We start from the raw sequence: 111,301 nt of genomic DNA on the forward strand, positions 1-111,301 counted from the left end.
GGTCGGGTACGCGGATGCGCGGCCCGACCTCCCGGTGGCTCGCGACGTCCCAGAACGCGATGGCCTGCTCGCGCTGGACGGCGACGAACCTGCCGTCGGGGCTGAGCTGGGCCAGGCCGTCGAACTCGGCGTCGTGGACGATCAGGCGGCGGCTCGCGAGGTCCCAGAGCCGCAGGCCGTCCAGGCCGGACGTCAGGAGCGTGCGCCCGTCGGGCGTGAACACGATCTTCGTCACGGAGCCGCGGGCGCCCGGGGAGCGCAGCGGCGGACCGATGGGGCGCTGGGCGGCCACGTCCCACAACTGGACGTCGGGGCTCTTCTCACCGGCGCCGCCGGTGGCCAGGGTCCGCCCGTCGGGGCTCAGCGCGACGGCTCCCCGCGCGGGCATCGGCCGCCCGGTCTGCAGGTGGACCTGCGGGTCGGCGAGCCGTACGACGCCGTCGCCGCCGGCGGCGGCCAGCAGCTTCCCGTCGGGGCTGAACGCCACCCGCTCGACGCCCGCGTTGTTGTCCTGGAGCGCGACCACCTGCTGCCGGGTGGCCGTGTCCCACAGGACGGTGCGACCGGTGCGCCCGCCGGTGGCGATCCGGGTGCCGTCGGGGCTGAAGGCGATCGAGTCGAAGCCGATGTTGCGATCCCTGATCACGGCCGTCCGCTCGCCCGAGGCCACGCTCCACAGCCGGGCGACGTTGTCGAGGCTCAGGGTCGCGATCGTGGCCCCGTCCGGGCTGAACGCGACGTCGAGGACGGTCTCGCTCTGCCTGGCGATCGGAGCGCCCAGCGGGCGGGACGTGACGGGGGCCCAGAGCCGCACGGCCTTGCCGCTCGCGACGGCCAGACTTCTGCCGTCGCGGGCGAACGCCACCCTGCGCACGATGTTCGCCCGCTCGATCCCGCGGTCGGGGCGGCCCATGGCCGGGCCGCGCGGGCGGTGCGTGGCCGTGTCCCACTGCCGGACGACTCCGGTGACGTCGCCGGTCACGATGGTCCTCCCGTCCGGGCTGTACGCGAGCGCCGACACGATCTCGTCGTGGTCCAGCTCGGGGCCCAGCTCGCGACGGGTGGCCACGTCGTAGAACCGGACGGTGCCGAGACACGCGGTGGCCAGCGTCCGGCCGTCGGGGCTCAGGGCCAGCTCCACGCCGGGGCAGTCGAACTTCGCGCGGGTGATCGGCGCGCCGAGCTGCCTGCGCGCCTTCGTGTCCCACAGGCGCGCGGTGCCGTCGTCGCCGCCCGTGGCCACGATCGAGCCGTCGGCGCTGAACGCCAGGGACGTGACGCCTCTCGTGTGCCCGGACAGCTCGCCCCGGCCGGTGCCGGTGGCCGCGGACAGCAGCCGGCTGCGGGCCTCGTCGGTGTGGGCGATGCCCCAGGCCGCCACGGCCAGCAACGAGGACAGGGCGACGTCGCCGGTGACCTCGCTCTGCGTCGCGAGCTGGCGGGAGAGCGCCACCCTGCGCTGCCGGTCGGCCTCGCCCGCCGCGTTGACGGCGGTGGCGGCGGCGATCAGGGCGAGCACCGACAGCATCGCGAGGCCGGCCGCGGCGAGCCTGCGGCGGCGGCTCGCCCGCCGCACCTCCCGCGTGGACGCCGCGACGAAGCTCTCCACGACGGGGCCCGGCGGCGGGTAGCCGTCGGGATCGCGGTCCCAGCGGGGCCGGCTGTCCTGTACGGCCAGCAGCCGGGCGCCCCGGTAGAGGAACGCGGGATCGCGGTGGTTGTCGGCCCACTGCGCGGCGGCCTCCAGCAGCAGGTCGTACACGGTCTGTGCGGCGAGGTCGGGTTCGAGCCACTGCCGCAGCGCGGGCCAGGCGGTCAGGAGGGCGTCGTGGGCGATCTCGACGGTGTCCTCGTTCAGGGTGAGCAGGCGCCGGTCGGCGAACGCGGACAGCAGCGCCCCGACCTCCTCCCGCCGCCGCTCCGAGTGCGCGGAGGCGGCGGCGTGAATGTCGGCCAGCCGCGCGCCGCGCCGCGCCACCTGTCCGCCCGCGGTGATCAGGGTCAGTCGGCGGAAGATCCGCAGCGCGGCCTTGCGGTCCTCCGCGGTCAGCCGCTCCAGGACCTCGTCGGCCGTGCGGCGCACGGAGTCGCGGACCCGGCCCGACTCCTCGTACCCCCGGAGGGTCAGGGTGCCGTCGGTGCGCCGTTCCCAGGTGTTGCGCAGCGCCTGCGAGAGCAGCGGCAGCGCACCGGCCTGGTAACGATCGCCGGCCCGCAGCTCGGCCAGGATGGTCTCCACCAGGCCGGGCTCGATCCTCAGGCCGGTCGTGGCGGCGGGGCCGGTGATGGCCAGCCGCAGGTCCGCCTCCGTCATCGGCTCGACGATGACCTGACCGTCCTGGATGGCCTCGGCGAACTGCGGGTAGGCGGCACAGCGGTCCCAGTGGTCCGCGCGTACGCCGATGATCACTGCGGCGCCGTCCCGGCCGTCGGCCAGCGTGTGCAGGACCGTCACGAACGCCTGACGCTCGCGCTCGTCGGTCACCAGGGTGTACAGCTCCTCGAACTGATCGACCACCAGCAGGAGGCGGGCGCCCGGCGGCTCCCCGGACAGGGCGTCCGAGAGGGCCCGCCGGGGATCGTTCCGCAGCCGTTCGGCCACCGTCTCCGCGTGCCCGCCGAACGCCTGTGCCCAGACCCGCGCGAGCGCGCGTAACGGCGTCGCGGTGGGCGTGGCGAGCAGGCACCGCCATTCCCGCGCCCCGGCGACCGGCAGCTCGCCCTTCGTCACCGCCGGGATCAGGCCCGCGCGTAACAACGAGGACTTGCCGACGCCCGAGGCGCCCGAGACGAGCAGGACGGACCCGTGGCCGGTCAGCCGTCGTCCGAGGCGTTCGAGGAGATTGCGCGTGGCCCGCGTACGGCCGAAGAACAGCTCGGCCTTGCCCGCCTCGAACGGGGCGAGACCCTGGTAGGGGCACACCTCGTTGGGATGGTCCCCCCGCTCGCCCATGACGGTCATTCTGACAAACCACGACCACCGGCATCAAACGACTGTCGTCCGATTTCGTCCGATGTCGTCCCACCAGTGGCTTGAACGGCCCGAACGCGGTTCTGATGGACGCGCTGCCAGTTGATCGAGAGGCCCGGCTCCGGCCGAGGCCCTCCATGGGGACGGCGGGAGACACCTTGTACTCGGCACGATGGCCTCTGCTCGACGCCGCACGGGAGACCGGCGCCGGGCATTCCGCGGGACGGTTGCTGCGGGGATGGCGGGAGCGGGCGTTGATGACCCAGGAGCAACTCGCCGACAAGGCGGGGCTCAATGTCAGGACCGTGCGGCGGCTGGAGAACGGCGGGCTCTGGCAGCCCCGCAGCCGGTCCGTCGTGCTGCTGGCGCAGGCGCTGGGGCTGGACGGCGCGGAGCGGGCGCTGCTGACCGCCGTCACCCGCGGGCCGTCGCCCGCCGGCGGCGACGACCCCGCCGGGACCCGCCCACCGCCCGCGGCGGTGATCGTCCCCCGCCAGCTCCCCGCCGGCCTCACGTCGCTGGCCGGCCGGGACCGCGAGCTCACGGTCCTGCAGGACCACGGCGGTGACGCGCCGCCGGTCGTCTCGCTGGACGGCATGGCGGGGTCGGGCAAGACCGCGCTGGCTGTGCACGCCGCCCACCGGCTCGCGCCCGGCTTCCCGGACGGGCAGCTCTTCGTGGACCTGCACGGCCACGCCCGCGCCACCGCCCCGGTCGAGCCGGGGCATGCCCTGGCCCGCATGTTGCGCGCGCTCGGCGTCCCCGGCGGGGACGTCCCCGAGCATCTCGACGACCGGGCGGCGCTGTACCGCAGCGTGCTGGCCGAACGCCGGGTCCTGATCGTCCTGGACGACGCCGCCGACGAGCACCAGATCCATCCGCTGCTGCCCGGAGGCCCCGGCTGCCGCGTGATCGTCACCGGCCGCCGGCGCCTGAGCGGCCCCGGAGACACCCGGAACCTGTCGCTGGACCTCCTGTCCCCGGCGGCGGCGGTCACCCTGTTCGCCGGCGTGGCGGGGCGGGAGCGCGTCGCGGGCGTGCCCGGCGTCGTCCTGGACGAGGTCGTGGCCCGCTGCGGGCTGCTCCCGCTGGCCGTCCGCGTCGCCGCCGACCGGTTGCGGGCGCACCCCACCTGGACCGTGCGGCACCTGCTCGACCGGCTCGCCGGTGACCGCCTGGGCGAGCTGAAGGCCGGCCGGTACGACGTCGCCGCCGAACTGGACCTCTCCTACGACCGACTCCCCGCCGACCTGCGGCGCGCGTACCGGCTGCTGGGGTCGTACGACGGCGCCCACTTCGGCACCGACACGGCCGCCGCCCTGCTGGAGACGACCGCGTCCCGGGCGGAGCGGCTGCTGGAGCGGCTACTGGACGTGCACCTCCTGCTGGAGGCCGCCCCCGGCCGTTACCGGCTGCACGCCCTGGTCCGCGAGCACGCCGCCAGGATGCGGCCGTGCCCCGGTGACTGACCCGTCACCGGGGCACGGCCTTCTCACCGTCCCGGGGCCGGCAGCCACCCGCCGCCACCGCGATCACCCCGCCGGTGGTCGTGACGTTCCGCCCGCCCCCTGCCGGCTCCGCCGGTACGCCGTCGGCTCAGGATCCGGCCCGCGTCGTCAGCATGGCCTGAAGTACCAGGCGGGCGCCCAGTCGACGTCCCGCCACTGGTCGGCGACCGGGTGGGAGGGAGTCAGCATGGTGAAGGTCGAGTTCATGCGGATCGCCACCGCGTTGCCTGACTGGTTGTTCCTGATCCAGCCGCGGCTGTACCAGTTGTACAGTGAATAGTCCCCACACTGGTACAGGTCCCAGATCTTCCAGGTGTTGATGCGATCGTCCTGGTAGTCGAGTACCGCGACGCAGACGCGCTGGTACGGGCAGCTCGGCAGATAGGAGGGCGCGCTCACACCGCGCGCTCCCGTGGCGTAGTGCGGTGCGGGAACGCCGGGGCCGCCGATCGTCGGGTTCGGGTCGAAGGCGGCGGTGGTCCCGATCTCGGCATGTGAGGCCGGTGCGGTGAGCGGTATCAGCAGGGCCGCGAGCACCAGGCCGATCACGGTTCGTAAACGCACGAGGATTCCTTCCGTCGGTTTTCCTGCCGTGCCGATCGTGTCCCGGCGTTCCGGCCGGCTCCAGGGCTTCGATCGGGCATCGGCCGGACATTTCCCCTCGGCCGCCGTCGTAGGGGTTCCGGAGCGCCCGGGCGGCAGGCCGCCGGAGGAGGCGGGGCCGTCAGGGAACCAGGACGAGACGGCCGCGGAGGCCGCCCGCGGCGAGGCGCTCGTGGGCCTCCGCGGCCCGGTCGAGCGGGAGGACGCCGGCCACCCGGTAGGTCAGCCGCCCGCCGTCCGCCAGCTCGACGAGCTCGGCGAGCCGGGAGCCGTCGGCGCGGATCCAGACGTTGGTCACCCGGGTGCCGCGCAGCGGGACGGGCGCCGCGCCGCCGAGCACGGCCACGAGGGAACCGCCGCCGCGCACCGCGGTGAGGGCGGCCGTGCCGACCGCCGCGGCGTCGACCGCGCCGTCCACCCCTCCCGGCACCAGGTCCCGTACGGCGGAGCCCAGCTCGGCGTCCCGGGGCACGAAGAACTCCGCGCCGAAGCCGCGGACGAGCTGCTCGTCCCCGGCCCCGGCGACGGCGACCACCCGCAACCCCCGTGCCACGCCCAGCTCGACGGCGTAGCCGCCCACCCCGCCCGCGGCGCCGGTCACCAGCAGGGTCCGCCCCTCGGTCAGGCCGGCGAGGTCCAGCGCCTGGTCGGCGGTGAGGACGTTCAGGGGCAGCGTGGCGGCCTGCGTCGCGGTGGCGTGAACCGGGGCGTGGGCCACCGCCCCGGCGTCCAGCACGATCTGCTCGGCGTAGGCCCCGAGGGGGAGGTCGAGCCGGTCGGCCAGACCGATCACCCGGTCACCCGGCGCGAATCCCCCGGCCCCGGGACCGGTCTCCTCGACCACTCCGGCCACGTCCCAGCCGATTCCGTGGACCTCGCGGCGTTCCGCCAGCCCCCCGGCCACGAGCGTTCCGGCGCGGACCGCCGCGTCGACGGGGTTGACGCCCGCCGCCTCCACCCTGATCCGCACCTGGCCGGCGCCGACCGGCGGCACGGGCACCTCCTCGATCTCCAGGACCTCGGGACCGCCGAACGACCGGACCACCACCGCGCGCATCACTGCCTCCTTCGTCCGCACCGGTTCCGGCCGGTGCGCCTGACCAATGCGACGAACCTAAGGAGTGTTACTCTCCACCGGGAAGTACGCACGTCGAGGTGCGTAACGCACGGGAGGGAGCGCCATGGCGACGCGGACGGCCGCCCAGCGGCGCGAGGAGGCACGGGCCGCGTACGACGCCTACCTGGCGGCCTGCCCGGCCAGGGAACTGCTCGACACGATCAGCGACAGGTGGGTCAGCCTGATCCTGAACGCGCTGGCCGACGGCCCGCTGCGTTACAGCGATCTGGGCCGGATCATCGCGGGTGTCAGCCAGAAGATGCTCACCCAGACCCTCCGTGGCCTGGAACGCGACGGCCTCGTCTCCCGTACGGTGACCCCGTCGGTCCCGGTCCGCGTCGACTACGCCCTCACCGACCTCGGCCGGGACCTCCAGCCGGTCATGCGGGCCATCAAGCTGTGGGCCGAGAGCCACATAGAGCAGGTGCACGACGCCCGCGAGTCCTATGACCGCCGGTCCCGGGAGAGCCAGAGCTAGAAGGCCCCTGAAGACCTCGCGTTCCGGCCTCGCTCCTTCCGGGATGAGGCCGGATCGATCGATGCGCGGGGTGAGCGGGCTGGAGAGCCGGCCGGGCCGGCTCAGCACCTCCATTCACGTGGCCTGGTGGAAGACAAGCTCGCCCGGTCGAGGTCGAGACCCGTCTGGTCGCTGGTCACTGGGAGGGCGATCCGGTGATGGGCAGCCGTCCCCCGGCGATCGCCACCCTGGTCGAGCGCACCAGCCGCTACGTGGTGCTGGTGGCGCTGCCCGATGGAATCAAGGCCGCGCAGGTCCGGCCGCATCTGACCCGCGTCTTCACCGGCCTGTCGCCGCAGATGCGCCGTTCGCCGACCTGGGATCACGGCCGGGAGATGGCCGAGCATCGCCTCTTCGGCAACGACACCGGTGTCCCGGTCTGCTTCTGCAAACGGCGCAGCCCTGGCAGCGAGGGACCAGCGAGAACACCAACGGGCTGCTACGGCAGCATCTGGCGTAGATATGATGGTTGGGCATTTGACGATGATTGGCAGATCTGATCGACCAGTTCCCGCTCTGGGTTACCCGCATTGTGATAGCACCGTCGATGGCTCCGACAGAGCAGAATGGATTGGCGGCGTGGTCGACCAGCCGGAGATCGACATAGTTTGAGCCGGGTCCCAGCCCATATGCCTTCAGGTTATCGTCGGAGGCCGTCTTCGTTGCCACGAGTGCGCCCGTCCTTGCGTTGTAGACGGTAGTGGCTCCAACGGCCCCATGGCCGCCGACGTCCTTGGTTTCCCGGTCCATTACGGCGCTCAGCGCTGTCCGGAAGCGCGAGGATGTCCAGTCGTACGACCGGTTGTCTCCCCCGAACTGGTAGCCCCTACCGTACTCGCACCCTATGGGAGGCGCGTCAACCTTTGCTTGTGGAATGAACGTTTCCCAGGGCACCGTGGTCTCGCCTTCGGCGGCCGCAGCAGAGGACCGGATGTCCGCATAGCGCCCCAGGGTGTCAACTTTCTCTTCTCCCGCCTTGGTCTGGGGGGCAGTGATCTTCATGCCCCGGACGGGATGAGTTCCCTTTGTGAGCGACGCCGGTGTGACGATGTATTGATGCGTTGCTCCGGGAGTGATCTTTGAGTCCTGATAATAGTCCACCCCAGGACCGAGGTCCGCGATCTTTACATTGTCGCGGACAATCGTTTGTCCCTGGGCGTCGCCCTGCGCTGCCCAAGAAATCTCTACGGCCTCTGGTGGGCGCACGTCGTCCACACCGCCTGGCGGCTGATCACCCGGCAGGGCAAAACCGTTCTGGCCGACATCGAGGCCGTTCCCCGCGACCGGGCCGGGCGCCGACGAGACGCGCGCACCGGCATCACCGGCCCGTCGGAGGTACGCATCGTGCACGTCCATGCCGCCAGCCACCCACCGGCCTCGGAAGGCGGCTCGTGGGACGAGCGCACGCGAAACCCCTGGTATTACTGGGGCATGCCGGAAGAGACCGCACGCTCCGCGATCGACACGTTCATCTCCGCGTTCAACGCCTCGGACGACAGCCATGTGACCGCCCTGCTCTCCCAGGCCCTGACCTCAGACGTGGTCTTCTGGGGGCCGTTGGGTCGCAGCGAAGGAATCGGGGCGGTCGAGCGGTTCGTGCTGGACATCCGACGCCACCCGGCGGGGACCGGCACGATGGTGCGCTGCTCAGCGGTGGACATGCCTGACGAATGGGCCCGGTACCAGTGGGTCTTCACCACGCCTGATGGAGGCCCCCGCCTGGCGGGAACGGATGTCGTCCATCTGCGACGGAGCCTCATCGACCAGGTCATCGTCTTCGCGGGGGAGATCGAGCCGTTCGCCTCCTGAGTCATCCTTCTGTCGCTGTCCTTCTCCTGAACCTGCCCCGTCGGCATTCGGAGGCTGCCGTTCGCGGTTGGTCAGGCCGCAGTGTCGAGGGGGCGTCCGCCCCAGCGAATGCCCTTTTCGCTGCGGGTGCGGGCGCGTTCCTTGCGTTGGGCGGCGAGTACGTCGAGGTGGCGGGCGTTGGTGTTGCGCCAGCGCAGGTAGCGGTGCAGTGCCTGGGTTCGCGCAGGGTGGCTGCGGCGGTGGGAGTCGGCCAGGGTGAACTGCCGCGGGTGCGGCGGTAGGTCGCCGGCAGCCGGTTTGGCTTGCCCTGCTTCGCCCAGCAGGAGCCTGCGGTGGGCCGGATCCCCAGGGGCCTGAACTCGTCGAAGGCGAAGACCGGGTCCGGGAAGCGTTCCAGCACCTGCTCGATCCGGTCGAGCTTGGCATCGCTGCGGGCCGCGATCCGCACGGTGGTCAACAAGACGCTGGAGGTGCGCGACGTCTCGTTGTGGGGGCCGGGCACGGCGTGCGCGTCGGACTCGCGCAAGTTCGGTTCCTGGTCGGCGAACTTCATGACCGAATGGCACCAGCGCTACGGCGGTGCCGGGATCATGGTGTATTGGCATGTAGAACGTAAGAACGTGTGCATCTACAGCCAGGTACGCTCCACCACGGACTCCGAGGTGGCCTCGATGATCGAGGACTTGCTCCGTCACCTGACCAGCGCGGAGATCGATCGCCAGTACACCGATGCCCACGGAGCTTCGATCGTTGGTTTCGCGTTCTCGCACTTGCTGGACTTCAAGCTGCCGCCCCGGCTGAAGAACATCGGCTCGGCCCGCCCGTACCGGCCGGGCCTGACCGAGGGCGAGGCCTGAGCGCCCAGGTTCAACAGTCAGACGATCCACTCTGAGCCTTGGATCCACGGAGCCGAATATGGGCGAGAATGCCCTGAAAGAGGGAGTGGGTCTGTCGGGACGCTCACATGATGTCTCGCCGCAACGGGGCCGCGACGGCGATGGCAATCGCGATCAGGGCATAGCCGACCAAGACGCCACCGCCTGCCGGCGCGGACAGGAGTCGGGCTGCAGAGGTACCGGTCTGACTGGCCACGGCATCCGCTAGATAGGTGAAGCCGGTCAGCGCGGCAGTGGCGCCGCCCGGGAGATACGGATAGAGCACTTTGATTCCCGGGACGAACATCAACACGGTCTCGATCATGTAGAAATAGGCGCCGACGGCGACGAGAGCGGTCACCTGGTTGCGGAGGAGAGCGCCCACGGCGACGCCCAGCAGGGTGTAGACCGCCATGGTCAGGGCGATGCGGGCCAGCAAGGCCGCGACCATGACGGTCGGCAGGCCAAGCGTGATGCCCTTGAGCATGGCCACGCCGAACAGAGCGCCGCCGGCCACAGCCGCGGCTATCGCGCCGTAGGCGAGCCCAGCCCCGGTGTAGATCGCCAGCTTGGCTGCCAGCCAGGTCCAGCGTCTGGGAGCGAACAACGTCGTGGTGGTGATGGTCCCGTGCCGGTACTCCGAGGACACGGCGATGGTGCCGAGCAGAGCGGGGGCGAAGACGGTGAAGCCCAGCAGGCCCAGCAGCACGTGGGTGCCTTGGGCGGTGACCAGCCCGGGCAGCGGAGGAGTGAAGTTTTCCGGCCCGACAAGTGCGAGCAGGCCGATGAGTGCTCCGCTGCCCAGCGTGGCCAGCAGACCCCACAGCCAGAGCCTGGTGCTGGTCAGGCGTGTCCATTCCGCGGCGAGGAGTGCGGTCATCGGGAACCTCCGGTGAGGTGCAGGAATGCCTGTTCGAGGGTGGGACGTTCGGGGGTGATCTCGTGCAGCGTGACGCCGTGCGAGGCGGCCGCGTCGGCGACCTGCGCGGTGCTGAGGCCGTGGATGCGAAGGAGGTCCGGTTGCGGATGTTCCACCCGGACTCCGCTCGCCATCAGCCTGGCCGCGAACAGGTCCGCTTGCGGGGCGCGGACCAGCACGGTGGCTGTGCCGTACAGGCCGGTGATGGGTCCGGTGGTGACCAGCCGTCCGTCGCGGATCACCACCACGTGGTCGGCCATGTGCTCGATCTCGCCGAGCACATGGCTGGAGATGAGGATGGTGCGGCCGTCGGTGGCCAGCTCGCGGACGAACTGCCGCAGCCAGGCGATGCCTTCGGGGTCCAGGCCGTTGCTCGGTTCGTCCAGCAGCAGCACTTGGGGGTCGCCGAGCAGCGCGGTGGCCAGGCTGAGGCGTTGCCGCATGCCGGTGGACAGGGTGCGCGTGGGGCGGCCGGCGAAGGCCGACACCCCGGTCAGGTCAGCGACCTGGTTGACCCGGGCCGTGCCGTGCCGGCCCATGCGGGCGTAGACCCGCAGGTGGTCGTGGGCGGTGTGGGCGGGGTGGAAGCCCGCGCTGTCCAGCACGGCTCCGACGGTGGCCGACGGGTGGGGCAGGTCGGCGTAGCGGTGACCGCCGAACGTGGCGGTGCCGGAGGTCGGCGTGACCAGGCCCAACATCATCCGCATGGTGGTGGTCTTGCCGGCGCCGTTCGGCCCCAGGAATCCCGTCACGATGCCCGCTTCGGCCTCGAAACTGAGGTCGGTGACGGCACTGATCGGCCCGAACGCCTTGGTCAGGCCCTGCGCCTCGATGTTCATGCCATCACCGCGATCAGCTGGCGCTGAAGCTGTTCGGCGCCCGGAACACTGAGGATCAGCTCGTCGTGGCCCGGCACCCGGCTCTTCAGGACGATCCGCAGGCCGCTGACCTCCCGCCGGGCGGCGACCAGGCGCTTGACGCCGGTCAGGGACGTCCAGATGCCGACCTTGATGACGCCGGAGACGAGCAGGCCGTAGTGCGTGCCCGTGGCAGCTCCAAGCGGCCGGTCGAGCAGGTGCACCTCAGCGATCGCCGTCAGCGGCACGCTCACAGCGCCGGTCCTGGTGAACAACCGTGCCCATGGGGCGAAGCGGATGGTCAGCGTTTCCTGGTGGATCTCTACCTGCAGCATGATGTGCCCTTCAAATGCCATCTGTTCTATTAGTTGTATATCAGATAGAGTTGCCGTGTGCAGCTGACCCTTGACCTCGACAGCGAGGTCCCGATCTACCAGCAGATCCGGGACCGGATCGTGGAGGCGATCGCTAGACGGCAGGCGCGCGAAGGCGACCCGTTACCCTCCACGCGGCAACTCGCCGCGGATTTCGGCATCAACTTTCATACCGTGAGCAAGGCCTACGACCTGCTGCGACAGCAGGGCGTGATCCGGATCAACCGCAAGAGCGGCGCGGTCGTACGGCGTGATGCCGCCACTGGCCCGCCCGAGGCCCCCTTTATCGATGACTGGGAGGAACGCATGCGTGTGCTGCTGGCAGAAGCCACCGTTCATGGCATGGACCGGCAGGATGTGCTGCGCCGGTGTGAGGCGCTACTGATCGGTTTCGAGGAGGGCGCGTGATCCTGGTCCTTTGCGCCAGCGTGATCCTCATCGCGCTGGTCACGTCCCTGATGCTGGCGCTTCCGGCGCTGGCCAGGCCCACCCTGCCGTTCGGAGTGCGCGTGGGCATCCAGCGGGTGGGCGATCCCGTCATCGTCGCGGCGCGTCGGTTCTACGCTCGCCTGACCGTCCTGGTGGCTGTGATCGCTGCGGTGGTCTCGATCCTGGTGCTGCCGCTCTCGGGATCCGCCGGCGCGATCGGCCTCACCACGACGGTGGTGATGGCCGTGGACCTGCTGTTGTTCTACCGCGCTCATCGCATGGTCCGCGCCGCCAAGCTCGCCGGCGGGTGGGCGGCCGAGCGTCGTCAGGGCGTCACCGTGGACACCACCTTCCGCACCGACCCGGTTCGCGTGCCGTGGTTGTGGAGCCTTCCCGCCCTGGCCGTGCTGCTGCTCACCGCGGGCATCGGCTGGGCGCGCTACGGCGGACTGCCCGCCACGCTGCCGCTGTCTTTTGGGTACGGCACAGCCTCCTCACAGCGTGAGCCGACAACGGTGCTGAGCGCCTTCCAGCCGGTGATCTACCAGATCGCCGTCATCCTGATCGTTCTCGTCACGGTCCTGGCCGTGCTGCGCGCCCGCCCCGACCTCGATGCCGCCAGACCCCAGGGCTCAGCCCGCCGCTACCGCACCTACCTGCGCGGCGTCGCGACGATGTCGCTGCTGTCGGCGGCCTGCCTGAACCTCAGCCTGTTCTTCGCAGGTCTGCGGCTGTGGGAGATCGTCACCCCTGCGATCGTCTGGGAGGTGGTCGTCTTCGCCCCGCTCATCGTGCTGCTGGGCGGCTGGCTGATCTGGGAGATCAAGGTGGGCCAGGCCGGGCACCGGCTCCCCGCCCGGCCAGGCGAGGAACTGGAGGACTCCGGGGTCGGCCCGCGCGAGGACGACCGCCACTGGTTCCTCGCCGGCGCCGTCTACGTCAACCGCCGCGACCCGGCCCTGCTCGTGCACGCCCGTCTCGGCTCCTCCTCGTGGACCCTCAACCTCGGCCATCCGATCGCCTGGCTCCTGCTCGGTGTCCTCGCTGTTGCCTTGATCGTGTTCGCGGGGCTGGCGCTGGCAGGCGTCGTTGATCTGCCGGAGAAGCACAGCCTCTTCTGATGATTTGCCGGTGCCATGTCCCGGCTCAGCTCGGAGGTATACGCGTTATGTTCAGAGGCTCCGGGCCCCCTACTGGCGGGTGTCGGCGCTGAGCGGCGAGCGCCTGGAGCATCTGATCGGATGACGGCTACGCGTTCGTCGTGGGCTTCGCCTTCGGCTGCCTATGCACAGTGGTGTCTTTGTCTAGGCGGCCGTAGACGGTGGAGCGGGGCACACCGAACAGGTCAGCGATCTGCTGGACGGTCTTGACTCGCGCGTCGCACAGCTCCTGAGCCAGCGTCGCCTGTTCGGGGGTGAGGCGGGGGCGACGGCCCCCGACCCGGCCCCGCGCACGGGCGGAGGCCAGGCCGTCCATCGTGTCAGCGACGATCAGCTCGCGCTGCAACTCGGCCAGGACCGACAGCATGCCGAATCACCGGGCCCATCACGGCTGCCGGCGGGCACCGGCCGTGGGGACCGGCGCCCGCCGTCCGATCTAGGATCGGGTCATGCCCCTGACCGTGAACGACGTCGACCGGTTCGAGGCGTCCAGGCCGCGCCTGGAGGCCATCGCCTACCGCCTCCTCGGCTCCGCCGGTGAGGCCGAGGACGCCGTGCAGGAGACGTTCCTGCGCTGGCAGGCCGCCGACGTCGAGCGCGTCGAGGTGCCGGAGGCATGGCTGACGAAGGTCCTCACCAACCTGTGCCTCAACCAGCTCACCTCCGCGCGGGCACGCCGCGAGACGTACGTGGGCCAGTGGCTTCCCGAGCCGCTGCTCGCCGGGGACCCGATGCTCGGCCCGGCCGAGACCGCGGAGCAGCGCGAATCGGTCTCCTACGCGGTCCTCACCCTGATGGAGCGCCTCTCCCCCGGCGAGCGGGCGGTGTACGTGCTGCGGGAGGCCTTCGACTACCCGCACCGGGAGATCGCCGAGATCCTCGGCATCACCGAGTCCGCCAGCCAGCAGACCTTCCACCGCGCCAAGAAGCACGTCGCGGACGGCAGGGCCCGCGCCGAGATCGACGAGGCCGCCGCCCGGCGGATCGTCGAGGAGTTCCTCGCGGCCGCCGCCAGCGGTCAGACCGAGCCGCTCGTGCACCTGCTCACCGGGGACGCCGTCGCGATCGGCGACGGCGGCGGCAAGATCCCGGCCCGTGCCAAGGCGTTCGAGGGCGCCGTCGCGGTCGCGAAGTTCCTGCGGGGCCTGCTCAAACCCGGCGGGGCCAAGCGCGCCCTGGTCGGCGGCTCACCCGGGATCTACGCCTGGACCGCCAATGGCGAGCCCGCCATCGTGGCCGTCGTGGACGGCCGGGTCGTCGGCGTCACGTGCCTGGAGGTCACCGCCGAGGGCATCGTCGCGGTCCGCAACCAGATCAACCCCGACAAGCTCGAACGCGCGACCGCGCGCTGGGCGGCGGCCGACCACGGGAAGCCCCTGTTCACCATCTTCTGAGCGCGATGTGATGTGCTTCACACCGATTTCCTGTCAGGAAACGGGGCCGCCCGGCTCAGGAGGCGAAGCCGCACACGACAGGAGCAGGGAAATGCAGCACCGCATCCTCGTTCTCGGAACCGGATACACAGGAGCCGTCGCCGCCGACGGCGGGACCGTCCCGGCCGCGGTCACCGTGTGGACCACCGGCTTCGCGGTACACCCGATCCGCGAAGGCGACCACCCTGGAGGTCACCGGCACCGGTCAGATCGTGGTCGACGCGACCATGCGCTCGGCCTCGCACCCGGACGTGTACGCCGTCGGTGACGCGGCCCTGGCGATGGGCCCCGGGGACAAGCCGCTGCGGATGTCGTGCGCCTCGGGAACGCCCGCCGCATGGCAGGCCGCCGCCGCGATCGCGGCGCGCCTGACCGGCGGGAAGCTCCCGAACGTGTCGATCCGCTACTTCAACCAGTGCATTTCGCTGGGCCGCCGGGACGGCCTGATCCGGTACGTCACCGCCGACGACCGCGCCGTGCGGGCGGTCCTGACCGGGCGGCTCGCCGCCGTCTACAAGGAGCTGATCTGCGGGAGCGCCGCCTGGGGCGTCGCCAACCCGACGCTCGGGATGCCGACCCGGCGCCGCCGCGTCACGCGGGAGCGGGCCGCGGCGGGCGAAGCCGTCAAGGCGACGGCGTAGACCGGTGGCGGGACGGGCACCCCGTCTTCTTCGCCGATCCGGCCCGACGCCGCGGGCGGACCGGCGAAGGAGGCGGGACGCCCGATGAGATGATCCGACCATGGAAACAGGAACGCCGACCGCGATGGTCACCGTCCCCGCCGGGCAGGTGACGCTGTCGGACCGGCGGACGCGGCGCAGCTGGCCGGTCGAGCTCGCGCCGTACCGGCTCGCGGCCGTCCCGGTCACCCGGGCGCTGTACGAGGAGGTCACCGGCGAACGTCCGGGCACCGCGCGGGGCGACCGGCTGCCCGTCGATGGCGTCTCGTGGCAGGACGCGGTCCGGTTCTGCAACACCCTGTCCCTGCGTGCGGGGCTCACTCCTCCGTACCGCCTCCGTCCCGGCGGGGAGGACGTCGAGTGGGACGCCTCCGCCGACGGGTACCGGCTCCCGACCGAGGCCGAGTGGGAGCACGCGTGCCGGGCCGGTACGACCGGCGCGCGCTACGGGCCGCTCGACGAGATCGCCTGGCACCGCGGCAACTCGGGTGAGCGGATCCACGACGCGGGCGGCAGGCGGCCCAACGCCTGGGGCCTGTACGACATGCTGGGCAACGTCTGGGAGTGGTGCTGGGACGTCTACGACCCCGAGGTCTACGGCTCCTACCGGGTGCTGCGCGGCGGCGGGTGGTTCGACGAGCACTGGAGCTGCCGGGCCTCGGTACGGCGCCGCAGCCACCCGTCCCTCAGGATCGACGACGTCGGCTTCCGCCTCGCGCGTACGGCGTGACCGCCGCTCTCCCGAAGGCCGGTTCCCGGACGGCGGGGCCTGGCGCGGTCACCGGTCGCCGGTGAGCCTGCCGTCGGTCATGGTCAGGACGGTGTCGACCAGCGGCAGGGCCGAGGCGTCGTGGGTGACCATCACGGTCGCCAGGCCGTTGTCCCTGGTGAGCTCGGCCAGCAGGGTGACGATCCGCTCGCCGCGCTGGTGGTCGAGGGCGCTGGTGGGCTCGTCCACCAGCAGGACACCGGGGGCGTTCATCAGGGCGCGGGCGATGTTGACCCGCTGGCGCTCGCCACCGGACAGCTGGTGGGGCCGCCTGCCCTCCTTGCCGGCCAGGCCGACGGCGTGCAGGAGTTCGCGGGCCCGCGGGGCCGCGGCGGCGGGCCTGGCGCCCGTGAGGTGGGCCATGACCAGGAGCTGGTCGAGCGCGGTCAGCGCGGGCAGCAGGTTGGGCTGCTGGAAGACGATCCCGATGTGGTCACGGCGGATCCGGGTCCTGGCGGCCTGGCCGGCGTCGGTGACGTCCGTCCCGGCCACCGACACGGTGCCGGAGGCGGGGCGGATGAGCGTGGCGGCGACGGCCAGCAGGCTGGACTTCCCCGAACCGGACGGGCCGACGACCGCGGTGAACTCGCCGGGCGCGACCGCCAGGTCGACGTGGTCCAGGGCGGTGAGGACGCGGTCGCCGTCGGGGTAGGTCAGGACGACGTCGGTCAGCTTGAGGGTCATCGGGAGGCTCCCAGGGCGGTCAGCGGGTCGACGGAAGTGATCTTTCGGATGGCCAGGGCCGCGCCGGCCGCGCCGAGGACGACCATCACGGCCACGGGGACGACCGTGGTGGCGGCGGACAGCACGAAGGGCACGGCGTCCCCGGCCAGCGCGCCGAGGGCGGCGCCGAGCAGGCCGCCGAGACCGGCGCCGAGCAGCAGCACGATGACGGCCTGGGCGAGCGCGTCGCGCAGCAGGTAGCCGGTGCCGGCACCCAGCGCCTTGAGGACGGCGACGTCGCCGCGCCGCTGGATGGTCCACACGGTGAAGAAGGCGCCGATGACCAGTGCGGAGATGGCGAACAGCAGGCCGCGCATCAGCTGCAGCGAGCCGTTCTCCGAGGTGTACGAGCCGATCGCGGCCGGCGCGTCGGCCAGCGGGACGGTGACGGTGCCGAGCCGGGCGTCGGCCGCGGCGAGATCGGCCCGGCCGCCGGCGCGCAGGGCCAGGACGGTCGCCGCGGTGCCCGGGCCGGTCTGGCCCCGCACGCCGGCGGCCCAGTCCTCGATGGCGATCCAGGCGACCGGGGCGTGGCTGTAGGAGGCCGGACCGGTGCTGCCGGCGACGGTGAGGTCCCGGCCGAGCAGCCGCACCGTTCCCCCTGCGCCCCCCGCATCCCCCGCGGACAGGTCGCCGTCCTCGGCCAGGGCCTTCGACAGCACCACGGTGCCGGGGCGCAGCGACCGCGGGGCGAGGCTCCCTCCGGGCTGGACGGCGAAGACGGCCGCGGCGGCGCCGCGGTCGCCGCGGGTCAGGCGGGCCATGGACACGCCCAGGCGTTCGGCCCGGACGCCGTCGAGGTCCCGCCAGGCGTGCCAGGTGCTCTCGCTGATCCGGCTGTCGGCGAAGGAGGGGTCGCCACCGCCGGCGAAGACGATGTGGTCGGCCGGCAGGTCCTCGACCGCGGAGACGTTCTCGCGGGCCAGGCCGGCGGTCAGTCCGGACAGCATGGTCACCAGCAGCGTGATGAGCACGACGACGGTCCCCATGAGGGCGAACCGCCCCTTGGCGAAACGCAGGTCTCTGAGCGCCACGAACACGGCGCATCCCCCCGGTCGGTTGTCGGATGGTCCGGGTCTCTCCCGGCGCCCGGAGTCCGGCTCCGGGCTCTTCCCGACGTCCGGAGGCCGGATGCCGGGGCTTCTCCCAGCGTCCGGGATCCGGCCCGCGCGGCGCGTCGTGCCCGCGGCCCGCACGGGGTCACCCGTACGGTGACCCGGAATACACCTTTTGGACGACGCGACGGGCAGAATTTTTCGCCTACTCTGAGCGAGAAATGATGAACTATCCGTTTCCGCCGGCGTTGCGGCTGCTGCGGTGGACCGTCCACGGCACCTTCGCGGCCCTGCTGGCCGTCGCGCTGATCGGCCTGCTCCGCCACGGCCACGGACCCCTGGCCGCGGCCGGCGTGCCGCTGGGCATGCTGTACGCGGCGGGGATCGTCATCGAGGGGCGGCTGCCCCGCTTCGGCGGCCGCGCGCACCTGCTGCTGGGCCGGATCTGGCTCGTGGCGATCACCCTCGGCTGGGCCGGGCTGGCGCTGACGGCCCCGCAGTACGTCTGGCTGGCCTTCCCGCTGTTCTTCGCCTACCTGCACCTGCTGCCGCCGCCGGTCGCCCTGCCCGGAGTGGCCGTGCTCACCGCCGCCGCCATCGCCGCGACCGGCTGGCACACCGGCGGCCTGACCGGGGCCCAGGTGGTCGGCCCGGTCGTCGGCGCGGTCGTCGCCACGCTGATGGGCCTGGTCTACAAGGCCCTGCACGCCGAGAGCGAGCAGCGACGCAGGCTGATCGACGACCTGGTGCGCACCCGGGACAGGCTGGTCGAGGCCGAACGCGAAGGCGCCCGCCTGGCCGAGCGGGAACGCCTGGCCCGGGAGATCCACGACACCCTGGCCCAGGGGATGTCCAGCATCATCCTGCTGCTGCGCGCCGCCCGCGGCGACCTGGTCCGCGACCCGGAGCTGGCCGGGGCGCGCATCGACGAGGCCGGGCGCGCCGCCCAGGACAACCTGGAGGAGGCGCGCAACTTCGTGCGCGCCCTGGCGCCACCCGCCCTGCAGCACTCCTCGCTCACCGCGGCGCTGCGCCGTATCAGCGACGCGGCGGTGGCCGGCACCGGCACCGAGGTGCGCTTCGAGGTGTCGGGCACCCCGCTGCCGCTGCCCGCCGACTACGACCAGGTGCTGCTGCGCGTCGCCCAGGGCGCCCTCGGCAACGTCAGCCGGCACGCCGCCGCCCGGCACGCCGCGGTCACCCTCACCTACCTCGACGACACGGTCGTGCTCGACGTCGTCGACGACGGCCGCGGCTTCGCCCCCGGCCGGCCCGCCCACCCCCGCGAGGACGACACCGGCCGCGGAACCGGCTTCGGCCTGCGCGCGATGCGCGACCGCGTCACCACGCTGGGCGGCGCTCTGACCGTGGAGTCCGTCCCCGGCGAGGGAACCGCGATCGTGGCGGCCCTGCCGCTGCCGGCCGGGGGCGCGTCATGACGGCGGTGATCCGCATCCTGCTGGTGGACGACCACCCGGTGGTCCGCTCCGGGTTGCGCGCCATGCTGGCCGGAGAGGACGACTTCGAGCTGGCCGGCCAGGCCGCCACCGGGGAGGAGGCCGTCGAGATGGCCCGCCGTCTGTCCCCGGACGTGGTGCTGATGGACCTGCGGCTCGGGCCCGGCATGCACGGCGGCGAGGCCACCCGCCGCATCGTCGCCGCCGGTGGCCCGCGCGTGCTGGTGCTGACCACCTTCGACACCGACGCCGACATCCTGGCCGCCGTCGACGCCGGCGCGACCGGCTACCTCCTCAAGGACGCGCCCCAGCACGAACTGCACGCGGCGATCCGCTCGGCCGCCGCCGGCGGCAGCGCCCTGGCCCCCAGCGTCGCCTCCCGGTTGCTGGGCCGGATGCGCGCCCCCGACACCACCCTGAGCCCCCGCGAGCTGGAGGTGCTCACCCAGGTCGCCGACGGCCTGTCCAACCGGGAGATCAGCAGGCGGCTGTTCCTCAGCGAGACCACGGTCAAGACCCACCTGGTGCGCATCTACGCCAAGCTCGGCGTCGACTCGCGCACCGCCGCGGTGGCCGCCGCCACCAGGCGCGGCCTCATCCGCCCCGCGTGATCCCGGCCCGCGCATCCCGGCCCACCTGAGCCCGGGCCGCGCGATCCTGGGCCGGAGCCCGCGCCGCTCCGGCTCTCCCGTACCCGGCCGAGGTCCGGAGGGGTCAGGGCGCGGTCAGTGCCGCTTCGAGGGCCGAGCCGTTGCGTTCCAGCCAGGCCTCGCGGCGTTTGATCTGGTCGCCGACGCCTTCGTCCCACATCCTCGCCCAGCCGCCGCCCCGCTCCTCCGCGAGCTGCCTCATCGAGAACCACGACCGCCGCGCGCGCAGCACGGCCACCTCGACGAGGCGGGAGCGGTCGGTTCCCGACATCCCGTAGGCGTCGGCGAGGATCCGGCAGCGGCGCGGCACGTCCAGCCCGCGCAGCGGCGGGTCGGCGTCGGCGGGGTCGCCCAGCGGCGCCCAGTGCAGCATCGCGTTCAGCGGCTCCTCCACCCGGGCGACCGGTTTGGCCAGGTCGAAGTCGATCAACGCGACCGCCCGGCCGTCCCGGAAGACGATGTTGTCCGGCGTGTAGTCCATGTGCCCGACCAGCTCGGCCGGGTAGCGCGGCGCGGGCGGCGTTCCCGGTCTCTCCGAGACACCGGTGCTCGGGCTTACCCCCTCGGGGACGGTGAAGCCCGCGACGGCCTCGTCGTAGTCGCGTACCAGGCGCCCGACGGAGGCCAGCCGCTCCTCGTCGGCGACCCACTCCGGCCGGGGCCGCCCGGCGACCTCGCCAGGGACGAAGGTCAGCACCTCGCGCCCGGCCGCGTCGATGCCGAGGAACCGCGGAGCGCCCGCGAACCCGACCTCCTCCAGGTGGCGCAGCAGCGCGTGGACGAGCGGGGCGTTGGGGCCGACCGGGCGGCGCACCGTGTCGCCGACGCGCACGACCCCCTCGGTGACGTCCCCGCCGACGAGCGGGATCTCGGGCTGGGGCTCGGCCGGTTCGGCGTACGTGACGGGACGCATGGAGATCATTGTCCCCCGAGACCTCCGGGGGAAGGCCCGCTTCGGCGGTCCTCCGGGGGAACGCCTGTCTCCGGAGACTCCCGGGGAAAGGCCCGCTCCCGGGCCCCGCGGGAAGGTCCGCTTCCGGAGCCGGGGGACCGCTTCCGGAGCCGGGGAGGTCCGCTTCGCCGTCGTTCAGCCGCGCAGGGCGGCGGTGAGCTCGTCGGTGCGGGCCCGGCTGCCCCAGAACCACTCCACGTGGGCGTGCCGCCGCCGCTCGGCCAGCCAGTCGTCGAAGATCCGCCCCGCCACGAGTCCCCGGGTCACCTCGTCGAGCACCGCCGGCTCCACGGCCAGCACGTACGCCACGCACAGCCCGCCGTCCGGCAGCGGCGCGGGCCCCAGCACCCGGCCGGATCGCGCGTCCGCCGCCGGGGCTCCGAAGAGCGCGGTCAGGTCGCCCCGTCCGTTGGCCTCCATCCGGCAGGTGGCCGCGCCCGCCAGCACCTCGGCGGTCGCCAGCGCCACGGGATCGGTCCCCTCCCCCGCGCCGCCGGGCCCCGCCGCCCAGGACCGCGCCGCCCCCGCCCCCGTGCCCGCCCCGGGTCCGGCTCCGGCGTCCGATCCGTCGCAGGCGCCGGACCCGGCCGGCCGTACGGCGCGCAGCCGGGCGGCGGCAGCGGCGGCGCGATCGGGGTCGGCGTAGCGCAGCCGCAGCACCCGCAGCCGGTCGAACTCCGCGCGGTGGGCGGCGAAGAAGTCCTCCACCCGCCCCTCGGCCACCTCGCGGCGCAGAGCGGCCACCGCCGCCTCGGCCGCCACGATCTCCTCCAGGCGGGCGTGGCTCAGGCCGCGCTCGGCCATCCACCGCCGCGTCGCCTCGGCGGTCAGCAGCCCCCGCGCCCGGCGGAAGGCGTCCATGGCCTCCTGCAGCCGGTCGGCGGCCGGGTCCGCGCGCCGGACGGTCAGGGCCTCCTCCACCAGCGCGGCGTCCACCAGCCGCCTGGCCAGGCGGGCGTCCTCCCACAGCACGTCGAGCACGGAGACGGCCCGCTCCATCGTCGTCTCCACGCCGTTGACGCGCAGCAGGAGCTGCTCGCCGGAGCGCTGGCTGCCCCGCAGCGGCCACGGGATCGCCCGGTCGGGCGCGAACGACAGCGAGACGCATCCCCCGGTCTCCGGGAACAGCAGGTCGTAGTGGTACTCGCCGGTGGCGGCCTCGCGCTGCCACAGCAGCCGCGCCCGCGTCCGCGGGTGGCGGTCGCGCAGCCGCGTCAGCCGTTCCTCGGCGGCTTCCGGCTCCAGGCCGTCCAGCCCGCGCAGCCACTCCAGGGCGTCGTCGAGCAGGCCGGGGGACGTGATCGGGGACACGGGTCAGGCTCCTTCCAGCAGCAGATCGCAGACGGCCTCGCTGATCGGCAGGCCGGTCAGCTCCTCGGCCCACAACCACTGGCCGTTGGGGTTGACCTCCAGGAACACGTACCGGTCGTCCGGGGTCAGGATCAGGTCGAACGCCCCGAAGACGAGCCCGAGGCGCTCGGTCATCGCCACGCACCGCCCGGCGACCTCGTCGGGGAGGCGGTGCACGCCGTACGGAGTCGCCTCGAAGTCGTAGCGGCGCCAGTCCACCGCCGAGCGGTTGCTCTCCTGGGAGTGGATCTCGGCCGCGAACACCCGGCGGCCGACGACGGTGACCCGCAGCTCCAGCCGTTTGGGCACGTACTGCTGGGCGATGACCGGGCAGAACCGCAGCGCCCCGGCGTAGGCCAGGTCGCGGGCCGGGACGATCTCGCAGTGGCGGGTGACCGTGTGGCCCGCGGCGAGGTTCTCCACCCACGGCTTGCCCATGGGCTTGGTGACGATGCGGCCGTCATGGCGGTTGGCGAAGTCCCACAGGGCGTCGGCCCGGGTCGCGATCAGCGTCTCGGGGATCTCGAACCCCAGCTCGGCCGCCAGGGCGAGCTGGGACGGCTTGCCGGACGCGCGGCGGAGCACCGACTCGCGGGCGGGCACCTGCCTGCACGGCAGGTGCTCCCACAGGTCGGTGACCAGGTGTTCGCTCTCCCCCGCGGTGTAGGCGGCCACCGCCGGGTCGGTGAGGTCGGGATGCGCCGCGTGGGGGGACGGGCGCCGCCACCACAGCGCGGTCAGGCCGTCCAGGTCCAGCGTGCCGGAGGCGGTGTGCAGCAGCCGCCGGGTCAGGCCGCGGGCGGTGTAGGCGAGTTCGAAGTGCGCCGAGGTGAGGTGGTCGCGGTTGTCGAAGACGGTGGTGCGGGCGCCGCGCCCGGCCAGCAGGCCGCGGACGCGGTCGGCGTGCGGGTCGTGGGCGCCGGTGAGGACGAGGACATGCGGGGCTGACACGGGTCTCCTTGCGCGGCGGGAATGCCTCCGCGCGGGCGGGGTGACGGGGAGACGGGGCCCGTACGGGCTCGGGACCCTCCGGGTGGCGGGGACGACCGGCCGTGGCCGCCGCCCAGGTGGGCGGGACGGCGGCCACGGCCGTCCCTCAGTCGGTGCCGCAGTAGCCGGGCGGGTCGGCGTACCAACCGGTGGTGATCTCGACCTTCTGGCCGCCGCTGATGCCGCTCAGCGCGCTCTCGTCCAGTTCGGCGCCGGCCGGGGCGATGTCCCCCAGCTCGGTACGCGGTGCTCCGTTCATGGAACGTTCCTCCTTTTCGCAGTGGAAGGCGATGTGCTGATCAGATGCTGCGCACGGCGCCTTGCAGACGGGTTGGGAACGACTGCAGGGGCTCCGGCAGCACCTCTGACCTGCGGATGCTCGGCCGGTCCTGATCCGGCCCCGGGCAGGGTGAGGTACGGGGTGCCGTGCCCTCACCCTGGGCGTTCGGGCGTTACGGCCTCCACTGCTCCGCCGGCGACACCCCCGGCAGCGGCTTGCCGATGAGGGCCAGGGGGAGGAAGAAGCAGACCTGGCCGATGGCCATGATGAGCGTGGCGAGCGCCTTGTCGTCGTACTGCTCGGACGCCCTCGCGTACAGCTCGTCGGGGACGCGCTCGCCGGACGGGTTCGGGGTGAGGACGGATTCGACCAGTTCCAGCGCGACGCGTTCGGCGGCGGTGAAGTAGGGCGCGTCCCGCCAGGAGGCCACGGCCTGGCCGGACTCGACCTCACCTCCGTGGAGCCGTGACACCCGGCTCTCACCGGCGCCCGCCGATCACCGCCGCCGGTACGCGTCGGCACGGTGACTTGCATAGTCATGCAGTCCTATGTATATACTTCTACTCGTGTCCAAGGTGCTCACTTCTCTGCCTGTCGGTGAACGGGTCGGTATCGCCTTCTCCGGCGGCCTCGATACTTCTGTTGCGGTCGCGTGGATGCGCGAGAAGGGTGCAGTGCCATGCACCTATACCGCTGAGATCGGCCAGTACGACGAGCCCGACATCGCCTCGGTGCCCGGGCGTGCCACCGCGTACGGCGCGGAGATCGCCCGGCTGGTCGACTGCCGGGCCGCCCTCGTGGAGGAAGGGCTCGCGGCCCTGGCCTGCGGGGCGTTCCACATCCGCTCCGGCGGCCGCGTCTACTTCAACACCACCCCGCTCGGGCGGGCCGTCACCGGCACCCTGCTGGTGCGCGCGATGCTCGAGGACGGCGTGCAGATCTGGGGCGACGGCTCCACCTTCAAGGGCAACGACATCGAGCGGTTCTACCGCTACGGCCTGCTGGCCAACCCGGCCCTGCGCATCTACAAGCCGTGGCTGGACGCCGACTTCGTCACCGAGCTCGGCGGCCGCAAGGAGATGTCGGAGTGGCTGCTCGCCCACGACCTCCCCTACCGGGACAGCACCGAGAAGGCGTACTCCACCGACGCCAACATCTGGGGCGCGACCCACGAGGCCAAGGCGCTGGAGCACCTCGACGCGGGCATCGAGATCGTCGAGCCGATCATGGGCGTCCGGTTCTGGGACCTGTCCGTCGAGATCCCCACCGAGGACGTCACGATCGGCTTCGAGCAGGGCCGCCCGGTCACGATCAACGGCAAGGAGTTCGCCTCCCCCGTCGACCTGGTCCTGGAGGCCAACGCCATCGGCGGCCGGCACGGCATGGGCATGTCCGACCAGATAGAGAACCGGGTCATCGAGGCCAAGAGCCGGGGCGTCTACGAGGCGCCGGGGATGGCGCTGCTGTTCGCCGCCTACGAGCGGCTGGTCAACGCGATCCACAACGAGGACACCCTCGCCAGCTACCACAACGAGGGCCGGCGGCTGGGCAGGCTGCTGTACGAGGGCCGCTGGCTGGACCCGCAGGCGCTGATGCTGCGCGAGTCGCTGCAGCGCTGGGTCGGCACGGCGATCACCGGCGAGGTGACCCTGCGGCTGCGCCGCGGCGACGACTACTCCATCCTGGACACCTCCGGGCCGGCGTTCAGCTACCACCCGGACAAGCTGTCGATGGAGCGGACCGAGGACTCCGCCTTCGGCCCGGTCGACCGCATCGGCCAGCTGACCATGCGCAACCTCGACATCGCCGACTCCCGCGCCAAGCTGGAGCAGTACGCCCGGCTCGGCATGGTCGGCAGCGGTCACCCGCAGCTGATCGGCGCCGCGCAGGCGGCCTCGACCGGGCTGATCGGCGCGATGTCCGAGGGCGGCGCGGAGGCGATCGCCTCCCGCGGCGAGGCCCCCGCCGACGAGGTGCTGCTCGACCAGGCCGCGATGGAGTCCGGCACCGACTGACCGGCCACGGCGGGGGCGGCCTCCCCGGTCACCGGGAAGGCCGCCCCCGCCGAACCGCCGCGCCCGGGGGCGTGGATCGTGGCCGGCCCGGGCCCCCGCTTCCGGGCCGGCCGGTATGACGCCGAGGTCCGGACGCGGCCACGGACCACCGGCGGGTATGGATCACCGGCGGGTACGGGCTACCAGCGGTTGCGGGCCTCCTCGGCCCAGCCGGTGAGACCGTCGAGGTCCACCCAGGTGCCGTCGTCGGCCCGCGCCCACCCCGAGAAGTGGCCGAAGCACTGGTGGGTCTCGCTGCCCACCAGGCCCAGCTCGGTGCGGGCCACCTTCTCGTGGAACGGGTGGAACTCCACCTCCACCTGCGGGCCGGTGATCCGCCAGGGCCGCAGCCAGTCGGTCCGGTCGTACGACCATTCCAGCTCGTCGCCGATCTTGTGCAGGCGGCCGTCGACGAACAGGGCGTTCTCCGTCGAGCCGGTGCCGTCGGTCCACTTGCCGCCGAGCTGGATCGCCCGGCCGGGCCCGCTGCCGGCCGCCCAGTTCCACGTGATCGAGTACGGCCACTTGCCCCGGCCGTGGTCGAGCACGGCGAACGAGTCCGTCTCCTCGAAGGCGAACTCGGCCGGCCCCAGCCGCAGCCGGCCGCGCGCCGGGCGGCCGACGTCCTTGACCGTGTACTGGAACCGGCCGGGCCCCCACGGCACCACCACGCCGAGCGACTCGTGGCCCTCCGGCAGCGGCACCTCCAGGTCGAGCTCGATGCCGGACGCGACGGCCCGGATCACGGTGCCGGAGGCGTCCTGCTCGATGTCGATCGCCAGACCGCCGCCCCGTACGGATGCCGTCCCGGCGCCGCTGCGGTCGGGGAAGACGGCGCCGCGGGCCAGCGGCACCACGACGTCCTTGGCGGTCTCGACACGGGTCTCCCGGTCGAGCACGTACACCCCGTTCACCGCCGCGTAGTCCAGCGACGACGCGACCAGGCCGATGATGTGGCGCGGGGTGACGACGCCCCAGTACTCCCAGCGCTTGCCCCGCCCCCAGCCTCGCAGGTTGCCCCGGTGCAGCGGCCGCCGGGTCCAGCCGACCGCTTCGGCGTTGAGCCGCCCGTCGGCCAGGCACAGGTCGACGGGCGCGGTGATCTCTCGCTCATGGGTGGTCATGGGAGCCTGAGCCTTTTCGTGATCGAACGTACGAGGTCATCGGGGAGCTTGAGCACCGCCCGGTCGTAGGTGAGCAGGCCGTTGATCTCGTCCTCCACATCGGACAGCTGCGTGTAGACGGTCGCGCTCAGCCCGCGCGCGATGGCCGGGATGACCTGCTCCTCGTGCAGCCGGGTGAACGCCTCGCCGAGCGCGTCCACCGTACGGTACCGGCGGTAGCCGAACTCCTTCTCGCCCCAGGTGTGTCCCACGGCCGGCAGGCTGTATCCGCCGTACTCGGACAGCACGAGCACCCGTCCGTCGGGCCGGGGCGGGCGGAACCGGCGGAAGTAGACGTGCAGGCTTCGCAGGTCGCCCGCGCCCTGGTCGTGCCAGCCGCTGGCGTGGTCGACCGTACGGGTCGGGTCGAGCCGGGTGAGTTCGGCGGCGATCCGCGCGGCGTCGAACTGGCCCCAGCCCTCGTTGAACGGCACCCACACCGCCAGGCTCACCACGTTGCGCAGGTGCTCGACCGTGGCGCGCATGTCGGTCTCGAAGGCCGTACGGCCCGCCGCGTCGGCCCGGCCGAACCGGTGGTGCCGGCGGTCGTCCAGCCGTACGAACGGGAGGACCGCGGGCGCGGTGATGACCCATGGGCGGTACGGCTCGCCGCCGTTGACCATGTCCTGCCAGACGAGCATGCCGAGCCGGTCGCAGTGGTGGTACCAGCGCAGCGGCTCGATCTTGATGTGTTTGCGCAGCATGGTGAAGCCGAGCCGCTTCATCGTGGCGATGTCGCGGATCATCGCCTCGTCGCTGGGCGGGGTGTAGAGACCGTCCGGCCAGTAGCCCTGGTCGAGCACGCCCGCGTGGAAGTACGGCCGGCCGTTCAGCAGCAGCCGGGGGACGCCGTCGGCGTCGGGCCCGACCGAGAAGGAGCGCATGCCGAAGTAGCCGCGCACCCGGTCCGCGCCGAGCGACACGGCGACGTCGTACAGGAAGGGGTCCTCGGGGCTCCAGGGGCGCACCTCGGGCAGGGGGACGCGGACCGGCCGCCCGGCCGGCACCGTGGCATGCGCGACCGTCTCGCCTCCGGCCGAGATCTCGACGCGCGCCTCCCCGCCGGCCGCGTGGACCGTCACCTCCACGCAGGAGTCGCCGAGCAGCGGGGTCAGCGTGAGCCGTTCGACGTGGACCTCGGGCACGCACTCGGCCCAGACCGTCTGCCAGATGCCCGACTGCGCCGTGTACCAGATGCCGCCGCGCCGCAGACGCTGTTTGCCCCGCGGCCCGTTCCCGGTGTCGTCCTGGACGGCCACGACGAGGGTGTTCCCGGACGGGCGCAGCGCGTCGGTGACGTCGAACGAGAACGGCAGGTAGCCGCCGGTGTGACCGCCGATCTCGACGTCGTTGACCCACACCCGGCAGGTCTGGTCGACCGCGCCGAAGTGCAGGATCACCCGGCCGTCGGCGAAGTCGGCCGGCAGGTCGAACGAGCGCCGGTACCAGAGGGTCTGCCCGGGGAGCAGCTGCCGGTTCACCCCGGACAGCGGCGCCTCCGGCGAGTACGGCACGACGATCTCGCCGTCGTACGCCTCGGGGGGATCGTCGCTGATCGCGTACCGCCAGCGGCCGTTGAGGTTGAGGTGGCTGTCGCGGACCAGCTGGGGCCGCGGGTACTCCGGAAGCGGATCATCCGACACGCGTGAACCTCTTCAGTTCGCTGACCCCCTCGAACGGCCACGGCCGGGGCAGCCCGTGGCTCATCAGCAGGGCGCCGTGACAGATCTCCCCGGTGTCCTCGTCGCGGTAGCGGCCGTCCGGGTCCAGACCCTTGAGCCGCAGGGGGGCCGTCGCGCGGACCAGCATCGTCGGCCGCCAGGAGAGCACCACCACGTCCGCGTCGAGGGTGTACTGCACGGCCCAGTCGGCGAGGCGGTCCATCCGGCCGCCGTGAACGACCGGGCGGATCTCCTTGTACTGTGCGACCAGGTGTCTCGCCTGCTCCAGGTCTTCCGGGCCCCACCGCCGCAGGTCGCCGCCGATGCCGAGCGCGCCCGCCATCGCGACGTGGAAGCGGAAGGCGAGCGGCGTCCGCCCGCCGGTGATCGCGTTCGGGCTGTCGGTCACCCAGGCGCCCATCGTGCAGGCCGGATAGATCTGGCCGTAGCCGTGCTGGATCGCGATCCGCTGGGCGGCGTCGGTGTCGTCGGAGGTCCAGATCTGGTCGGTGCGGGCGATCATGCCGAGGTCCGCGCGGCCCCCGCCGCTCGCGCAGCCCTCGATCATCAGGTGCGGGTGGGCCGCGCGCAGCCGGTCGATCACGGCGTACACGTTCCGGATGTAGGGCACCCACACCTCGTCACCGGCCTCGGTGAACGGCCGGTTCATGTCCCACTTCAGGAACGCGATGTCGTCGCCGGTCACCAGCTCGTCGAGCCGGTCGTACGCCCAGTCGGCGACGTCGTCCCGGGAGAAGTCGAGCAGGAGCTGGTTGCGCACCTCGGTCGGGTGCCGGTTCGGCTGGCGCAGCACCCACTCGGGGCGCATCCGGTAGAGCTCGCTGTCCGGGTTGACCGACTCCGGCTCCACCCACAGGCCGAACGCCATGCCGAGCCGCTTCACGTGCTCGACCAGCGGGGTGAGACCGTCGGGGAAGCGTTCGGGGTTCGGCCACCAGTCGCCCAGGCCCGCCGTCTCACCCGTGCGGCCGCCGAACCAGCCGTCGTCCATCACGAACAGCTCGACCCCGATGCCGGCGGCCAGTTCGGCCAGTTCCATCTGCTGTGCCTGGGAGATGTCGAACTCCGTCGCCTCCCACGAGTTGAAGACCACCGGCCGCACCCGGCGGGGTTCGGGCAGCACGTGGCGGCGGACGTGGTCGTGCCAGCGGTGACTGATCCCGCCGAACCCCTCGGCCGAATAGACGCCGGTGAACGCGGGCGTCTCCAGGGCTTCGCCCGGTCCGAGCCGCCAGGTCACGCCCTCGTGCCCGAACCCGCCGCTCCAGCCCGCGCGGCCGTCGTGGTCGCGTTCGACCGTGATGCGCCAGCTTCCGCTCCAGGCCAGCGCCGCGCTCCACACCTCGCCGTGGTCCTCGGTCGCGTCGCCCGCGTCGAGCATCACCCACGGGTTGGCGTGGTGGCCGCTGTGCCCGCGCCTGCTGGTCAGCACGGTCTCGGCCGTCGCCAGCGCCGTACGCCGGACCTGGAACTCCGCGCCCCACCCGCCGGTGACGTGGGTGAGCCGGTAGTCCTCGCGCTGCGGGACCGTCCAGGCCGCCGAGTCGCAGCGCAGGATCGTGATCGGCTCGTTCCCGGTGTTGCGCAGGGTCGTCCAGCGGTCGATCGCGTCGCTGCCCGGCCTGACCCGGTAGTGCAGGTCGATCTCCAGCGGGTAGTGCCGGTCGGCCATCCTGATCACCAGGTGACCGGCCGCGCCGTCCCCGTCGCCGCCGGGGTCGATCTCGTGGCCGAGGTGCCGCCACTCGACGCCGCGTACGGCGTCGCCGTACCTGACCTGGAGGCCCGCCACGCCGAACCGCTCGCCGCCCTCGCCCGGCAGTTCCTCGCGTCCGGAGGGCAGCGCGCGGGCCTGGTCGGGCGTGAGCCGCGGTCCCCAGTGCGCGCAGCGCGGCGCGCCGTCCGGCCCGAGTCGCACGACGTACGCGCTGGACGGGGTGGCGAGCAGCCACAACCCGGGTTCCTCATAGTTGATCAAGACAGCCACACTCCGGTGTCGGGCGGCAGCAGGTCGCCGTCGAGCGGCCCGCTGGCGAGCAGCACGTCGTGGTGCCGGGTGAGCGGCACCGGCGCGGGGCCGAAGTTCACCATCAGTGTGAACCCCGGGTCGCGGGAGAAGGCCAGCACGCCCGGAGGCGTGTCCAGCCAGGTCAGGTCGCCGTCGCCGAGCGCGGGGTGGTCACGCCGGATGGCGAGCGCGGCCCGGTAGAGGTTCAGCGTCGAACCGGGATCGGCCCGCTGCGCGGCCACGGTCAGCCCCGCCCAGTCCTCCGGCTGCGGCAGCCACGTTCCCTGGGCGCCCTGGGCACCCGGGACACCCTGGGAACCTTCGGGGGCCGGGACGTCCACGGCGCCGAAGCCGTACGGCGCCGCCGTGCCGGACCAGGGCAGCGGCACGCGGCAGCCGTCCCTGCCCATGAACGTGCGCAGCGTGCGCTCGAACATCGGGTCCCGCCGGGCCTCGTCCGGGATGGTGAGATGTTCCGGCAGGCCCAGCTCGTCCCCCTGGTAGATGTACGCCCCGCCGGGCAGCGCGAGCAGCAGCAGCGCGGCCGCGCGGGCCCGCCTGGTGCCCAGCTCGACGTCCACGTCCATCCGGCCCAGCAGCACCTCGGGGGTCGGTGCGCGGACCAGGTCCTGGTCGACGCCGAACCTGGTCACCATGCGCGGCACGTCGTGGTTGCCCAGCACCCACGGGATCGACCCGCCCGTCTCGCGGGCCAGCCGGTACGACCCGTCGATGACCGCGCGGAACTCCTCGGCCGACCACGGGGTCGGCATCAACCCGAAGTTGAACAGCTGGGCCAGCCCGTCTCCCGCCAGGTACGGCCTGGCCTGGTCGGTGTCGAACCACATCTCCGCCACGGTGCCCCGGTCGCCGGGATAGGAGTCGAGGATCTTCCGCCAGGAGCGGTAGAGCTCCAGCAGCTCCGGCTGGTGCTCGTAGGGCACGGCCGTCTGGCCCGGCATGAGCGGGCCGCTCTGGCTGCCGGGGACGACGTCGGGCAGGCCGTCCTGCTTGAACAGCATGTTGGCCACGTCGATCCGGAACCCGGCCACGCCCCGGTCCAGCCAGAACCGCAGCACCCGCTCGAACATGGCGACCACGTCGGGGTGCCGCCAGTTCCAGTCGGGCTGGGCGGAGTCGAACAGGTGCAGGTACCACTGCCCGTCGGCCACCTGGGTCCAGGCCGGGCCGCCGAACACCGACTGCCAGTTGTTGGGCTCGTCACGGAAGACGAACCGCTCACGCTCCGGGCTGCCGGGACCGGCGGCCAGCGCCGCGCGGAACCACGGATGCTCGGCCGAGCAGTGGTTGGGGACGATGTCGACGATCACCTTGATGTTCTTCGCCGCGGCCCCCGCCACGAGCGCGTCGAAATCGGCCAGCGTGCCGTACCGGGGATCGACGTCGCAGTAGTCGGCCACGTCGTAGCCGCCGTCGGCCAGCGGCGAGGGATAGAACGGGCTCAGCCAGATCGCGTTCACCCCCAGGTCGGCCAGGTGGTCGAGCCGGGACAGCACCCCGGGCAGGTCCCCTTCGCCGTCGCCGTTCGCGTCGGCGAAGCTGCGCGGATACACCTGGTAGACGACCGCGTCCCGCCACCACGCCCCCCGGTCGTACGGGCGGGCGTCTCCGGCGGCCGGATCCTCCTGGAACCGGTCCTCCGGGGACGGGCGTCCGGGGGACGGCGTTCCGGCAGCCGGGCTTTCGGCGGTCAGGCTTTCGGCGGACGGTCCCGCGGCGGACCGGTTCTCGGCCGGCGGTCTCTCAGCGGACCGGTTCTCAGCGGACACCGCGAATCCTCCAGATCAGACAGGCACCGAGCGTGGCGAAACCGGCCGCCACGCCGTACATGAGCGGATAGCCACCGGCCGAGGTGACCAGCGGCGCGGCGATCACCGGGCCGAGCGTGTTGGACGCCGAGTTGGCCAGGCTCACGATGCCGAGGTCCTTGGCCCGGTCGGCGTCGGCGGGCAGCAGCTGGGTGACCATCGCCTGGTCGACGGCGGTGAACATGCCGTAGCCCGCGCCGAGGAGCGCGGACGCCGCGATGGCGGCGGGCCAGCTGGTCAGGAACGTCAGCACCAGCGCGGAGGCCGCCATCGTGAGGCCGCCGGCGCAGACGGCGGGCCTGCGGCTGCCGTACCGGTCGGACAGCCAGCCCGCCAGCAGGGTCGGCACGACGCTGCTCAACGTGAACACCGCCACGAGCACCACGACGCCCTGCTCGACGGCCGAACCGGGGAAGAGCCCCTCGTAGTGGACCGCGTCCCGCAGGTAGTACTGCAGGTAACCGATCGCCATCGCGAGCGTGAGAGTGATCATGAGCCGGCTCACCCAGGCCCAGGCGAAGTCGGGATGCCTGCGCGGGCTGACCCACAGGCCGCGCAGGAAGGCCGACAGGTCGAACGGCACGGCCGTACCGACGGCGGGCCCGGTGGTCACGGCGGCGGTTCCGGCGGTCGCGACGGCGGTTTCGGCGATGGCTCCGGCTGCGGCGGCGGAGACTTCCGCGGGTCCTTCCGCGGGTCCTTCCGCAGGCCCTTCCGCAGGTTCTTCCGCGGGTTCGCGGGTGAACAGGCCGAAGGGCAGCACGAGCAGCAGGACCAGGACCGCCATCGCGAGGAACGCGGCCTTCACCCCGGTCAGCAGGACGGTCGCCACCACCCCGCCCAGCAGCGGGCCGGCCAGCTGGCCCACGCCCGCCAGCGCCGACACCTTGCCGCGCTGACGGATCGGCACCTGGTCGGGCACGGTGGCGATGGCGGCGGCCAGGGCGGCGGTGAACGCCAGCTGGGCGACCGCCCAGCCGACGACCAGCCCGGCCAGTGACTCCTGCCAGGCGAGGAACGCCAGGGACGCGGCGCAGACCAGCGCGCCTCCCACGATCCACGGACGGCGCCGGCCGAACCGGGACCGGGTCCGATCGGACATGGCGCCGAAGAGCGGGTTCGCGATGATCGTGCAGACGGCGCCGACCGCGAACACGACCGCCAGCGACGCCTCCTTGTGCGCCGGGTCGATGCGCGCCACATGGGAGGGCAGCAGGATCTGGCTGCCGACGGTCGTCGCCATGATGATGCCCATCTGGGCGAGTGCCAGCAGTGTCATCCAGCCGGCGGAGACCCGTTTCACGGGCCTGGTGTGCACCTCGTGCATGTGTTTCCTTCGAGGCGAAACATGAGTGGGTGACACGTTAGAACATGACAGGGCGTTATGTTAAGACTGGATCGTGGAAAACCCCGGAATCCGGCGCCGGCCGGTTCAGAAACGGAGCATCGACCGGGTCGAGCGCATCCTCGACGCCTGCGCCCACCTCCTGGACGAGGTGGGTCTCGACGCGCTGACCACCGTCGACGTCGCCAGGCGGGCCGGGGTGCCGAGCGGCACCATCTACCAGTTCTTCGACGGCAAACCCGGCATGCTGCGCGAGCTGGCGCTGCGAAACCTGGATCTGCTGCTGGTGCGGCTACGCCACCGGGTGGCCGAGGAGGGGCCGCTCACCTGGCCTCGGGCGGCCGAGCTCGTGCTGGCCGTGACCGTCGAGATGCGCCGGACCGTTCCCGGTTACACGGTGGTCGACTTCGCCGACACCCGGCCCGGCGGGCAGACGTTCCTGCCGCCGGGCGAGACACAAGGGGGCGGGGACGTGCTGGCCGAACGGCTCTACCACTTCGCCCTCGACGAGGCCGGGCTGCCACCGCTGCCCGACCCCTATCACGTCATGCGGCTGGCCATCCAGGCCACGGCCGCCGCTCTCCACCTCGCCTTCGCGGCCTCCCCCGACGGTGACCCCGTCATGATCGAGCAGGGCCGTACGCTGCTGCGCGCCTACTTCTCCGCCGTGTCCTCCGCCGGCTGAGAACCGGGGCGGGAACCCGTGCGACGCCGGCGCGGTCGGGCGACGCGGCCCGCCACGTCCCGTCGCCGGCGGCGGGGGCTCACCCGGAGGCCGCCGGGAGCTGCGCCCGGGTCAGGCGCGCGTACAGGCCGCCGGCGTCGACCAGCGTCTCGTGGGTGCCGCTCTCGGCGATCCGGCCCCCGGCCAGCACCAGGATCAGGTCGGCGTCCCTGATCGTGCTCAGCCGGTGGGCGATCACGATGCGCGTCTGGGGCAGGGAGTCGAGGCCGGTGCTCAGCGCCGCCTCGGTGTCGGTGTCGAGGTGGCTGGTCGCCTCGTCCAGCAGCAGGATCTCCGGGCGGGCCAGGATCGCCCGCGCCAGCGCGATGCGCTGGCGCTGACCGCCGGACACTCCCCCGCCCTCGGTCAGCTGCGTGTGGTACCCCAGGGGCATGGCGGCGATGTCGTCGTGGACGCAGGCCAGCCGGGCCGCCTCCGCCACCTCGTGGAGGGAGGCGCCGGGGCTGCCCAGCGCGATGTTGTCCGCGATCGAGCCGGTGAACAGGGCGGGCTCCTGGGTGACCACCCCGAAGCGGCGCCGCAGCCGTCCGGGGTCCAGGCGGGAGACCGGCGCGCCGTCGTGCAGGATCTCCCCCTCCGTCGGCGGGAACAGCCCCAGCAGGAGGCGGGCGAGGGTGGTCTTGCCGGACCCGGACCGGCCGACCAGCGCGACCTTCTGCCCGGGGGCGATCCGCAGGTCGATGCCGCGGACGATCCACGGGCTCTCCGGCGCGTAGCGGAAGCCGACGCCCCTCATCTCGATCACGCCCGGCCCTCCCCCGCCGCCGGTACGGCCGGCCGCTCCGGCCGAGGCGGTCACGTCGGCCGGGGCGGTCATGCGGGTCGGGGCGGTCATATCGACCGGAGCGGCCAGGTGGGCCGGGGCGGCCCGCCGCGCGACGGCCGCCGCCGCGCCGGGTTCGGGGTCGGTCTCCCAGATGTCGGCGAGCCGTTCGGCCTGGGCGCGTGCGGTCTGCAGGCCCCGCAGGCTCGCGGTCAGCGACGCCAGCGGGGCCAGGGCCGCCGCGGCGAGGGCCAGCACCCCCAGCATGGCGCCCGCGGTGAGCCGGTGGCCGGCCACCTGCTGCGCGCCGGCCCACAGCAGGACCAGCGGGGCGGCGAAGCGCAGCGTGGCCAGCGCGGTCTCCTGCGCGCCCTGGGCGAGCGCGCTGCGCCGTACCCGACGGGTCTGTACGGCCAGCAGGCGCGTCCAGCGCTCCAGGACCTGGGCCTCCGCCCCCGACGACTTGATCGTCTCGATGCCCTTGACCGCCTCGATGAGCTGCCCCTGGGCGTCGTTGCGGGCCTCGTGCTCGCGGTGGACCAGGTCACGGATCCGCTGCCGCCCGGTCAGGAGCACCAGGAACTGGGCCACGGCCAGTACGGCGAGCAGCCCGCCGAGCAACGGCGAGCGCACGGTGACCGCGACCAGATAACCGGCGGCCAGAGGGGCGTCCAGCAGGGCGGACAGCACCTGGCCGGTGAGGATGTCGCGCAGCAGGCCCGCCCCGGTGATCCGCGCGACCAGGTCGGCAGAGCCCCGATGGGCGAAGAAGCCGAACGGCAGGGTGAGCAGCCGCCTGGCCAGCTCGTCCAGCAGGGCGGTGTCGGCCCGGGCGCGCAGCACGACCAGCGCCCATGCCCGCAGCCCCCCGGCCACCAGGCAGGCGACCGCCGCCGCGGCCGCGCCCAGGCCCAGCAGCGGCAGCAGGCCGGTCTCGCCACGGCCCAGCACCCGGTCCACGACGGCCTCGGTGGCGACGGGCAGGACGAGCCCGAGCCCCTGCAGCAGGAGACTGAGCACCACCAGGACGGCCAGCAGGCCCCGATGGCGCAGCACGCTGAGGCGCGCGTACCGCGACCACCAGGATCGCCGCTCACCGAAGCGGCCCCGCCGGAAGTCCGGGCCGGGGGCGAAGGTGAGAAGCACTCCGCTGTAGTCGCGAGCGAACTCCTCCGGGGTGAGCCGAAGCCGTCCGGTGCCCGGGTCGATCACCGTGATCCGGCCACCGCCGGCCCGCTCCACCACCACGAAGTGCCTGGAGCGCCAGTGGGCGACGGCCGGCAGGGGCGACTCGGGCACGTGCGCGGCCGGCAGCGCCAGGGCGCGGGTGGTCAGGCCGCGCGCCCGCGCGGCGCGCACCAGGGTGAGCGCGCTGACGCCGTCGCGGCCCACGCCCATCTCGCCGGACAGGACGCGCACGGAGGTGTGGTGCCCGTGCGCGCCGAGGACCATCGCGAGGCAGGCGGCCCCGCACTCGACCAGGCTGTGCTGGCGTACGACTGGAACCCGCATGGGACCGCAGTCTCCGCCCCGCGGCTGGCAACCGGCTTGCAACCGACATGGGAACCTCTGGCCCGCGGGACCTTCCGGTGGATCGGCTGGGACCGGACTGCAACCTTTCACCCGGCGGGCCGCGTTGGGAACGGGCGAGAGGAGATCACATTGGATCGTCACGACGGCTTCCGCGAGTTCGTGCTCGCCCGCCAGCAGGCGCTGATGCGGACCGCGTACCTACTCGTGGGAGACGCTCATCTCGCCGAGGACCTGCTGCAGAGCGTGCTGGTCAAGATCGCGGGCAAGTGGCCCGGGCTGGCCCGGGACGGCAACCCCGAGGCGTACACGCGCCGGGCCCTGGTGAACCAGTACATCTCATGGCGACGCCGGCCGCGGCCGGAGGCGCCGAGCGCCGACCCGCCCGAGCACGGCGTCTCCCACGACGAGGAGACGCTCGACCGGATCATGCTGCGCCAGGCGCTGGCCAAGCTGACACGCAAGCAGCGGGCCGTGATCGTGCTGCGTTTCTGGGAGGACCTCACCGAGGCGCAGACGGCCGAGGCGCTCGGCTGTTCGGTCGGCAACGTCAAGAGCCAGACCCACCACGCGCTGGCCCGCCTGCGTGCGCTCGCACCCGAGCTGGCCGGCCCCGACTCCCTTTACGACCTTCAGGAGGTGGCGCGGTGACGAGACTGCGCAGGGCGCTGAACGGCATCGCCGAGGAGGCGCCCACGGTGGACCTGGCCGACCTGGCCCTGGCGGGCCATCGACGCCGGCGGCGCGTCACGGCGCTGCTGGCCGCCGCCACGGTGGTCACGGTGGCGGGCGCGACGACGGCCACCGTGACGTCGATCCGGTCCCACGGCGTGGCCGCGGCGTGGCGGACGGAGGCCGCCGCGGCACCGCTCCGGTCCCACGACGCGGCCGCGACGCCGCAGACGGAGGCCGCCGTGCCCGATCTGCCCGGGGGCCGGGTGGGACCGCTCGCCTACGCCTACCGGACGTCCTGCGAGGTCGACCGGGAGCGGAAAACGGTCGACTGCGCGGCCGTCGAGTGGCGGGTGGTCACCCGCTCCGGCACGACCTACCGGTTGCCGCAGGCCCTCGCCTTCAACGATCAGGAACGCCGCGTCCCCGTCGCGATCAGCCGGGACGGGCGCATGCTCGCCTACTACAGCCGGCAGGCCCAGGCACATGTGGTGCGCGACCTGGTGGACGGCTCGCAGGTGACGTCTCCCGTGACGGTGAGGGAGGAGCGCATCGGCATCGGCTCCATGCTCGTGGTCTCCGACGACGGCCGCCACGTGGTGTTCGATCCGCGCGAGGGCAGCAAGGAACCCGGGCTGCTGATCGACATGCGCACCGGGAAGACCGTCCGGATACCCGGCGAGTACGAACCGGTCAGCATCAAGGACGGCGTCGCCGAGCTGGTCCGGTACGTCAAGACCGATCTGTGGCTGATGCCCGTCACCGGCGGGGGCAGGCCGGTGCGCTTCGCCGGCACGTACATCATGTTCAGCGAGCTCGCCCCGGACGGCCGTACGGTCGCCGCCGCCGAGATGAAGGACCTCCAGAAGCAAAAGCTCTCCCTGCTCGACACCGCCGGCGGGCGCGCGCCGCGGAAGGTGGCCGTCCGCGGTCTGCCGGAGAAAGCGGGCGTCATCGCCACCGGCCCCTGGCGGAGCGGATCGGAGCTCACGCTTTTCGCGCTGCACGGGAAGGGCACGCACGTCTACAGCGTCGACATCGGCACCGGGCGGGCCCGCCGGCTGGCCGATCACCCTCCGGGCAAGCCCGGGGGACTCCTGGTCCTGCCCGGGGTCGCGAGCGGCTGAGCGGCGGCTCCCGGTCTCTCCGGATGCGGTGCCGCCTTCCCGGCGGAACGGCGTGTCCCGCGGAGCGGCGTGGTTCGGGCGGTGATGCCGTCCACCGCTCCCGGCGGACGGTTCCCGGCCGCGTCCGCGGCGGGTACGGCACGCTTTCGTCAGGCTGGCTTGACGTCAAGCCAGCCTGACGAAATACTCGGAACCATGACGACTCCCGAGGAACTCGAACGCCGGTTCACGCTGCTGAACGCGGTCGCGCGGTACGACGCGCTGCGCACCCGCGAAGCCCTCGCGTCGCCTCCGGAGGAGGACGACGACCCCGAGACCGCACCGCTCGACCCGGCCGCGGCCCCCCTGGCGCGGGAGGAGGCGCTGGAGCTGCTCGCGCTCGGCGAGGTGATCGCCCGCAAGGCGGGCCAGGGGCGCCAGCTCACGGTACGGTCGGCCCGCCGGGCCGGCGCCTCGTGGTCGCAGATCGGCGCCGCGCTGGGGGCCACGAAGCAGGCCGCCTGGGAGGCGCACAACCGGTGGATCGACGAGCAGGCCCGCCAGGGGGACGACGGCCACTGGGGCTGGAGCGACGACGAGGCGGCGGCGGCCCGCGCGCTCGCCGGCGACCCCGCGGCCGAGGAGACTCCGGGTGGGCGCGCGCGGCGGAGCGGTGCCATCGCTTGTCAGGATGCCCCTGACGTTCTAGAGTCGCGAGTATCCGTCAGGAAAACCCTGACAACCGTCACCCCGGAGGACCGCATGACCGCTTCATCCCTGGCCGACGAGCGGATCTGCTGCTCGTTCTGCGCGAAGCCGAAGACCGACGTGGACAAGGTGATCGCCGGCCCCGGCGTCTACATCTGCAACGAGTGCGTGGGGCTGTGCAACGCCATCCTCGACACGCCGGCCGAGCCGTCGGCGGACGCCGAGATCCCCTGGCCGGACCGCATGACCGACGAGCAGATCCTCGAGTTCCTGCCGCGCGTCGCCACCGTGAGCGCCCAGGTCGACGCGAGCCTGCGGGTCTGGGTGGACCGGCTGCGCGACCGGGGCGTCACCTGGTCCAGGATTGGCGCCGCCCTGGACATGACCCGGCAGTCGGCCTGGGAGAGATTCTCCGGAGAGGACTGACCGAGGGCGTCACACGCGTGGAGGCTCCCGCCGTCCGCGCCGCACCGGGCCACGCCCCCGCCGTCCCGGCGGGGGCGTGGCCGCTTCCGGCTGCGGGGCGAGCGCTCCGCCCCGTCGGCGGACTACGGCTGCGACGTCTCGGAGGACAGCCGTCGGGCCTGCTCGCGGCCCACTTCGGCGGTCCGGTGGAGATAGTCGGCGATGATCTCCAGCTGCTCGTCGGTGTAGCGCTCCAGCACCGCTCCGAATGCCCGGCCCGGGGTGTCCCACGCCTCCTCAAGCCGCCCGGCCGCGTCGGGGGCCAGGGCGACGAGGGCACGCCTGCGGTCGTTCGGGTCGGGCAGGCGCCGTACGAAGCCCGCCTTCTCCAGGCGGTCGACCAGCCGGGACGCCGATCCTGACGCCAGACCGGTGAGCCGGGCGATCTCCCCGGTCGTCACCGGCCCGGGTTCCAGGTCGAGCAGCGCGATGCACTGCACGTCGGTGGGGTGCAGCCCGATCCGGTCGGCCATCGCCTGGTTGAACAGCGTGTAGGCGGCGTAGTGCCGCTGGCTCTCCCCCACGACGCGTGCGAGCAACTCCGATCGGTTTGACACTCGGCACCTCCATGCCCCACATTTATCTGCGTCACGCAGATTATTCGTGACACAGATTCTTTCCAACGAAGAGTCTGCGTCGCGTCGCATTCTATGCGCTTCCCGAAAAGGACACGCATGTCCTCACCTCCGGCTCCGGGCCCGCCGCCCGGATCGCCGAGGTGCGGCGACGCGCCGCCCTCGTCCGCTGCGGTCTCGTGCGGCTCACGCCGCGCACGACCCCGGCACACCGTCACCGAAGGGAACCATCGAGATGACCGTTCTCGTCACGGGGAGCCGCGGCGCCGTCGCCCGGACCCTCGCCGGCCTGCTGCGCGAGCGCGGCCTCGCCGTCCGCGCGGCGTCCAGCCGGCCCGACGGCCCGGACACCGTCCGGTGCGACCTCACCGACCCGTCCACCTTCGCCGCCGCGCTCAAGGGCGTGACCTCGGTCTTCCTGTACGCCGAGCCGTCGCACGCCGGTGCGTTCACCGAGGAGGCCGCCCGCGCCGGCGTCGAGCACATCGTGCTGCTGTCGTCCTCCTCGGTCCTCACTCCGGACCCCGAGGACAACCTGCTGGCGAAGTCCCACCTGGACGCGGAGAGGGCGCTCGACGCCTCCCCCATCCGCTCGACGTCGCTGCGGCCGGGCTCGTTCGCGGGCAACGCGCTCGCGTGGAGCTGGAGCCTGCGGTCGGGCCGGCCGATCAGCCTGCCCTTCCCCGGTTCCCACAGCGACCCGATCCACGAGGCCGACGTCGCCGAGGCCGCCCTGGCCGTACTCACCGATCCCGGCCTGGGCGGGCGCCCGTACACCCTGACCGGCCCGGAGTCGCTCACCTTCGCCGAGCAGATCGACATCCTGAGCCGGGTGACCGGCCGGCCCATCCCCTTCCGGCAGGTCACCCGCGAGGAATGGAAGCGGGAGACGGCCGGGCACATCCCCGCCTCCTACGCCGACTCGCTGCTGGACTGGTGGCAGTCCGGCGACGGACGCCCCGTCGAGCTCACCCGGGCCGTGCCGGAGCTGACCGGCCACCCCGCGCGCACCTTCGCCACCTGGGTCCGGGACCATGTCGGCGACTTCCGGGCGGGCCACCCGTCGCCCGGGAGGTAGGACGCCCGGCGTCACGACTCCGCTCCGCCGCGCGGTTCGCGGGCCGGACGGCCGGGGGGCGAAACCGCGGCACAGCCGCCCGGACACCGGAGCTGACCGGCCCGGCGAGGCCGTGGGACGATACATCTGATCCATTCGACGAACGGCTGCCGGGGAGGTGGCGGTGGCGTCCCGACCACGGCCCCGTGGCGTACCCGACCCGGCCCGGCGGTCCCAGGGCGGCGGTGACCGTCTCGCGCGCCGGCTGGGCACCGGCGACGCGGTGGTGATCGGGCTCGGATCGATGATCGGGGCGGGCGTGTTCGCCGCGTTCGGCCCCGCCGCGCGCGCCGCCGGCGCCGGCCTGCTGCTCGGACTGCTGATCGCCGCGGTGATCGCGTACTGCAACGCGGTCGCCTCCGCGCAACTGGCGGCGGCCTACCCCGTCTCCGGCGGCACCTACGTCTACGGCCGCGAACGCCTGGGCCACTGGTGGGGGTTCATCGCCGGATGGGGCTTCGTGGCCGGCAAGACCGCCTCGTGCGCCGCCATGGCGCTCACCTTCGCCTCCTACGCGCTGCCCGGCCCCTGGTGGGCGCAGCGCGCCCTGGCCGTCGCGGCCGTGCTGGGGCTGACCGCGCTGAACCACCGCGGCGTGACCAGGACGGCCCTGCTCACCCGGGTGCTCGTCGCCACCAGCCTGACCGCCCTGGCCGTCGTGGTGGCGGGCATCGCGGCGGGCGGCCACGCCGATCCGTCGTATCTGGGCGGCGACCTGGCCACGGGCGGCGTCTACGGCGTCCTGCAGGCCGCGGGGCTGCTGTTCTTCGCCTTCGCCGGCTACGCCCGCATCGCGACCATGGGCGAGGAGGTCCGCGACCCGCGCCGCACCATCCCGCGGGCGATCCCGATCGCCCTGTTCATCGCCGTGGCCGTCTACCTGGTGGTCGGGGTCGCGGCGCTGCTGGCCGCCGGGCCGGACCGGCTCGCCGCCTCGGACGCGCCGCTGACCACCGCGGTCGAGGCGGCGGGCGCAGGCTTCCTGGCCCCGGTGGTGCGGGCGGGCGGCGCGCTGGCGGCGCTGGGGGCCCTGCTGGCCCTGATCGCCGGTGTCGGCCGTACCGTCCTGGCCATGGCCCGCAACCGCGACCTGCCCGGCGGGCTCGCCGCCGTCCATCCCCGCCACCGGGCGCCGCACCACGCCGGGATCGCCCTGGCGGTCGTGGTCTGCGTCCTGGTGGCCGTCACCGACCTGCGCGGCGTGATCGGCTTCTCCTCGTTCGGCGTGCTCGTCTACTACGCCGTCGCCAACGCCTCGGCGTTCACCCAGCCCGCGGCCGACCGCCGGTGGCCGCGCCGGCTCAACCTGCTCGGCGTCGCCGGTTGCCTGGTCCTGGTCGCCACCCTGCCCTGGCGGTCGGTGCTCGCCGGCGCGGTCATGTTCGCCGTCGGCCTGACCGGCCGGTGGCTGGTCCTGCGCCGCCGGGCGGCGGCCGTCGCGGACGGCGACCGGGACCGGCCGGCCCCGTGAGCACGGCCCGCGCGGCCGTAGCGGTGCCCGTGCATCACGAGGAGGACGGGCGAAGCGGCGCGAGCGGTGACCGCCGGTCGGCGCGTGCATGTTTGGACGGCCCCCATCCGGAAAGGTGCGGCTGACTCCGGGGAATCCGCGCGGGCGCCGTCCGTGCCGGTCGCCTCTCCCGGAGGGAGGCGACCGTCATCGGACTTCGCCCGTGGCGCTCCGGGACCGGGGACGTCTCGGCGAGTCCCCTGCCCCGAACAGGGCTTCGCGGCCTTCCCCTAGAGTGCTTACGTCCCCTGCGCGCGCCCGGGGTCCCGGCCCGGCGGCGCGTGCCGACCCCCGCCCAAGGGCCCGCGGGCCCGACCGAGGAGCCACCGTGACCGATCCGGCCCCCATGTCCCTCCAGCAGGAGATCGCCCGGGATCTCCACGTGAGCGCGTCCTTCGACGCGCAGCAGGAGATCGAGCACCGGGTGGCCTTCCTCGCCGCGCAGCTGACCTCCACGGGCCTGCGCGCGCTGGTGCTGGGCATCAGCGGCGGGGTGGACTCCACTGCCGCGGGCCGGCTGTGCCAGCTCGCCGTCGAACGCGTCCGCGCCGCCGGGCGGGAGGCGACGTTCTACGCGATGCGACTGCCGTACGGTGACCAGGCCGACGAGAAGGACGCGCGGCTGGCGCTGGAGTTCATCGAGCCCGACCGGGTCCTGACCGTCGATGTGAAGCCCGCCAGCGACGCCGCGCTGGAGGCGCTGCTGGCCGGCGACATGGTCTTCCGCGACGCCCACCAGCAGGACTTCGTGCACGGCAACATCAAGGCACGGCAGCGCATGATCGTTCAGTTCGCGGTGGCGGGCGCGTACGAGGGGCTGGTCGTGGGAACCGACCACGCCGCCGAGGCGGTGTCCGGCTTCTTCACCAAGTTCGGTGACGGCGCGGCCGACGTGGTGCCGCTCGCCGGTCTCACCAAGCGGCGGGTGCGGGCCGTGACGCAGGCCCTGGGCGCGCCGCCGGAGCTGGTCGGCAAGGTCCCGACCGCGGACCTGGAGACGCTGAGCCCGGGCAGGCCCGACGAGGAGGCTCTCGGCGTCACCTACGACGACATCGACGACTTCCTGGAGGGCAAGCCGGTCGACGAGACCGCCTTCGAGACGATCGCCCGCCGCTACCGGCTCACCGAGCACAAGCGCCGGCCGCCGATCGCCCCCTGATCCGCTCCCCCGGCGGACACGGGCCGTACCCGTGCCCGCCGGGGCCGGGATTTGATGCGGCACCACACTTCTCGTAACGGCCACGTCGGACGATCATGTAGCGCTGGTGACGCCCGGGGCCGAGGACATCGCCGTTGTTGCGACTCCGGTCGCACAGGCGAGATGCCCGGGTGCGACTCCGGTCGCATGCGATGACGACCCGGGATGGATGTGGCATCGCGTGCCCCGCCCCGAAGATGGCCGGGTGGCCGAGATCATCGTGGGGCTGTACATGTCCCCTCTGGAATTTCTTGCCCTGCTGGGTGCCGTCGCGCTGGTGGTGGCGCGCTGGCTTCCCCCCGCTGCCCGCCCACGCGTCACGATCGCGGCGGGGGCGGTTCTCGTGCCGGCCGCGATCGTGCTGAGTGTGGTGGGGATCCGCTGGCAGATGCTGCCGGTACTGGCAGGCGCTGCCGTCGCGTTGCCGTTCGCCCTCTCTCCCCTGCTGCGACGCCGTACCGGCCGGCCGGCGTGGCGGGCCCGATGGTGGCTGGCGTTGCCGGGGTCGGTGGCCTGCGCCGGCCTGATCGCCACGGGTCCGGTGGCGGCCTGGGCCTTTCCCGTACCCGTGTTCCCCGAGCCGTCGGGCCGTTTCGCGGTCGGCACCCGCGTGGTGCAGTGGACCGACCCACGCCGCCCCGAGAGCTTCACCGCCGATCCGCACGACCGGCGCACGGTCGTGGTCCAGCTCTGGTATCCCGCGCGGAAGAGCCCCGCGGGCGCGCAGCGGGCCCAGTACCTCGGACGCACGGAGCACGAGGCGCGCACCGTTTCCGACGCCCTCACCCGCGAGGTCGGCTTGCCCGGCTTCCTGGTCGACGGCGTCCCGCGTGCCCGCACCCATTCGGTCTTCAACGCCCCGGTGGCCGCTGGGGGCGAACGGTTCCCGGTCGTGCTGTTCTCTCCCGGGTCGGGCGGAGTGCGTACCCAGAACACCGCCTGGGCGGAGGAACTGGCCGGCCACGGCTATGTGGTCGCCGCCCTCGACCACCCGTACGACTCCGCCGCCGTCGTCCTCGCCGACGGCCGAACGATTCACGCCAAGATCGCCTCCACCGGAGACCGGGACAGGGACGACGAGCTGGCGGCCGGCTGGACGGCTGTCCGGGCCGCCGACCTCAGATTCGTCCTCACCCAGCTGCACCGTCTGGACCGAGGTGAGCTCACCGGCCCGCTGACCGGACGCCTGGACACCGGTCGGGTCGCGGTCACCGGCCACTCCATGGGTGGTGCCGCCGCCCTGCAGGCAGCCCGGCAGGACCGCCGGTTCGACGCCGTCATCGATCTGGACGGCTACCCCCACGGCCCCACCTCCCCCGCCCTCCACCAGCCGGCGCTCGCGCTCACCCAGGCCATCACCCCCGGAACCGACCCGCGTTACATACCCCGCCTCACCGAGGCCCTCAAGCTCAGCACCGCGACGAGCTACCGGCTCACCGTTCCCGGCGCCGCACACCTCACCTTCATGGACGGCCCCCTGTACCTGCCGCCTGTGCCCTCGATAGCCGGCTCCCTGGGCCGCGCCGAGAGCCCGCGCGTCGTCGCCGCGGCCACTCTCGCCTTCCTGGACACCACCCTGCGGCACAAACCCGGTGACCTGGCCGGCGTTCTGTCGGCCTACGGCGACCTCAGCGTCCACCACCCGGACAACAGCCGCTGATCAGCCGTGCCGCGGCAGCCGGCGGCGCGGATCAGACGGTCAACGAGGTCTTCGCCGATGTCGACCTCCGCCGCGGGGGTGGTCATGCCGCAACGATAGTGCGGCATGACCTTGACAGACGTAGGCACCGAAGCCGGATATGCCTGGTCGTCCGCATCATCCGCGGGCCGAAGACCTCCGGGTGAGGCGATCGGACGCCGAAGCCGGACGCCACGCTTCGCCGTAGATCATTCCTGGCGCCAATGGCTGTTCCCGGGTTCCTCGACCCCGGATCCCGGCCACCGTACGGCCTCACGGCGGGAGTCGCGCCGGCTCCCGGCGATCGTCCCGCGCGGGAGGAGGCGGCGTTGACGGGCGTGTCACCGAATGCCTATCCTAGAACCCCTAGGAAAAAACTAGGAGTATTAGTTTCAGTCGACCATCTCTAGGAGAAGGGCGGGGCGCGCATGATGCGGGCCGGGTTGACGGCGGAGCGGGTGACGCTCGCCGCCGCCGAACTGGCGGACGAGGTCGGGCTCGACCACCTGACCATGTCGGCGGTGGCGCGGCGGCTCGGGGTCAAGGACGCCAGCCTTTACGCGCACGTCCGCGGCCTGGAGGACCTGCGCGGGCGGATCGCCCTGCTGGGGGCGGACGAGAAGACCATCCGCATCGCGGAGGCCACCGCCGGGCGAGCCGGCAAGGACGCGCTGGTGGCCTACGCCGACGCCTGGCGGGCGTACGCCCACGACTACCCGGGCCGCTACACCGCGACGCAGATCCCGATGGAGATCGATCCCGAGCTCCTGGCCCGGGCCCCCGGGCCGCGCCGCGCGATCGAGCTGACCTACAGCATGCTGCGCGCCTACGCGCTGACCGAGCCCGACCTGACCGACGCGGTCCGGCTGATGCGCAGCACGCTGCACGGCTTCGTCAGCCTGGAGGCCGCGGGCGGGTTCGCGCACGCCCGCCCCGCGCAGGAGTCCTGGGTCCGCTGCCTGGACGCCCTGCACTCGCTCCTGGAGCACTGGCCCGCACCCGACGAAGGAGACCCACGATGACTCCCCCCACCATCGGCCGCCTGCGCGTGGACGGCGCGACCCTGCACTACGAGGTGCGCGGCGAGGGCCCGCTCCTGCTGCTGATCCCCGGCGGCACGGGCGGCGCGGCGTCCTTCGACGACGTCGCCGACGACCTGGCCGCCGACCGCACGGTCGTCTCCTACGACCCGCGCGGCCTGTCCCGCAGCCCGCTGGACGACCCGGAGGCGCCGCAGCACGTCGCCCGGCACGCCGACGACGCGCTCCGGCTGCTGGACCTGCTGTCTCCGGAGGCGCCCGCCCGCGTGGCCGGCTGCAGCTCGGGGGGGATCGTCGCGCTGCACCTGCTGGCCACCCGCCCCGAGCGGGTCGAACGCGTCGTGGCGCACGAGCCGCCGGTGGTGGAGGTGCTGCCGGACGCCGCCGAGCACCGCGCCATGCTCGCCCGCGTCCAGGACACCTTCCGCAGGGAAGGGCTGATGCCCGCGGCGGCCGTTTTCGCGGCCGGCCTCAGGCCGTCCGGCGCCGCACCCACCGTGACCCCGGCGACCCCGGCGACCCCGGCGACCCCGCCGGCCCCGCCGACCGCCGGGCTGACGCCGCGGGCGGCGGCCCGCGTCGAGCGGACGATGGCCGACATGCCCTACTTCCTCGGACGCATCGTGCCGGGTTTCATGGCCTACACCCCGGACGTGGAGCGCCTGGCGGCCCTGTCGGACCGGCTCGTCCTCGCGGGCGGAGCCGACTCGCACGGCGAACTGCCCCACCGCTGCGCCGCCTTCCTGGCCGAACGGCTCGGCGCCGAGTTCGTCCGCTTCCCCGGCGGGCACACGGGCCTCAGCACGCACCCCGCCGAGTTCGGCGAGCTGCTGCGCAAGCTGCTGGGCGGCTGAATCCCGTCCGGTGACGTTACGTGACGAACTCGTCGAGCACCGGACGATCCTGGACGGGGAACGCGACCTCATTGCCGGAAAGGCGCGGCGTATCGCCGAGCTCACGAGCCTGCTCGCGTCCGGCGGCGGCAACCGCTGAGCCGCGTTCCCCGATCCTTCTCGGCGGCGACGGCGGAGGCGGAGAGGAGCGTCGCGGCGGAGAGACCGCCCCAGAGGGCGGCCGGGCCGTGGGAGGCGAGGGCGGTGATGACCGCCGGGGAGACGGCGAGGCCGAAGCCCGTGGAGAGCTGGAAGCGGGCGAGGGCGCGTCCCAGGAGATGGGCCGGGGCGAGGGCGGTGACGAGCGCGGTGGCGCTGCCGGCATAGATGATCTCGCCGATGGTGCAGACCACGGACACCGTGGCGACCGCCGGGGCGCCCCAGCCGTGTCCCAGTGAGGTGGCCACGAGGAAGCCGAGGTAGGACGCGGCGAGCACCACGCCGGCGAGAGCCAGCACGGTCCGCCGGGAGAAGCGGGACATCAGGACGGTGACCGGAACCTGCAGGGTGACCACCAGCACGGTGTTCGCCACGAAGATCGCCGCCGGCCACACCGGGGATGCGTGCAACTGTGTCACCAGGACCAGGGGGAGCGCGATTTCGGGGACGTTGAGGCAGAAGACGTAGACCACGTTGGCGGCCGGCAGCGTGCGCATCCGGGGTGCGGGCCCACCGGCCCCGTCCTCGGCCGCAGTGGCGGCCGGACGCGTGCGCAGGTGGACCGACCATGCCAAGGCCGCCGCGGCGAGATAGGCGAGCCCGGTGACGGCTGCCAGCGCCCGCAACGCGGTGACGCCGCCCGCCAGGCATGCGGTGGCGAGGAGGGCGCCCGCGCCCAGGCCGGCGTTGCGCAGGGCGCGGCCTCCCGCGAGGGCGGCGTCACGTTCGCGGCCGTGGGCGACCGTGGCCACGAGGGCCGCATGGGCGGCCGGCCATGCCTGGTTGCCGATGCCGAGGAAGAGCGCCGCCGTCGTGAACAGCCAGACGTGCCCCGCCGGGGCGGCCAGCAGCAGCGCCACGCCCAGCACCCGCACCAGCATCGACGCCGCCACGACCGTGCTGCGTGCGGCCGGCGATGATGAGGGGATGACGTTGAGGATCGACATCGGCGGCCTGCCGTCCGGGCGGCTGCGGTTCGCCGCCTCCCCGCTGGCCGAGCAGATGTACGTCCTCACCTCGACGGAGAACTTCGAGAAGCCGACCGAGGTCTGCGAGTGGACCGAGGCCGAGTACGAGGAATGGCTCGCCTGGATCCTCACGGTCCCCCTCCTCCAAGCTTGACGATCACACCCGCGCACCCGGACTCGGCCATGTCGCACGTCCATCATCACGGTGTGCCCGTTCTCGATCGCGCATTGCCATGAGTCCGGGTGGTCATGACCACGGTCTTCGCCGCCGATTGCCGGTTGTTCGGCCGCCATCAGCGCGACGGGGTGCGGGGACAGATCGCTGACCGGTTGCGCACGCTCGCCGACGCCCCGAATGTGATCCACGCCACAGTTAACTATATGGTCGCTCCGTTCATTTCCTGATTAAATGAACGTATCGTTCATATCTATCCCGAGGAGGACGCCATGAGCACCACCACCTCTCCCCGCGTCGCCCTGGTCACGGGCGGGTCGGGCGGCATCGGCCAGGCCGTCGTCGAGCGCCTCGCCGCCGACGGGTACGCGGTCGCCGTCCACTACGCCGGCAACGCGGCCCACGCCACCGCGATCGTCGACCGGATCACCGCGGCCGGCGGCCGCGCGATCGCGGTGGGCGGCGACGTCGCGGACGAGACCGCGATGGCCCAGGCCTTCGACGCCGTCGGGGCCGCGTTCGGCGGGATCGACGTCGTCGTGAACACCGCGGGGATCATGTTGCTGTCGCCGATCGCCACCCTGGACCTGGCCGATCTCGACCGGATGCACCGTACGAACATCCGCGGCACGTTCGTGGTCGCTCAGCTGGCCGCCAACCGCCTGCGCGCGGGCGGCGCTCTGATCAACTTCTCGACCTCCGTGACGCGCCTGCGGTTCCCCGGCTACGGCGCCTACGTCGCGTCCAAGGCCGCGGTCGAGGGCATCACCGAGATCCTGGCGCGCGAGCTGCGGGGGCGGGACATCACGGTCAACGCCGTCGCGCCCGGGCCGACCGCGACCCCGCTGTTCCTCGACGGCAAGAGTGATGAGGAGATCGCGAACCTCGCCAAGGCCGCCCCGTTGGAGCGGCTGGGCACGCCCGTGGACATCGCCGAGGTCGTCGCGTTCCTGGCCGGCCCGGCTCGCTGGGTCAACGGCCAGGTCCTGTTCGCCAACGGCGGCATCGCCTGAGGCCTCTGCGGAGACCCGGCGCCCGCCGCACGTGCCACCCACGCGCACGCATCACCCGCACTCACGTATCCCCTGCACCGCAGGAGAAAGGAACCCGTTATGCCCGGGAGTTCCTCGCCCGCGTCGACCCGGCCGACCTGCTGTCGGTCCGGCCGCAATCCTGAACCACCCCCGGGGAGGAGAGCACCATGGTCGAGCTCACCGCCTACCCGGCGGCGATCCGTGCCTTCGTCGAGGCGACGAACGCCGCCGACCCGGACGCGTTCGTCACCGCGCTCACCCACGACGCCCACCTGGACGACCGGGGTCGCACCTTCACCGGCCGCACGGGCGTCACCGCTTGGGACCGCACCGACGACATCGGCGTGCACGCGCACTTCGACCTGCTCTCGGTCACCAAGACCGACGAGCCCGACACCCACGTCGCGACCCTGCGGGTGACCGGCAGCGGGTACAACGGCACCGGCCCGACGACGTTCCGCCTGCGCGACGGCCTCATCGCCGACCTGCGCATCGCCTGACGCCGCGCCCATGGCGAGCTCATCGCGAATCCCTACACCGTTCAGGCCCGACGCCGCCCGGAGGCCGCGCCTGGGCCGAGAGGAAAGATCCGTGAACGCACAGACCGACAGCACAGCCGCCCGGCCACCGCGAGGCCGCGGGCGCCGTCCCACCGAGGAGGTCCGGGCGGACGTGCTGCGCGCGGTCGGCGACCTCGTCCTGACCGAGGGCATGGCCGACCTGACCTTCGAGCGCGTCGCGCGGCTCGCCGGCGTCAGCAAGACGACCCTCTACAAGTGGTGGCCCTCGCGCGGCGCACTGGCGCTGGACGGCTACTTCCACGCGGTGCAGAACACGCTCGCCTTCGACGACACGACCAGCGTCCGCGAGGACCTGCGCCGCCAGCTGCACTCCTTCGCCGAGGTCATGGCGACCCCGGGCGGGCGGGCGCTGCGCCAGCTGATCGGGCAGTCACAGACGGACGACGACCTCGCCACCGCCTACCGAGCGCTGTACTCCTCCGGCCGGCGCGAGGTCGCCTACCGGCGGCTCGCGCACGCCCAGGACACCGGTGAGATCCGCGCGGACGTCGACGTCCGCGTCCTGGTCGACCAGCTCTGGGGCGCCGTCTACCACCGTCTTCTCATCCCGGACGAGCCGGTCACAGCGGCGTTCGTCGATGCGCTCGTGGACAACCTCTTCGACGGAATCGCCCCTCGCTAGAAACCCGCCGAAGATCTCGTCTCGGTGACGAGACCATGACGGCCGTCTACGGCGTGCTCCAAGCCATCGTCGCGCTCACCCGGAACGGGACCGTAAGGACCAAGGGGTGGCCCGCGTCCGGCGCGGGCCACCCCCAAGATCGTTCGTCGCTCGGAGCGGATCGGCCGCTTGATGATCGGTCAGTCGAACTGCAGGACGAACCGCCCGCGAATGCCGCGTTGTTCGAGCGAGCGGTGCGCGTCGGCGGCCCGGGAGGCGGGCAGTCGTCCGGCCACGCGGACGGTGAGCCGTCCATCGCCGGCGAGTTCGGCGAGCCGGTCGAGCTCGGCTGCGGCCTCGGCGTAGTCGCGGACGAAGATCGGGGCGACGCGGACCCGGTCGGTCCCGTCACCCCGGTAGCCGCGGACGGTGACGGCGGTGCCGCCGTCCTTGACGGCCGGGAGCGCGGCGGCCTCCAGCGCGGCGGCGTCGAGGAGCCCGTCGACGCCGCCGGGGTGGTGGCGGCGGATCTTTGCGACGAAATCGTCCCCCCGCGGCACGACCTCGTCGGCTCCGCAGTCGCGGACGAAGCTCTCGTCCTGCCGGGCGGCGTCGGCAACGACGACCAGCCCGGCCTGCTTGGCGAGCTGGACGAAGTATCCGCCGACACTGCCGGCGGCGCCGGTGACGGCGACCGTCGCACCGGCCGGGAGCGCCAGCGTGTCGAGCGCGAGCTGCGCGGTGAGCCCGTTCATCGGGATGGTGGCGGCCTGGACGTCCGAGAGCCCGGCCGGGATCTTCGCGACCGACCGTGCCGGCACGACCAGGTCCGCCCGGTAGCCGCCGTGCTCGCCCGAGGGCACCACGATGGCCATGACGGCGTCCCCGATCGTGAACGCGCGGTCGACGGCGGGGCCGGTCTCGGTGATCACGCCGGCGACCTCCATGCCCGGCACTCGCACCGCGTCCGCCTCATCCTGTCGCGGACGTGAACGGATCACCGCGTCGACCGGGTTCACCGTGGCGCTGGTGACCCGGATCCTGACCTGACCGGGACCGATCGGTTCGGCCGCCAGATCGAGCTCGCCGAGAGCGTCCGGTCCACCTGGTCGTGTCACTCCGATTGCTTGAACCACGGTTGTTCGTCACTCCTTGTTCGTTGCTGCCTGGGTGATGGTGGGCGGGACCGACCGCGCCGCCGGCATCAGCCGCGGCGTGTGCTCAACCCGATCCGGTTATGGCGATGCGGGGGCCTGAAGACCCTCGAGCAGCAGGCTGCACACCTCGTCGAGCTCGGTGCCGATGCCGGGGTTCTGCCATTCGGCGGCATGGGCGAGGTGATTGAACTTGGCGGTGGCGTGGAAGACCACGCGGGCGGTGGCCTCCGCGTCGTCGGTGCGAAAGCTGCCGTCGGCGGCGCCGTCGGCGATGATGGCTGTCAGCTGGCCCAAGAGGTCGGCGACGTGGCCGGTAGCGACGGTGCTGTGCGCAGCCGCGAGGATTCCATAGGCGGCGAACAGCTCCGGGTCCTCGCGAATCTTGGCCTGCTTCACGGCCAGGACGGCGTGCAACCAGGTACGCAGTCGTTGCACTGGCGGGACCGCACGGTCGGCCGCGATGACGGCGAGGGTGCCGCGGTTGTGGTCGAGCCAGCGTCGGGTCACGGCCTCGCGCAGCACCTGCTTGGAGGCGAAGTGCTTGTAGACGGCGGCGTGGCTGACCCCGAGTGCCCGGGCGACGTCGACGACGGTTGCCTTGTCCGGTCCGTGGCGGCGCAGGATCTCCTCGGTGGCCGCCAGGATGGTGTTCGCGTCCAGCGGGATTCGGGCAGGCATCAGTGCTTGCTTCCTGTTCGCTCGCTGTCCAGGAGCGCGAGCAGGGTGGGGGCATAGCGTTCCCCGGCGACCGCCCCTCGCGGGACGGCCTGCTCGATCGCGTCCAGGTCGTCCTCGGTCAACTGCAGGCTGGCGGCGTCCACCGTCTCGGCGATCCGGCGCGGCCGGCTGACCCCGACCAGCGCGCCGAACTTCACGCTCACCACGGCGCGGTCGCGAGCGGCGGGTCGCAGCGCCTGCCCGATGAGCGCCTCGTTGCGGCCCATCCCGTAGTGGTCGGCGGTGTCGATGAACGTGATCCCGGCGTCGAGCGCGCCGCGAAGCGTCGCGACGCTCTCCTCGTCGGCGCTGTGTCCGTACGCGCCGGACATGCCTGCACAACCAAGCCCGACCGCCCCCACACAGACGTCGGCACCGAGTGTTCTCTGCTCCATACGACGAACGCTAAGCGGATAGGTAACAAATATCAAATCTTGTAACTTGATACTGCAATCTCCAGCGTGCGGATGGGACCGGCGGTCACCCCACCTTGTTGGCGCGGCCAACGAATCTATGTATTGTTGGCTTCGCCAACAATGGAAGTGCCAATGAATAGGAGCCGCCATGTCCACGGAAACCCTGCTCGCCGACCGCATCGAGCTCACCGACCTGTTCACCCGCTTCTCGCTCCTGCTCGACGAGAAGCGATGGGACGGCGCCGGCGACGTCTTCGCCGAGGACGTGACCGTGCACTCGCCGCGCGGCGGTTCGCTCACCGGTCTCGACAACGTCGTCGGGTTCATGCGGAAGGCCGAGGTCGAGGGCGAGAGCACCCAGCACATCACCACGGACCTGTTGATCGACTTCCACGGTGATCGGGCGTCCGTCACGGCGAACTCGCTCGTGTACTTCTTCCGCGACGGGCAGGCGCCCCACATGAACAGCGGCCTGCGCCTGACCTGTGATGCGGTGCGCACGCCGGCCGGCTGGCGGTTCCGCGAGTGGCGGATCGTCCCCCTCTGGATCCGTGAGGACTGACCGCCACCATCCACGGATCCGGGGCCGAGGAACAGCGGGACGGTCGTTGGCGGTGAGAAAGATCTTGTTTCTCGTTGTGGTGGTGAGCCGGTCGGATGCGAAAGGGCCAGGCGGCCAGGGCCCGCCGAAGTGAGGGCGCGGCCCGGAAGACACCACTCCGACGCCCCGCACAGTCTTCCGCGACCTGCGACGCAGCGATTCACCGCCAAGGACCGTCCCGCTGTTCCCAACCCCGGGATACGACGCCGACCCGCTGACCCTGCCCACCCGGCCGATGATCCTCAACCGGCTGCACGTGCTCGCCAACCCCTCCGGCTCCCCGCACGACCTGCACAACACCCCTGGCCGGGCGGTCGCCCTGCATCCCGGCACCGGTCAGGGCGGGGCCGCGTTCTTCTTCCGCAGCCCCGCGGTGCCCGGCTTCGACCACCGCGACACCGCCCAGCACAAACGGCTGCTCACCGACGCCTTCGCCGGGGGTTCCTGGCGCATCCCCGAACTGCTCGATCAGGTACGGCAGGCGGACGACCTCTTCTTCGACTCCGTCAGCCGGGTGCGTCTTGACAGTTGGTCGACCGGGCGGATCGCGCTGCTCGGCGACGCGGCCTCCTGTGTCTCGCTGTTCGGTGACGGATCCACCCTGGCCATCGCCGGCGCCGCGACCCTGGCCGATGCGCTGGCCGTACACCGGGACGATCACGCGGCGGCGTTTCGCGCCTACGAGGCCCGGCACCGCCTGTTGACCAACCCCAAGCAGCGCTTCGTCTCCCCGGCGTCCCGGCTGCTCATCCCGGCCACCAGGTACGGCATCGCCGCCCGGAACGCCGGCGCGCGTCTGCTGTCGGCGGTCTCGGGCGCCCGCGCCGCCTGATCGGGCGCCGCGATCCGCCTATGTGACACGCTCCTCCCGCCTGGGGGTGGGAGGGGTGTGTCGGCGTGGCCGGGCGCGCTTCCACCGCCATCGGCCGTTGCTGTAGCGGGTGCAGGTGTAGCGGCGGTTGGTGACCTTCGCATACCCCGCCTTGCCGCGCGGCCCTCGGACAGTACGCCCCGGCGTGATGCAGTTCCGGTGCAGGCGCGCGGCCAGGGCGCGCCTGGCCCCGGCCGGGCCGTGCCGCCCTGTTGTCCAGTGGACAATAAACTGCCGGTCATGGCACCCAGACGCAGGCGCGACCCGGAGGAGTCACGTGCCGAGCTGCTGGCGGCGGCGGCCGAGCTGATCAGGCAGCGAGGTCCGGACAACGTCAGCCTGCGGCAGATCGCCGAGGCCGCCGGTGTCGCCCACGGGCTCGTGTCCCACTATTTCGGCACCTATGCCGCTCTGGTGCGGGAGGTACTGCGCGTCGAGAACGATCGCATCGAGTCGCAGGTGCGCGAACGCATCCGCGCCGAGGACGGCGTACCACTGGCGGCGGCGATCATGGACGTGGTGTTCGACACCCTGGCGGACGAGCGTTACCTGCGCCTGTTCGTCTGGGCCGAGATGCACGCCGACTACCGGGGCGCCGCACGACCGGAGCTGGTGGGGCTGATCGACACGATCGACGCCGGGATACGCGACGCCCTGGCGGGGCGGCCCGCGCCGAGCCGGTCGCGCATCGAGGCGGTCGTGCTGATCGGGCTGTCGGCCGCGTACGGGTTCGCCATCGGCGGCCGGTCGTGGCTGGCGGGCCTGGGCCACGACCCCGATGACCCGGCGCATGCGGCGGAGTTCCGGGTCCAGCTCGCACGGATGATGGCCGCCCACATGGTGGAGGAGTCCGGGCTGGAGCCGGCCGACCGAGTTGTTCTCCATTCGGAGAATAAGATGGTCCCGCCCCGCCGATCACATGGATAGGACCGCGAGCATGTCCGAGCACCCCCACCTCACCTCGGCCCAGCAGGTGCGCCCCTCCGACGAGGACCGCGACCAGGTGGCCCTGCGGCTCCAGCAGGCCGCCGCCGTGGGCCGGATCGAGCTGACCGAACTGGACCAGCGGCTGAGCGAGATCTACCAGGCCCGGACCCGGGGCGAGCTCGCACACGCCGCGCGAGGCCTGCCCGAGCCGGCCCGCACGGACACGCTGGTGGTGCGGGACGAACCCGGCTCCCGCTTCGCCTTCAGCGTGTTCGGCTGGTTCAGCCGCAGGGGCCGCTGGGTCGCCCCGCGCGTGTTCACGTCGTTGTCGATGTTCGGCGGCGGTGAGATCGACCTGCGCGACGCCCGCTTCGCCGCGGAGGAGATCCGGGTGCGCGCCTTCGCCCTGTGGGGGTACACGGAGGTCGTCGTGCCCGACGACGTGGAGGTCGAGGTCAAGGGATTCGGCCTGTTCGGCGCGTTCGACCGGAGCGCCGCCCGCAGCAGGCGGGGGGCGCCGCGGATCGTCATCAGCGGTCTCGCCCTGTTCGGCGGCGTCGGCACGAAGGCCAAGGCGGCACGCAAGGTGGCGCCCGGCCGTGACTGACGGCGGCGTCGTTCCCGGTCGGCGCGTCGCCTCCGGCAGGCGGAATGCGGCGGGCGGCCACGACCCCAGAAAGCCGCCGCGGCCCGGCGGCGGCATGCGCGGCCGCCGGCCGGATCGGGCCGGCGGCGTTCCGGGCCGTGTCAGCGCGCCGCGGAGCTGGACCTGACGACGAGGGAGGGCGACACGACGAGCCGCTCGCGCTCACCGGTACCCGGCGCGTCGATCCGCCGCAGCAGCACCTCGATGCTGTGCCGACCCACCGCGGCGAAGTCCTGCCGGACCGTGGTGAGCGGGGGCGAGAAGAACTCCGCCTCGGGGATGTCGTCGAAGCCCACGACGCTGATCTGCTCGGGGACCCGCACCCCCTCCTCGGTGAGCGCCCGCAGCAGGCCGAGCGACATCTGGTCGTTGGCCACGAACACCGCCGTCACCCCGCCGACCCCGGCCAGGCTCCGGCCCGCCTCGTAGCCCGAGCGGGGGCTCCAGTCACCGAACAGCGGCTCGGGCACCGTACGGCCGGCCTCCTCCAGGGTGGCCCGCCAGCCCTCGAGCCGGCCCTCGCTCTCCAGCCAGTCGGCCGGGCCGGCGACGTGCCAGACCGTCTCGTGGCCCAGCTCCAGCAGGTGCCGGGTGGCGAGCCTGGCGCCCTCGGCCTGGTCGATGCAGACCACGGGCACGTCGGTCATGTGCGATCCCTCGACGGCCACCGCGGGCAGCCCCGGCGGCAGGCTCTCCAGGGCGCGGGCCGCCGAGCGCTGCGGCGCGACGACCACGACGCCGTCGACGCCCTGCTCGGCGAGGTAGTCGATGGCGTCGCCGACGCTGGCGGCGTCGATCGACTTCAGGCTCACGATGCTGACGAAGTACCCGGCGGTCCTGGCGGCCTGCTCGATGCCGTAGACGGTGCTGGCCGGGCCGTACAGGGTGGTGTCGAAGCTGACCACGCCGAGCGTCCGCGAGCTCCTGGTGACCAGGGCGCGGGCGGCGAGGTTGCGGCGGTAGCCGAGCCGGTCGATCGCCTCCAGCACCCGGGTGCGGGTGGCCGGCCGGACGTTGGGGTGGTCGTTGAGCACCCGCGAGACCGTCTGGTGCGACACACCGGCCTCCCTGGCGACGTCGGCCATGATCGGTGGGCGGTGCCCGGTGGGCGGTGCCACGGTCTCTCCTTTCGGCCGGCCACCCGGGTCAGCGAGCGGTTCCGGCCCGGCGTTTGGTCCAGACGTCGAACGCGACGGCGGCCAGTAGGACGGCGCCCTTGACGAGCATGACCCGCTCGCTGGGTGAGCCGATCAGGGACATGCCGTTGTTGATGACCGCCATGATGAGACCGCCGGTGATCGCCCCGGCGACCTTGCCGACGCCGCCCTGTACGGCGGCGCCGCCGATGAAGGCCGCGGCGATCGCGTCGAGCTCGAAACTGCTGCCCGCCGTCGGACCGGCCTGGTTCAGCCGGCCGGCGAAGATGACGCCGGCGACGGCCGACAGCACCCCCATATTAACGAAGATCCAGAAGACGACCTGCTTGACCTTGATCCCGGACATGACGGCCGCGTGCAGGTTGCCGCCGATGGCGTAGATCCGGCGGCCGAAGACCGTACGGCCGGCCAGCAGCGAGTAGCCGAGCACCAGCGCCGCCAGCAGCACCAGCACCCAGGGCAGGTTCTTGAACCGGGCGAGCTGCACGACCAGGAAGAGGATCAGCGCCGCGCCGGCGGTCATCCTCAGGGCGAACAGCGGCACCGGGTCCACGGCCTGGCCGTAGCCGGCGCGCGAGCGGCGGGTACGCCACTGCGCCGCGACCATGCCGGCGACGGCGAGCAGACCGACCAGCAGGCTGAACAGGTCGGCGCCGCCCAGCGGGCCGAGGCCGACGTTGCCGAGGTAGCCGTCGGTGAAGCCGTTGGCGAGGGTGCGGACCGCGTCGGGGAACGGGCCGATGCCCTGGTTGCCCAGCACGGTCAGGGTGAGCGCGCGGAACAGCAGCATGCCGGCGAGCGTCACGATGAACGCCGGGATGCCGAAGTAGGCGATCCAGAACCCCTGCCAGGCGCCGACGAGGCCACCGGCCACCAGCGTGACCGCCAGCGCCGCCGGCCACGGCAGGCCCATGTCGACCATGAGCACCGCGGCCAGGGCGCCGGTCACCGCGACCACCGAGCCCACCGACAGGTCGATGTGCCCGGCGATGATGATCAGGATCATCCCGATGGCGAGGATGAGGACGTAGGAGTTCTGGACGATGATGTTGGAGATGTTCTGCGGCTGGAGCAGGGCGCCGTCGGTGAGCACCGAGAACAGCGCGATGATCAGCGCGAAGGCGATGTAGATGCCGCTGGAGCGCAGGTTGAGCGACAGCCCGCCCAGCGACACCCGTCCCGGCCGCCGCGGCTCCCCCGGTTCCCCGGCCCCTGCCCCGGTCCCGGCCGCCGCCTCGGCGGGGGTGATGCTGCTCATGAGGGCTGCTCCTGTCCCTTGGTCATCAGATGCATGAGACGTTCCTGCGTGGCCTCCCGGCGCGGCACCTCACCGGTGATGCGGCCCTCGCAGAGGGTGTAGATGCGGTCGCACAGGCCCAGCAGCTCCGGCAGCTCCGAGGAGATCACCAGGATCGCCCTGCCCTGGTCGGCCAGCCGGTTGATGATCGTGTAGATCTCGTACTTGGCGCCGACGTCGATGCCCCGGGTCGGCTCGTCAAGGATCAGCACGTCGGGCTCGGTGAGGATCCACTTGGACAGCACGACCTTCTGCTGGTTGCCGCCGCTGAGCTTGCCGACCACGCTGGACACGCCGGGGGCCTTGATGTTCATGCTCCGGCGGTACCCCTCGGCGACCCGGTACTCCTCGCGCTCGTCGACCCAGCCGCGGCGCGCCAGCCCGGCCAGTCCCGCGGCGGAGACGTTGCGCCTGATGTCGTCGATGAGGTTGAGGCCGTAGCGCTTGCGGTCCTCGGTGGCGTAGGCCAGGCCGTGCTCGATGGCGTCCCGGACGGTCCGGATCCGGACGGGCCTGCCGTCCTTGAAGATCCTGCCGGAGATGTCGGTGCCGTAGGCCCGCCCGAACACGCTCATCGCCAGCTCCGTACGGCCCGCGCCCATCAGCCCGGCCAGGCCGACGATCTCGCCCCGGCGCAGGGTGAGGCTCGCGCCGTCGACCACCTTGCGGCCGGGCTGGGTGGGGCTGTGCACCGTCCAGTCCTCGATGCGCAGCGCCTCCTCGCCGATGGACGGCTCGTGGGGCGGGAAGCGGTTGTCCAGGGCGCGGCCGACCATCCCGGCGATGATGCGGTCCTCGGTGACGTGGCCGCCCGCCATGTCGAGCGTCTCGATCGTCCGCCCGTCGCGGAGGACGGTGACGGAGTCGGCGACCGCGGTCACCTCGTTGAGCTTGTGGGAGATGATGACGCAGGTGATGCCCTCCTGCCGCAGGCCCCGCAGCAGGTCCAGCAGGTGCGCGGAGTCCTCGTCGTTGAGCGCGGCGGTCGGCTCGTCGAGGATGAGCAGCCTCACCCGTTTCGACAGCGCCTTGGCGATCTCGACGAGCTGCTGCTTGCCCACGCCGATGTCGGCGACCGGCGTCACCGGGTTCTCGCGCAGGCCGACCCGCCGCATCAGCTCGGCGGCCTCGTGGTTGGTGCGGTTCCAGTCGATGATCCCGCGCCTGGACCGCTCGTTGCCGAGGAAGATGTTCTCGGCGATCGACAGCTGCGGGCTGAGCGCCAGCTCCTGGTGGATGATGACGATGCCCGCGCGTTCGCTGTCGCGGATGCCGCCGAACTCGCAGCGGGCGCCGTCGAAGACGATCTCGCCCTCGTAGTCGCCGTGCGGGTGGACCCCGGACAGCACCTTCATCAGCGTCGACTTGCCGGCGCCGTTCTCGCCGCAGATCGCGTGGATCTCGCCCCGTCGCACCGACAGGGTGACGTCCTGCAGCGCCCTGACGCCGGGGAAGGTCTTGGTGATCCCGCTCATCCGCAGGATGTGGTCGGTCGTCTGGTCGGTCATCGTGGGAAGGAAGCCCCTCGGTCCCGGCGCCCGGGACCGAGCAGGGCCCCGGGCGCGCCCTTCGTCAGTTCAGCTGGTCCTCGGTGTAGTAACCGCCGCCGACGATGACGTCCTTGTAGTTGTCCTTGTCGACGATCACCGGGTCGAGGAGGTAGGAGGGGACGACCTTGTCACCGTTGTCGTAGTCCTCGGTGTTGTTCACCTCGGGCTTGGCGCCCTTGAGGACGGCGTCGGCCATCCTGACGGTCGTCTCGGCGAGCTTGCGGGTGTCCTTGAAGATGGTGGAGTACTGCTCGCCGGCGATGATCGACTTCACCGAGGCCAGCTCGGCGTCCTGGCCGGTCACGACCGGGTACGGCTGGCCGCCGGTGCCGTAGCCGTTGCTCTTGAGCGCCGACAGGATGCCGATGGACAGGCCGTCGTAGGGCGACAGCACGCCGTCGACCCTGGTGTCGCCGGTGTAGGTCTTGGTGAGGATGTCCTCCATGCGCCGCTGCGCGGTGGCGGGGTCCCAGCGCAGGATCGCGGCGGTCTTGAAGTCGGTCTGGTGGCTCCTGACCGTCAGCGTGCCGTCGTCCATCTTCGGCTTGAGCACCGACATTGCGCCGTTCCAGAAGAAGGTGGCGTTGTTGTCGTCGGGCGAGCCGCCGAACAGCTCGACGTTGAACGGGCCCTTCTTGCCGTCCTCGACGCCGAGCCCCTTCAGCAGCGAGGTGGCCTGCTGGACGCCGACCTTGAAGTTGTCGAAGGTGGCGTAGTAGTCGACGTTGGGGCTGTTGCGGATCAGGCGGTCGTAGGCGATGACCGGGATCTTGTTGTCGGCGGCCTGCTGCAGCTGGGAGGTCAGCGCGGTGCCGTCGATGGAGGCGACGATCAGCAGCTTGGCGCCCTTGGTGATCTGGTTCTCGATCTGGTTGGCCTGGGTGGGGATGTCGTTCTCGGCGTACTGCAGGTCGACCTTGTAGCCGAGTTTCTCCAGCTGCGACCTGACGTTGTCGCCGTCGTGGATCCAGCGCTCGGAGGACTTGGTGGGCATGGTGACGCCGATCAGCGCGCCGGCGGCCCCGCCCGCGGCGGAGGCCTGGGCGTCCACCGTCTTCTGGCTGGAGCCGCAGGCCGTCATCGTGGCGGCGAGCGCGACGGCGGACAGCGCGCCCGCGATTCGTCCCAACCTCATCGTGCACATCTCCTTGCGGATCGGGGGGTCGTCCGGAGGGTCACGGCGGCGCTCGTTCCGAACGCCACCGAGGCATAAGAAGCGCCAAACAGTCACATAACGTGATGACCGGAATGAAAGGCGTGTTCGCTGAGCCGATTGTTATCGCTAACAAAGATGGTGTCAATGCTTCCGGACAACCTCCCGGAAACCCGCCCGTAATGTCCCCGCCCGCCTCGCCCGCCGGTGGCGGCGGGCGAGGTGGGCGGGGACGGGAACCGAACTTGGGCGAGGACAGCCGAGGACAGCCGAGGACAGTCGAGGTCAGCCGAGAACGGGGAAGTTGCCGCGGATGACGCCGTGCGGGTCGTGGCGATGCTTGATCTCGCGCAGCCGATCCAGCGTGGCGGGGGCGAAGGCGTCGGCCGCGGTCTCGCGGGGGCTCAGGAAGGTGAAGGGCTTGCGCCCGCTGACAGGCAGGGCCTCGGCGAGGGCGCGCTGTCTGGCGGTGGCGGCCTCGGCGGTCGCCGGGTCGGCGGGGATGCCGAACAGGTGGAGCGCGTACGGTTCGCTCAGCGGGCCGTGCGGGCTGTCGGACGGGCGGGCGAACGCGCCGCCCAGGTGGCGGAGCTGCGCGCTCAGCAGCGGGGCGATCGGATCGGCCAGCAGCGCCTTGGCCGCGGTGTCGTCCAGGCCGGTCAGCAGCTCCGCGCGGGACAGGCCCGGCCCGGGGTCGGTGGGTTCGGCGGTGATGGAGCCGATCTCGGCGACCGACATGACGCGCCGGCCGTCGGACAGCGGCCGGGGCAGCCGCTCCAGGGCAGCGAGCAGGTCGCGGGCCTCGTCTTCGCCACCGAGGTGGGTGACGTCGACGGCGACCATGGGGTCGGCGCCGGGGAAGTGCAGCAGGTCCAGCCAGGCGGTCAGCTCCTCGGGCGCGGTGGCGGTGATCTGCCGGTAGGCCTCCAGCACGGCCGGGGCGTGCTCGGCCGTCCAGAGCATCCGCCCGCCGTACAGGTGCGGCGGCGGCCTGCAGGCGGCCCGAGGGCACACCCGCGCCGACGCGGGCACGGCGGGCGGCCGGGTCGATCTCCAGGGTGTCCAGCCGGGTGGTGTGCAGCAGGATCACCCCGTCGGTGCGGCCGGTGGCGCCGTGCCCGTTCGGCTGCGCCGCCACGCCCAGCCCGGCGGCGCGGGCGTGGCGGACCAGCGCGGCGACGTCATCGGCGTCGGCGGCCTCGGCCACGGCCGCCACCGGCTGCTCGATCGCCAGGTTCCACGGACAACGGGCGGCGTCGAAGCCGGGGTCGCCGGGCAGCCAGACCCGGCCGCGGACGACGGAGCGCAGGGCGGTCAGGAAGTCCATGGTCTTTCTTCCTCGCATATCAGGGGGTTCTTGAACGGCTCCACTCTCGATCCGGGACGGGCGGGTGATCAATGCGGTCCCGTGCAAGGGTCGTGAAGCCCGGGTTGACGATGGGGGGATCATGCTGGAGCGGCACGAGGTGGAGGCGTTCCTGACCCTGGCCGAGGAGCTGCACTTCGGCCGGACCGCCGAACGGCTGCGCGTGTCCACCGCCCGGATCAGCCAGACGATCGCCAAACTGGAGCGCCGTACCGGCATTCCGCTGTTCGAGCGCACCAGCCGCCGCGTGGAGCTGACGGCGGCGGGACGGCGGCTGTACGAGGGCGTGCGTCCCGCCTGGGACCAGATCACCGGCGCCTTCGAGCAGGCCGTCGCGAGCGGTCGCGGCCTGACCGGCACGCTGCGGGTCGCCTTCGTCCCCTTCGAGGACGCCCCGCCGCTGCGGTGGGGCCTGCTGTGGCGCGCCGGCAACGCCACCGCCCGTCTCCGCGCCTTCGCCGAGGCCGCCCACGATCTCGCCGGCACCGCCTGAGGACGACCCGCGGGTTCGGCCACGTCGCCACGGGTAACGGAGTGGGACAGGCAGGGCGCGGCGGCGCGTCGCCGGAGACGGGGGAACGCGTGAGGCGAGAGCCGGTGACCTCCGCCGCGAGGGCGGTACTCGCGGCGGTCTTCGGGACGGCGGCGCGGATCCGCCGCGGCCGTCCCCTGCACCCGGTGGGGCTGCTCTTCGACGCCGCGCTCCACCTGCACGGGGCGCCGAGCCTCTGGGGCGCGGCGTTCCTGGACGAGGCGATGGAGCTGCGCGGGATCGCCCGGCTGTCGCGGTCGGCGGGCCTGCCGTACCCGTCGCCGGACGTGCTGGGCCTGGCCGTACGGTGGCCGCACCCGTCACCCGATGGCACCGCCGCCGCGGAGGACCGCGCCGGCGCGGAGGGCACCGGGAGGGCACCACGGCGGCGAGCGACGCGGAGGCCGCCCCGGGCGCCACCGCCGAGCTGCTGCTGGCCACCACCGGGCGCACCGTGCCCGGCCGCCGGCTGCTGCGGCCCGCCGTCCGGTGGGCGCCGGGCCTGTACGGTTCGCTGCTGCCGTACGGCGCGGGCGGCGACAGGGTGCTGCTCGGCGCGGTCGCGCGGCGCTCCTGGGCCTCCCCCGCCCGGCTCGGCGCGCTGGCCCGCGTCGCCGCCGCGCGTCCGCTGGTGTTCGACCTGGTGGTGGCCTCCCCCACCGGGCCGTGGGAGCGCTTCGGCGTGCTGGAGCTGACCGGACCGGCCCACACGGACGCCGACGAGCCGGTCCGCTTCGATCCGCTCAGGCACCCGATCCCGGGGCTGGAGCCGGCCGGGTGGATCCAGCGGGTGCGCGAGGGCGCCTACGCCGCCGCGCAACGGGTGCCCGACGCCGAGGCGGCGGGCCTCAGTGGTCGCAGGGCCCGGAGCGTCTGAGCGAGGAGTCGAGCAGGCCGGTGGCGGCGGGGCCGGGCAGCGGATCGGCCGAGGGTCGCGTCCCGGCCAGCAGCAGGGCGAGGTAGCGGCGGGGGTCGGCGTGGCCGGCGTCGTCGGCGTGCACCGTGGCCAGCACCATCACCACCATCGCCGCGAGGTCGCGCACCATCAGGTCGGAGCGGACCAGATCGCGCCGCTGGGCGTCGGCCAGCACGTCGCCGAGAGGGCCCATGAACCGCTCGGCGATGTCGACGGAGAAGGCGCCGGACTCGTGGGCCGCGGCGAGCAGGGGCCGGTGCGCGGCCAGGGTGTCCACCGCGGCGGCCAGGGCGTCGGCCAGTCCCCGCCGGGGATCGGCGGCGGCGCGGGCGGCCAGCGCGAGCGGTTCGACCTCCTCGGCGAAGTAGGTGTGGAACGCGGCCCGCACCACGCCCTCGCGGTCGCCGAAGCGGCGGTAGACGGTCGCGATCCCGACCCCGGCCCGCCGGGCGATCTCCTCCAGCGGCGCCGCGGAGCCGGTCTCGCACAGCGCCGCGATCGCGGCGCGGACGATCCTGTCGGAGTTGCGGAGCGCGTCGGCCCGGCGTCCCTGCCCTCGCACACGCCGAACGCTAGCAGTATTCACATCGTCGCCGGCAGTGCGGCCGGTGGCCGGGGCGCACGCCCCGGCCACCGCACCGGAAAAAGCGGATCAGTCCTCCACCAGGGACAGCGCGCCGGAGGGGCAGGCACGCACCGCCCGGCGGACGAGGTCGGCGTACTGCGCCGGGGGCTCCGGCTCCAGCAGCACCACCACACCGTCGTCGTCCTGGTCGAAGATCTGATCGGCGGTCATGACGCACATGCCGGCCCCGATGCACACGTCGCGGTCGGCCCGGATGCGGACGGGCTTCTGTTCTTCGCTCACCAGGCCACCTTAAAAGAGCTGAGGCCGTAGACGACGTTGAAGGACCGGAAGGCGGGCTCGGGGCCGGCCTCCCGCAGGCCGGGGAAGCGCTGCAGCAGGGCGGGGAAGGCGACGCGCATCTCCATGCGCGCCAGCGGCGCCCCCAGGCAGTGGTGCACGCCGTGGCCGAAGGCGACGTGCCCCAGGCTGTCGCGGCCGATGTCGAGCCGGTCGGGGTCGGCGGCCAGGGCGGGGTCGCGGTTGGCCGCGGGCAGGGCGCAGATCACTATCTCGCCCGCGGGGATGCGCTGCCCGGCCACCTCGACGTCGGTGGTGGTCACCTTGGTCATGCCGGAGTGCACGATGCTGAGCCAGCGCAGCAGCTCCTCCACCGCGGCGTCGATCCGCTCGGGCTCCTTGCGCAGCAGCTCCAGCTGCTCGGGGTTGCGCAGCAGGGCCAGCGTGCCGAGGGAGAGCATGTTGGAGGTGGTCTCGTGGCCGGCGAGCAGCAGCAGGCTGCCGATGCCGGCGAGCTCGGCGGGCGTCAGGTCCTCGCCGTGCTCGCGCACCAGCATGCCGAGCAGGTCGTCACCGGGGTCGGCCTTGGCCCGGGCGACGAGCTCGCCCATGTAGACCCGCGACTCCAGCGACGCCGCCGCCCGCTCCTGCGGGGGCAGCGACAGGTCCAGCATCCGGCCGCTGCGCCGCTGGAAGTCGGCCCGGTCGTCGTACGGCACGCCCAGCAGCTCGCAGATGACCAGTGACGGGATCGGCAGCGCGAAGTCGGTGACCAGGTCCGCCGGCGGGCCGGTGCGCTCCATGGCGTCCAGGTGCTCGGTGACGATGTCGTGGATGCGCGGCTCCAGCCTGCGCATCCGGCGGACGGTGAACTCCGGCGTCAGCATGCGCCGCAGCCGGGTGTGCTCGGGCGGGTCGAAGGCCAGCAGGTTGCCCGCCCGCAGCTCGGCGATCTCCTCGTCGGTGCGCTGCGGCATGCCGGGTATGCGGAAGACCATCTGATGGGCGTTGCTGAACCGTTCGGCGTCGCCCAGCACCGCGCGCACGTCGGCGAAGCGGGTGATGAGCCAGCCGTCGACGCCGAAGACCGTCCTGACCTTCCGCACGCCCTCCTCGTCGCGGACCGCCGCCAGCTCGGCGGCGGGGTCGAACTCCGCCCGCCGCATGTGCAACGGCAACGTCATGGACTCGCTCATGTGCCATCTCCCCGGGACTCGTCGCGAGTGATCATCCGCCGAAAAAACGATAGCAACCTATCGTTTATCCCTCCAGAGTACGCGCGAAACCGGCCCTTCACCCGGGTTCGCGTGATCGGCTGCGAAATAGCTGTACGCAACATTTAAGAATCCGTACGCCGGGGCCGCCGCCCGCGGGCGGGCCGCCCCCGAACCGTGCTCGAAGGCCCTCACGGAAGCCCTGACCCGCATATCCGTTGTTTCCCGCGCCGTTATCACCGGGACCTCGAGAAATCTCTGAGTTCAGGCGAACCGAAGGATCTCCAGGACGAACCCATGGGCCTTCGGCTTTCACCGGCCGGCTCGGCCGAGCGCCGGCCGGATGACCCGAAGACGAGCCGCCCGGCCTCGTCCGCCTCATCGGTCGACTCGCCGACGACCTCTCCGCCCGTCCGGACACGATCGCCGACGAGATCCCGACCGCTTATACGCCAAGTGTATATACTTGGCGTATAGTCACTCGGCATGAGTCAGCTGAACGACCATCAGCCCCAGGCCAAGCCCCGTGAACCGCGCAAGCCTCGGCGACGAGGACGGCTGGCCGCCGCCGCCGGGCTCGTCGCCGTCATGGCCGCCACCGGCCTCGGCCAGGCCGGGCCCGCCTCCGCCGGCGCCGCCGATCCATACCTGCCCGCGCCCACCGGCTCGCGACCGGTCGGCACCACGTCCCTGTACCTCAAGGACACCTCGCGCCCGGACCCCTGGGTTCCCAGCGTCAAGGCCCGCGAGCTCATGGTCTCGCTGTGGTATCCGGCCAAGGCGCCGGGCCGCCATCGGGCGCGGTACATGACGCCCAAGGAGTCCGAACTGCTGATCAAGGACGGGGGCATCACCAACATCCCGGCCGACACGCTGAGCAAGGTGCGTACCAACGCCTTCACCGATGCCCGCCCCGCAGGAGGCGCGCACAGCCTGCCCCTCATCGTGCTCTCCCCCGGGCACAGCAAGCCCAGGGCCGAGCTCACGGCCCTGGGCGAGGAGCTGGCGAGCCGGGGATACGTGGTGGCCGCCATCGACCACACCTACGAGAACGTCGCCCAGACCTTTCCCGACGGGAGGGTCACGACCTGCGTCACGTGCGAGATGAAGAAAGACCCGACCGTCTGGGAGAAGCTGGAGAAGGGCCGGGCCGCCGACGTCTCCTTCGTGCTCGACGAGCTGACCGGCGCGCACCCGAAGTGGAAGAACGCGCGGCTGATCGACACCTCCAGGATCGCCATGTCCGGTCAGTCCGTCGGCGGCGCGAGCACGCTCGCGGCCATGGCCGCCGACTCCCGGTTGCGTGCCGGCATCGACGTGGACGGCATCGTGGAGGCCGCGCTTCCCGAGGCCGGGTTGTCCCGGCCGTTCCTCCTGCTGGGCAAACCCGCCACGTACACGCCGGGCCGGCTCGGCGGCGTCAACTGGGAGGGTGTCTGGGCGGGGCTGCACGGCTGGAAGCGCTGGCTGCTCGTGACCGGGGCCGCGCACACGTCCTTCACCGACCTCGGTGTGCTGATGGACCAGCTCGGCATCGAGGACGGCGCCACCATCTCCGGTGCCCGTGCCATGGCCATCACCCGCAGGTACATCACGGCCTTCTTCGACCAGCACCTGCGCAAGAAGCCACAGCCCTTGCTGGACAAGCCGTCGGCGAGCCACCCGGAGGTCAAGTTCTGCGCCCCGGAGACGAAGACCTGCTCATAGCGTCATCCCCCGCCTCGTTCAGCGGGTCCGGCGATGCGTCCGGCCGGCTGCGCGGCCGGGCATCCCGACATCCCCGGCGGCGGGGGCGTTCCGCGTCCGCCGGGTCCCGCCCGGCGTCTACCGCGCCACGTTCCGCCCCGCCGCCGGGACGGTGCCGATGACGGCGGTGGCGTCGAAGTCCTCGCAGTAGGCCACCCGGGCGTCCAGCCCGGCGGCGGCGACGGCCTCGGCGGCGAGCGCGGCCTGCCGCTCACCGGTCTCGATGAGCAGGCGTCCGCCCGGGACCAGCCACCGCGGCGCCCCGGCGGCGACCCGCCGCGCGACGCCGAGCCCGTCGGCGCCGCCGTCCAGCGCCACCGCCGGCTCGTGCAGCCGGGCCTCCGGCGGCAGCAACCCGATCGACGCGGTGGGCACGTACGGCGGGCTGGCGATCACGACGTCGACGCGGCCGCGCAGCACCTCCGGCAGCGGCTCGTATAGGTCGCCCTGGTGGACCCGCCCGCCGAGGGAGGCGAGGTTGCGGCGGGCGCAGCGCACCGCGGCGGGCTCGACGTCGACGGCGTGCAGCTCGGCCCGGCCCAGCGCCGCGGCCAGCGCGGCCCCCAGCGCGCCGGAGCCGCAGCACAGGTCCACCACCACCGCCCCGGGCCGGGCCAGGGCGGCGGCCTGGCGGATGAGGAACTCCGAGCGGGGGCGCGGCACGAAGACCCCCGGCTCCACGGCGAGGCGCAGGCCGCAGAACTCCGCCCAGCCCAGGACGTGTTCCAGCGGCAGCCCGGCGACACGCCGCTCCACCATGGCGGCCAGGTCGCCCGGGGTGCGGGCGGTGGAGATGAGCAGGTCCGCCTCGTCCTCGGCGAAGACGCAGCCGGCCGAGCGGAGCCTGCCGACGACGGCGGAATGGGACAGCGAAGCAGCAGAAGAAGAGGGAGAGGGAACCGACACGGTACGGCCTTTCGGGACGCCAATGGGCGCTCCCGCGGTCACCTCGGTTCGGAGGAACCGTACGGCGTGCGAGGGGAGCACCCAGCCTGCAACAGCGGAATGGGTCTCACCTCCTTCAGTCGATCACCGCCGGGGAGGGCCACCGTACCAGACGCCGCCCGGCGGACCGGAGGCTCCCTCGGCAGGGACCGCATGGTCCCCCGGCGCGCGCCGGGGCCGCCATGGCGGAGTCGCGGTGTCGCGGGCCGCCCCGACCCAGGTCGGCGACGGAGTCGCGCGCGGCGTGGTCCGGCGAGGAACGCCGGAGGCGGGCGAAGTCCATGCGGGCGGAACCGGCCGGGCGGGGTGGCGTCACGTCCATGGCGGCGGAGTTGTTAGTGTGTGCGGCGGAGTGCCGGGAAGTCCGGCCGGCGTGCCCCCACTCTGTCCTCCCCCTGGAAGGCCACCCATGGTGTTGCTGCCGGCGTTCGCCGCCTTTGCGCTGCTCGCGGCCCTGGTCTGCGGCCCGGCCGGGCGGGTGGTCCTGCCGCTCTCCCCCGCCGCCGCCGCCGTCGCGGCCCGCCGGTTCGGCGACGAGCCCGACGCGCCCACCCGGTACGGCACGGCCCGCCGGGTCCGCGCCCGGTTCTCCGGGACGAAGAGCCCATGACGCGCTCCGGTCTCGCCCGGGCCGTCCTGGCCGGCTTCCGGCACCCGGCGCAGGTCGTCGCCGCGGCCTTCGCCTTCGCCATCGCGGCCGGCACCGCCCTGCTGTCGGCGCCGTTCGCCACCGCCGACGGCCGGCCAGCCGACCTCCTGGACGCGTTCTTCACCGCGACCTCCGCCGTCTGCGTCACCGGCCTGGCCACCGTCGACACCGCCGACCACTGGTCGCCCATGGGGCAGGTCGTCATCCTGGCGCTCGTCCAGGCCGGCGGGCTGGGCATCATGACCCTGGCCACCCTGCTGGCCGTACTGATCACCGGGCGGCTGGGCCTGCGCGCCCGGATGCTGGCCCAGGCCGAGACCAAGACCATGCAGCTGACCGGGCTGCGCCGGCTGATCGGCCAGGTGGCGGCGTTCAGCCTGACGGCCGAGGTGATCACCGCGGCGGTGCTGGCGGCGCGCTTCTCCGCCGGCTACGGCGAGCCGTACGGCCGCGCGGCGTACCTGGGCGTCTTCCACGCGGTGTCGGCTTTCAACAACGCCGGGTTCGCCCTGTGGCCTGACAGCCTCGTCCGCTTCGCCGCGGACCCGTGGATCTGCCTGCCGATCGCGACGGCCGTCATCGTCGGCGGCCTGGGCTTCCCGGTGGTGTTCGAGCTGGTGCGTTCCTGGCGGCGGCCGCGGACCTGGTCGGTGCTGACCCGCCTGACCGTGACGATCACCGTGCTGCTGCTGGTCTGCGGCACACTGACGATCACCGCCGCCGAGTGGTCCAACCCCGCCACCCTCGGCGCCCTGGACCGCGACGACCGCCTGCTGGCCGGCTTCTTCACCGGGGCGATGCCGCGCAGCGCCGGTTTCAACAGCCTCGACATCGCCCAGCTGCACCCCTCCAGCCTGCTGATCACCGACGCGCTGATGTTCATCGGCGGCGGCAGCGCCGGCACCGCCGGCGGCATCAAGGTGACCACCCTCGGGGTGCTGGCCTTCGTCGTGTGGACCGAGCTGCGCGGCGAGAGCCGGGTCAACGTCGGCCGCCGCCGGCTGGGCGAGGGCGTGCAGCGCCAGGCTCTGGCGGTGGCGCTGCTGGGGCTGACGCTGGTGGCGGCGGCGACGTACCTCCTGATGCTGTTCACCCCCCACCGCCTGGAGCTCGTGCTGTTCGAGGCGATCTCGGCGTTCGCCACGGCCGGCCTGTCGGCCGGCGTCACCGCCGAGCTGGCCCCGCACGGCCAGGTGCTGATCGCGCTGCTGATGTTCATCGGCAGGGTGGGGCCGCTGACGCTGTTCTCCGCGCTCGCGTTGCGCGAGCGCACCCGCCACTATGAGCTGCCCGAGGAGAGGACCATCGTTGGCTGACAGCAGGAACGACGCCGTGGTGGTGATCGGCCTGGGCCGCTTCGGCGGCTCGCTGGCCCTGGAACTGGCCAGGAGGGGCACCGAGGTGCTGGCCATCGACAGCCGCGCCAAGATCGTGCAGTCCATGGCCGGCCGCCTCACCCACGTGGTGGCGGCCGACTCCACCGATCTGGAGGCGCTGCGCCAGCTCGGCGTCGCCGACTTCCACCGGGCGGTGGTGGCCATCGGCACCCACCTGGAGTCCAGCATCCTGACCACCTCCCTGCTGGCCGAGCTGGAGGTCGACGACATCTGGGCCAAGGCCATCAGCCGCGAGCACGGGCGCATCCTGCAGCGCGTCGGCGCCCACCACGTGATCCTGCCCGAGCACGACATGGGTGAGCGGGTGGCCCACCTGCTCAACGGGCGGATGCTCGACTTCATGCAGGTGGACGACGACTTCGCGCTGGCCAAGACCCGCCCGCCGCGCCAGTACGTCGGCGTCCCGCTGGGGCAGACCAACCTGCGCCGCAAGCACGGGGTGACGGTGGTGTGCGTCAAGAGCCCGGGTGAGGAGTTCACCTACGCCGGCGCCGACACGGTGCTGACCTACGGTGACGTCATCGTCATCGCGGGCCGGACCGGTCAGGTGGAGCGGTTCGCCGACCTGCCCTGACCCGCCCGACCCGCCCTGGCCTGGCCTGCCCTGACCCGACCTACCCCTGCTCGTCCTCGCCCGGAGCCGTCGCCGGGGGAGCCCCGGGAGTCTCGGGAGCCGTTCCCTCCGGAGCCCCGGGAGCCGTTCCCGGCCGGCGGGCCGTACGGTGTCCGCCGGTGCGGGCCGGGGCGCGGTAGCATCCGCCGTGGCCGCGTCCGGCTCGCCCGCCGGGGTGGGCGGGCCGTGGGATTTCATTGGGTTTCGGATGGATTCGCGAGGCGGGACGGCTGCATGGCTCGGGAGCATCGAGACGACGACGGCGCGGACGCGACCGGCGGTGACCCGGCCGGCGGAGCGGGCGGGCCGGTCCTGGACGGTGTCGCCCTGCCGGCGATCCCCGCACCGGGCGGGCTCGCCCCGCGGGGGCATCCTCCGCAGGGGCTCACCCCCGCGGGGTCCGCAGAGTCCGCGCCGTTCGCATCGTTCGCACCGGCGGGCTTCCGGAACCCCGCCGACGACGTGCTGACCGAGGAGGCGGCGCGGCTCGTCGCGGCCGCCCCGGCGGCCAACACCAGACGCGCCTACGACCGTGCCTGGAAGACCTACCTCACCTGGTGCGCCGGCAGTGGCCGTACCCCACTGCCGGCCAGCGCCGCCACCCTGGCCAGCTTCGTGGCGCACCTGGCCGGGCGCGGCCTGGCCCCGGCCAGCGTGGAGCAGGCGCTGGCGTGCGTGCTGTCGGCGCACGGCCGGGCCGGCCTGGCCAGGCCGCACACCACCGCCGCCCGCGACGTGCTGCGCGCCCACCGCCGCGCCTGGGCGGGGGCGGGCAACACGGTCCGCCAGGCCCCGCCGATCACCGTGGAGATCCTGCGCGACCTCGTCCATCACACGCCCGCCGACACGGCGGTGGGGCTGCGGGACCGGGCGGCGCTGGTGCTGGGCTTCGCGCTGATGGGCCGCCGCTCGGAGCTGTCGGCGCTGGACCAGGAGCACCTGACGTTCGGCCCACGCGGCGTGGAGGTGTTCATCCCCATGTCCAAGACCGACCAGGACGCCGCCGGCGCGACCGTCTCGGTCCCCTACGGCTCACACCCGCAGACCTGCCCGGTGCGCGCCGTCCAGGCCTGGCTGGGCGAGCTGCACGCGCGTGGCCTCACCGGCGGGCCGCTGCTGCGGCCCGTCGACCGGTTCGGCCGGATCGCCGGCACCCCGGGCTGGGCCGGGCGAGGCGGGCCGCGGCTGTCGGGCACCACGCTCAACCAGATCGTCAAGGACGCCGCCCGCCGCGCCGGCCTGGCCGACGCCGAACGCTACAGCGCCCACAGCCTGCGCGCCGGTGGGGCGACCACGCTGGCCGAGGCGGGCGTGCCGGCCGCGCGCATCGCTCTGCAGGGCCGCTGGCGGCCGACCTCGCCGACCGTGCACGGCTACATCCGCGCCGTCGACCGCTGGCGGGACAACCCGATGGGCCGCGCCGGATTGTGACGCGCGGCCGGCGCGGGCCTCGGCCGGCGCGGCGGGCGGCTCTGTCACGGCCCTGCCCTTCACGGCCCTTCCCGCTTTCCGGAGCCGCCCGGGAACGGGAAGGGCGGTGGTCGCGGGCCGGACGAAGGACCCGTCCTTTAGGGACCTCCGGCCTTTGTGCGGGTCAGGCGGGGCGGCGTGCAATTGGGATGAGAGGAATCCCGATCAGCCAGGGAGGGCCAGATGAGCATGCTGATGCGCCAGGAGCGGGGTCTTTTCCCCGAGCTGCTCGATTTGCTGGACGCCCCGCTCGCCGCCACGCGCACCCAGGGCCAGGGCATACGTTTCGAGGACTACATGCACGGCGACCGTTACGTGCTGCGGGCCGAGCTCCCGGGCATCGAGCCGGAGGACATCGAGATAGACGTGAACAACGGGGTGCTGACGGTCCACGCCGAGCGCCGGATCGAGGAGAAGGAACGGCATCGGACGGAGTTCCGCTACGGCTCCTTCACCCGGTCCATCGTCCTGCCGCCCACGGCTGACGAGAAGGACGTCGAGGCGGTCTACGACAAGGGCGTCCTTGAGATCAGCCTGAAGCTCGCCGCGCCGGAGGAGAAGAGCAGGCGCATCCCGGTCCACGCCAAGAAGGCGGTCCAGGCCAAGGCCCAGACCGGCAAGCAGACCGGCAAGCGGTAACGGCCGGAAAAGGCGGCCGTCCGGGGCCGGGACCTCCCGCGCGGCCACCCGCCCCGCGGGCGCGTCCGGCGCGAGTGGCCGCTTCGGGATGAGATATCCGTCTCTGGTGGGGTATGCCGCCTGCGGCAGGGAGAACGGCGAGAGCAGGGCCGGCCGGGCGCCGGTGACGGGCGCCCGGCCGGCCGGTGCCGTCCGCTGCCGGCCGTAAAAGGACCCCAGTTGGGAGGACGTAGATGAGTGAACGCCCAGCCGCCCCCGGTGACCTGGGCCGACGGGTGGCGCAGCGCCGCGGGGAGCTCGGCCTGGACCGTCGGCAGCTGGCCGACCGTGCGGGGATCGACCCGGGATACCTCGACTACCTGGAGGCGAGCGCGGCGTCGGCGTCCACCGAGACGGTTCACAAGCTGGCCGCGGCGCTGGAGACCAGCAGCGAGGAACTGCTCGGCGGGACGATGGACCTGCCGCCCGGCCGCGGCCGTCCCGGCCCCCATCCGGTGCTGGAGAAGCTGGAGCCGGCCGAGTGCCTGCGGCTGATCGCGCCGGGCGGTGTGGGGCGGGTGGCCTTCAGCGGGCCCGAGGGCCCGACGATCCTGCCGGTGAACTACGTGCTCCACGACGGCGCGGTGATCTTCCGGACCGCCTCCGGCGGCCCGCTGGACGACACCCTGCGCACCGGCGTGCGGGGCATGGAGTTCAAGGTGGCCTTCGAGATCGATCGGCTCGACGAGGCCGGCCGGGAGGGCTGGAGCGTGCTGGTGCGCGGCGGCGCCCACCACGTCTCCGACGAGGAGCGGGCCGCGGTCGCCGAGGTGGACGTCCGGCCGTGGGCGGGTGGCGAGCGCGAGCTGTTCATCAGGATCGCCCCCACCGAGATCAGCGGGCGGCGCATCCGGCACGCCTCCTGACAGCCGCGCCGCGCGCGGGCGGGCCGTGTTCCGGGGATGCCGGGGCGCGGCCCGCCGTCTTCTCCCCTTCGCGGAGCTCTCCTCCTTCTCCCCCTTCTCCCCCGCGTCTTCCTCACGCGCCCGCCAGGGATCACCAAATTCTTATACCGGTATTAGTATAACGATACGGCTGGGATTAGTATCGCAGGCATGGTGAGAACCCCATTGACCCCGTGGGAGCGGCAGCGCGGGGAGCGGTTCGGCGCGATACTGCGCCGCGCCCGCGGTGACCGTAGCATGGTGGAGGTCGCCGCGGCCGCCGGGGTGTCGGCGGAGACCCTGCGCAAGATCGAGACCGGCCGGGCGCCGACCCCCGCCTTCTTCACCGTCGCGGCGCTGGCCGCGGCCCTGGGGATGTCCCTGGACGAGCTGGCCGCCGCCTGCGCCTCCGGCGCCGACGACGAGGGGCGGGCCCTGTCGGCCTGACCCGCCACGCCCTCGTGGTTCCGGGACGCGGCGGTTCCGAAGGGGCCGGCCCCCCTCATCCTCTACACGAACCGGCCGCGCCGGAATCGACAGGACCGGCTGCCGGAATCGGGATCAGGCTCCGCGCCGGTGGAGGCGGTCCAGTACGGCCAGCTCCTCCTGCGACAGGCGCAGCGCGCCGGCGGCCACGTTCTCGGCGAGATGACCGGGATCACCGGTGCCGGGAATGGCCAGCACATGTGGCCCGCGGTGCAGCGTCCAGGCCAGCCGGACCTGCGCCGGGCTCACCCCCCGCGCCCGCGCCACGGCCAGCAGCTCGGCGTCGTCGCCGCCGCGCGCACCCGCTTCGCGGCCGGTGCCGGCGATCGAGTAGAACGGCACGAACGCCACCTTCTGCTCGCCGCAGAGGCGCAGGAACTCGTCCTGCCAGGACGCGGCGCCGATGCCGTACAGGTTCTGCACGCACACCACCGGCGCGATGGCCTGGGCCTCGGCCAGGTGCTCGGGCCGGACGTTGGACAGGCCCAGATGGCGGATGAGCCCGGCGTCGCGCAGCTCGGCCAGCGCGCCGAACCGCTCGGCGATCGAGTCGGTTCCCACGATGCGCAGGTTCACCACGTCCAGGTGGTCACGGCCCAGCTGGCGCAGGTTCTCCTCCACCTGGCCGCGCAGCAGCCCGGGCCCGGCGTGCGGCAGCCACTCCCCCGACGGGTCGCGGCCCGGCCCGACCTTGGTGGCGATGACCAGGTCGTCCGGGTACGGGGCCAGCGCCCGGTTGATCAGCTCGTTGGCCGAGCGCAGCGAGGAGAAGTAGAACGCGGCGGTGTCGATGTGGTTCACGCCCAGCTCGACCGCCCGGCGCAGCACCGCGATCGCCTCCCCGTGGTCGCGCGGCGGGGAGCCGGGGGCGAACGCCGCGCCGCGCTGGGGCAGGCGCATCGCACCGAACCCGATTCGGTTGACCGTCAGGTCGCCGAGCGTCCAGGTGCCCGACACCGCGGCGGTGATCGTCTGTGAGGTCGAAGTCATACCCGGATGTTCCGCGATCGGTAGGCTGGCCGCGATCGATTCACACATGCTGGAATCCTGGGGGTGACCACCCTGGCTGAGCTGGCGTTCTCGGCCGATGATCTGGCGCAGATGCGCTTCGCCGTCTCGCCGATGTGGGAGGTGGGGACCAGCTTCAAACTGCTGGGCTCACACCTGGATCACCCGGTGCACCGCCGCTGGCTGCGCCAGGTGAGGCCGCGCGTCACGGCGGCCAGGCTGGAGCGGGGCTGGCTCGCCGAACTGATCGGGCCCGGCGGTTACGTCCCCGACTTCCTCAACCCGGCGCCGACCGGACCGGCCCCCGACCTGGCCGGGGAGCTGGCCGCGATCCTGGCCACCCCCACAGGGCGGGTGCGCCACGACCTCGATCGCCTCGCGCACCGCCGGGGGGCCCTGGGCCCCCGGCTGCGGGCCCTGTACGCCGACCCGCGAGCCCACCTGCCCGCGCTCGCCGAGGAGGTCGAGACCTACTGGGAGGTGGCGCTGGCCCCCTACTGGGCGCGGATCCGAGCGGTGCTCGACGCCGATGTCTTCCATCGGGCCCGGCAGTTCGCCGAGCACGGCGCGGGCCGCCTCCTCAACGAGCTGCACCTCTCGATGAGCTGGGACGACAGCACGCTGCGGCTGACGCGCAGGCGGGCCCTGCCCCGCGAGGCGGCCGGAGCCGGGCTGCTGCTGGTCCCCTCGGCGTTCACCGGGCCGGGCCCGCTCACCCGGGTGACGCCGCCGGAGCCGCCACAGCTGGCCTATCCGGCGCGAGGCGTCGGAACGCTGTGGCGGCCCCGCCCCGCCGCCAGGTCCGGCGCCGTCGCCGCCGTGCTCGGCCGCTCACGGACCCTGTTGCTGACCGAGCTGGAGGCGCCGGCCTCCACCACCGAGCTGGCCCGCCGTACCGGGCTGTCGCCCTCGGGGGTGTCGCAGTACCTGACCGCGTTGCGCGACGCGGGCCTGGTCAGCGCGCACCGGGCCGGTCGCTCGGTGCTCTACGCCCGCACCGCCGTCGCCGAGTCCCTCCTCGGTGACGGTCCCTGACCCGCCGCGGGGCCGCCCGGAGAACGCCGGAGCCCCGGGGTCATCGGTGCTCACCGATGACCCCGGGGCTCCGGCGGTCCTTCCCTCGCCGCCCTCACCCGGCCACGGGCTGGGGCACGGCCGCGTCCTCGGCCGCCGTCTCGGTTCCGGCCGAGGCGGGGGCCGCGTCCGGGCGCCGCCGCGGCGGAAGGCGAGTGCCGAGACGACCGCCAGGACGGTGAAGACGGCCGCCCCGAGCCAGGCGACGGTGGTCAGCCCGCCGGTGAAGGCGGTGCGGGCGCCCTCCAGCAGCTCGGCGCCCGCCGCGGCGGGCAGCCGGCCGGCCGCGGCCACCGCGCCGGCGACGCTCTCCCCGCGGCGTCCGCGGCGCCGGCGGGGATTCCGCCCGGTAGGGCCTCGGCCAGCCGGTCGCGGTAGACGAACGCCGCCAGGCTGCCCAGGGTGGCCACCCCCAGGGCCACGCCGAACTCGCCGCTGGCCTCCGAGAGCGCGGCCGCCGCGCCGGCCTTCTGGGGCGGCGCGGCGCCCAGCATCAGGTTCATCGTCATCGGCATGGGCAGCGCCACGCCGCCGGAGGCCAGGATGAGGCCCGCCACCAGCAGCGTCAGCCCGCCCGTGCCGGAGATCTGGGTGTGCAGCGCCAGCCCGCACGCCGCCACGGCCAGCCCGGCCGCCATCACGTACGCCGGGCGGATCCGGCGGGCCAGCACCGGCGCCAGCAGGGAACCGGCGATCATCGCGATGTTCTGCGGCACCAGCCACAACCCCGCCGCGAACGGCGACAGCCCCTCGACGGCCTGCAGGTAGGTGGTCGACATCAGCGTCACCCCGGCCATGACGATCCCGGCCAGCAGCATGACGCCCAGCGCCGTGCTGAAGGAGCGGCTGGACAGCAGCCGCAGGTCCAGCAGCGGGTCGGTCAGGCGGCGCTGGCGGCGGACGAACAGCACGGTGAAGACCGCCCCGGTGGCGACGGCCGCGGCGGGCAGCGGCTGCCAGCCGCCGCGGGCCACCTCCTTGAGGCCGTAGATGACCGGCAGGATCGCCGCCAGCGACAGCACGACGCTGACCAGGTCCACCCGGCCGGCGCCGGGGACGCGGTACTCGGGCAGCAGGCGGGGACCCGCGGCCAGCAGCAGCGCCATCACCGGGACGGCGGGCAGGAACACCGAGCCCCACCAGAAGTGCTGCAGCATCAGCCCGCCGGCCAGCGGGCCCAGGGCCATGCCGCCCATGAAGCAGCTGAACCACACGCTGACCGCCAGCTGCATCTGGCGCGGATCGGTGAACATGTTCCTGATCAGCGCCATGGTGGAGGGCATCATCGTCGCGCCGGAGACGCCCAGCAGCGCGCGGGCGGCGATCAGCATGGCCGGGGTGGTGGAGAAGGCGGCCAGCAACGCGGCGGCGGCGAAGACGGCCGCGCCGATCAGCAGCAGCCTGCGGCGGCCGATCCGGTCGCCGAGCGTGCCCATCGTGACCAGGAACCCGGCGAGCATGAACGAGTAGATGTCCAGGATCCACAGCTGCTGGGTGGCGTCGGCCCCCAGCTCGGCGCTCAGGTGCGGCAGCGCCAGGTACAGGATGCTGACGTCCAGCGACAGCAGCAGCGTGGGCAGGGCCAGTACGGCCAGCGCGGTCCACTCCCGGCGCGTGGCGCGGGCGCCGGGAGTGGGGCGGAAGGTGGTGGTCATCGCCTCATCCTTGGGGGGAGTCCGTGTCGTCGGGAGAAAATCCGTGCCGGCCGGCGGGGGCGTGCCCCGCGGCCACCCCGGCGGGTCCGTACGGCGGCCGTCCGGCCGCCCCGTCCTTCCGGGGTACCTTCACCCTCTTACCGAAAACTTTTTTTGTCAAGACCGTCATAGTTGTCGGTACTCGCCGGAGGCGGCTTCGAGGCGATCGGCCCGGCCACCGGCTTTCACCCGCGGCGCGCACTCCCCCCTTCCACCGGCGGATGACGTCGGCTTCCAGGCCGCCACGAACTTTCCGCCGGTGGACGACGCCGGCTTCGGGGCCTCCACGAAAGCAGGGCGGTCCATCCCGCGAGCGGACGCCTCCGGCGGGGCCTCGGGGTGAACCGCGGTGCGTCCGGCCTATAGAATGCGACATGAATGTCGCAACTTCGACGGAAGTGTTGTAAATGGCGGTAACCCGCGAACAGATCGTCACCAGGGCGATCGAGCATCTGAACCAGGCGCCGGCCGCCTCGATGGCCGAGATCGCCCAGGCCGCGGGGGTTCATCGCGCGACCCTGCACCGGCACTTCGCCACCCGCGAAGAGCTGATCGTCGCGCTGGGCTGGCGAGCGCACGAGGCCTGGCAACGGGTTCACGACGAGATCGGCCTCGACGCGGCGCTCAGGACCGGCGAGCGCGTGGAGGAGGCCCTCCACGCGCTGCTCGCCGCCCATATCGAGGTGGCCGAGGAGCACGGCTTCGCGCTCACCGAGCATCTCGTCGGGATCAACCCCGAGCTGGTGCGGCGGGCCGAGGAACTGGAGGCGCGTGAGATCGAGTTGATCGAGGCCTGCCAGCGTGCCGGCGTCCTGCGGGCCGATCTTCCGCCCAGATGGGTGAGCAACACCGTGTACGGCCTGCTCGTGGCCGTCCGCGAAAGCCTGCGGCGCGGCGACGTCGCCCGGCGCGACACGTCCCGCCTGCTTCTCGAAACCTTTCTCCGGGGAACGTCATGACACACACCGCGGCCAAGCCGTACACCAGACGCTGGGCGGCGCTGGCCGTCCTGTCGGCCAGCCTGCTGCTGGTCGTGATGGACATGACCATCCTCAACGTGGCACTGCCGGAGATGTCGGCCGAGCTGAAGCCGGGCGCGGTGGAGCTGCTGTGGATGGTCGACATCTACTCCCTGGTCGTGGCGGGCCTGCTGGTGACCGTCAGCGCGCTGGGCGACCGCTGGGGACGCAAACGCATGCTCGTCTCCGGCTTCGCCGTGTTCGGCCTGGCCTCCGTCGCCGTGTTGTGGGCCGACCGCCCGGCCGAGGTGATCGCGGTGCGGGCGCTGCTCGGCATCGGCGGTGCGATGATCATGCCGTCCACCCTGTCGATGATCCGCAGCCTGTTCACCGACGGCCGCGAGCGGGCCACCGCGCTGGGGATCTGGGCGGCGATGGCGGCCGTGGGCGGCGCGCTCGGCCCGATCACGGGCGGGCTGCTGCTGGAGGCCTTCAGCTGGCACGCCGCCTTCCTGGTGAACGTGCCGGTGATGGCCGTCGCCATCGTCGCCGGGCTGTTCCTGCTGCCCGAGTCGCGCAACCCCGCGCCAGGCCGCTGGGACGCGTTGGGGACGGTGCTGTCGGTGGTCGGCATGGTCGCCTTCGTCTACGCCATCAAGCATCTGGCCACCGAGGGGCCTGTCGCCGCGACCATCGGCGCCGCGGCCCTCGCCGCGATCACTTTGGTCTGGTTCGTACGGCGATGCCTGCGTCGCCAGGACCCCCTGCTGGAGGTCAGGCTCTTCCGCAGCGGCGCCTTCACCTCCGGCACCCTGGCCGCCCTCACCACCTCGATCGCCATGGCGGGCATGATGCTGCTCATGGTCCAGTGGATGCAGCTGGTCCAGGGCTACTCCCCGCTGCAGACGGGTCTGGCCATGCTCCCCATGGCCGCCGGCTCCGCGGTGCTCTCGCCGCTGGCCCCGGCCATGGCCGCGCGGATCGGCGCGCGCACGGTGCTGGCCGGCGGACTGGCGATCGCCGCGCTCGGCTTCCTGGTGCTCTGGATCGCCCCGACGACCTACCCGTGGGTGGCCGTCTCCGTGCTGCTGATCGGCGCGGGGATGGGCTCGCTCGCCATCGCCTCGGCGGTGATCATGTCGGGCGCCCCGGAGGAGAAGGCGGGCAGCGCGGCCGCCATCGAGGAGACCTCCTACGAGGTCGGCGGCACCCTCGGCGTCGCGGTCCTGGGCAGCCTGGCCGCCGTCCTCTACCGGGCCGGGCTGCCCGAGAGCGCCACCCCCGCGGTCCGGGAGTCTCTCGGCGGCGCGCTGGCGGTGGCCCGCGAGCTCGGCTCCTCCGACCTGGCGGTCCAGGCCACGCGCGCCTTCACCGAATCGCTGGAGATCACCAGCCTGTACGGCGGAGTCCTCATGCTGGTGGCGGCGGCGGCCGTCTGGCGGCTGACCCCCGCCCGGCTGGACCTGGCCTCGGCGCATCACTGAGCCGGGCGCTCAGGTCGCGGGCCCCCGGTGAGCGCGCCACCGGGGGCCGCGCCCCGCCGCGCGGTGGGCGCCGGTACGGGCCGCCGGGCGGGTGCCCGGCGGCCCGTGCCGTCGTCATGGGGCCGTCAGTTGATCGTCCATCGCTGGAGGGCGGATCCGGAGTTCGCCTGCTGGGTGACCAGCGAGCCGTCCGTGGTGAGCAGCAATCCGCTCTTGGCGGATGCGAGGGTGTGGGTGCCGTCGGCCTGGCGGGTGACCACCCAGTGCTGGTTGACGCCTCCCGTGCAGGTCCACAGGATCACTTTGGCGCCCGCGGCGGTGGAGCCCGCCTCGACGTCGGCGCACAGCCCCGACTCGACACCGGTGAGGGTGTAGGAGCCGTCGGCCTGCTTCGTGAAGTTCCAGTTCTGGTTGGGGCCACCGGTGGGGCTCCAGGTGGTGAGCCGGGTGCCGGGGGTCGTGCTGTGGTCGGGCACATCGAGTGCCTCGCCGCCGGTGACCAGGGTGTGAACGCCGTTGAGGTCGGCGGGCGCCGTCCCGGCCGGGGTGATGGTCAGGGTCTGTTCGGCGGCCGTACGGGATCCGCCGACGCCGCTGCCGCTGACGTCGGTCCAGGCGCGGACCGGGGTGGTCTCGGCCGGCCGTCCCGAGGCGGCCGACAGGCCGATCACCAGACCGCTGTAGCGGTTGACCAGCCGGTAGGTGCCCGTGGGGGCGCCGTTGGAGGCGGAGGTGCCGGCGATGACGAACCACTGCTGGCCGACGGTGGGCCCACCGCCGCCGGCCGCGGTGACGGTGGGCGCGGTGCCCCAGGCGCGGCCCGAGGCCGAGGCGGAGGTGACGCCCAGGAGCCGGCCGGTGGCGGCGTTGGTGATGCGGTAGGAGCCGTCACCGTTGCCGGTGAAGGACCACGCCTCCAGGGCCGAGCCCGTCGCGGCGGCGAGGGAGGTGGTGGCGGAGCCGCCGGAGACCTGGGCCAGGACGCGGCCGTTCCCGGCGGCGATGCGGTACGTCCTGGCGGGGTCGAACGGCGCCGGCGCCGGCGCGGACGAACCGATGGAGACGTTGACGTACTCCGCCGAGGAGCCGCCGGAGCAGCCGAAGGAGCAGTAGGAGCGGAAGTTCTTGCCGACGATGGTGGATCCGGTCCTGTTGACGCCGTCGAGGAACCAGCGATACCAGGAGGCGTTGTGGTGGCCGCCGGTGTCGCCGATCAGCGTCCATTTCTGCGTGGCGAGGTTGTCGGTGGCGTAGAACTGCTGCGGCGCGTTCCCGGACTGGTCGACCGCCTGCGGCTCACCGATGTACAGCCCCAGATAGGCGTTGTAGGTGACGTCCATGACGAACAGGGGCGAGGTCGGCGGCGTCTTGCCGGCCGCGACCTGCTGGTCGGTGGTGCCGGTGTTCGCCGGGTCGTACTCCTTCGCCGTGGGCGTGTAGCCGGTGGGGTTCGCCGAGGTCACCGGCACCATGTTGCTTTCCCTGCCCTGCACGCCGGGCTGTGACCACGCGCCGCCGTACCACTTCTGCCACGAGCCGGTCGCCATCTTCCCCGAGATGGGGGCGCGGGCCACGTGGCTGTGGAACGCCTTCCAGCCGCCGTTCTTGTCCACGATGCGGGAGCCGTAGTAGACGTAGAAGTAGCCCGAGGCGGCGTCGACGAACAGTCGCGGGTCGCCGTCACCGTAGTGGTACGTCTGGTTGGGGAAAGCCGCGGCGTCCCCCCGCTTCGTGCTGTACGGCGAGGTGATGGCGTGGCCCTTGATGGTCCACGTCCTGCCCCGGTCCTTCGACACGGCGTAGTCGATCGAGTCGTAGTGGAGGCCGTCGCCGAAGGGCTGCGGGGTGAACTCGTTGTGCACCAGCCCGTACCAGTCACCGGTGTCCGGATCGACCCACACGCCGGCGAGGTCGCAGAAGTTGCGCTGGGAGTAGCCCGAGCCGCTGGGCGGGTCGGTGGACTCCAGGCCGGTGGGGCTGTTGTTGCAGCGCCAGGTGGTGTCGTTGTTCCTGTCGTTGGGGTTGCCCGGGTTCACCGCGTCGCTGATCGCGCCGGAGCGGGTGGCGGAGTCGAAGTCGGCGCCGGTGTAGAAGGTCCACGCCCGGCCCTGGGTGGCTCCGTAGAGGGCATGGGCCTGCTGGTAGTAGTAGGCGCCGTCCTTGTCGATGTAGCCGGCGGCCGGGGTGTCGTCCGGATGGGTCCAGGGGCCCTTCGAGGTCACGGTGACCGTGTAGGAGGCGCCGGGCACCTCCGCGGAGGCCGGTGTCGCCACCGTGCCTCCGGCCGCGACCAGGGCCGCGGTGGTCAGGGCGCAGGCGAGCGCCGCGTGGGGGGTACGCATGCCGTGTTCCTTAGTTTCAGGACGGTGTCCGGCGCGGCTGAGCCGGGCACCGTGCCGATGACGTGGGGGAGGTGGTTCGGGGCCTGTGGGCACGCCGCACGACCAGGCAGGAGGCGACCGCGCGGCCGACGCGGACGGGTGCCGGGCTCGCCTTCGCGCGAGAGGCGGGCGGCGTGGGTCTCTGTTCGGTGCATGACATGACCGTTCATCGGCGGCACCGGTGCCGCGCGAAATGTGGTCGGTACCCGTTCGAGCTCTGCGGGATGGCTCGACTATGGCAGAGAATGTTATCGATGCCAAGACACTTCCGGCCCCGGACGCGGATGCCGCGGCGCGAAGCCGCGGCACCCACGTGCCGACCGCTCGTCGACGTGCGTTCCATGCCCGACGGGAGCGGCCCGACGGCGAGGGCGTCACACGCCGCTTGACGAGCCCCTCGGAGGCTTCTCATCACGGGATCCGCCCGGCGGGGCGGTGCTGGCGCGCACGACCAGGGCCGGTTCGACGGCGGCGGGCTCGGGCGCGGCGTCCGGATCGTTGAGGTGGCGCACCAGATGGTGGACGGCGAGGGCGCCCATGTCGGCGAACGGCTGGGCCACGGTCGTCAGCGGGGGCGAACAGTACGAGGCCAGCGCGATGTCGTCGACGCCGACCACGGAGATGTCGTCGGGCACGCGCCTGCCGAGTTCGTGCAGCGCGCGGACGACGCCGAACGCCATCTCGTCGCTGGCCACGAAGACCGCGGTGACGTCGGGGATCCTGCCCAGGATGAGGCCGTTGCGGTACCCGGACTCGGGCGACCAGTCCCCTTCCAGCTCGGGCGGGACGACCCTGCCCTCCGCCTCCAGGGTGTCGCGCCATCCCCGCGTACGGCTGGCCGCCTCAAGCCACTCCCCCGGCCCGGCGACGTGCCAGACGGTCTCGTGCCCCAGGTCGAGGAGGTGCCGGGTCGCCAGCCGCGCGGCCAGCGACTGGTCGACGGCCACGACCTCGGTGGCCGGGGTGCGCGACCCGTCGATCGTGACGGTGGGCACCGACCGGGTGAGCTGCTCGATCCGCCTGCTCACGTGCATGAGCGGGACGGCGAGGATCACCCCGTCCACGCCCTGGTCGGTCAGCCGCGACAGGGCGTCCTCGATGGCGGAGGTGTCGAGGCAGTCCGTGGTGGCGGCCGAGACCGAGTAGCCGGCTTCCTGGGCGGCGCTCTCGATGCCGTACATGAGGGTGACGCGCGAGTAGAAGACGGTCCGCAGCATCACCACGCCGATGCTGCGGCTACGGCCGGACGACAGCACCCGGGCGGCGTTGTTCTTGCGGTATCCGAGCTGGTCGACGGCCGCGAGGACCTTCGCCCGCGTGCTCTCCTGCACGCTGGGGTGGCCGGAAAGGGTCCTCGACACGGTCTGGGGGGAGACCCCCGCCACCCGGGCGACGTCGGCCATCGCGGGCGGCCGCACGGCGTCGCCGCCCGCGCTTCGCATCTCCATGAGTCCCTTTCGCCGTCCTCTTCGCGAGCCATGATACCGCGCTATCACTCATCACCGCAGTTGCCACCGTGTTGACGGTCCCCCGGGAATTGCCTATTGGCATCGATAACATGTTGTGCCATAGTCGCGGCACATCAGTGCGAGCGCCGCACCGAGGCCGGGCGGTGGTACGTCGCCTGCGCCTCGTGACGGGCCGCGGGAGAGCAGGGTCCCGCTCTCCGCTCGTGAAAGGAAAGACCATGAAGAAGCCGATGACGCGCACGGTCACGATGACGGGGGCGCTCGCGCTCGGACTCGTCCTCGCGGGCTGCTCGGACACCGGGCCGGGTGCCACCGGGGCGACCGGCGGGGGCGGCAAGGCCACGGTGACGTTCTGGGGCTGGGCGCCGGGGTACGAGGACGCCGTCAAGGCGTTCAACGACGGTCACCCCGACATTCAGGTCACCTACCAGCAGGTACAGCCCGGCGCCAAGGGCGGCTACCAGAAGCTGCTGAACGCGGTCCAGGCGGGCAACGCACCGTGCCTGGCCCAGCTCGGCTACGAGACCCTGCCGAGCTTCGCCGCCCAGGGCGCCCTTCAGGACGTCGCCCGGTACGCGACGGCCGCCGAGGACGAGTTCCAGCAGGCGGCCTGGAAGGCCGTCTCGCTCGGCGACGCCGTCTACGGCGCCCCCGTCGACACCGGCCCCATGGCCCTGTTCTACAACAAGGAGCTGTTCGACTCGCTCGGGCTCAAGCCTCCCGCCACCTGGGAGGAGTACAGGACCGCCGCCGAGAAGATCCACGCCTCCGGCCCGGACAGGTACATCTCCTCGCCGTACATGGACTACGACTACGCGGGTCTGGCCTGGCAGGCCGGCGCCGGCTGGTTCGGCGTCGACGGCGACTCCTGGAAGGTCACCCTGAACTCCGAGGCCAACAAGAAGGTCGCGGACTACTGGCAGGGCCTGATCGGCAAAGGCCTGATCAGTGGCGCCCCGATGTACGACCAGGCCTGGTACGGCGGGCTCGGCGACGGCGGCATCGCCACCGTCGTCGGCGCCGTCTGGCAGGCCGGCGTCATCAAGAGCGGCGCGAAGGACGGCTCCGGCAAGTGGGCCGTTGCGCCGATGCCGCAGTGGAGCGCCGGCGAGGCCAAGGCCGGCAACGCGGGCGGATCGTCCACCGCCGTCCTCAAGGGCTGCAAGACACCCGAGGCGGCCTGGAAATTCGCACACTGGATGAGCACGGACCGTGATGCCTACGGAACCCTCGTCGACAAGGCCGCGCTCTACCCGGCGGCGAAGGCGCTGCTCGATCTGCCGCAGCTCACCGCCGACGACCCCTACTTCGGCGGGCAGAAGATCTACAAGGTGTTCGCCGAGGAGTCCGCGAAGGTCGACACCGGCTGGACATGGGGTCCGATCATGACCAAGACCACCGCCGACCTGAACGACGGGCTCGGCAGGGCGTGGGCGGGCAAGGGCACCATCACCGACGCGCTGCGGACCGCGCAGGAGAAGACGGTGGCGGAGCTGAACGGCCAGGGCCTGAAGGTCTCCGAGTGACCCATGCGACAGGAAGATCTCCCGACCGGGTCGTACGAGGAGGAGAGCCGGTGACCGGCCTCACCACGGTGACGGCCGCCGCACCCGGACCGCGCGCCGTACCGCGGCATGGCGAAGGGAGCGACGCTCCGCCGAGGTGGCGCACACCGCTGCTGTTCTGCGGCCCGTTCGCGGTGCTCTTCCTGGCCATGTACGTCGCACCGATCGTCTACGCGGCCGTCAGCAGCCTGTTCGCCGTCCGCCGGTCGGGACTCGGGCTGGCGCCGCCGGTGAAGGTGTTCGACCCGCTCGGCAACTACGTCCAGGCCCTCGGCGACAACGCCTTCGTCGCCTCCCTGGGCCGGGTCGCGCTCTTCGGCGTCGTGCAGGTGCCGGTGATGCTCGCCCTGGCCCTCGGGCTGGCGCTGCTGATCGACTCCAGGTCCGCGCGGGGCAAGGGCCTCTTCCGGCTCGCCGGCTTCCTGCCGTACGCGGTCCCGGGCGTGAGCGCGGCGCTGGTCTGGTCGTTCATGTACTCACCGCAGTCGAGCCCGGTCAACCACCTCCTGCGGCCGCTCGGCCTCGGGATCCCGTTCTTCGACGACGGCACCGTCCTGTGGTCGGTGGCGAACATCGTCACCTGGAGCTGGACCGGCTACAACATGCTCATCATCTACGCCGCGCTGCAGTCGATCCCCGCCGAGGTACTGGAGGCCGCGAGGATGGACGGCGCCTCGGCGCTCCGGATCGCCTGGAACATCAAGATCCCGGCGGTGCGCGGCGCCATCGTCCTGACCGCGGTCTTCTCCATCATCGGATCGGCCCAGCTGTTCAACGAGCCGACCGTGCTGCAGCCCATCTCCGGCGGCGCGGTCCCCTCGACGTTCACCCCCATCATGTCCGCCCAGGCGGCCGTCGCCGCCGGGAACTACCCGTACGCGGCGGCCCAGTCGGTGATCCTGGCGGTGCTCGTCGGCGCCGTGTCGCTGGCGTTCTTCACGCTGACCGGCCGGAGGGCGAAGGCATGAACGCGGTCATCGCCAAGCCGCGCCGGCTGCGGCCCCGCCGCGAGACCACCCCGCTGAGCCGCACCGTCGTGACGCTGCTCCTGACACTGTCCACCCTCTATTTCCTCTTCCCGCTGTGGTGGCTGCTGGTCTCCGCCACCAAACCGTTCGGAAAGCAGTTCAGCGGCGACGGCCTGTGGTTCGACGGCTTCGGGCTGTTCGACAACCTCGCCAGGCTCACGGCGCAGGGCGACGGCATCTTCTGGCGGTGGATGCTCAACAGCATCGTCTACTGCGGGGTCGGCGCCATGGTGGGCACCGTGCTGTCCGCCCTGGCCGGGTACACGATCGCCAAGTACGAGTTCCGCGGCCGCGGTGTCCTCTTCGGGAGCGTGCTCGCCGCCGTGCTGGTGCCGAAGATCCTGTTCACCCTGCCGCTCTACCTGATGTTCTCCGGCATCCATCTGATCAACACCCCGATCGCCGTGCTGCTGCCCAGTGTCGTCAGCCCGTTCGGCGTGTACCTCTCCCGCGTCTTCGCCGCGCAGTCCGTACCGGACGAGGTGATCGAGGCGGGCCGCCTCGACGGGGCGGGCGAGTTCCGGATCTTCCGCACGCTCGCCGTGCGGATGATGCTCCCCGCCCTGGTGACCATCTTCCTGTTCCAGTTCGTCGAAATCTGGAACAACTACCTCCTGCCTGCCATGGTGCTCGGAGATGACCACCTGCAGCCGGTCACCGTCGGGCTGGTCGGCTGGAACGCAAGCCATGTGGCGGTACCGCCGCCGCTGGTAATCATCGGATCGCTGGTGTCGATCGTCCCGCTGCTGGTAGCCTTCCTCGCGCTGCAGCGGTTCTGGCGCGCCGGCATGACGGCGGGAGCCTTCAAGTGACACTCACGACAGCGGCGGAACACAGAAACCGGGCCGCGGCGATCCTGTCGTACCCCCACGGTGAACTCCTGCGCGACGGCCGCCCGCACCGCATCCTCGCGGGATCACTGCACTATTTCCGGGTCCATCCCGGCCAGTGGGCGGACCGGCTGGAGCGCGTCGCGGCCATGGGGCTGAACACGATCGACACCTACGTCCCCTGGAACTTCCACGAAAGCAGACGAGGGCGGCGCCGCTTCGACGGCTGGCACGACGTCGAGCGGTTCGTCGGGCTCGCCCAGGACACCGGCCTCGACGTGATCGTCCGGCCCGGCCCCTACATCTGTGCGGAGTGGGACAACGGCGGCCTGCCGGCCTGGCTGACCGGCACCCCGGGCATGCGGCTGCGCTCCTCCCACCGCCCCTTCCTCGACGAGGTGGCACGCTGGTTCGACGAACTCGTCCCGCGGATCGCCGCGCTCCAGGCGTCCCGTGGCGGGCCGGTCGTCGCGGTGCAGGTCGAGAACGAGTACGGCAGCTACGGAGACGACCACGCCTACATGCGGTGGGTCCGTGACGCGCTCGTCGAACGGGGCGTCACCGAGCTGCTGTACACCGCTGACGGCCCCACCGAGCTGATGCTCGACGGCGGAACCCTGACCGATGAGCTCGCGGCCGTGACGTTCGGCTCCCGGGCGGCCCAGGCCGCCGAACTGCTGCGTTCACGCCGCGCCGGAGAGCCGTTCGTCTGCGCGGAGTACTGGAACGGCTGGTTCGACCACTGGGGCGAGAAACACCACATCCGCTCGGTCGCGAGCGCGGCGGAGACACTCACCGGCATCCTCGAGGCCGGCGGCTCGGTCAGCATCTACATGGTCCACGGCGGCACCAACTTCGGCCTCTGGGCCGGCGCCAACCACGACGGCGACACCATCCAGCCGACCGTGACCAGCTACGACTCCGACGCTCCGATCGCCGAACACGGATCGCTCACCCCGAAATTCTTCGCACTCCGCGACCGGCTGCGCGCCGTGACCGGCGCTCCGGACCGCCCCCTGCCCGCCGATCCGCCGCTGCTCGCCCCCCGCACACTCCAGGTCACCCACGTCGCCGGCCTGCTCGGCGCCCTGGGCGCGGTGTCCGAGGCCGTGGCCTCCCCGCACCCGCTCAGCTTCGAGGAACTGGGGCAGTCCTCCGGCCTGGTGCTCTACCGCGCGCACCCACGCCTCCCCCGGGGAACCACCAGGCTGACGGTCTCCGGGCTGCACGATCGCGCCCAGGTCTTCATCGACGGCCGACCGGCCGGTGTGCTCGACCGGGACACGGCCTCGCTCACCCTCGACGGCGCGGGCGAGGAGGCGCGGCTCGAACTGCTGGTCGAGAACCAGGGACGCATCAACTACGGACCGCTGCTCGGCCAGGGCAAGGGCGTCCTCGGTGGCGTCCGGATCGAACGCCGTCTGGTGCACGGCTGGACGATGCACCCCCTGCCGCTCGCCGAGTGGACCGGTGACGACCTCGCCCGCGCGGCCTCCGCCGCGGCTCCCCGGGGCTCGGCCGGATTCGCGACCGCACGCCTGTGCGCGGACGAGCCGAGGGACGCGTTCCTCGCCTTCCCCGGCTTCGGCAAGGGCTTCGTCTGGATCAACGACGTTCTGCTCGGCCGCTACTGGGAGGTCGGCCCGCAGATGACGCTCTACCTGCCCGCCCCTTTCCTGGTGCGGGGAGAGAACACCATCACCGTGCTGGAGCTCGAACGTCTGGGGAATCGGATCGAACTTCGCGACAAGCCCGACCTCGGGCCGGCCGAGGAGTACGTCGAAACGCTGTCCTGAGCACCGGCACCCGTCGAACACTCCGGTGCCGACGGCGACCACGTCGTCGCGGTCGCCGTCCGCGACGCGCCCGTCGCCTCGGCACCGCCACCGCCCCGCCACGGCCCCCGCCCCGTCGTCCGTTCCGGGCCGCGCGACGCCGAAACGTTAGGCGTCGTGGCGCTGCGCGCCCGCCGTGGCGCGCAGCGACGCCTGCAGCATGATCCTGGCCACGTCCGCCGCGGTGACCATGCCGACCACCCGCCCGCCCTCGCACACCACCGCGGCCACCTCCCCGCCACCGCCCGACAGCACGCCCACCGCCGGATCCTGCGCCTGCAGCACCCGCCCGGCCGGCAGCGGCCGCATGATCTGCGAGACGCGCACCTCGCCGCGCCGCTCCGCCGGCACCGCGCACAACGCCGCCAGCGACACCGTGCCGACCGGCGCGCCGGAGAAGTCCACCACCGGGAAGACGCTCTGCGCCGACCGCAGCGCCACCGTTTCGGCGAAGGCGCCCACCTCCAGCCACGCCGGCGCCTGGTCCACCCCGGAGGTCATCACCTCCCGCACGCTCAAGCCCTCAAGCCCCGACTGCGCCGAGCGGGCCAGGCCCTCGCTGCGGGCGCTGCCGGACAGGAACCAGCCGACCAGCGCCGTCCACAGCCCGCCCATCGGCGACCACACCAGCGTCTGCACCACTCCCGCGGCGATCAGCGCCATGCCCAGTGACTGCCCGGCCCGCGCCGCCACCCGGTCGGCCCGTTCCCGGTCCCCGCAGCGCCACCACAGCACCGCGTGCAGCACCCTGCCGCCGTCCAGCGGCGCACCCGGCAGCATGTTGAACACCGCCAGCACCCCGTTGACCGTGGCCAGCCACACCAGCGCCGACCACACCACCGGCACCCCCCGCGCCGCCGCCGCCACCGCCAGCGCGGCCCCCGCGACCAGCGCGCTCGTCACCGGCCCCGCCAGGCTGATGCGCAGCTCCGCCCGCGGCGAGCCCACCTCGCCGTCGAACTCCGTCACCCCGCCCAGCAGCCACAGCGTGATCGACTTCACGCTCACCCCCGCCCGCCGGGCCACCAGGGCGTGCGCCAGCTCGTGCGCCAGCAGTGAGGCGAAGAACACCGGCGACGTCACCGCGGCGGCCACCCAGTACAGCTGCGGCGCCAGTCCCGGCGCCGAGACGGGCAGCACCGCCGTACCCAGGATCACCGCGATCAGCGCGACGATCAGCAGCGCGGACCAGTGGGCCCCCACCGGGACCCCCGCCACGCGTCCCAGACGCAGCGTCGGATTCACCCCTCAAGCGTGAACCGCCACCGCGCCCGCGGTCCAGAGGCCTTCGCCCCACACCCGCCGGGACCTTCGTCGCCCCCGGCACCTCCACCGGCCGGCGCCGCCCCTTTTCCCGCGGGTGAGGGGCGGCGCCGGCCGGTGGACCGGTCACGGCGCCGGCAGCGCGGCCTCGCGTCCCCGCCCGGCCTCCACATGCGCGTCCGGGCCGGGGAACACCAGGCTCTCGTGCTCGGCTCCCTCCCAGCGCACCACGTACGGCGGCTCCCCGCCGGGATGACGCAACTCCACGATCACACCGATCCGTCGTCCCTCACCCGTATGGGCGCCCTCGACGATGAGCCGGTCCCCCACCTGTGCCTTCATCACACGTCCTTTCCGCTCGCGCCCCCTGAAAAAAGGGGGCGATCCCCCTTCTCACAGATCCCGGCCCGGCGGCCGGGAAGAACCACGGCCGGCCCGGCGCCTCACGCCTGCCGCCTGCGGCGCCAGCGCTGGTCGGCCAGCGCCCACGCCCGCTCCCACTCGGCCGCCCGGTGCCGGTTCAGCAGCCCCCGCAGTCCCGCGACGCCCAGCAGCAGCAGCGCAGCCGCCCACCCGATCAGGGTCACCACCGCGAACACGGTGTCCAGGACCGTCTTGACGTGACTCTGCGGCGCCGACGTCGGCCTGCCCGAGGTGTCCAGCCACACCCGGGTGTGCGTCCCGGCCCCCGTATCCGGCGGCAGCGTCACCTTCGCGGTGCGCACCGCCCCCTCGGCCGTGCTCCAGCGCACCGTCCGCACCCGCCACTGCGGACCCGTCTCCGGCGCCTTCGGCGCGTCCACCACCTGCGCGGTCACCGGCACCCGGTGACCCGGCCCGGTCAGCTCCGCCCGCAACCCCCCGGCGTACACCTGTCGCCCCAGCGCCATCGCCGGCCACAGGCACGCCACGAACAGCACGGCAGCCACCAGCAGCGCCACCGTCTCCAGCCGGTCCGAACCCCTGCGCAGCGGATTGCCGTCGAACCGGTGCAGGTTCAGGCGGCACCTCGCCCACCGAGTAACGCAGCGCATCGGGCCACCTCCCGCGGCCGACATCCACAATCCCCAGCATTCGGCACATTTCCAGCGTTCGGTGCGCCACACCCCACCTGCCAGGGTCTTTTGACGCCCCCGCCCGGGACCTTAGACCTCCCAGACCAACCCTCGCCCCGGCCACGCCCAACCTGGGACCTTCGTCCCTACCACCGCCGCCGCCCGGCCGCTACCGTGCACCTATGATTCGCGTGTTCCTTGTAGACGACCACGAAGTCGTGCGCCGGGGCGTCGCCGCCCTGCTCGAGTCCGAAGGCGACATCGACGTGATCGGCGAAGCCGGAACAGCCGAGTCCGCCATCGCCCGCATCCCCGCCCTCAAGCCCGACGTCGCCGTCCTCGACGTCCGCCTGCCCGACGGCAGCGGCATCGACGTCTGCCGCGAGGTCCGCTCCAAGATGCCCGACCTGGCCTGCCTGATGCTCACCTCCTTCGCCGACGACGAGGCCCTCTTCACCGCCGTCATGGCCGGCGCCGCCGGATACGTCCTCAAGCAGATCCACGGTTCCGACCTCGTCGGCGCCGTCCGCACCGTCGCCGCCGGGCAGTCCCTCCTGGACCCCCAGACCACCGCCTCCATGCTCGCCCGCCTGCGCGATCAGGCCGCCCGCAAGGACCCCCTCGCCGCCCTGTCCGACCAGGAGCGCCACATCCTCGAACTCATCGGCGAGGGAATGACCAACCGCCAGATCGGCGAGCGCCTCTACCTCGCCGAGAAGACCGTCAAGAACTACGTCTCCAACCTGCTGGCCAAGCTCAACATGCAGCGCCGCACCCAGGCGGCCGCGCTCGCCGCCCGTCTCAAGGCCGACCATCACGAATGACAGGACCTTCGCCCCTTACCCGACCCCGAAGACGATCGGCACCCTGGACCACATGAAAGTCGATTCCGCCGGCCTGAAAGGCGATCCCGCCGGCCTGAAAGTCGATTCCGCCGGCCTGCACGTGCTCTCCCGCCAGGAGTGCATGCGACTGCTGTCGACCGCTCCCATCGGCCGGATCGTCTTCACCGACCGCGCCCTGCCCGCCGTCCAGCCCGTCAACTTCTGCCTCCACCACGGCGACATCGTCATCCGCACCAACGCCGGTTCCAAACTCGCCGCCGCCACCCGCCACGCCGTCGTCGCCTTCGAAGCCGACGACTTCGACCTCCGTACCCGCACCGGCTGGTCCGTCACCGCCGTCGGCCGTGCCCGCGCCGCCAGCGACCCCGACGAGATCAGCCGCCTGGCCGCCCTGCCCCTCACCCCGTGGGCGCCCGGCCAGCGTGACCACTACATCATCGTCACCGCCGAGCAACTCTCGGGCCGCCGCCTCCACCGCTGAAGAACACCCCGCGCCCCGGTGGCCACCGGGCCCACCCTCCCTTTCGCGGTCCGCCCCCCTCGCCCGGCCCGGCCGGCCCCCGTGCCCGCGGCGCCCGCCGTTTGCCGTCCACGGCCCCGGGCAGACCCGCACCATGCCGCTTTCCGACCACACCCTGCCCCTGCTCACCGAGGGCTACGCCTGGCTGCCCGAACGCCGCCGCACCCACGGTTCCACCGTCGTCACCCGCCTCATGGGCCACCGCGCCACCGCCGTCCACGGGCCCGACGCCGCCCGCTTCTTCTACGACGAGAACCACATCCGCCGCCACACCGCCCTGCCCGAACCCATCAAGAGCACCCTCTTCGGCCACGGAGCCGTCCACACCCTCGACGCCGCCGCCCACCGCGTCCGCAAGGCCATGTTCACCTCCCTCATGACCGACGACGGCATCGCCCGCCTCGACGACCACGCCGCCGCCGCGTGGGACAAGACCGCCGCCGCCTGGAACGGCCCGCGACCCGTCACCCTCTTCGACGAGGTCGGCCGCATCCTCACCCGCGCCGCCTGCCGCTGGGCCGGCGTCCCCCTCGACGACGCGGACGTCCCCGCCACCGCCCGTGACCTCCTCGCCCTCGTCGACGGCTTCGCCACCCTCGGCCCCCGCCACTGGAGGGCCCGCGCCGCCCGGATCCGCCTGGAGAACCGGCTGGCCCGCCTCATCCACGACACCCGCACCGGCGACGCCCCCGCGGCGCCGCCCGGTACCCCTCTGGCAGCCGTCGTCACCCACCGCGACGCCGACGGTCACCCTCTCGACGACCGCCTCGCCGCCGTCGAACTCCTCAACCTCATCCGTCCCACCGTCGCCGTCACCTGGTACGTCACCTTCGCCGCCCACGCCCTGCACCGCCACCCCCACCACCGGGCCGCCCTGCGCACCGGCGACGAAGCCCGCACCCACGCCTTCGCCCAGGAGACCCGCCGCTTCTACCCCTTCGCCCCCTTCGTCGGCGGCAAAGCCGTCACCGACCTCACCTGGGAAGACCACCGCATCCCCGAGGGCTCCCTCGTCCTGCTCGACATCTACGGCCACAACCACGACCCCCGCCTGTGGCCCGACCCCCACACCTTCGACCCCGGCCGCTTCCTCGACCGCCCCACCGGCGAGTTCGACCTCATCCCCCAGGGCGGCGGCGACCCCCGCACCGGCCACCGCTGCCCCGGCGAGGCCATCACCCTCACCCTCCTGCGGACCCTCACCACCCGCCTGGCCCGCCTCGACCACGACCTGCCCGACCAGGACCTCACCATCAGCCTGCGCCGCATCCCCACCCGCCCCGCCAGCGGCTATCTCCTGGCCAACGCCCGTCCCGCCGCCTGACGGCCCCACCCGGGGACTTTCGCCCCTACCCCCGCCCGCCCCCGGCCGCCCACCCTGGAAGACGAACCCCCACGGCCGGGAGGGACCATGACACGACCCGTCATCGCCGGCGCCGACGGCTCAGCCCCCTCGCTGCGAGCCGTCATGTGGGCCGCCCAGGAGGCCGCCCTCAGAAAGGCGCCCCTGCTCATCGTCCACACCGCCCTCCGCTGGGCCGGCAACGTCCCCCTCGTCCCCCAGCCCCACCACTGGGGAGCGGCCGCCGAAGCCACCGCCTGGGAGCTCCTGCGCCAGGCCGCCGAACGCGCCCAGACCGGCACCGACGTCCAGCACGTCACCACCGACATCGCCGACGGCCCCGCGGCCGACGCCCTCGCCGACGCCGCCCGCCACGCCCAACTCCTCGCCGTCGGCACCCGCGGCCGCGGCGGCTTCGCCGGGCTCCTCCTCGGCTCCGTCAGCCGCGACCTCGCCACCCGGTGCCCCTGCCCCCTCGTCGTCGTCGGCCCCCCGCCCCCCGGCCGGCCCACCCACATCGTCGTCGGCGCCACCGGAAAACCCGGCCAGGAACCCGTCCTGGAATTCGCCTTCGAAGAAGCCCTGCTCCGCGAGCTCCCCCTGCGCGCCGTACACGCCTGGACCCATCCCCACGCCACCCCCGGGCGGCCCCAGCCCCTCGTCTACGACATCGACGCCGTCGGCCAGGAGGAAGCCCTCCTGCTCGCCGAGGCCATCGCCGGCTGGCGGGAGAGGTTCCCCGGCGTCACCCTCACCGAGCACACCCTGCACACCCATCCCGCCAAGGCCCTCATCGACGCCTCCCACGACGCCGAACTCGTCGTCGCCGGCGCCACCGCCCGCCGCGTCACCGGCCTCGGCCCCACCGCCTCCATCCTCCTGCACCGCTCCCACGCCCCCGTCGCCGTCATCCGCCACCCCACCCCCTGACCCGAAAACCCTCAACACCCCACAAAGAACCACCAACCCGGCGTGCCGCCACCCCACCCCCGGAAACACTCCTCACCAACCGCCGCCGCGGCACCCGACCACGAGGAGACCCGGGCCCATGACCCACGCCACACCACGCCCCGACACCCTCCCCACCATCCGCCCCAACCACTTCGACCCCCCGCCCCGGCTCCTGCACTGGGCCCGCCAGACCCCCATCCGCCCCCTCACCTACGCCGACGGCCACCAGGGATGGCTCGCCACCGACCCCGCCGTCATCCGCGCCATCCTCACCCACCCGCACTTCAGCAACCGCCCCGAACACCTCCACCTGCCCGTCGACCCCTACTCCACCCAGCGCCGAAGGCAACACCGCCCCGGCTTCTTCCTCCAGGCCGACCCGCCCGAGCACACCCGCTACCGCCGCCGCCTCATCGGCCACTTCACCGTCCGCCGCATGAAAGCCCTGCGCCCCCGCATCGAGGCCATCACCACCAGCCACCTCGACGCCATGTGCCACCACGGCCCGCCCGCGGACCTCGTCCCCGCCTACGCCCTGCCCGTCCCCTCCCTGGTGATCTGCGAGCTCCTCGGCGTCCCCTACGCCGACCGCGCCCGCTTCCAGCGCGACTCCCGCACCCTCCTCAGCCTCGCCTCGACCCCCCAGCAGGCCGACGCCGCCCTCGACGACCTCACCGCCTATCTCCGCGACCTCACCCACCACAAGCACACCCACCCCGCGGACGACCTCATCACCGACATGACCCGCGACGCCGGCCTCACCCACGAAGAGATCACCAACATCTCCGTGCTCCTGCTCGTCGCCGGCCACGAGACCACCGCCAACATGATCGCCCTCGGCACCTTCGCGCTCCTGGCCAACCCCGCCCAGCTCGCCACCGTCCGCGACGACCCGGCCGCCACCCACACCGCCGTCGAGGAACTCCTGCGCTACCTCACCATCGTCCATCTCGGCCCCGTCCGCGCCGCCACCCGCGACACCGACATCGACGGTCACCACATCACCGCCGGCCAGTGCGTCACCCTCGCCCTGGCCGCCGCCAACCGCGACCCCCGCCACCTCCCCGACCCCGACACCCTCGACGTCACCCGGCCGCCCACCGGCCACCTCGCCTTCGGCCACGGCATCCACCAATGCCTCGGCCAGCACCTGGCCCGCACCGAACTCGCCGTCGCCTACCCCGCCCTGCTACGCCGCCTGCCCTCCCTCCGCCTCGCCGTACCGCCCCGCAGCATCCCCATCCGCGCCCACACGGCCATCTACGGGGTCGACCACCTCCCCGTCACCTGGGAGGGGACCACCGGGTGACGTCCACGCCGGCGCCACCGCCCGCATCGGCGCCGGCGGGCGCGCCCTCACTCCAGGCCCCTGCGCCCGGCCAGCATCAGCCGCAGTCCCACCACCACCCCGGTCACCGCCACCAGGAAGCACACCACCGCGAGCACCCATCCCACCGCCCGGCGTCCTCCGCCCCGCCGCGCCGCCGAGACGCCCACCAGGCCCAGCGCGTACACCGTCACCCACCCCACCCCGCCGGCGAACGCCACCAGCACCACCCGCAGGAACTCCCTCATCTCACCGTCGAACACCGTCACGCCTCCTCCCACTTCATCCGGCGTCCCACCCGCTCGGCGTTGACGTTGGAGGCGTTCACCGGCCGCAGATCGGCCGCCACGTAGAACCAGAAGGCCGCCACCAGAGCCAGGACGAACATCAACCCCACGCCCTGTATCCCGCCGACCCATCGCGCCCCCCACCACACCAGCGCCCCCAGCGCCGCCGCGCCCGGCAACGTCACCAGCCACACCCCCGCCAGCTCCGCGACCACCCGCCAGCGCACCCTCGACACCCCCTGGTGGATCCCCGCCCCCACCACCGAACCGCAGCACACCTGCGTCGTCGACAACGGAAACCCCGAATCCGACGCCACCAGGACCAACGCCGCCGTCCCGCTCTCCGCCGTGAACCCCTCCGCGCCCCGGATCCGCACCAGCCCCCAGCCCACCGTACGGATGATCCGCCACCCCCCGAAGAAGGTCCCCGCCGCCATCGCCGCCGCGCTGCTCACCACCACCCACCCCGCGGGAGCCTCACCCGCGCCCACCGCGTCCCCGGTGACCAGCGCCAGCATGATCACACCCATCGTCTTCTGCGCGTCGTTCGCCCCGTGCGCCAGCGCCACCAGCGACGCCGAACCGATCTGCCCCGCCCGGAAACCCCGTTCCCGCATCCCCGCCGGCACGCCCCGCGTCACCCACCGCACCACCCACGACCCGGCACCCGCCACCAGCGCCGCCGCCACCGGAGACAACAGCGCCGGCAGCAGCACCACCGACACCACCCCCATCCCCTTGACGGCCGACGCCCCCACCGCCACGAACGCCGTCCCCACCAGCCCGCCGACCAGCGCGTGCGAAGAACTCGACGGCATCCCCAGATACCACGTCACCAGATTCCACAGCATGCCGCCCATCAGCCCCGCGAAGACGACCGGCAACGTGATCACCCTGCTGTCCACGATCCCCTCGGCCACCGTCGCCGCGACCTTCAACGACAGGAAGGCCCCGGCGAAGTTCAGCACCGCCGACAGCCCCACCGCCGCGTACGGCCGCAACGCCCCCGTCGCCACCGACGTCGCCACCGCGTTCGCCGCGTCGTGGAACCCGTTGGTGAAGGCGAAGACCAATGCCGCGGCCACCACCACCGTCAGCAGCAAAGGCCCCGTGTCCATGCCAGACCCCTGAACACCAAAAAGCCTGGGTAACCCGTAAAAACAGTAAGAAACCCTAAAAGTCGGGTGTGAGGTGGAGCGGCGGCCCCGGCCGCCGCCTCACCCCCGGCCCGCCTCCAGCACCGCCCCCACGATCGACGCCGTATCGGCCGACACCCCCAGCCCCTCCACCAGCACCGACGGCGTCGCCTCCACCCCCGCCCGGCCCGCCATCGCCGTCACGAACCCCACCCATCCCAGGTGGACCCCCGCCCGCACACACTCGCCGAACGACCCGTCCACCACACCGGCCGCCCCGCCCGCCTCCACCAGCTCCTCATCCGACAGCCCCGGCCCGCCCTCCGCCGGCTGCCACCTGAAAAGCATCCGCGCGTACTCGGTGAACCTCCCCGCGTCCGCCGCGCACCCCGAGGCCGCCGCCGCGCGCGACGAGTACCGATCCGGCGACAGCCAGTCCAGGAAACCCATCGGGTGATACACCACGCTGACCGCCCCGTCGGCCGTCAGCCGTTCCAGCGTCGGCCCCGCGGACTCCTCGAACCTCCGGCAGAACGGGCACAGGAAATCGACGTAGACGTCCACCGTCACCGGCCCCGCCCCCACCACGATCCCCGCCCCGTCGGCCGACGCCCCCGCCGGCACCCGCTCCGGCCGCGCCACCCCATCCGGCCAACCCGCCATCACGCCCCCCGCGCTCCCCCGAACGGCCGACGCCCCGCACCCCGCGGCCTACCCCGTTCCTACCCATCCCCCGGTCCCCGCCCCCGGTGACGGCCGGACCACCGGCGCGCACCCGCGCGCCCCCGGACCGGACCGCCCCCGCGCCGTGCTCCCCGTCCGTTCGCGGAGGCGGCTATGCGGACAGCCGATCCAGCCATTCCGCGAGCAGTCGCCGTTCGGCGTGGCTCAGGACGTTCTGGTCGGGCAGCGCGGCGCGCAGGGCGCGGGCGGCGCCGACCGGGCCCTGTTCCCGCACGGCCGGTTCCTCGCTGGTGACGGCGGCGATCATCGCTTCGCGCAGCGCGAGGAGGAGGGCGGGGTCGCGCTGGGGCTCGGGCAGGGACAGCCAGGTCAGGACGGCGCCCCGTGCGGTGGCGTGGATGATCTGGGCCGCGAGGTCCTCCCTGACGCGCAGCCGGCCCGCGACGGCCAGGCGGCGGATGCGGTCCATGAGGAGTTCGAGACCGATCCGGAAAGCGGTGGTGGACCTGGCGGGCTCGCCGTACATCAGCGCGTACAGCGCGGGGTTGGCCAGTCCGAACTCGACCGCGGTGTCCCAGCCGGCGCGCAGTTCCCTGATCGGATCCTGCGGGTCGGGGTCAATGTGCTTGGCGGCCAGGAACCGGGTGAAGCCGTGTTCGGCCACGGCGTCGAGCAGCCCCTCCTTGTCGCCGAACAGCCGGTACAGGGCGGGTGGCTGCAGTCCGGCGGCGTCGGCGACCGCGCGGGTGGTGATCGCGTCGCGGCCCCCGCGCTCCAGCAGATCGATCGCGACGTCGATGACCCGGCGGCGGGTCTGCTCACGCGTTGTGGCGCCGGGCTCTGCGCCAAGCCCCACGCGGTTCTGGTCAGCCGGCATGTATCGATGATAACGCCACTCGAGTATCGGCACGTTACCATTGTTAACAGTCTTTCGTTAATGATGTTATTAACAGTGATAACATATTTTCCTTTCCATCGGAAACATCAGTGCAAGGAGCGTCACCATGGCCGATCGCCTGCGGATCGTCGGGGTGGAAGAGACCGTCGTCGTACCCGCCGTCTACGAGGCGTACCAGCGGGCCGGATCACCGCGGATCCCCGCCCGCGGCTTCGGCGACGGCCCGATCGCCAGGAACCTGCGCGAGGTCGGTGAACAGCGGCTGGCCCACATGGACGACCAGGGCATCGACGTCGCCGTGCTGTCCCTGTCGTCGCCGGGCGTGCAGGACCTGCCGGAGGCCGACGCCGTCGCGGTGGCCCGTGAGGCCAACGACCAGCTCGCGGAGATCGTCGCCTCGCACCCCGACCGCTACCAGGCGTTCGCCGCGATCCCCACCCGGACGCCGGCCGCCGCCGCGGCCGAGCTGGAGCGCGCCGTGTGCCAGCTCGGCTTCCCCGGCGCCATGCTGTACGGCCGCACCGGGGACAAACTGGCCGACCACCCGGACAACGACGAGCTGTACGCCACCGCCGAGCGGCTTGGCGTGCCACTGCACTTCCACCCGCAGACGCCGGTCCAGCCGGTGATCGACGCCTACTACTCCGGCATCGGCCCGATCGGCACGCCGCTGGCCGGGGCGGCGATCGGCTGGTACTACGACCTGGGCGTGCAGTACCTGCGCATGATCTTCTCAGGTGTCTTCGACCGGTTCCCCGGCCTGCAGGTGATCGCCGGGCACTGGGGCGAGGTCGTCATGTTCTACCTCGACCACACCGGATTCTTCGCCGGGGCCGGCGGCCTTCAGCGGCCGCTCGCCGACTACTTCAGGCAGAACTTCTGGGTCGCCGGCAGCGGCACCAACAGCCCCCGCTACCTGCGCTGGACCGCCGAGGTCATGGGCACCGACCGGATGCTGTACTCCACCGACTACCCCTTCACCTACGGCTTCCGCCCCGGCGGCTTCCCCTACGTCGACACCAGCGGCGGCGCCGCCCGCTCCTTCCTGGAGGAGGCGCCCTTCACCGACGACCAGAAGGCCGACATCGCCCACCGCAACTGGGAACGCCTCACCGCCGGCGTGCGGCCTGCTCGGTGACGCGCTCGATGGCCTGGACGGCGAGATCGGGCTGGTCGACGTAGATGTAGTGGCCGCTGTCCTTGGCCGTGCTGAGCTTGGCGGCGCTGGACAGCGCGAGCCACCTGCGCTGCCCTTCGGCCCATGCCTTCTCCAGGCGCGGCCCGTACTTGGGGACGGCCGCGAGGTACGGCTGCCCGTGCCGGATCACCTCCACCGGGATGTCCCCGGCGGAACGGACCTTCCCGTCGGGGATGACGAGCTTCTCCGGGTTCTGTCCCTGGAACACCGCGAGGTTCTGTGCGCGCAGCTCGGCCGCCGGGCCGGCGGCGGACTCGGGGATCGCCTTCTTGATGTCGTCCAGCATGGTGGAGGGGGTGGCGTCCATCAGGACCAGCCCCTTGACCCTGTCCTGGTGGTCGGGGGCGTACCTGGCGGCGATCAGCCCGCCCAGCGAGTGCCCGGCCAGGACGGCCGGGCGGTCACCGGCGACGCGGCCGATCACCCCGGTCAGGATCTCGCCGGTGCCGGCGAGGTCCTGCGGGCCTTCCGGCTGGTCGCTCGCGCCCGAGCCGAGCCGGTCGTAGGAACAGACCCGGTTCCGCTCGCCCAGCGTCTTCTGGAGGGCGGCCAGCTTGTCCAGGCCGTCGCCGGCCCCGTGCATCAGGATGATGACCGGACCGTCTTTCCCCGGGTCGCCCGAGCAGGACACGTTCACCGACCGGCCGGCGACAGTGATCTTCTCGGTCCCGGAGATCGGGGTGGCGGCCGTCTGCGCGGCGGTGGGTGTCCGCGTGCCGGAGGCGAGGGGGTCCCATTCATCCAACTTGTCCAACTTGTCCGCGCCGCAGCCGGTGACCCCCACGCCGAGCACGGTGCAGCACAGCGCGGCCGCAACGGATGTCCTGGTCTTGCGGAGCATGAGGTCCTCCAGTGAGAGAGTCGGCGCCGGGGTGAGGCGCACGGCGGTGTCGTGGAAGGCGACGGAGCGCCATGGCCGCGTCGTAACGCTAGGGATCCGGCGGCCCGAGATCGTCCCCGCGCGGTGGACATTCGCCGGTAGCTCGTACGGGGGACAAAGGCGGCCCGCCGGAGAGGATCGTGATCGCCGCGCTCCGCCGCGCGGTGCGGACGCCGCCGGAAGGCGCACGTCATCCACGGCGGCGCCGTACGGCGAGCCGCAGGTGCGCCTGTCCCCCGTGAGAGCCACCGGCGAATGTCCACCACACGGGGACGACTCCGGACCGCCGAGTTCCTAGCGTTTCCCTGCGTAGCGGCGCCCCGCCGCGGAGCCCCCACGTAAGGAAAATCGTCATGCGGTTGTTGAAACAGCTCGTTTCCGTCGCGCTGGCCGCCTTCGCCGGCGGCGCGATCGTGGGCGCGGTGCAGGGGAACCCGCTTCTCACCCTGCTCCTCGGCGTCGCGACGGGCGCGACCGCTACGCTCCCCCAATGATCGATCTACGGCGGGCCACGGACCTGTGGCGGCGGTGCGACATCGTGGTCCGGGACCTGCCGTTCGGGCTGCTGCTGGCCGTCGCCTCGCTCCTGCCGGCACTCCACGGCAAGGGGACGCAGGTCGGCGACCTGCCGACCCGCCCCTTCGACGCGCTGGCGTTCGTGGTGATCGCCCTGGAGTGCCTTCCGCTCGCCGTGCGCCGGCGGTGGCCGGCCGTGTGCCTGGCCCTGGTGTCGCTCGGCTTCGCCCTCGACCAGTTCCACGCCTACCACGTGCTGGCGAGCAACGCGATGCCCATCGCGCTCATCAGCGCGAGCGCCCATCTGGAGCGCCACCGGCGCGTCACCGTGGCCCTCCTCTCCCTGGCGTACGTGCAGCTGGCGTTCACGCTCAGCCGGCTCGGCGCGGCCGAGAAGGTGGAGGGTTACGTGGTGTTCTACCTGGCCCTGGCCCTGGCGTGGGGCATCGGGGCCTGGCTGCGCTCCACCCGCGCCGCCGAGGCGGAGCACCGCCGCCACGTCGCCGAGGCCACCCGCGCCGCCGAACGCACCCGGATCGCCCGCGAGCTCCACGACGTCGTGACGCACCACGTGACGGCGATGGTCGTGCAGGCCGAGGCCGCGCGCTACCTGACCGCCGTCCCCGACCGCCTCGACGCGACGCTGAGCGCCGTCACCGACACCGGCCGGCGGGCCATCACCGACCTGCGGCACATGCTCGACCTGCTCAAGGCCGATCACGACACCGACGTCGGCATGCCCTCCGCCGGGGAGCTGCACACCCTCGTGGAGCAGACCCGCCAGGCCGGGCAGCCGGTGGAGTTCACCGAGGAGGGCAGCCCCGCGGAATCGGCGGGCAGCGCCGAGTTCGTGACCTATAGGGTCGTCCAGGAGGCCCTGACGAACGCCCTCAAATACGCCCACGGCAGCCCGACCGTGGTCCGGGTGCGCTACAGCGAGAAGGAGATCAGCGTGGAGGTCAGCACCGGCGGTCCCGGCTCCAGGGCCGTCTCCCCCGGCGGGAGCGGACGGGGCCTGGCCGGGCTCCGCGAGCGGGTGGACGCCCTGGGCGGCGAGTTCAGCGCCGACCGGAAGGCGGGTGGCGGCTTCGTGGTGCGGGCCCGCATCCCCGCGGGCAGCCCGTCGTGAGCGCGCCGATCCGGGTCCTGGTCTGCGACGACCAGGCGCTGATCCGCACCGGCTTCGCCACGATCATCGACGCGCAGCCGGACCTGGAGGTGGTGGGCGAATGCGGTGACGGCCGCGCCGCGGTCGACCTCGCCCGCAGGCTGAGCCCCGACATCGTGGTGATGGACGTGCGGATGCCGGTGCTCGACGGCATCGAGGCCACCCGCCTGCTGGCCGGCGCCGGGGTCGAGAGCCCGATCAAGGTGCTCGTGGTGACGACGTTCAACCTGGACGAGTACGTGTACGAGGCGCTGCGCGCGGGGGCGAGCGGGTTCCTGCTCAAGGACGCCCCGCCGGCGCAGCTCCTGCACGGCATCCGCACCGTCGCGACGGGCGCGGCGCTGCTGGCGCCCGAGGTGACGCGGCAGCTCGTCGGCAGGTACGCGGCCCGGATCCGCCCCGCCCGGACCACGCCGGACGAGACCGCGCTGACCCCGCGCGAGCTGGAGGTGCTGCGCCTCATCGCCGACGGCCGGTCCAACAGCGAGATCGCCGCGACGCTGGTGATCAGCCAGGAGACCGTCAAGACGTACGTGTCGCGCATCCTCACCAAGCTCGACCTGCGTGACCGCGTGCAGGCGGTGGTCTACGCCTACCGCAGGGGCCTGGTGACCTGAGACGCACGGCCCGGCGCGGTGATCATCGCTTCTTCCGTTCCGCTCCCGGGCCGGGCCGTCCGGCCGCCCCGTCCGCGAGGTGCGCCGCTCGCCGGAACGGCGACGCCCCCTCGGGGACGGTGAGCGAGCCGGCCCCGGGACCGGGCCGCACTACGCGGAGGCGTCGGCGAAGCGGCGGGCCAGGCGCGCGAAGGCGTCCTTGAGCTCGGCCGGGCCGACGACCTCGATGTCGGCGTCGAACCTGCCGACGGCGGAGGCCAGGCCGATCCACGACCACGAGCCCAGGACGAGCCGGCAGCGGTCCGGACCGAACTCCTCGACGACCCCGTCGCGGACATAGGGGGACACCTCGGCAGCGGGCAGGCCGAGGATCACCTCGCCGCGGCAGGGCCGGCCGCCGGAGCCGTCCGCGCCCAGGAACCTGCCGGTCACGAAGGCGGTCACCGTTCCCCCGGGCAGCTCACGCGGGGCGAAGCGGGGCCCGGCCGGGAGGCGCGGGACGATCCGGTCGGCACGGAAGGTGCGCCAGTCCTCGCGGTCGAGGTCCCAGGCGACGAGGTACCAGCGCCCGCCCCACGTGACGAGGTGGTGGGGCTCCGCCCGCCGCGGCGAGGACTGCGGACCGTAGTCGAAGCGCAGCACCTCGCGGGCGTGGACGGCGGCGCCGAGCACCATGATCAGTTCGTGGCCGGCCTGCGGGGCCGGCCGGGACTCGGGCCGCTCGACGGCGGTGACCTGGAGGGTGTCGATCCGGTGGCGCAGCCGCGCGGGCATGACCTGCCCTACGGTGGTCAACGCGCGGGCCGCGGCCTCCTCGATGCCGGCGCCGCCGGTGACGGCGGTCCGCAGCGCGACGGCCAGGGCGACGGCCTGCTCGTCGTCGAACAGCAGCGGGGGCAGCCGCGTGCCGGAGTCCAGCCGGTACCCGCCGTCGGGTCCCTTGAACGTCGCGATGGGATAGCCGAGCTCCCGCAGCCGGTCGATGTCACGGCGCACGGTGCGCGGGCTGACCTCCAGCCGCTCGGCCAGCAACGCCCCCGGCCAGTCCCGGCGCGTCTGGAGCAGCGAGAGCAAGGCCAGCAGTCGCGCTGAGGTCTTCGGCATGGAATCCATCGTGCCGCACGTAGCGGCCACATCCTGACCTCTACTCCGGCGACCGTTCTCCTCCGCCGGGCGCTGCGCAGCGTCCGGAACCGGCAGGAGCGACATGTCCGCCCCTCTCCCTCCGCGATGGACATCACGCGACCACCGAGAGGCGTATCGCGGGCTACCCCCGGCGTCGTAGCCCGTCCGGCCGCCGATCCCGGCGGGAGCGGGGCGCAGGAGTAGGGCGGATGACTCCGCGGGCAGGACGCGGCCGAACCCCGGCCGGACGACGATTACCGGTCATGAGAACCCCAGCCAGGTACATCCACGGGGCGGCGCTGCTGGCCACCGGCCTGCTCGCGGGCGCGTTCGGATACGGCGCGGCCAACGTGATCCCCACGTTCGGGGCCGTTCCGCTGGATGTGCGCCTGACCTTCCACACCACGATGATGAAGGTCAACGAGCCGGTCATGCAGAGCGCGATGGCGCTGGCCGTCCTCACCACCTTCGGCCTGGCGATCACCGGCCGCGGCCGGACCCGCCGGATGGCGCTCGGCGCCGGCGCGCTGACGCTGACATCACTGCTGATCACCGTGTTCGGCAACATCCCGCTGCATGCGCGTTTCCGGGAATGGGCCGCCGGCCCGATCCCGGAGGGCTACGCCCAGGTCTTCCAACGATGGGAACTGTTCCACACCCTGCGCACCCTGACGGCGTTGGCCGCTTTCATCCTGACCATCCTGATCGTCACCATCACCAATCGGCCCACCACCCACCACGCCCCGCACGATCGCGGCCCCGAGCCCAAGGACATGACCACGACAAGCACATTCGAGGTGGCCTGATGCCCGACTTCCACGCATTCCTGACCCGCCTGCCGCACGAACCGGCCTTCAGCCACGAAGACCCGGCCACGATCGTGGACCGCTACCATTCGATCACCCGGACGGTGGAGCCGTGAACCTCACCCTCATCGGCTCCACCGGCCGCACCGGCCGCCACGTCCTCACCGAGGCGCTGCGCCGCGGCCACCGGGTCACCGCCTTCACCCGCGACGCCGCCGCCCTGCGAGCACGACCGCACGCCGTCGTCGAAGGAGACGGCCGCGACCCGGAGAGAATGCGCGCGGCCGTGGCGGGCGCGGACGCGGTGATCTCCATCATCAACGGCGGCGACAGCCGCGACCCGCACCGCGCCGCCCAGGCCACCCGCACCATCATCCAGGCCATGACCGGGACGGGGGCCCGGCGGCTGATCACCACCACCCCCTACCCGATCGTCGCCCGCAAGCCCTACCTGCTCATGTGGCTGCTGCACCGCCTGCTGGCCACCCCCTACGCCGACGCCCGCGACCTGGAACGGGCCGTGAGCGCCAGCGACCTGGACTGGACCATCGTCCGGCTGACCCGGCTCACCGACCGGCCCGCCACCGGAGCGGTCGCGATCCGCCGCGGACCGCTCGCCAAGCCGCGCGCCCTGACCCGGACCGACGCGGCGAGCACCCTGCTGGACATCGCCGAGGAGGGGCACCTGAGCGGCATGGCCGTCAACGTCCACGGCCGCTGATCGCCTTACCGCCGGCTCGGGGGGCGACGTCGCCTCCCCGAGCGACACGGCGGGCGGCCGGCGCCTTCGGAAAACCGTTTGAGGGCTCCTCCTCGTCCCCGTAGGGTGCCTGCGGCCCCGTCACAGTGAGGAACAGAGGACAGAACCGCGTGACCCCGCCTGCTCTTTAGACCTGACACCTTCTTCCGCTCACCTTCAAGCCGGCGCCGCCGCCGGCTCCGCCGGGCTGCCCTCGTGCGCCCGGTCATACAGCGTTTGAGGTCGCGCGTAATCGGCCTCGTGTCAGGTCTAGAGAGATCATGTCTTCACAACCTCATATCGTGCTGCCCTGGGTCGTCCGCCGGACCAGGCTGCCTCTGCTGTCGTTGCGGTGCGTGGACTGCCGGTCGGAGTCGGCCACCACCGGCGAGGGCAGGTTCCGCGTCAACGCCAACGGCAAGCTGCTGGACGTGTGGCTGCTGGTCCGCTGCGTGTCCTGCGGCCGGACGAGCAAGCTCACCGTGCACGATCGGGCGCCGGTCAGATCCTTCGATCCGGCCGAGCTCGACGGCTACCACGCCAACGATCCGGAGCTGGTGGCCTCCAGGCTGCTGGATCCGCTGCTCGCCCGGCGCAACCGCTTCACCCTGGACTGGAGGGGGGCCTGGCGGCTGGACGCCCCGCCGGCATGGCCCGGCGGGGTGTGGCCGGTCCGGGTGGAGGTCGTCTTCGCGGATCCGGTGCCGGTGCGCCCGGAGCGGCTCATCGCGCACGGGCTCGGCCTCAGCAGGAGCGAGGTGCTGCGCCGGATCAAGTGCGACGTCCCGCTGCACCGCCCGACGAGCACCGGGTTCGCCTTCACCGTGATGGCCGGGGACTAGCGGGGACGTAGCCGCGACGCGCGATCCCCCTGAACATCCGCGCGGAACGCATCTCGTCCAGCGGCGGCTCCGGCGCACGGAGCCGCCGCGCCGGTCACGGCCGTGACCGGCGCGGGCGACCGGTCAGCCGCCCGCCTCGCCGTACAGGGTGACGAGCGCGGCGGCCGTCTCGGCCATCAGGGCCCGCAGCTCCGGCGGCTCCAGCACCTCGATGTCGGTGCCCAGGCGCAGCAGCAGCCAGCGGGCGTGCCGGACCGACTCGATCGGCAGGCGCACCACCGCCCAGCCGCGCTCGTCCGGCTCGCCCGCGCCGGCCAGCGCGACATCGGCGGCGTCGTCGCCGACGGTGTAGCGCAGCAGGCCCTCCATGCCCGGCGCCACCCGTACCACCGCCTCGGCGGTGTACATCCGGCGGCGGAAGTCGGCGGCGTAGCGCTCCCAGTAGGCGGCCAGGTCGAACCCGGTGGGCCGTTCGAACCGCCCGCCGAGCACCTCGGCGCTGACGATCCGCGACACCCGGTAGGTGCGCGGCTCTCCCCCGCCGACGGCGGCCACCATGTACCACGACCCGCCCTTGAGGACCAGCCCGTACGGCTCGGCCACCCGCTCGACGTCGCGCGGCCCCCAGCGGCGGTAGGTCATCCGCAGCGGCCGCTGGTCCCACACCGCCTCGGAGACCTCCGTCAGAAAGGGCGCCTCGTCGGCGCCGCGGTACCAGCCGGGCACGTCCAGGTGGAAGCGCTCACGCATCCGGGTGGCGTGCGAACGCGGCTCCGGCGGCAGCGCCGCCAGCAGCTTCAGCTCGGCGTTGGCGGCCACCTCCCCCAGCCCCAGCTGGGTGGCGGGCCCGGGAAGCGCGGCCAGGAACAGCGAAGAGGCCTCCTCGGCGGTCAGGCCGTTGAGGCGGGTGCGGTAACCGTCCAGCAGCCGGTAGCCGCCGGCCGGGCCGCGGTCGGAGTACACCGGCACCCCGGCCGACGACAGCGCCTCCACGTCCCGGTAGACGGTGCGGACCGACACCTCCAGCTCCCGGGCCAGCTCGGTGGCCGTCATCCGTCCCCGGGTCTGCAGAAGCAGCAACAGTGACAGCAGACGGCTCGCGCGCATGGCCCCATTGTCCCGCAGCATCGTCCCGCGGCAGCCCCGTGCGGGCCGCCCGGACCGGACCCGGACCGGCCGCGACCCGGCCGGGCGCCCGCACCGCGTGTACGGCGGGCGCGGGGGCACGGGCCGTGCCGGTCCGTCCCGGCGGCCACGCCGGACCACCGCGCCGCCGGGTGGGGGCCGCCACACGCGGCCCCCGCCCGGCCCACGCGCTAGGCGACCTCGTGCAGGCGCTGGCAGGCGACGCAGTAACGGGCCAGCGGCCGGATCTTGAGCCGCTCGAACGGGATGCCCGCCTCGCAGTGGGCGCAGCGGCCGTAGGCGCCGTCCTCCAGCCGCTCCAGGGCCCGGGTGAGCTCGGCGACGGCGCGGTCGGCGGCGGTCATGGAGGCCAGCAGCTCCTGCCAGGTGCCGTCGGCGCCGGTGCCGTCCTCCGCCTCGGCCTGCAGGCCGACCAGCTGACGGGTGCGCCGTTCCAGCTGCTCCTGCAGGTCCTGACGGAGCGCCTGCAGCTGGATGCCGCTGAGGTGGGGCTTCGGGCGGATGTCGGTCATGGTACGGGTTCCTTCCTGGTGACAACGGGCACCGAAGCGGCCCAGCTGCCGCAGACGGTGATGATCAGGGTGAAGAGGCTCGAAGGAGCCGTGGAGGGTGACGACGGACGCCGAGGCCGTCAGCGGCCGCGGGCGGTGGTCCGGGCCGCCGGGACCGGCTGCGGGCACAGGCCCACCAGGCCGCGGATCGTGGCGTGCTCGGGTTCGGGCGCCGCGCCGACCGGCACCCGCAGCGCGGCGCGCAGGCGCTCCAGCAGTCGTTCCTGCCGGGCGCCTCCGCCGGTGACGACCAGGCCGGCCGAGCGCAGGCGGCCGGGCAGCCGCCGCAGCAGACCGGCCGTCATGTCGACGACGCCGTCCAGCGCGTAGAGCGGCAGACCGGTGCCGGTCGTGGCGCTCAGCTGGAGGACGGCGGCGTCGGTGATGACACCGCCGTCGATGACGACGGCCTCGACGAGACCCGCCCCCACGTCCAGCAGCAGACACGGCCGGGGACCGGTGACGTCCAGCCCGGCGCCGACGGCCGCGGCCAGCGGCCCCTCCACCAGCGTGGCCTCGCATCCGGCGACCTCGGCGACCGCGGCGCTGACCACCCGCCGGTCGTCCGGCGTCGCCGCCACCGGCACGCCGGTCAGCACCCGCTCCGGCGGCCAGGCACCCGACCAGCGGGCCTCCAGCAGCACCAGCCGGACCAGTCGCAGGTAGGCCGCAGGGTCGGCGACCACGCCGTGCCGGACGGGCCGCACCGGGCCCGGGACGCCGGACGGCCGGCCGACGACCGCCGACG

At 72.8% G+C, this 111,301-nt stretch carries 110 protein-coding genes and 4 pseudogenes (2 of these 114 only partly in view); 62 read left to right on the plus strand and 52 right to left on the minus strand.

Annotated features, from left to right (window positions below; all coding sequences use genetic code 11):
• A protein-coding gene (locus ACQP10_RS21520; protein ID WP_433539584.1) for an AAA family ATPase crosses the window boundary here: on the minus strand, positions 1-2,953 show its 5' portion. Its footprint begins 596 nt before the window's first position; the window shows 2,953 of its 3,549 coding nt (coding positions 1-2,953); it begins with the start codon at positions 2,951-2,953; its stop codon lies beyond the left edge, outside the window.
• A 176-nt stretch (positions 2,954-3,129) separates the two neighbouring features.
• On the opposite strand from ACQP10_RS21520, the gene ACQP10_RS21525 reads away from it, so the two are divergent.
• A complete protein-coding gene (locus tag ACQP10_RS21525; protein WP_433539585.1) occupies positions 3,130-4,440 on the plus strand; it encodes an ATP-binding protein in 1,311 nt (436 codons plus the stop codon).
• 147 nt (positions 4,441-4,587) lie between these two features.
• Here ACQP10_RS21525 and ACQP10_RS21530 read toward each other — a convergent pair whose 3' ends face one another.
• Together ACQP10_RS21530 and ACQP10_RS21535 are read right to left on the minus strand one after the other, a co-directional pair.
• On the minus strand, positions 4,588-5,043 hold the full coding sequence (locus tag ACQP10_RS21530; RefSeq protein WP_389998589.1) for a hypothetical protein: 456 nt from the start codon (positions 5,041-5,043) through the stop codon (positions 4,588-4,590).
• A 160-nt stretch (positions 5,044-5,203) separates the two neighbouring features.
• Positions 5,204-6,139 (minus strand): NADP-dependent oxidoreductase, encoded by a 936-nt coding sequence (locus ACQP10_RS21535; protein ID WP_433539586.1) that lies wholly within the window; start codon positions 6,137-6,139, stop codon positions 5,204-5,206.
• Between the two features lie 124 nt (positions 6,140-6,263).
• On the opposite strand from ACQP10_RS21535, the gene ACQP10_RS21540 reads away from it, so the two are divergent.
• The 3 genes and pseudogenes from ACQP10_RS21540 to ACQP10_RS21550 all read left to right on the plus strand — a co-directional run bounded on the left by ACQP10_RS21540 (position 6,264) and on the right by ACQP10_RS21550 (position 8,525).
• Positions 6,264-6,677: a winged helix-turn-helix transcriptional regulator gene (locus tag ACQP10_RS21540; RefSeq protein ID WP_346020982.1), complete on the plus strand. Its 414-nt coding sequence runs from the start codon at positions 6,264-6,266 to the stop codon at positions 6,675-6,677.
• A 134-nt stretch (positions 6,678-6,811) separates the two neighbouring features.
• Positions 6,812-7,173: pseudogene (locus ACQP10_RS21545) on the plus strand (IS30 family transposase); the annotation flags it as partial.
• A gap of 974 nt (positions 7,174-8,147) precedes the next feature.
• Complete coding sequence (locus tag ACQP10_RS21550; RefSeq protein WP_346021731.1) at positions 8,148-8,525, plus strand: nuclear transport factor 2 family protein; 378 nt, start codon at positions 8,148-8,150, stop codon at positions 8,523-8,525.
• A 71-nt stretch (positions 8,526-8,596) separates the two neighbouring features.
• Here ACQP10_RS21550 and ACQP10_RS21555 read toward each other — a convergent pair.
• A pseudogene (locus ACQP10_RS21555) lies at positions 8,597-8,952 on the minus strand (IS630 family transposase); the annotation flags it as partial.
• 43 nt (positions 8,953-8,995) lie between these two features.
• Here ACQP10_RS21555 and ACQP10_RS21560 point away from each other — a divergent pair.
• On the plus strand, positions 8,996-9,382 hold the full coding sequence (locus tag ACQP10_RS21560) for a Tn3 family transposase (protein ID WP_433541934.1): 387 nt from the start codon (positions 8,996-8,998) through the stop codon (positions 9,380-9,382).
• A gap of 103 nt (positions 9,383-9,485) precedes the next feature.
• Here ACQP10_RS21560 and ACQP10_RS21565 read toward each other — a convergent pair whose 3' ends face one another.
• Genes ACQP10_RS21565 through ACQP10_RS21575 form a run of 3 tightly spaced genes read right to left on the minus strand, consistent with a single transcriptional unit; the run spans position 9,486 to position 11,511 of the window.
• Positions 9,486-10,280, minus strand: coding sequence for an ABC transporter permease (locus ACQP10_RS21565; protein ID WP_389998601.1), 795 nt, complete (start codon positions 10,278-10,280; stop codon positions 9,486-9,488).
• Positions 10,277-11,158: an ABC transporter ATP-binding protein gene (locus ACQP10_RS21570; protein WP_433539587.1), complete on the minus strand. Its 882-nt coding sequence runs from the start codon at positions 11,156-11,158 to the stop codon at positions 10,277-10,279. Before ACQP10_RS21570 ends, ACQP10_RS21565 begins: the two co-directional genes overlap by 4 nt.
• Complete coding sequence (locus ACQP10_RS21575; RefSeq protein ID WP_433539588.1) at positions 11,155-11,511, minus strand: hypothetical protein; 357 nt, start codon at positions 11,509-11,511, stop codon at positions 11,155-11,157. The genes ACQP10_RS21570 and ACQP10_RS21575 overlap by 4 nt, the downstream gene beginning before the upstream one ends.
• Before the next feature lie 57 nt (positions 11,512-11,568).
• On the opposite strand from ACQP10_RS21575, the gene ACQP10_RS21580 reads away from it, so the two are divergent.
• Together ACQP10_RS21580 and ACQP10_RS21585 are read left to right on the plus strand one after the other, a co-directional pair.
• A complete protein-coding gene (locus tag ACQP10_RS21580) occupies positions 11,569-11,958 on the plus strand; it encodes a GntR family transcriptional regulator (protein WP_346020977.1) in 390 nt (129 codons plus the stop codon).
• Positions 11,955-13,100 carry a DUF1648 domain-containing protein gene (locus tag ACQP10_RS21585; protein ID WP_399500911.1) on the plus strand — a complete coding sequence of 382 codons (1,146 nt, stop codon included), beginning with the start codon at positions 11,955-11,957 and terminating at the stop codon, positions 13,098-13,100. Before ACQP10_RS21580 ends, ACQP10_RS21585 begins: the two co-directional genes overlap by 4 nt.
• Before the next feature lie 127 nt (positions 13,101-13,227).
• Here ACQP10_RS21585 and ACQP10_RS21590 read toward each other — a convergent pair whose 3' ends face one another.
• A complete protein-coding gene (locus ACQP10_RS21590; RefSeq protein ID WP_389998614.1) occupies positions 13,228-13,506 on the minus strand; it encodes a helix-turn-helix domain-containing protein in 279 nt (92 codons plus the stop codon).
• Positions 13,507-13,588: 82 nt separating this feature from the next.
• Between ACQP10_RS21590 and sigJ the strand changes: the two genes are divergently transcribed.
• From sigJ to ACQP10_RS21605, 3 genes are all read left to right on the plus strand, one after another.
• Positions 13,589-14,533 carry an RNA polymerase sigma factor SigJ gene (gene sigJ / locus ACQP10_RS21595; RefSeq protein WP_433539589.1) on the plus strand — a complete coding sequence of 315 codons (945 nt, stop codon included), beginning with the start codon at positions 13,589-13,591 and terminating at the stop codon, positions 14,531-14,533.
• 251 nt (positions 14,534-14,784) lie between these two features.
• Positions 14,785-15,213, plus strand: a complete 429-nt coding sequence (locus ACQP10_RS21600; RefSeq protein ID WP_433539590.1) for a hypothetical protein — start codon at positions 14,785-14,787, stop codon at positions 15,211-15,213.
• 100 nt (positions 15,214-15,313) lie between these two features.
• Entirely contained in the window at positions 15,314-15,982 is a 669-nt protein-coding gene (locus tag ACQP10_RS21605) for a formylglycine-generating enzyme family protein (protein WP_428837518.1), read from the plus strand.
• A gap of 48 nt (positions 15,983-16,030) precedes the next feature.
• On the opposite strand, the gene ACQP10_RS21610 is transcribed toward ACQP10_RS21605, so the two are convergent.
• A complete protein-coding gene (locus ACQP10_RS21610; RefSeq protein WP_399500907.1) occupies positions 16,031-16,705 on the minus strand; it encodes an ABC transporter ATP-binding protein in 675 nt (224 codons plus the stop codon).
• Positions 16,702-17,784 (minus strand): FtsX-like permease family protein, encoded by a 1,083-nt coding sequence (locus ACQP10_RS21615; protein WP_389998624.1) that lies wholly within the window; start codon positions 17,782-17,784, stop codon positions 16,702-16,704. The genes ACQP10_RS21610 and ACQP10_RS21615 overlap by 4 nt, the downstream gene beginning before the upstream one ends.
• 239 nt (positions 17,785-18,023) lie before the next feature.
• On the opposite strand from ACQP10_RS21615, the gene ACQP10_RS21620 reads away from it, so the two are divergent.
• Complete coding sequence (locus ACQP10_RS21620; RefSeq protein ID WP_346020970.1) at positions 18,024-19,238, plus strand: sensor histidine kinase; 1,215 nt, start codon at positions 18,024-18,026, stop codon at positions 19,236-19,238.
• The gene (locus ACQP10_RS21625) at positions 19,235-19,867 is read left to right on the plus strand and encodes a response regulator transcription factor (protein ID WP_346020969.1); all 633 of its coding nucleotides are present in this window, start codon (positions 19,235-19,237) and stop codon (positions 19,865-19,867) included. Before ACQP10_RS21620 ends, ACQP10_RS21625 begins: the two co-directional genes overlap by 4 nt.
• A 103-nt stretch (positions 19,868-19,970) precedes the next feature.
• Here ACQP10_RS21625 and ACQP10_RS21630 read toward each other — a convergent pair whose 3' ends face one another.
• The 5 genes from ACQP10_RS21630 to ACQP10_RS21650 form a co-directional block, all read right to left on the minus strand.
• The gene (locus ACQP10_RS21630) at positions 19,971-20,819 is read right to left on the minus strand and encodes a phosphotransferase (RefSeq protein ID WP_346022190.1); all 849 of its coding nucleotides are present in this window, start codon (positions 20,817-20,819) and stop codon (positions 19,971-19,973) included.
• A gap of 174 nt (positions 20,820-20,993) precedes the next feature.
• A complete protein-coding gene (locus ACQP10_RS21635; protein WP_433539591.1) occupies positions 20,994-22,169 on the minus strand; it encodes a TIGR04500 family putative peptide maturation system protein in 1,176 nt (391 codons plus the stop codon).
• Positions 22,170-22,172: 3 nt separating this feature from the next.
• A complete protein-coding gene (locus ACQP10_RS21640; RefSeq protein WP_346022192.1) occupies positions 22,173-23,159 on the minus strand; it encodes an MvdC/MvdD family ATP grasp protein in 987 nt (328 codons plus the stop codon).
• Positions 23,160-23,304: 145 nt separating this feature from the next.
• Positions 23,305-23,457: a hypothetical protein gene (locus tag ACQP10_RS21645; RefSeq protein WP_346022193.1), complete on the minus strand. Its 153-nt coding sequence runs from the start codon at positions 23,455-23,457 to the stop codon at positions 23,305-23,307.
• 193 nt (positions 23,458-23,650) lie between these two features.
• Positions 23,651-23,950 (minus strand): carboxymuconolactone decarboxylase family protein, encoded by a 300-nt coding sequence (locus tag ACQP10_RS21650; RefSeq protein ID WP_346022194.1) that lies wholly within the window; start codon positions 23,948-23,950, stop codon positions 23,651-23,653.
• A 94-nt stretch (positions 23,951-24,044) separates the two neighbouring features.
• On the opposite strand from ACQP10_RS21650, the gene argG reads away from it, so the two are divergent.
• The gene (gene argG, locus ACQP10_RS21655; RefSeq protein ID WP_189248964.1) at positions 24,045-25,493 is read left to right on the plus strand and encodes an argininosuccinate synthase; all 1,449 of its coding nucleotides are present in this window, start codon (positions 24,045-24,047) and stop codon (positions 25,491-25,493) included.
• Positions 25,494-25,672: 179 nt separating this feature from the next.
• Here the strand turns inward: argG and ACQP10_RS21660 are convergent, their stop codons facing one another.
• From ACQP10_RS21660 to ACQP10_RS21680, 5 genes are read right to left on the minus strand one after another with little or no spacing between them, the layout of a single operon-like run.
• Entirely contained in the window at positions 25,673-26,656 is a 984-nt protein-coding gene (locus ACQP10_RS21660; protein WP_433539592.1) for a DUF2804 domain-containing protein, read from the minus strand.
• Positions 26,653-28,338, minus strand: a complete 1,686-nt coding sequence (locus ACQP10_RS21665) for a glycoside hydrolase family 2 protein (protein ID WP_433539593.1) — start codon at positions 28,336-28,338, stop codon at positions 26,653-26,655. The genes ACQP10_RS21660 and ACQP10_RS21665 overlap by 4 nt, the downstream gene beginning before the upstream one ends.
• Positions 28,328-30,355 (minus strand): alpha-galactosidase, encoded by a 2,028-nt coding sequence (locus tag ACQP10_RS21670; RefSeq protein WP_433539594.1) that lies wholly within the window; start codon positions 30,353-30,355, stop codon positions 28,328-28,330. The genes ACQP10_RS21665 and ACQP10_RS21670 overlap by 11 nt, the downstream gene beginning before the upstream one ends.
• On the minus strand, positions 30,352-32,175 hold the full coding sequence (locus tag ACQP10_RS21675) for a glycoside hydrolase family 13 protein (protein WP_433539595.1): 1,824 nt from the start codon (positions 32,173-32,175) through the stop codon (positions 30,352-30,354). The genes ACQP10_RS21670 and ACQP10_RS21675 overlap by 4 nt, the downstream gene beginning before the upstream one ends.
• Entirely contained in the window at positions 32,165-33,541 is a 1,377-nt protein-coding gene (locus tag ACQP10_RS21680; protein WP_433539596.1) for an MFS transporter, read from the minus strand. The genes ACQP10_RS21675 and ACQP10_RS21680 overlap by 11 nt, the downstream gene beginning before the upstream one ends.
• A 73-nt stretch (positions 33,542-33,614) precedes the next feature.
• Between ACQP10_RS21680 and ACQP10_RS21685 the strand changes: the two genes are divergently transcribed.
• Positions 33,615-34,244, plus strand: a complete 630-nt coding sequence (locus ACQP10_RS21685; protein ID WP_346022200.1) for a TetR/AcrR family transcriptional regulator — start codon at positions 33,615-33,617, stop codon at positions 34,242-34,244.
• Positions 34,245-34,323: 79 nt separating this feature from the next.
• Here the strand turns inward: ACQP10_RS21685 and ACQP10_RS21690 are convergent, their stop codons facing one another.
• Positions 34,324-36,579 (minus strand): peptidase domain-containing ABC transporter, encoded by a 2,256-nt coding sequence (locus ACQP10_RS21690; protein WP_433539597.1) that lies wholly within the window; start codon positions 36,577-36,579, stop codon positions 34,324-34,326.
• A 150-nt stretch (positions 36,580-36,729) separates the two neighbouring features.
• On the opposite strand from ACQP10_RS21690, the gene ACQP10_RS21695 reads away from it, so the two are divergent.
• The 3 genes from ACQP10_RS21695 to ACQP10_RS21705 all read left to right on the plus strand — a co-directional run bounded on the left by ACQP10_RS21695 (position 36,730) and on the right by ACQP10_RS21705 (position 39,509).
• Entirely contained in the window at positions 36,730-37,248 is a 519-nt protein-coding gene (locus tag ACQP10_RS21695) for a SigE family RNA polymerase sigma factor (RefSeq protein WP_346022202.1), read from the plus strand.
• Complete coding sequence (locus ACQP10_RS21700; protein ID WP_389998659.1) at positions 37,245-38,396, plus strand: hypothetical protein; 1,152 nt, start codon at positions 37,245-37,247, stop codon at positions 38,394-38,396. Before ACQP10_RS21695 ends, ACQP10_RS21700 begins: the two co-directional genes overlap by 4 nt.
• A 195-nt stretch (positions 38,397-38,591) precedes the next feature.
• On the plus strand, positions 38,592-39,509 hold the full coding sequence (locus ACQP10_RS21705; RefSeq protein WP_433539598.1) for a ClpX C4-type zinc finger protein: 918 nt from the start codon (positions 38,592-38,594) through the stop codon (positions 39,507-39,509).
• 122 nt (positions 39,510-39,631) lie between these two features.
• Here ACQP10_RS21705 and ACQP10_RS21710 read toward each other — a convergent pair whose 3' ends face one another.
• Positions 39,632-40,105: a MarR family winged helix-turn-helix transcriptional regulator gene (locus ACQP10_RS21710; protein WP_346022205.1), complete on the minus strand. Its 474-nt coding sequence runs from the start codon at positions 40,103-40,105 to the stop codon at positions 39,632-39,634.
• Positions 40,106-40,358: 253 nt separating this feature from the next.
• Here ACQP10_RS21710 and ACQP10_RS21715 point away from each other — a divergent pair, with 253 nt between their 5' ends.
• From ACQP10_RS21715 to ACQP10_RS21740, 6 genes are all read left to right on the plus strand, one after another.
• Complete coding sequence (locus ACQP10_RS21715; protein WP_346022206.1) at positions 40,359-41,201, plus strand: SDR family oxidoreductase; 843 nt, start codon at positions 40,359-40,361, stop codon at positions 41,199-41,201.
• A gap of 163 nt (positions 41,202-41,364) precedes the next feature.
• Positions 41,365-42,711 carry an APC family permease gene (locus ACQP10_RS21720; protein WP_399500898.1) on the plus strand — a complete coding sequence of 449 codons (1,347 nt, stop codon included), beginning with the start codon at positions 41,365-41,367 and terminating at the stop codon, positions 42,709-42,711.
• Between the two features lie 367 nt (positions 42,712-43,078).
• Complete coding sequence (gene nadE / locus ACQP10_RS21725; protein WP_386149527.1) at positions 43,079-43,909, plus strand: ammonia-dependent NAD(+) synthetase; 831 nt, start codon at positions 43,079-43,081, stop codon at positions 43,907-43,909.
• A gap of 244 nt (positions 43,910-44,153) precedes the next feature.
• Positions 44,154-45,608, plus strand: coding sequence for an alpha/beta hydrolase family protein (locus ACQP10_RS21730; protein ID WP_433539599.1), 1,455 nt, complete (start codon positions 44,154-44,156; stop codon positions 45,606-45,608).
• 446 nt (positions 45,609-46,054) lie between these two features.
• Complete coding sequence (locus ACQP10_RS21735; protein WP_433539600.1) at positions 46,055-46,648, plus strand: TetR/AcrR family transcriptional regulator; 594 nt, start codon at positions 46,055-46,057, stop codon at positions 46,646-46,648.
• Entirely contained in the window at positions 46,645-47,520 is an 876-nt protein-coding gene (locus ACQP10_RS21740) for an alpha/beta fold hydrolase (protein WP_433539601.1), read from the plus strand. Before ACQP10_RS21735 ends, ACQP10_RS21740 begins: the two co-directional genes overlap by 4 nt.
• A 101-nt stretch (positions 47,521-47,621) precedes the next feature.
• Here the strand turns inward: ACQP10_RS21740 and ACQP10_RS21745 are convergent, their stop codons facing one another.
• On the minus strand, positions 47,622-48,665 hold the full coding sequence (locus tag ACQP10_RS21745; protein WP_433539602.1) for an MFS transporter: 1,044 nt from the start codon (positions 48,663-48,665) through the stop codon (positions 47,622-47,624).
• Here ACQP10_RS21745 and ACQP10_RS21750 point away from each other — a divergent pair.
• From ACQP10_RS21750 to ACQP10_RS21770, 5 genes are all read left to right on the plus strand, one after another.
• The gene (locus ACQP10_RS21750) at positions 48,646-48,840 is read left to right on the plus strand and encodes a hypothetical protein (protein WP_433539603.1); all 195 of its coding nucleotides are present in this window, start codon (positions 48,646-48,648) and stop codon (positions 48,838-48,840) included. The two genes, ACQP10_RS21745 and ACQP10_RS21750, sit on opposite strands and share 20 nt — an antisense overlap.
• Positions 48,841-48,935: 95 nt before the next feature.
• A complete protein-coding gene (locus ACQP10_RS21755) occupies positions 48,936-49,091 on the plus strand; it encodes a hypothetical protein (protein ID WP_399500896.1) in 156 nt (51 codons plus the stop codon).
• Between the two features lie 42 nt (positions 49,092-49,133).
• A complete protein-coding gene (locus ACQP10_RS21760) occupies positions 49,134-49,874 on the plus strand; it encodes an SDR family oxidoreductase (RefSeq protein WP_433539604.1) in 741 nt (246 codons plus the stop codon).
• A gap of 188 nt (positions 49,875-50,062) precedes the next feature.
• A complete protein-coding gene (locus ACQP10_RS21765) occupies positions 50,063-50,395 on the plus strand; it encodes a nuclear transport factor 2 family protein (protein WP_346022213.1) in 333 nt (110 codons plus the stop codon).
• A gap of 91 nt (positions 50,396-50,486) precedes the next feature.
• Positions 50,487-51,098 carry a TetR/AcrR family transcriptional regulator gene (locus ACQP10_RS21770; protein ID WP_346022214.1) on the plus strand — a complete coding sequence of 204 codons (612 nt, stop codon included), beginning with the start codon at positions 50,487-50,489 and terminating at the stop codon, positions 51,096-51,098.
• Between the two features lie 179 nt (positions 51,099-51,277).
• Here ACQP10_RS21770 and ACQP10_RS21775 read toward each other — a convergent pair whose 3' ends face one another.
• The 3 genes from ACQP10_RS21775 to ACQP10_RS21785 form a co-directional block, all read right to left on the minus strand.
• Positions 51,278-52,195 carry an NADP-dependent oxidoreductase gene (locus ACQP10_RS21775; protein ID WP_346022215.1) on the minus strand — a complete coding sequence of 306 codons (918 nt, stop codon included), beginning with the start codon at positions 52,193-52,195 and terminating at the stop codon, positions 51,278-51,280.
• A gap of 117 nt (positions 52,196-52,312) precedes the next feature.
• A complete protein-coding gene (locus ACQP10_RS21780) occupies positions 52,313-52,912 on the minus strand; it encodes a TetR family transcriptional regulator (protein WP_433539605.1) in 600 nt (199 codons plus the stop codon).
• Complete coding sequence (locus ACQP10_RS21785) at positions 52,912-53,547, minus strand: aldo/keto reductase family protein (RefSeq protein ID WP_433539606.1); 636 nt, start codon at positions 53,545-53,547, stop codon at positions 52,912-52,914. The genes ACQP10_RS21780 and ACQP10_RS21785 overlap by 1 nt, the downstream gene beginning before the upstream one ends.
• Between ACQP10_RS21785 and ACQP10_RS21790 the strand changes: the two genes are divergently transcribed.
• The 4 genes from ACQP10_RS21790 to ACQP10_RS21805 all read left to right on the plus strand — a co-directional run bounded on the left by ACQP10_RS21790 (position 53,516) and on the right by ACQP10_RS21805 (position 56,373).
• The gene (locus tag ACQP10_RS21790) at positions 53,516-53,929 is read left to right on the plus strand and encodes a nuclear transport factor 2 family protein (RefSeq protein ID WP_399500894.1); all 414 of its coding nucleotides are present in this window, start codon (positions 53,516-53,518) and stop codon (positions 53,927-53,929) included. The two genes, ACQP10_RS21785 and ACQP10_RS21790, sit on opposite strands and share 32 nt — an antisense overlap.
• 274 nt (positions 53,930-54,203) lie before the next feature.
• A complete protein-coding gene (locus ACQP10_RS21795; RefSeq protein ID WP_346022219.1) occupies positions 54,204-54,800 on the plus strand; it encodes a hypothetical protein in 597 nt (198 codons plus the stop codon).
• 279 nt (positions 54,801-55,079) lie between these two features.
• Complete coding sequence (locus ACQP10_RS21800; RefSeq protein WP_433539607.1) at positions 55,080-55,766, plus strand: TetR/AcrR family transcriptional regulator; 687 nt, start codon at positions 55,080-55,082, stop codon at positions 55,764-55,766.
• 10 nt (positions 55,767-55,776) lie between these two features.
• A complete protein-coding gene (locus ACQP10_RS21805) occupies positions 55,777-56,373 on the plus strand; it encodes a DUF1707 SHOCT-like domain-containing protein (protein ID WP_433539608.1) in 597 nt (198 codons plus the stop codon).
• Positions 56,374-56,513: 140 nt separating this feature from the next.
• On the opposite strand, the gene ACQP10_RS21810 is transcribed toward ACQP10_RS21805, so the two are convergent.
• From ACQP10_RS21810 to ACQP10_RS21835, 6 genes and pseudogenes are all read right to left on the minus strand, one after another.
• Positions 56,514-57,497 carry a LacI family DNA-binding transcriptional regulator gene (locus ACQP10_RS21810; RefSeq protein WP_179828939.1) on the minus strand — a complete coding sequence of 328 codons (984 nt, stop codon included), beginning with the start codon at positions 57,495-57,497 and terminating at the stop codon, positions 56,514-56,516.
• Positions 57,498-57,558: 61 nt separating this feature from the next.
• The gene (gene mmsB / locus ACQP10_RS21815) at positions 57,559-58,827 is read right to left on the minus strand and encodes a multiple monosaccharide ABC transporter permease (protein WP_179828652.1); all 1,269 of its coding nucleotides are present in this window, start codon (positions 58,825-58,827) and stop codon (positions 57,559-57,561) included.
• Positions 58,824-60,374: a multiple monosaccharide ABC transporter ATP-binding protein gene (gene mmsA, locus ACQP10_RS21820; RefSeq protein WP_179828650.1), complete on the minus strand. Its 1,551-nt coding sequence runs from the start codon at positions 60,372-60,374 to the stop codon at positions 58,824-58,826. The genes mmsB and mmsA overlap by 4 nt, the downstream gene beginning before the upstream one ends.
• A 64-nt stretch (positions 60,375-60,438) precedes the next feature.
• A complete protein-coding gene (gene chvE, locus ACQP10_RS21825; RefSeq protein WP_179828648.1) occupies positions 60,439-61,551 on the minus strand; it encodes a multiple monosaccharide ABC transporter substrate-binding protein in 1,113 nt (370 codons plus the stop codon).
• A gap of 303 nt (positions 61,552-61,854) precedes the next feature.
• Positions 61,855-62,532, minus strand: a complete 678-nt coding sequence (locus tag ACQP10_RS21830; protein WP_433539609.1) for a hypothetical protein — start codon at positions 62,530-62,532, stop codon at positions 61,855-61,857.
• Between the two features lie 7 nt (positions 62,533-62,539).
• A pseudogene (locus ACQP10_RS21835) lies at positions 62,540-62,740 on the minus strand (FAD-binding protein); the annotation flags it as partial.
• On the opposite strand from ACQP10_RS21835, the gene ACQP10_RS21840 reads away from it, so the two are divergent.
• The 3 genes from ACQP10_RS21840 to ACQP10_RS21850 all read left to right on the plus strand — a co-directional run bounded on the left by ACQP10_RS21840 (position 62,645) and on the right by ACQP10_RS21850 (position 64,344).
• The gene (locus ACQP10_RS21840; RefSeq protein WP_433539610.1) at positions 62,645-62,992 is read left to right on the plus strand and encodes a hypothetical protein; all 348 of its coding nucleotides are present in this window, start codon (positions 62,645-62,647) and stop codon (positions 62,990-62,992) included. The pseudogene ACQP10_RS21835 and the gene ACQP10_RS21840 overlap by 96 nt on opposite strands.
• A 25-nt stretch (positions 62,993-63,017) precedes the next feature.
• A complete protein-coding gene (locus tag ACQP10_RS21845) occupies positions 63,018-63,428 on the plus strand; it encodes a LysR family transcriptional regulator (RefSeq protein WP_433539611.1) in 411 nt (136 codons plus the stop codon).
• A 346-nt stretch (positions 63,429-63,774) separates the two neighbouring features.
• Positions 63,775-64,344 (plus strand): hypothetical protein, encoded by a 570-nt coding sequence (locus tag ACQP10_RS21850; protein ID WP_433539612.1) that lies wholly within the window; start codon positions 63,775-63,777, stop codon positions 64,342-64,344.
• Here ACQP10_RS21850 and ACQP10_RS21855 read toward each other — a convergent pair.
• From ACQP10_RS21855 to ACQP10_RS21865, 3 genes are all read right to left on the minus strand, one after another.
• Positions 64,316-64,945, minus strand: coding sequence for a TetR/AcrR family transcriptional regulator (locus ACQP10_RS21855; protein WP_179828638.1), 630 nt, complete (start codon positions 64,943-64,945; stop codon positions 64,316-64,318). The two genes, ACQP10_RS21850 and ACQP10_RS21855, sit on opposite strands and share 29 nt — an antisense overlap.
• Before the next feature lie 90 nt (positions 64,946-65,035).
• Positions 65,036-65,251, minus strand: coding sequence for a ferredoxin (locus ACQP10_RS21860; RefSeq protein ID WP_179828637.1), 216 nt, complete (start codon positions 65,249-65,251; stop codon positions 65,036-65,038).
• A complete protein-coding gene (locus tag ACQP10_RS21865) occupies positions 65,248-66,444 on the minus strand; it encodes a cytochrome P450 (protein WP_179828635.1) in 1,197 nt (398 codons plus the stop codon). The genes ACQP10_RS21860 and ACQP10_RS21865 overlap by 4 nt, the downstream gene beginning before the upstream one ends.
• 504 nt (positions 66,445-66,948) lie before the next feature.
• Here ACQP10_RS21865 and ACQP10_RS21870 point away from each other — a divergent pair.
• A complete protein-coding gene (locus tag ACQP10_RS21870; RefSeq protein WP_179828633.1) occupies positions 66,949-68,169 on the plus strand; it encodes an alpha/beta hydrolase family protein in 1,221 nt (406 codons plus the stop codon).
• 117 nt (positions 68,170-68,286) lie between these two features.
• Here ACQP10_RS21870 and ACQP10_RS21875 read toward each other — a convergent pair whose 3' ends face one another.
• Complete coding sequence (locus ACQP10_RS21875) at positions 68,287-69,114, minus strand: putative protein N(5)-glutamine methyltransferase (RefSeq protein ID WP_433539613.1); 828 nt, start codon at positions 69,112-69,114, stop codon at positions 68,287-68,289.
• 448 nt (positions 69,115-69,562) lie between these two features.
• Here ACQP10_RS21875 and ACQP10_RS21880 point away from each other — a divergent pair, with 448 nt between their 5' ends.
• The 7 genes from ACQP10_RS21880 to ACQP10_RS21910 all read left to right on the plus strand — a co-directional run bounded on the left by ACQP10_RS21880 (position 69,563) and on the right by ACQP10_RS21910 (position 75,291).
• Positions 69,563-69,763, plus strand: coding sequence for a hypothetical protein (locus ACQP10_RS21880; RefSeq protein ID WP_433539614.1), 201 nt, complete (start codon positions 69,563-69,565; stop codon positions 69,761-69,763).
• The gene (locus ACQP10_RS21885; RefSeq protein ID WP_179828628.1) at positions 69,760-71,118 is read left to right on the plus strand and encodes a TrkH family potassium uptake protein; all 1,359 of its coding nucleotides are present in this window, start codon (positions 69,760-69,762) and stop codon (positions 71,116-71,118) included. The genes ACQP10_RS21880 and ACQP10_RS21885 overlap by 4 nt, the downstream gene beginning before the upstream one ends.
• A complete protein-coding gene (locus ACQP10_RS21890; protein ID WP_179828626.1) occupies positions 71,084-71,773 on the plus strand; it encodes a potassium channel family protein in 690 nt (229 codons plus the stop codon). Before ACQP10_RS21885 ends, ACQP10_RS21890 begins: the two co-directional genes overlap by 35 nt.
• A gap of 273 nt (positions 71,774-72,046) precedes the next feature.
• Positions 72,047-73,243: a site-specific integrase gene (locus ACQP10_RS21895; RefSeq protein WP_433539615.1), complete on the plus strand. Its 1,197-nt coding sequence runs from the start codon at positions 72,047-72,049 to the stop codon at positions 73,241-73,243.
• Between the two features lie 222 nt (positions 73,244-73,465).
• Positions 73,466-73,921 carry an Hsp20/alpha crystallin family protein gene (locus ACQP10_RS21900; RefSeq protein ID WP_389998734.1) on the plus strand — a complete coding sequence of 152 codons (456 nt, stop codon included), beginning with the start codon at positions 73,466-73,468 and terminating at the stop codon, positions 73,919-73,921.
• Between the two features lie 233 nt (positions 73,922-74,154).
• A complete protein-coding gene (locus ACQP10_RS21905; RefSeq protein WP_346022231.1) occupies positions 74,155-74,826 on the plus strand; it encodes a helix-turn-helix domain-containing protein in 672 nt (223 codons plus the stop codon).
• 189 nt (positions 74,827-75,015) lie between these two features.
• Positions 75,016-75,291, plus strand: a complete 276-nt coding sequence (locus tag ACQP10_RS21910) for a helix-turn-helix domain-containing protein (protein WP_179828618.1) — start codon at positions 75,016-75,018, stop codon at positions 75,289-75,291.
• 114 nt (positions 75,292-75,405) lie between these two features.
• Here the strand turns inward: ACQP10_RS21910 and ACQP10_RS21915 are convergent, their stop codons facing one another.
• On the minus strand, positions 75,406-76,320 hold the full coding sequence (locus ACQP10_RS21915) for an aldo/keto reductase (RefSeq protein ID WP_346022232.1): 915 nt from the start codon (positions 76,318-76,320) through the stop codon (positions 75,406-75,408).
• Between the two features lie 63 nt (positions 76,321-76,383).
• On the opposite strand from ACQP10_RS21915, the gene ACQP10_RS21920 reads away from it, so the two are divergent.
• A complete protein-coding gene (locus tag ACQP10_RS21920) occupies positions 76,384-77,373 on the plus strand; it encodes an ArsR/SmtB family transcription factor (RefSeq protein ID WP_346022233.1) in 990 nt (329 codons plus the stop codon).
• A gap of 180 nt (positions 77,374-77,553) precedes the next feature.
• Here the strand turns inward: ACQP10_RS21920 and ACQP10_RS21925 are convergent.
• A pseudogene (locus ACQP10_RS21925) lies at positions 77,554-79,067 on the minus strand (MFS transporter); the annotation flags it as partial.
• Between the two features lie 446 nt (positions 79,068-79,513).
• Here ACQP10_RS21925 and ACQP10_RS21930 point away from each other — a divergent pair.
• On the plus strand, positions 79,514-80,065 hold the full coding sequence (locus tag ACQP10_RS21930) for a TetR/AcrR family transcriptional regulator (protein ID WP_346022235.1): 552 nt from the start codon (positions 79,514-79,516) through the stop codon (positions 80,063-80,065).
• A complete protein-coding gene (locus ACQP10_RS21935) occupies positions 80,062-81,549 on the plus strand; it encodes an MFS transporter (RefSeq protein ID WP_346022236.1) in 1,488 nt (495 codons plus the stop codon). The genes ACQP10_RS21930 and ACQP10_RS21935 overlap by 4 nt, the downstream gene beginning before the upstream one ends.
• 125 nt (positions 81,550-81,674) lie before the next feature.
• Here the strand turns inward: ACQP10_RS21935 and ACQP10_RS21940 are convergent, their stop codons facing one another.
• Positions 81,675-83,891 carry an RICIN domain-containing protein gene (locus ACQP10_RS21940; RefSeq protein WP_346022237.1) on the minus strand — a complete coding sequence of 739 codons (2,217 nt, stop codon included), beginning with the start codon at positions 83,889-83,891 and terminating at the stop codon, positions 81,675-81,677.
• Positions 83,892-84,304: 413 nt separating this feature from the next.
• Positions 84,305-85,378: a LacI family DNA-binding transcriptional regulator gene (locus ACQP10_RS21945; protein WP_346022238.1), complete on the minus strand. Its 1,074-nt coding sequence runs from the start codon at positions 85,376-85,378 to the stop codon at positions 84,305-84,307.
• 239 nt (positions 85,379-85,617) lie between these two features.
• Here ACQP10_RS21945 and ACQP10_RS21950 point away from each other — a divergent pair, with 239 nt between their 5' ends.
• The 4 genes from ACQP10_RS21950 to ACQP10_RS21965 are packed head-to-tail and all read left to right on the plus strand — an operon-like array spanning position 85,618 to position 90,618.
• Complete coding sequence (locus tag ACQP10_RS21950) at positions 85,618-86,925, plus strand: ABC transporter substrate-binding protein (RefSeq protein ID WP_346022239.1); 1,308 nt, start codon at positions 85,618-85,620, stop codon at positions 86,923-86,925.
• A gap of 50 nt (positions 86,926-86,975) precedes the next feature.
• Positions 86,976-87,932 (plus strand): carbohydrate ABC transporter permease, encoded by a 957-nt coding sequence (locus ACQP10_RS21955; protein ID WP_346022240.1) that lies wholly within the window; start codon positions 86,976-86,978, stop codon positions 87,930-87,932.
• Positions 87,929-88,804, plus strand: a complete 876-nt coding sequence (locus ACQP10_RS21960; RefSeq protein WP_346022241.1) for a carbohydrate ABC transporter permease — start codon at positions 87,929-87,931, stop codon at positions 88,802-88,804. The genes ACQP10_RS21955 and ACQP10_RS21960 overlap by 4 nt, the downstream gene beginning before the upstream one ends.
• Positions 88,801-90,618: a glycoside hydrolase family 35 protein gene (locus ACQP10_RS21965; protein WP_346022242.1), complete on the plus strand. Its 1,818-nt coding sequence runs from the start codon at positions 88,801-88,803 to the stop codon at positions 90,616-90,618. The genes ACQP10_RS21960 and ACQP10_RS21965 overlap by 4 nt, the downstream gene beginning before the upstream one ends.
• Positions 90,619-90,765: 147 nt before the next feature.
• On the opposite strand, the gene ACQP10_RS21970 is transcribed toward ACQP10_RS21965, so the two are convergent.
• From ACQP10_RS21970 to ACQP10_RS21980, 3 genes are all read right to left on the minus strand, one after another.
• Positions 90,766-91,902: a site-2 protease family protein gene (locus tag ACQP10_RS21970; protein WP_346022243.1), complete on the minus strand. Its 1,137-nt coding sequence runs from the start codon at positions 91,900-91,902 to the stop codon at positions 90,766-90,768.
• A gap of 144 nt (positions 91,903-92,046) precedes the next feature.
• Positions 92,047-92,262, minus strand: coding sequence for a DUF1918 domain-containing protein (locus tag ACQP10_RS21975; protein ID WP_179828595.1), 216 nt, complete (start codon positions 92,260-92,262; stop codon positions 92,047-92,049).
• Between the two features lie 101 nt (positions 92,263-92,363).
• Positions 92,364-92,954, minus strand: a complete 591-nt coding sequence (locus tag ACQP10_RS21980) for an Rv1733c family protein (protein ID WP_346022244.1) — start codon at positions 92,952-92,954, stop codon at positions 92,364-92,366.
• Positions 92,955-93,157: 203 nt separating this feature from the next.
• Between ACQP10_RS21980 and ACQP10_RS21985 the strand changes: the two genes are divergently transcribed.
• From ACQP10_RS21985 to ACQP10_RS22005, 5 genes are all read left to right on the plus strand, one after another.
• A complete protein-coding gene (locus ACQP10_RS21985) occupies positions 93,158-93,799 on the plus strand; it encodes a response regulator transcription factor (RefSeq protein WP_179828590.1) in 642 nt (213 codons plus the stop codon).
• 52 nt (positions 93,800-93,851) lie between these two features.
• Positions 93,852-94,301, plus strand: coding sequence for a pyridoxamine 5'-phosphate oxidase family protein (locus ACQP10_RS21990; RefSeq protein WP_346022245.1), 450 nt, complete (start codon positions 93,852-93,854; stop codon positions 94,299-94,301).
• A gap of 133 nt (positions 94,302-94,434) precedes the next feature.
• Positions 94,435-95,664 carry a cytochrome P450 gene (locus ACQP10_RS21995; RefSeq protein ID WP_346022246.1) on the plus strand — a complete coding sequence of 410 codons (1,230 nt, stop codon included), beginning with the start codon at positions 94,435-94,437 and terminating at the stop codon, positions 95,662-95,664.
• A gap of 87 nt (positions 95,665-95,751) precedes the next feature.
• A complete protein-coding gene (locus tag ACQP10_RS22000) occupies positions 95,752-96,612 on the plus strand; it encodes a universal stress protein (RefSeq protein ID WP_346022247.1) in 861 nt (286 codons plus the stop codon).
• A 118-nt stretch (positions 96,613-96,730) separates the two neighbouring features.
• A complete protein-coding gene (locus ACQP10_RS22005) occupies positions 96,731-97,942 on the plus strand; it encodes a cytochrome P450 (protein ID WP_433539616.1) in 1,212 nt (403 codons plus the stop codon).
• A 47-nt stretch (positions 97,943-97,989) separates the two neighbouring features.
• Here ACQP10_RS22005 and ACQP10_RS22010 read toward each other — a convergent pair whose 3' ends face one another.
• From ACQP10_RS22010 to ACQP10_RS22025, 4 genes are all read right to left on the minus strand, one after another.
• Positions 97,990-98,229 (minus strand): hypothetical protein, encoded by a 240-nt coding sequence (locus ACQP10_RS22010; RefSeq protein ID WP_433539617.1) that lies wholly within the window; start codon positions 98,227-98,229, stop codon positions 97,990-97,992.
• Entirely contained in the window at positions 98,226-99,365 is a 1,140-nt protein-coding gene (locus ACQP10_RS22015) for an anion permease (protein ID WP_433539618.1), read from the minus strand. The genes ACQP10_RS22010 and ACQP10_RS22015 overlap by 4 nt, the downstream gene beginning before the upstream one ends.
• A 99-nt stretch (positions 99,366-99,464) precedes the next feature.
• The gene (locus ACQP10_RS22020) at positions 99,465-100,046 is read right to left on the minus strand and encodes a DsbA family protein (RefSeq protein ID WP_179828577.1); all 582 of its coding nucleotides are present in this window, start codon (positions 100,044-100,046) and stop codon (positions 99,465-99,467) included.
• 172 nt (positions 100,047-100,218) lie between these two features.
• Positions 100,219-100,944 (minus strand): TetR/AcrR family transcriptional regulator, encoded by a 726-nt coding sequence (locus ACQP10_RS22025; RefSeq protein WP_346022252.1) that lies wholly within the window; start codon positions 100,942-100,944, stop codon positions 100,219-100,221.
• 127 nt (positions 100,945-101,071) lie between these two features.
• Here ACQP10_RS22025 and ACQP10_RS22030 point away from each other — a divergent pair, with 127 nt between their 5' ends.
• Entirely contained in the window at positions 101,072-102,103 is a 1,032-nt protein-coding gene (locus tag ACQP10_RS22030; RefSeq protein ID WP_389998770.1) for an amidohydrolase family protein, read from the plus strand.
• Here the strand turns inward: ACQP10_RS22030 and ACQP10_RS22035 are convergent.
• Complete coding sequence (locus tag ACQP10_RS22035) at positions 102,075-103,004, minus strand: alpha/beta fold hydrolase (protein ID WP_433539619.1); 930 nt, start codon at positions 103,002-103,004, stop codon at positions 102,075-102,077. The two genes, ACQP10_RS22030 and ACQP10_RS22035, sit on opposite strands and share 29 nt — an antisense overlap.
• Positions 103,005-103,396: 392 nt before the next feature.
• Here ACQP10_RS22035 and ACQP10_RS22040 point away from each other — a divergent pair, with 392 nt between their 5' ends.
• The 3 genes from ACQP10_RS22040 to ACQP10_RS22050 are packed head-to-tail and all read left to right on the plus strand — an operon-like array spanning position 103,397 to position 105,344.
• Positions 103,397-103,537: a hypothetical protein gene (locus ACQP10_RS22040; RefSeq protein WP_433539620.1), complete on the plus strand. Its 141-nt coding sequence runs from the start codon at positions 103,397-103,399 to the stop codon at positions 103,535-103,537.
• Positions 103,534-104,688, plus strand: coding sequence for a sensor histidine kinase (locus tag ACQP10_RS22045; protein ID WP_433539621.1), 1,155 nt, complete (start codon positions 103,534-103,536; stop codon positions 104,686-104,688). The genes ACQP10_RS22040 and ACQP10_RS22045 overlap by 4 nt, the downstream gene beginning before the upstream one ends.
• Positions 104,685-105,344 carry a response regulator transcription factor gene (locus ACQP10_RS22050; RefSeq protein WP_346022257.1) on the plus strand — a complete coding sequence of 220 codons (660 nt, stop codon included), beginning with the start codon at positions 104,685-104,687 and terminating at the stop codon, positions 105,342-105,344. Before ACQP10_RS22045 ends, ACQP10_RS22050 begins: the two co-directional genes overlap by 4 nt.
• 150 nt (positions 105,345-105,494) lie before the next feature.
• Here ACQP10_RS22050 and ACQP10_RS22055 read toward each other — a convergent pair whose 3' ends face one another.
• A complete protein-coding gene (locus ACQP10_RS22055; protein WP_433539622.1) occupies positions 105,495-106,448 on the minus strand; it encodes a helix-turn-helix transcriptional regulator in 954 nt (317 codons plus the stop codon).
• 284 nt (positions 106,449-106,732) lie between these two features.
• On the opposite strand from ACQP10_RS22055, the gene ACQP10_RS22060 reads away from it, so the two are divergent.
• From ACQP10_RS22060 to ACQP10_RS22070, 3 genes are all read left to right on the plus strand, one after another.
• Entirely contained in the window at positions 106,733-107,275 is a 543-nt protein-coding gene (locus tag ACQP10_RS22060; RefSeq protein WP_433539623.1) for an anthrone oxygenase family protein, read from the plus strand.
• A 112-nt stretch (positions 107,276-107,387) separates the two neighbouring features.
• A complete protein-coding gene (locus ACQP10_RS22065; RefSeq protein WP_433539624.1) occupies positions 107,388-107,996 on the plus strand; it encodes an NAD(P)-dependent oxidoreductase in 609 nt (202 codons plus the stop codon).
• 320 nt (positions 107,997-108,316) lie between these two features.
• The gene (locus ACQP10_RS22070; RefSeq protein WP_389998792.1) at positions 108,317-108,856 is read left to right on the plus strand and encodes a DUF1062 domain-containing protein; all 540 of its coding nucleotides are present in this window, start codon (positions 108,317-108,319) and stop codon (positions 108,854-108,856) included.
• A 123-nt stretch (positions 108,857-108,979) separates the two neighbouring features.
• Here the strand turns inward: ACQP10_RS22070 and ACQP10_RS22075 are convergent, their stop codons facing one another.
• From ACQP10_RS22075 to ACQP10_RS22085, 3 genes are all read right to left on the minus strand, one after another.
• Entirely contained in the window at positions 108,980-109,963 is a 984-nt protein-coding gene (locus ACQP10_RS22075; RefSeq protein WP_346022262.1) for a helix-turn-helix transcriptional regulator, read from the minus strand.
• Positions 109,964-110,172: 209 nt separating this feature from the next.
• A complete protein-coding gene (locus ACQP10_RS22080) occupies positions 110,173-110,514 on the minus strand; it encodes a TraR/DksA family transcriptional regulator (protein ID WP_433539625.1) in 342 nt (113 codons plus the stop codon).
• A gap of 119 nt (positions 110,515-110,633) precedes the next feature.
• A protein-coding gene (locus tag ACQP10_RS22085; protein WP_433539626.1) for a rod shape-determining protein crosses the window boundary here: on the minus strand, positions 110,634-111,301 show its 3' portion. The gene runs 58 nt beyond the window's last position; 668 of the gene's 726 nt are visible here — the last part of the coding sequence; its start codon lies off the right edge, out of view; the stop codon is at positions 110,634-110,636.

Source organism: Streptosporangium sandarakinum (genome assembly GCF_050942225.1).
GTDB lineage: Bacteria > Actinomycetota > Actinomycetes > Streptosporangiales > Streptosporangiaceae > Streptosporangium > Streptosporangium nondiastaticum.

Excerpts from the sequence above, each read along its gene's own strand:
- ACQP10_RS22060 (WP_433539623.1), top strand. The coding sequence starts at position 106,733 with ATGAGAACCCCAGCCAGGTACATCCACGGGGCGGCGCTGCTGGCCACC.
- mmsB (WP_179828652.1), bottom strand. The coding sequence starts at position 58,827 with ATGAGCAGCATCACCCCCGCCGAGGCGGCGGCCGGGACCGGGGCAGGG.
- ACQP10_RS22030 (WP_389998770.1), top strand. The coding sequence starts at position 101,072 with ATGGCCGATCGCCTGCGGATCGTCGGGGTGGAAGAGACCGTCGTCGTA.
- ACQP10_RS21755 (WP_399500896.1), top strand. The coding sequence starts at position 48,936 with ATGACCACGGTCTTCGCCGCCGATTGCCGGTTGTTCGGCCGCCATCAG.
- ACQP10_RS21760 (WP_433539604.1), top strand. The coding sequence starts at position 49,134 with ATGAGCACCACCACCTCTCCCCGCGTCGCCCTGGTCACGGGCGGGTCG.
- ACQP10_RS21765 (WP_346022213.1), top strand. The coding sequence starts at position 50,063 with ATGGTCGAGCTCACCGCCTACCCGGCGGCGATCCGTGCCTTCGTCGAG.
- ACQP10_RS21540 (WP_346020982.1), top strand. The coding sequence starts at position 6,264 with ATGGCGACGCGGACGGCCGCCCAGCGGCGCGAGGAGGCACGGGCCGCG.
- ACQP10_RS22080 (WP_433539625.1), bottom strand. The coding sequence starts at position 110,514 with ATGACCGACATCCGCCCGAAGCCCCACCTCAGCGGCATCCAGCTGCAG.
- ACQP10_RS21690 (WP_433539597.1), bottom strand. The coding sequence starts at position 36,579 with ATGCGGGTTCCAGTCGTACGCCAGCACAGCCTGGTCGAGTGCGGGGCC.
- ACQP10_RS22020 (WP_179828577.1), bottom strand. The coding sequence starts at position 100,046 with ATGGCGGGTTGGCCGGATGGGGTGGCGCGGCCGGAGCGGGTGCCGGCG.
- ACQP10_RS21985 (WP_179828590.1), top strand. The coding sequence starts at position 93,158 with ATGATTCGCGTGTTCCTTGTAGACGACCACGAAGTCGTGCGCCGGGGC.
- ACQP10_RS21680 (WP_433539596.1), bottom strand. The coding sequence starts at position 33,541 with ATGCACGAGGTGCACACCAGGCCCGTGAAACGGGTCTCCGCCGGCTGG.
- ACQP10_RS21630 (WP_346022190.1), bottom strand. The coding sequence starts at position 20,819 with ATGCGTCCCGTCACGTACGCCGAACCGGCCGAGCCCCAGCCCGAGATC.
- ACQP10_RS22035 (WP_433539619.1), bottom strand. The coding sequence starts at position 103,004 with ATGCTCCGCAAGACCAGGACATCCGTTGCGGCCGCGCTGTGCTGCACC.
- ACQP10_RS21745 (WP_433539602.1), bottom strand. The coding sequence starts at position 48,665 with ATGTCGATCCTCAACGTCATCCCCTCATCATCGCCGGCCGCACGCAGC.
- ACQP10_RS21990 (WP_346022245.1), top strand. The coding sequence starts at position 93,852 with ATGAAAGTCGATTCCGCCGGCCTGAAAGGCGATCCCGCCGGCCTGAAA.
- ACQP10_RS21905 (WP_346022231.1), top strand. The coding sequence starts at position 74,155 with ATGAGTGAACGCCCAGCCGCCCCCGGTGACCTGGGCCGACGGGTGGCG.
- ACQP10_RS21785 (WP_433539606.1), bottom strand. The coding sequence starts at position 53,547 with ATGCGGTCGGCGAGCAGGGTTTCCGTGGACATGGCGGCTCCTATTCAT.
- mmsA (WP_179828650.1), bottom strand. The coding sequence starts at position 60,374 with ATGACCGACCAGACGACCGACCACATCCTGCGGATGAGCGGGATCACC.
- ACQP10_RS21550 (WP_346021731.1), top strand. The coding sequence starts at position 8,148 with ATGCCGGAAGAGACCGCACGCTCCGCGATCGACACGTTCATCTCCGCG.
- ACQP10_RS21895 (WP_433539615.1), top strand. The coding sequence starts at position 72,047 with ATGGCTCGGGAGCATCGAGACGACGACGGCGCGGACGCGACCGGCGGT.
- ACQP10_RS22055 (WP_433539622.1), bottom strand. The coding sequence starts at position 106,448 with ATGCCGAAGACCTCAGCGCGACTGCTGGCCTTGCTCTCGCTGCTCCAG.
- ACQP10_RS21625 (WP_346020969.1), top strand. The coding sequence starts at position 19,235 with ATGACGGCGGTGATCCGCATCCTGCTGGTGGACGACCACCCGGTGGTC.
- ACQP10_RS21590 (WP_389998614.1), bottom strand. The coding sequence starts at position 13,506 with ATGCTGTCGGTCCTGGCCGAGTTGCAGCGCGAGCTGATCGTCGCTGAC.
- ACQP10_RS21620 (WP_346020970.1), top strand. The coding sequence starts at position 18,024 with ATGAACTATCCGTTTCCGCCGGCGTTGCGGCTGCTGCGGTGGACCGTC.
- ACQP10_RS21715 (WP_346022206.1), top strand. The coding sequence starts at position 40,359 with ATGACCGTTCTCGTCACGGGGAGCCGCGGCGCCGTCGCCCGGACCCTC.
- ACQP10_RS21935 (WP_346022236.1), top strand. The coding sequence starts at position 80,062 with ATGACACACACCGCGGCCAAGCCGTACACCAGACGCTGGGCGGCGCTG.
- ACQP10_RS22000 (WP_346022247.1), top strand. The coding sequence starts at position 95,752 with ATGACACGACCCGTCATCGCCGGCGCCGACGGCTCAGCCCCCTCGCTG.
- ACQP10_RS21915 (WP_346022232.1), bottom strand. The coding sequence starts at position 76,320 with ATGACTTCGACCTCACAGACGATCACCGCCGCGGTGTCGGGCACCTGG.
- ACQP10_RS21735 (WP_433539600.1), top strand. The coding sequence starts at position 46,055 with ATGATGCGGGCCGGGTTGACGGCGGAGCGGGTGACGCTCGCCGCCGCC.
- ACQP10_RS21535 (WP_433539586.1), bottom strand. The coding sequence starts at position 6,139 with ATGCGCGCGGTGGTGGTCCGGTCGTTCGGCGGTCCCGAGGTCCTGGAG.
- ACQP10_RS21740 (WP_433539601.1), top strand. The coding sequence starts at position 46,645 with ATGACTCCCCCCACCATCGGCCGCCTGCGCGTGGACGGCGCGACCCTG.
- ACQP10_RS22045 (WP_433539621.1), top strand. The coding sequence starts at position 103,534 with ATGATCGATCTACGGCGGGCCACGGACCTGTGGCGGCGGTGCGACATC.
- ACQP10_RS21800 (WP_433539607.1), top strand. The coding sequence starts at position 55,080 with ATGGCACCCAGACGCAGGCGCGACCCGGAGGAGTCACGTGCCGAGCTG.
- ACQP10_RS21910 (WP_179828618.1), top strand. The coding sequence starts at position 75,016 with ATGGTGAGAACCCCATTGACCCCGTGGGAGCGGCAGCGCGGGGAGCGG.
- ACQP10_RS22025 (WP_346022252.1), bottom strand. The coding sequence starts at position 100,944 with ATGCCGGCTGACCAGAACCGCGTGGGGCTTGGCGCAGAGCCCGGCGCC.
- ACQP10_RS21645 (WP_346022193.1), bottom strand. The coding sequence starts at position 23,457 with ATGAACGGAGCACCGCGTACCGAGCTGGGGGACATCGCCCCGGCCGGC.
- ACQP10_RS21805 (WP_433539608.1), top strand. The coding sequence starts at position 55,777 with ATGTCCGAGCACCCCCACCTCACCTCGGCCCAGCAGGTGCGCCCCTCC.
- sigJ (WP_433539589.1), top strand. The coding sequence starts at position 13,589 with ATGCCCCTGACCGTGAACGACGTCGACCGGTTCGAGGCGTCCAGGCCG.
- ACQP10_RS21565 (WP_389998601.1), bottom strand. The coding sequence starts at position 10,280 with ATGACCGCACTCCTCGCCGCGGAATGGACACGCCTGACCAGCACCAGG.
- ACQP10_RS21945 (WP_346022238.1), bottom strand. The coding sequence starts at position 85,378 with ATGGAGATGCGAAGCGCGGGCGGCGACGCCGTGCGGCCGCCCGCGATG.
- ACQP10_RS21980 (WP_346022244.1), bottom strand. The coding sequence starts at position 92,954 with ATGCGCTGCGTTACTCGGTGGGCGAGGTGCCGCCTGAACCTGCACCGG.
- ACQP10_RS21605 (WP_428837518.1), top strand. The coding sequence starts at position 15,314 with ATGGAAACAGGAACGCCGACCGCGATGGTCACCGTCCCCGCCGGGCAG.
- ACQP10_RS21750 (WP_433539603.1), top strand. The coding sequence starts at position 48,646 with ATGACGTTGAGGATCGACATCGGCGGCCTGCCGTCCGGGCGGCTGCGG.
- ACQP10_RS21885 (WP_179828628.1), top strand. The coding sequence starts at position 69,760 with ATGACGCGCTCCGGTCTCGCCCGGGCCGTCCTGGCCGGCTTCCGGCAC.
- ACQP10_RS21870 (WP_179828633.1), top strand. The coding sequence starts at position 66,949 with ATGAGTCAGCTGAACGACCATCAGCCCCAGGCCAAGCCCCGTGAACCG.
- ACQP10_RS21995 (WP_346022246.1), top strand. The coding sequence starts at position 94,435 with ATGCCGCTTTCCGACCACACCCTGCCCCTGCTCACCGAGGGCTACGCC.
- ACQP10_RS21790 (WP_399500894.1), top strand. The coding sequence starts at position 53,516 with ATGTCCACGGAAACCCTGCTCGCCGACCGCATCGAGCTCACCGACCTG.
- ACQP10_RS21880 (WP_433539614.1), top strand. The coding sequence starts at position 69,563 with ATGGTGTTGCTGCCGGCGTTCGCCGCCTTTGCGCTGCTCGCGGCCCTG.
- ACQP10_RS21950 (WP_346022239.1), top strand. The coding sequence starts at position 85,618 with ATGAAGAAGCCGATGACGCGCACGGTCACGATGACGGGGGCGCTCGCG.
- ACQP10_RS21845 (WP_433539611.1), top strand. The coding sequence starts at position 63,018 with ATGCTGGAGCGGCACGAGGTGGAGGCGTTCCTGACCCTGGCCGAGGAG.
- ACQP10_RS21610 (WP_399500907.1), bottom strand. The coding sequence starts at position 16,705 with ATGACCCTCAAGCTGACCGACGTCGTCCTGACCTACCCCGACGGCGAC.
- ACQP10_RS21830 (WP_433539609.1), bottom strand. The coding sequence starts at position 62,532 with ATGCTCTGGACGGCCGAGCACGCCCCGGCCGTGCTGGAGGCCTACCGG.
- ACQP10_RS21900 (WP_389998734.1), top strand. The coding sequence starts at position 73,466 with ATGAGCATGCTGATGCGCCAGGAGCGGGGTCTTTTCCCCGAGCTGCTC.
- ACQP10_RS21890 (WP_179828626.1), top strand. The coding sequence starts at position 71,084 with ATGAGCTGCCCGAGGAGAGGACCATCGTTGGCTGACAGCAGGAACGAC.
- ACQP10_RS21795 (WP_346022219.1), top strand. The coding sequence starts at position 54,204 with ATGATCCTCAACCGGCTGCACGTGCTCGCCAACCCCTCCGGCTCCCCG.
- ACQP10_RS22015 (WP_433539618.1), bottom strand. The coding sequence starts at position 99,365 with ATGGACACGGGGCCTTTGCTGCTGACGGTGGTGGTGGCCGCGGCATTG.
- ACQP10_RS22005 (WP_433539616.1), top strand. The coding sequence starts at position 96,731 with ATGACCCACGCCACACCACGCCCCGACACCCTCCCCACCATCCGCCCC.
- ACQP10_RS22075 (WP_346022262.1), bottom strand. The coding sequence starts at position 109,963 with ATGCGCGCGAGCCGTCTGCTGTCACTGTTGCTGCTTCTGCAGACCCGG.
- ACQP10_RS21865 (WP_179828635.1), bottom strand. The coding sequence starts at position 66,444 with ATGAGCGAGTCCATGACGTTGCCGTTGCACATGCGGCGGGCGGAGTTC.
- ACQP10_RS21575 (WP_433539588.1), bottom strand. The coding sequence starts at position 11,511 with ATGCTGCAGGTAGAGATCCACCAGGAAACGCTGACCATCCGCTTCGCC.
- ACQP10_RS21660 (WP_433539592.1), bottom strand. The coding sequence starts at position 26,656 with ATGACCACCCATGAGCGAGAGATCACCGCGCCCGTCGACCTGTGCCTG.
- ACQP10_RS22040 (WP_433539620.1), top strand. The coding sequence starts at position 103,397 with ATGCGGTTGTTGAAACAGCTCGTTTCCGTCGCGCTGGCCGCCTTCGCC.
- ACQP10_RS21940 (WP_346022237.1), bottom strand. The coding sequence starts at position 83,891 with ATGCGTACCCCCCACGCGGCGCTCGCCTGCGCCCTGACCACCGCGGCC.
- chvE (WP_179828648.1), bottom strand. The coding sequence starts at position 61,551 with ATGAGGTTGGGACGAATCGCGGGCGCGCTGTCCGCCGTCGCGCTCGCC.
- ACQP10_RS21930 (WP_346022235.1), top strand. The coding sequence starts at position 79,514 with ATGGCGGTAACCCGCGAACAGATCGTCACCAGGGCGATCGAGCATCTG.
- ACQP10_RS21570 (WP_433539587.1), bottom strand. The coding sequence starts at position 11,158 with ATGAACATCGAGGCGCAGGGCCTGACCAAGGCGTTCGGGCCGATCAGT.
- ACQP10_RS21975 (WP_179828595.1), bottom strand. The coding sequence starts at position 92,262 with ATGAAGGCACAGGTGGGGGACCGGCTCATCGTCGAGGGCGCCCATACG.
- ACQP10_RS21780 (WP_433539605.1), bottom strand. The coding sequence starts at position 52,912 with ATGCCTGCCCGAATCCCGCTGGACGCGAACACCATCCTGGCGGCCACC.
- ACQP10_RS21705 (WP_433539598.1), top strand. The coding sequence starts at position 38,592 with ATGACGACTCCCGAGGAACTCGAACGCCGGTTCACGCTGCTGAACGCG.
- ACQP10_RS21810 (WP_179828939.1), bottom strand. The coding sequence starts at position 57,497 with ATGGCCGACGTCGCCAGGGAGGCCGGTGTGTCGCACCAGACGGTCTCG.
- ACQP10_RS21960 (WP_346022241.1), top strand. The coding sequence starts at position 87,929 with ATGAACGCGGTCATCGCCAAGCCGCGCCGGCTGCGGCCCCGCCGCGAG.